The organism is Micromonospora sp. NPDC049171, assembly GCF_040648275.1.
GTDB lineage: Bacteria > Actinomycetota > Actinomycetes > Mycobacteriales > Micromonosporaceae > Micromonospora.
Window position 1 is genome coordinate 57,672 of the sequence record NZ_JBEZDJ010000024.1, and the last position, 91,391, is coordinate 149,062.

At 72.4% G+C, this 91,391-nt stretch carries 92 protein-coding genes (1 of these 92 only partly in view); 52 read left to right on the top strand and 40 right to left on the bottom strand.

The genetic code is table 11. The features are described from left to right. A protein-coding gene (locus tag AB0B14_RS27060; RefSeq protein ID WP_357524850.1) for a DUF5931 domain-containing protein crosses the window boundary here: on the top strand, positions 1 to 328 show its final stretch. Its footprint begins 806 nt before the window's first position; the window shows 328 of its 1,134 coding nt (coding positions 807-1,134); the start codon falls outside the window, past its left edge; its stop codon occupies positions 326 to 328. Between the two features lie 14 nt (positions 329 to 342). After that, positions 343 to 996 (top strand): response regulator transcription factor, encoded by a 654-nt coding sequence (locus AB0B14_RS27065; protein WP_357067189.1) that lies wholly within the window; start codon positions 343 to 345, stop codon positions 994 to 996. Between the two features lie 4 nt (positions 997 to 1,000). Here AB0B14_RS27065 and AB0B14_RS27070 read toward each other — a convergent pair whose 3' ends face one another. The 3 genes from AB0B14_RS27070 to AB0B14_RS27080 all read right to left on the bottom strand — a co-directional run bounded on the left by AB0B14_RS27070 (position 1,001) and on the right by AB0B14_RS27080 (position 3,482). After that, positions 1,001 to 1,573, bottom strand: a complete 573-nt coding sequence (locus AB0B14_RS27070) for a DUF5709 domain-containing protein (RefSeq protein ID WP_099848385.1) — start codon at positions 1,571 to 1,573, stop codon at positions 1,001 to 1,003. An 80-nt stretch (positions 1,574 to 1,653) separates the two neighbouring features. Next, positions 1,654 to 2,424, bottom strand: a complete 771-nt coding sequence (locus AB0B14_RS27075; protein ID WP_357524852.1) for an ATP-binding protein — start codon at positions 2,422 to 2,424, stop codon at positions 1,654 to 1,656. 59 nt (positions 2,425 to 2,483) lie between these two features. Continuing rightward, entirely contained in the window at positions 2,484 to 3,482 is a 999-nt protein-coding gene (locus AB0B14_RS27080; RefSeq protein ID WP_357524854.1) for an SDR family oxidoreductase, read from the bottom strand. Between the two features lie 223 nt (positions 3,483 to 3,705). Between AB0B14_RS27080 and AB0B14_RS27085 the strand changes: the two genes are divergently transcribed. Beyond that, a complete protein-coding gene (locus AB0B14_RS27085) occupies positions 3,706 to 4,905 on the top strand; it encodes a glycosyltransferase (protein ID WP_357066658.1) in 1,200 nt (399 codons plus the stop codon). Here AB0B14_RS27085 and AB0B14_RS27090 read toward each other — a convergent pair. The 4 genes from AB0B14_RS27090 to aroA form a co-directional block, all read right to left on the bottom strand. Next, the gene (locus AB0B14_RS27090; RefSeq protein WP_357524915.1) at positions 4,863 to 5,786 is read right to left on the bottom strand and encodes a hypothetical protein; all 924 of its coding nucleotides are present in this window, start codon (positions 5,784 to 5,786) and stop codon (positions 4,863 to 4,865) included. The genes AB0B14_RS27085 and AB0B14_RS27090 overlap by 43 nt on opposite strands. A gap of 59 nt (positions 5,787 to 5,845) precedes the next feature. Beyond that, positions 5,846 to 6,664, bottom strand: a complete 819-nt coding sequence (gene hisN, locus AB0B14_RS27095) for a histidinol-phosphatase (protein WP_357066660.1) — start codon at positions 6,662 to 6,664, stop codon at positions 5,846 to 5,848. Between the two features lie 28 nt (positions 6,665 to 6,692). Further along, positions 6,693 to 7,703 (bottom strand): ribosome small subunit-dependent GTPase A, encoded by a 1,011-nt coding sequence (gene rsgA, locus AB0B14_RS27100; protein ID WP_357524917.1) that lies wholly within the window; start codon positions 7,701 to 7,703, stop codon positions 6,693 to 6,695. Positions 7,704 to 7,904: 201 nt separating this feature from the next. Beyond that, positions 7,905 to 9,203 carry a 3-phosphoshikimate 1-carboxyvinyltransferase gene (aroA, locus tag AB0B14_RS27105; RefSeq protein ID WP_357066663.1) on the bottom strand — a complete coding sequence of 433 codons (1,299 nt, stop codon included), beginning with the start codon at positions 9,201 to 9,203 and terminating at the stop codon, positions 7,905 to 7,907. 102 nt (positions 9,204 to 9,305) lie between these two features. Between aroA and AB0B14_RS27110 the strand changes: the two genes are divergently transcribed. The 7 genes from AB0B14_RS27110 (at position 9,306) to AB0B14_RS27140 (ending at position 13,767) form a co-directional block, all read left to right on the top strand. Further along, the gene (locus AB0B14_RS27110; protein ID WP_357066664.1) at positions 9,306 to 10,016 is read left to right on the top strand and encodes an SOS response-associated peptidase; all 711 of its coding nucleotides are present in this window, start codon (positions 9,306 to 9,308) and stop codon (positions 10,014 to 10,016) included. Between the two features lie 196 nt (positions 10,017 to 10,212). Next, positions 10,213 to 10,605 carry a WhiB family transcriptional regulator gene (locus tag AB0B14_RS27115; RefSeq protein ID WP_357066666.1) on the top strand — a complete coding sequence of 131 codons (393 nt, stop codon included), beginning with the start codon at positions 10,213 to 10,215 and terminating at the stop codon, positions 10,603 to 10,605. 51 nt (positions 10,606 to 10,656) lie between these two features. After that, positions 10,657 to 11,274 carry an alpha/beta family hydrolase gene (locus tag AB0B14_RS27120; RefSeq protein WP_357066668.1) on the top strand — a complete coding sequence of 206 codons (618 nt, stop codon included), beginning with the start codon at positions 10,657 to 10,659 and terminating at the stop codon, positions 11,272 to 11,274. Positions 11,275 to 11,509: 235 nt separating this feature from the next. Then, entirely contained in the window at positions 11,510 to 12,334 is an 825-nt protein-coding gene (locus tag AB0B14_RS27125; protein ID WP_357066670.1) for a sigma-70 family RNA polymerase sigma factor, read from the top strand. Position 12,335: 1 nt separating this feature from the next. After that, positions 12,336 to 12,623: a mycothiol system anti-sigma-R factor gene (rsrA, locus tag AB0B14_RS27130; RefSeq protein WP_030336658.1), complete on the top strand. Its 288-nt coding sequence runs from the start codon at positions 12,336 to 12,338 to the stop codon at positions 12,621 to 12,623. Between the two features lie 416 nt (positions 12,624 to 13,039). After that, a complete protein-coding gene (locus AB0B14_RS27135; protein WP_357067195.1) occupies positions 13,040 to 13,261 on the top strand; it encodes a biotin/lipoyl-binding carrier protein in 222 nt (73 codons plus the stop codon). Positions 13,262 to 13,266: 5 nt separating this feature from the next. Continuing rightward, positions 13,267 to 13,767: a GNAT family N-acetyltransferase gene (locus AB0B14_RS27140; protein ID WP_357524920.1), complete on the top strand. Its 501-nt coding sequence runs from the start codon at positions 13,267 to 13,269 to the stop codon at positions 13,765 to 13,767. Positions 13,768 to 13,804: 37 nt separating this feature from the next. On the opposite strand, the gene AB0B14_RS27145 is transcribed toward AB0B14_RS27140, so the two are convergent. Next, positions 13,805 to 14,380: a helix-turn-helix domain-containing protein gene (locus AB0B14_RS27145; protein WP_357066675.1), complete on the bottom strand. Its 576-nt coding sequence runs from the start codon at positions 14,378 to 14,380 to the stop codon at positions 13,805 to 13,807. A 112-nt stretch (positions 14,381 to 14,492) separates the two neighbouring features. On the opposite strand from AB0B14_RS27145, the gene AB0B14_RS27150 reads away from it, so the two are divergent. Next, complete coding sequence (locus AB0B14_RS27150; RefSeq protein ID WP_357524855.1) at positions 14,493 to 16,079, top strand: MDR family MFS transporter; 1,587 nt, start codon at positions 14,493 to 14,495, stop codon at positions 16,077 to 16,079. 54 nt (positions 16,080 to 16,133) lie between these two features. On the opposite strand, the gene AB0B14_RS27155 is transcribed toward AB0B14_RS27150, so the two are convergent. Next, a complete protein-coding gene (locus tag AB0B14_RS27155; RefSeq protein ID WP_357524857.1) occupies positions 16,134 to 17,963 on the bottom strand; it encodes a tetratricopeptide repeat protein in 1,830 nt (609 codons plus the stop codon). A 185-nt stretch (positions 17,964 to 18,148) separates the two neighbouring features. Between AB0B14_RS27155 and AB0B14_RS27160 the strand changes: the two genes are divergently transcribed. Continuing rightward, complete coding sequence (locus AB0B14_RS27160; protein ID WP_357067197.1) at positions 18,149 to 19,180, top strand: SIS domain-containing protein; 1,032 nt, start codon at positions 18,149 to 18,151, stop codon at positions 19,178 to 19,180. A 30-nt stretch (positions 19,181 to 19,210) separates the two neighbouring features. Further along, entirely contained in the window at positions 19,211 to 20,803 is a 1,593-nt protein-coding gene (locus AB0B14_RS27165) for a histidine kinase N-terminal domain-containing protein (RefSeq protein ID WP_357524859.1), read from the top strand. Positions 20,804 to 20,966: 163 nt separating this feature from the next. Here AB0B14_RS27165 and AB0B14_RS27170 read toward each other — a convergent pair whose 3' ends face one another. After that, on the bottom strand, positions 20,967 to 22,472 hold the full coding sequence (locus AB0B14_RS27170) for a glycosyltransferase family 39 protein (RefSeq protein WP_357524861.1): 1,506 nt from the start codon (positions 22,470 to 22,472) through the stop codon (positions 20,967 to 20,969). Between the two features lie 36 nt (positions 22,473 to 22,508). Further along, positions 22,509 to 23,534, bottom strand: a complete 1,026-nt coding sequence (locus AB0B14_RS27175) for an aldo/keto reductase family protein (protein ID WP_357066685.1) — start codon at positions 23,532 to 23,534, stop codon at positions 22,509 to 22,511. Positions 23,535 to 23,596: 62 nt separating this feature from the next. Here AB0B14_RS27175 and AB0B14_RS27180 point away from each other — a divergent pair, with 62 nt between their 5' ends. The 5 genes from AB0B14_RS27180 to AB0B14_RS27200 all read left to right on the top strand — a co-directional run bounded on the left by AB0B14_RS27180 (position 23,597) and on the right by AB0B14_RS27200 (position 28,227). Beyond that, positions 23,597 to 24,508: an ArsR family transcriptional regulator gene (locus AB0B14_RS27180; RefSeq protein WP_357524863.1), complete on the top strand. Its 912-nt coding sequence runs from the start codon at positions 23,597 to 23,599 to the stop codon at positions 24,506 to 24,508. Positions 24,509 to 24,801: 293 nt separating this feature from the next. Next, positions 24,802 to 26,514: a nitrite/sulfite reductase gene (locus tag AB0B14_RS27185; RefSeq protein ID WP_357066689.1), complete on the top strand. Its 1,713-nt coding sequence runs from the start codon at positions 24,802 to 24,804 to the stop codon at positions 26,512 to 26,514. Beyond that, positions 26,511 to 26,675, top strand: coding sequence for a hypothetical protein (locus AB0B14_RS27190; RefSeq protein WP_357066691.1), 165 nt, complete (start codon positions 26,511 to 26,513; stop codon positions 26,673 to 26,675). Before AB0B14_RS27185 ends, AB0B14_RS27190 begins: the two co-directional genes overlap by 4 nt. Further along, positions 26,672 to 27,433 carry a phosphoadenylyl-sulfate reductase gene (locus tag AB0B14_RS27195; RefSeq protein ID WP_357066693.1) on the top strand — a complete coding sequence of 254 codons (762 nt, stop codon included), beginning with the start codon at positions 26,672 to 26,674 and terminating at the stop codon, positions 27,431 to 27,433. Before AB0B14_RS27190 ends, AB0B14_RS27195 begins: the two co-directional genes overlap by 4 nt. Further along, positions 27,430 to 28,227 carry a CbiX/SirB N-terminal domain-containing protein gene (locus AB0B14_RS27200; RefSeq protein ID WP_357067199.1) on the top strand — a complete coding sequence of 266 codons (798 nt, stop codon included), beginning with the start codon at positions 27,430 to 27,432 and terminating at the stop codon, positions 28,225 to 28,227. Before AB0B14_RS27195 ends, AB0B14_RS27200 begins: the two co-directional genes overlap by 4 nt. Before the next feature lie 70 nt (positions 28,228 to 28,297). On the opposite strand, the gene AB0B14_RS27205 is transcribed toward AB0B14_RS27200, so the two are convergent. Together AB0B14_RS27205 and AB0B14_RS27210 are read right to left on the bottom strand one after the other, a co-directional pair. Further along, positions 28,298 to 28,555: a WhiB family transcriptional regulator gene (locus AB0B14_RS27205; protein WP_088950012.1), complete on the bottom strand. Its 258-nt coding sequence runs from the start codon at positions 28,553 to 28,555 to the stop codon at positions 28,298 to 28,300. Between the two features lie 449 nt (positions 28,556 to 29,004). Then, positions 29,005 to 29,955, bottom strand: a complete 951-nt coding sequence (locus tag AB0B14_RS27210) for a diacylglycerol kinase family protein (RefSeq protein ID WP_357066695.1) — start codon at positions 29,953 to 29,955, stop codon at positions 29,005 to 29,007. On the opposite strand from AB0B14_RS27210, the gene AB0B14_RS27215 reads away from it, so the two are divergent. Next, positions 29,954 to 30,388, top strand: a complete 435-nt coding sequence (locus AB0B14_RS27215; RefSeq protein ID WP_357066697.1) for a hypothetical protein — start codon at positions 29,954 to 29,956, stop codon at positions 30,386 to 30,388. The genes AB0B14_RS27210 and AB0B14_RS27215 overlap by 2 nt on opposite strands. Before the next feature lie 53 nt (positions 30,389 to 30,441). On the opposite strand, the gene AB0B14_RS27220 is transcribed toward AB0B14_RS27215, so the two are convergent. The 3 genes from AB0B14_RS27220 to sodN are packed head-to-tail and all read right to left on the bottom strand — an operon-like array spanning position 30,442 to position 31,849. Next, entirely contained in the window at positions 30,442 to 30,849 is a 408-nt protein-coding gene (locus tag AB0B14_RS27220; protein ID WP_355031264.1) for an ATP-binding protein, read from the bottom strand. Next, complete coding sequence (locus tag AB0B14_RS27225; RefSeq protein ID WP_357066700.1) at positions 30,846 to 31,448, bottom strand: GNAT family N-acetyltransferase; 603 nt, start codon at positions 31,446 to 31,448, stop codon at positions 30,846 to 30,848. Before AB0B14_RS27225 ends, AB0B14_RS27220 begins: the two co-directional genes overlap by 4 nt. Further along, positions 31,445 to 31,849, bottom strand: a complete 405-nt coding sequence (gene sodN, locus AB0B14_RS27230) for a superoxide dismutase, Ni (RefSeq protein ID WP_357066702.1) — start codon at positions 31,847 to 31,849, stop codon at positions 31,445 to 31,447. The genes AB0B14_RS27225 and sodN overlap by 4 nt, the downstream gene beginning before the upstream one ends. Before the next feature lie 84 nt (positions 31,850 to 31,933). Here sodN and AB0B14_RS27235 point away from each other — a divergent pair, with 84 nt between their 5' ends. The 3 genes from AB0B14_RS27235 to AB0B14_RS27245 all read left to right on the top strand — a co-directional run bounded on the left by AB0B14_RS27235 (position 31,934) and on the right by AB0B14_RS27245 (position 34,717). After that, positions 31,934 to 32,278: a S24 family peptidase gene (locus tag AB0B14_RS27235; RefSeq protein ID WP_357066704.1), complete on the top strand. Its 345-nt coding sequence runs from the start codon at positions 31,934 to 31,936 to the stop codon at positions 32,276 to 32,278. Positions 32,279 to 32,426: 148 nt separating this feature from the next. Then, positions 32,427 to 33,605, top strand: coding sequence for an NADP-dependent malic enzyme (locus AB0B14_RS27240; protein WP_357066706.1), 1,179 nt, complete (start codon positions 32,427 to 32,429; stop codon positions 33,603 to 33,605). Between the two features lie 149 nt (positions 33,606 to 33,754). Then, positions 33,755 to 34,717, top strand: a complete 963-nt coding sequence (locus tag AB0B14_RS27245) for a zinc-binding dehydrogenase (protein ID WP_357066708.1) — start codon at positions 33,755 to 33,757, stop codon at positions 34,715 to 34,717. A gap of 36 nt (positions 34,718 to 34,753) precedes the next feature. On the opposite strand, the gene AB0B14_RS27250 is transcribed toward AB0B14_RS27245, so the two are convergent. Further along, positions 34,754 to 35,719 carry a chlorophyllase gene (locus AB0B14_RS27250; protein ID WP_357524865.1) on the bottom strand — a complete coding sequence of 322 codons (966 nt, stop codon included), beginning with the start codon at positions 35,717 to 35,719 and terminating at the stop codon, positions 34,754 to 34,756. A 98-nt stretch (positions 35,720 to 35,817) separates the two neighbouring features. After that, positions 35,818 to 36,909 (bottom strand): aldo/keto reductase, encoded by a 1,092-nt coding sequence (locus AB0B14_RS27255; RefSeq protein WP_357524867.1) that lies wholly within the window; start codon positions 36,907 to 36,909, stop codon positions 35,818 to 35,820. A gap of 49 nt (positions 36,910 to 36,958) precedes the next feature. Here AB0B14_RS27255 and AB0B14_RS27260 point away from each other — a divergent pair, with 49 nt between their 5' ends. Then, positions 36,959 to 37,396 (top strand): MerR family transcriptional regulator, encoded by a 438-nt coding sequence (locus tag AB0B14_RS27260; RefSeq protein ID WP_357524869.1) that lies wholly within the window; start codon positions 36,959 to 36,961, stop codon positions 37,394 to 37,396. 23 nt (positions 37,397 to 37,419) lie between these two features. Then, positions 37,420 to 37,593 carry a hypothetical protein gene (locus AB0B14_RS27265; protein ID WP_357066716.1) on the top strand — a complete coding sequence of 58 codons (174 nt, stop codon included), beginning with the start codon at positions 37,420 to 37,422 and terminating at the stop codon, positions 37,591 to 37,593. A 60-nt stretch (positions 37,594 to 37,653) separates the two neighbouring features. Here the strand turns inward: AB0B14_RS27265 and AB0B14_RS27270 are convergent, their stop codons facing one another. The 7 genes from AB0B14_RS27270 to AB0B14_RS27300 all read right to left on the bottom strand — a co-directional run bounded on the left by AB0B14_RS27270 (position 37,654) and on the right by AB0B14_RS27300 (position 48,241). Continuing rightward, entirely contained in the window at positions 37,654 to 38,769 is a 1,116-nt protein-coding gene (locus tag AB0B14_RS27270) for an acetate kinase (RefSeq protein ID WP_357524871.1), read from the bottom strand. Next, entirely contained in the window at positions 38,766 to 40,844 is a 2,079-nt protein-coding gene (pta, locus tag AB0B14_RS27275; protein WP_357524873.1) for a phosphate acetyltransferase, read from the bottom strand. Before pta ends, AB0B14_RS27270 begins: the two co-directional genes overlap by 4 nt. A 387-nt stretch (positions 40,845 to 41,231) precedes the next feature. Then, entirely contained in the window at positions 41,232 to 41,417 is a 186-nt protein-coding gene (locus AB0B14_RS27280; RefSeq protein WP_030490374.1) for a DUF6104 family protein, read from the bottom strand. A 174-nt stretch (positions 41,418 to 41,591) separates the two neighbouring features. Further along, positions 41,592 to 45,428 carry a multifunctional oxoglutarate decarboxylase/oxoglutarate dehydrogenase thiamine pyrophosphate-binding subunit/dihydrolipoyllysine-residue succinyltransferase subunit gene (locus tag AB0B14_RS27285; protein WP_357524875.1) on the bottom strand — a complete coding sequence of 1,279 codons (3,837 nt, stop codon included), beginning with the start codon at positions 45,426 to 45,428 and terminating at the stop codon, positions 41,592 to 41,594. Positions 45,429 to 45,705: 277 nt separating this feature from the next. Then, entirely contained in the window at positions 45,706 to 46,518 is an 813-nt protein-coding gene (locus AB0B14_RS27290) for an ABC transporter permease (RefSeq protein ID WP_357066725.1), read from the bottom strand. Further along, complete coding sequence (locus tag AB0B14_RS27295; protein ID WP_357066727.1) at positions 46,515 to 47,450, bottom strand: ATP-binding cassette domain-containing protein; 936 nt, start codon at positions 47,448 to 47,450, stop codon at positions 46,515 to 46,517. Before AB0B14_RS27295 ends, AB0B14_RS27290 begins: the two co-directional genes overlap by 4 nt. Positions 47,451 to 47,593: 143 nt before the next feature. Continuing rightward, on the bottom strand, positions 47,594 to 48,241 hold the full coding sequence (locus tag AB0B14_RS27300) for a hypothetical protein (RefSeq protein WP_357524877.1): 648 nt from the start codon (positions 48,239 to 48,241) through the stop codon (positions 47,594 to 47,596). A gap of 150 nt (positions 48,242 to 48,391) precedes the next feature. Between AB0B14_RS27300 and AB0B14_RS27305 the strand changes: the two genes are divergently transcribed. From AB0B14_RS27305 to AB0B14_RS27345, 9 genes are all read left to right on the top strand, one after another. Then, a complete protein-coding gene (locus AB0B14_RS27305) occupies positions 48,392 to 49,156 on the top strand; it encodes a GNAT family N-acyltransferase (RefSeq protein WP_357524879.1) in 765 nt (254 codons plus the stop codon). Continuing rightward, positions 49,153 to 50,097, top strand: a complete 945-nt coding sequence (locus AB0B14_RS27310) for a lysophospholipid acyltransferase family protein (RefSeq protein WP_357066733.1) — start codon at positions 49,153 to 49,155, stop codon at positions 50,095 to 50,097. Before AB0B14_RS27305 ends, AB0B14_RS27310 begins: the two co-directional genes overlap by 4 nt. Positions 50,098 to 50,355: 258 nt before the next feature. Continuing rightward, on the top strand, positions 50,356 to 51,180 hold the full coding sequence (locus AB0B14_RS27315) for a DUF4097 family beta strand repeat-containing protein (protein WP_357524881.1): 825 nt from the start codon (positions 50,356 to 50,358) through the stop codon (positions 51,178 to 51,180). Continuing rightward, entirely contained in the window at positions 51,177 to 51,788 is a 612-nt protein-coding gene (locus AB0B14_RS27320; RefSeq protein WP_357066737.1) for a PadR family transcriptional regulator, read from the top strand. The genes AB0B14_RS27315 and AB0B14_RS27320 overlap by 4 nt, the downstream gene beginning before the upstream one ends. 85 nt (positions 51,789 to 51,873) lie before the next feature. Then, complete coding sequence (locus tag AB0B14_RS27325; RefSeq protein WP_355033347.1) at positions 51,874 to 52,575, top strand: response regulator transcription factor; 702 nt, start codon at positions 51,874 to 51,876, stop codon at positions 52,573 to 52,575. Further along, positions 52,572 to 54,116, top strand: a complete 1,545-nt coding sequence (locus AB0B14_RS27330) for a HAMP domain-containing sensor histidine kinase (protein ID WP_357066741.1) — start codon at positions 52,572 to 52,574, stop codon at positions 54,114 to 54,116. Before AB0B14_RS27325 ends, AB0B14_RS27330 begins: the two co-directional genes overlap by 4 nt. Before the next feature lie 62 nt (positions 54,117 to 54,178). Beyond that, positions 54,179 to 55,912, top strand: a complete 1,734-nt coding sequence (locus AB0B14_RS27335) for a trypsin-like peptidase domain-containing protein (protein WP_357524883.1) — start codon at positions 54,179 to 54,181, stop codon at positions 55,910 to 55,912. Between the two features lie 183 nt (positions 55,913 to 56,095). Continuing rightward, complete coding sequence (locus AB0B14_RS27340) at positions 56,096 to 56,767, top strand: BON domain-containing protein (protein WP_357524885.1); 672 nt, start codon at positions 56,096 to 56,098, stop codon at positions 56,765 to 56,767. A 160-nt stretch (positions 56,768 to 56,927) separates the two neighbouring features. Then, positions 56,928 to 57,983: a glycosyltransferase family 4 protein gene (locus AB0B14_RS27345; RefSeq protein WP_357524887.1), complete on the top strand. Its 1,056-nt coding sequence runs from the start codon at positions 56,928 to 56,930 to the stop codon at positions 57,981 to 57,983. A 51-nt stretch (positions 57,984 to 58,034) separates the two neighbouring features. On the opposite strand, the gene AB0B14_RS27350 is transcribed toward AB0B14_RS27345, so the two are convergent. Then, positions 58,035 to 59,582, bottom strand: coding sequence for a serine/threonine-protein kinase (locus AB0B14_RS27350; protein WP_357524889.1), 1,548 nt, complete (start codon positions 59,580 to 59,582; stop codon positions 58,035 to 58,037). Between the two features lie 165 nt (positions 59,583 to 59,747). Between AB0B14_RS27350 and AB0B14_RS27355 the strand changes: the two genes are divergently transcribed. The 7 genes from AB0B14_RS27355 to AB0B14_RS27385 all read left to right on the top strand — a co-directional run bounded on the left by AB0B14_RS27355 (position 59,748) and on the right by AB0B14_RS27385 (position 68,301). Further along, on the top strand, positions 59,748 to 60,581 hold the full coding sequence (locus tag AB0B14_RS27355) for a patatin-like phospholipase family protein (protein ID WP_357066752.1): 834 nt from the start codon (positions 59,748 to 59,750) through the stop codon (positions 60,579 to 60,581). After that, the gene (locus AB0B14_RS27360) at positions 60,581 to 61,597 is read left to right on the top strand and encodes a 1-acyl-sn-glycerol-3-phosphate acyltransferase (protein ID WP_357066754.1); all 1,017 of its coding nucleotides are present in this window, start codon (positions 60,581 to 60,583) and stop codon (positions 61,595 to 61,597) included. The genes AB0B14_RS27355 and AB0B14_RS27360 overlap by 1 nt, the downstream gene beginning before the upstream one ends. A 9-nt stretch (positions 61,598 to 61,606) precedes the next feature. Next, entirely contained in the window at positions 61,607 to 61,927 is a 321-nt protein-coding gene (cutA, locus tag AB0B14_RS27365; protein ID WP_357066756.1) for a divalent-cation tolerance protein CutA, read from the top strand. 48 nt (positions 61,928 to 61,975) lie between these two features. Next, complete coding sequence (locus AB0B14_RS27370; RefSeq protein ID WP_357524892.1) at positions 61,976 to 65,470, top strand: hypothetical protein; 3,495 nt, start codon at positions 61,976 to 61,978, stop codon at positions 65,468 to 65,470. A 138-nt stretch (positions 65,471 to 65,608) separates the two neighbouring features. Next, positions 65,609 to 66,658, top strand: coding sequence for an acyl-CoA desaturase (locus AB0B14_RS27375; RefSeq protein ID WP_357066760.1), 1,050 nt, complete (start codon positions 65,609 to 65,611; stop codon positions 66,656 to 66,658). Positions 66,659 to 66,856: 198 nt separating this feature from the next. Next, complete coding sequence (locus tag AB0B14_RS27380; protein WP_357066762.1) at positions 66,857 to 67,150, top strand: 4a-hydroxytetrahydrobiopterin dehydratase; 294 nt, start codon at positions 66,857 to 66,859, stop codon at positions 67,148 to 67,150. Then, a complete protein-coding gene (locus AB0B14_RS27385; RefSeq protein WP_357066764.1) occupies positions 67,147 to 68,301 on the top strand; it encodes an FHA domain-containing protein in 1,155 nt (384 codons plus the stop codon). Before AB0B14_RS27380 ends, AB0B14_RS27385 begins: the two co-directional genes overlap by 4 nt. Positions 68,302 to 68,418: 117 nt before the next feature. Here the strand turns inward: AB0B14_RS27385 and rocD are convergent, their stop codons facing one another. From rocD to AB0B14_RS27410, 5 genes are all read right to left on the bottom strand, one after another. Further along, a complete protein-coding gene (rocD, locus tag AB0B14_RS27390; RefSeq protein ID WP_357524922.1) occupies positions 68,419 to 69,633 on the bottom strand; it encodes an ornithine--oxo-acid transaminase in 1,215 nt (404 codons plus the stop codon). Then, complete coding sequence (gene ddaH, locus AB0B14_RS27395; RefSeq protein WP_357067203.1) at positions 69,633 to 70,448, bottom strand: dimethylargininase; 816 nt, start codon at positions 70,446 to 70,448, stop codon at positions 69,633 to 69,635. The genes rocD and ddaH overlap by 1 nt, the downstream gene beginning before the upstream one ends. Positions 70,449 to 71,056: 608 nt before the next feature. Further along, positions 71,057 to 71,899: a thrombospondin gene (locus AB0B14_RS27400; RefSeq protein WP_357524894.1), complete on the bottom strand. Its 843-nt coding sequence runs from the start codon at positions 71,897 to 71,899 to the stop codon at positions 71,057 to 71,059. A gap of 160 nt (positions 71,900 to 72,059) precedes the next feature. After that, entirely contained in the window at positions 72,060 to 72,395 is a 336-nt protein-coding gene (locus AB0B14_RS27405) for a hypothetical protein (RefSeq protein WP_357066768.1), read from the bottom strand. After that, positions 72,392 to 72,562, bottom strand: coding sequence for a hypothetical protein (locus AB0B14_RS27410; protein ID WP_357066770.1), 171 nt, complete (start codon positions 72,560 to 72,562; stop codon positions 72,392 to 72,394). The genes AB0B14_RS27405 and AB0B14_RS27410 overlap by 4 nt, the downstream gene beginning before the upstream one ends. Positions 72,563 to 72,787: 225 nt before the next feature. Between AB0B14_RS27410 and AB0B14_RS27415 the strand changes: the two genes are divergently transcribed. From AB0B14_RS27415 to AB0B14_RS27425, 3 genes are all read left to right on the top strand, one after another. Next, complete coding sequence (locus tag AB0B14_RS27415) at positions 72,788 to 73,675, top strand: helix-turn-helix transcriptional regulator (protein ID WP_357524896.1); 888 nt, start codon at positions 72,788 to 72,790, stop codon at positions 73,673 to 73,675. After that, positions 73,668 to 73,868, top strand: coding sequence for a DUF397 domain-containing protein (locus tag AB0B14_RS27420; protein ID WP_357524898.1), 201 nt, complete (start codon positions 73,668 to 73,670; stop codon positions 73,866 to 73,868). The genes AB0B14_RS27415 and AB0B14_RS27420 overlap by 8 nt, the downstream gene beginning before the upstream one ends. 307 nt (positions 73,869 to 74,175) lie before the next feature. Then, on the top strand, positions 74,176 to 74,985 hold the full coding sequence (locus tag AB0B14_RS27425; RefSeq protein ID WP_357524900.1) for a DNA-formamidopyrimidine glycosylase family protein: 810 nt from the start codon (positions 74,176 to 74,178) through the stop codon (positions 74,983 to 74,985). Positions 74,986 to 75,053: 68 nt separating this feature from the next. Here the strand turns inward: AB0B14_RS27425 and AB0B14_RS27430 are convergent, their stop codons facing one another. Then, entirely contained in the window at positions 75,054 to 75,914 is an 861-nt protein-coding gene (locus AB0B14_RS27430; RefSeq protein ID WP_357524902.1) for an aminoglycoside phosphotransferase family protein, read from the bottom strand. A 185-nt stretch (positions 75,915 to 76,099) separates the two neighbouring features. Here AB0B14_RS27430 and AB0B14_RS27435 point away from each other — a divergent pair, with 185 nt between their 5' ends. From AB0B14_RS27435 to AB0B14_RS27450, 4 genes are all read left to right on the top strand, one after another. Then, positions 76,100 to 76,975 (top strand): TIGR03619 family F420-dependent LLM class oxidoreductase, encoded by an 876-nt coding sequence (locus AB0B14_RS27435; protein WP_357524905.1) that lies wholly within the window; start codon positions 76,100 to 76,102, stop codon positions 76,973 to 76,975. Then, the gene (locus AB0B14_RS27440) at positions 76,972 to 77,397 is read left to right on the top strand and encodes a nucleoside deaminase (protein WP_357524907.1); all 426 of its coding nucleotides are present in this window, start codon (positions 76,972 to 76,974) and stop codon (positions 77,395 to 77,397) included. The genes AB0B14_RS27435 and AB0B14_RS27440 overlap by 4 nt, the downstream gene beginning before the upstream one ends. Positions 77,398 to 77,671: 274 nt before the next feature. Next, entirely contained in the window at positions 77,672 to 78,937 is a 1,266-nt protein-coding gene (locus tag AB0B14_RS27445; RefSeq protein WP_357066784.1) for an AGE family epimerase/isomerase, read from the top strand. After that, the gene (locus AB0B14_RS27450; RefSeq protein WP_357066786.1) at positions 78,934 to 79,887 is read left to right on the top strand and encodes a carbohydrate kinase; all 954 of its coding nucleotides are present in this window, start codon (positions 78,934 to 78,936) and stop codon (positions 79,885 to 79,887) included. The genes AB0B14_RS27445 and AB0B14_RS27450 overlap by 4 nt, the downstream gene beginning before the upstream one ends. Before the next feature lie 173 nt (positions 79,888 to 80,060). Here AB0B14_RS27450 and AB0B14_RS27455 read toward each other — a convergent pair whose 3' ends face one another. The 3 genes from AB0B14_RS27455 to AB0B14_RS27465 all read right to left on the bottom strand — a co-directional run bounded on the left by AB0B14_RS27455 (position 80,061) and on the right by AB0B14_RS27465 (position 83,641). Continuing rightward, complete coding sequence (locus tag AB0B14_RS27455) at positions 80,061 to 81,029, bottom strand: LacI family DNA-binding transcriptional regulator (protein WP_357524924.1); 969 nt, start codon at positions 81,027 to 81,029, stop codon at positions 80,061 to 80,063. Between the two features lie 71 nt (positions 81,030 to 81,100). After that, positions 81,101 to 82,480: an FAD-dependent oxidoreductase gene (locus tag AB0B14_RS27460; RefSeq protein WP_357524909.1), complete on the bottom strand. Its 1,380-nt coding sequence runs from the start codon at positions 82,478 to 82,480 to the stop codon at positions 81,101 to 81,103. A 24-nt stretch (positions 82,481 to 82,504) separates the two neighbouring features. Beyond that, positions 82,505 to 83,641, bottom strand: coding sequence for a glutamate--cysteine ligase (locus AB0B14_RS27465; protein WP_357066790.1), 1,137 nt, complete (start codon positions 83,639 to 83,641; stop codon positions 82,505 to 82,507). Between the two features lie 152 nt (positions 83,642 to 83,793). Here AB0B14_RS27465 and AB0B14_RS27470 point away from each other — a divergent pair, with 152 nt between their 5' ends. Beyond that, the gene (locus AB0B14_RS27470) at positions 83,794 to 84,087 is read left to right on the top strand and encodes a DUF6412 domain-containing protein (protein ID WP_357066792.1); all 294 of its coding nucleotides are present in this window, start codon (positions 83,794 to 83,796) and stop codon (positions 84,085 to 84,087) included. Positions 84,088 to 84,188: 101 nt separating this feature from the next. Next, positions 84,189 to 84,935, top strand: a complete 747-nt coding sequence (gene yidC / locus AB0B14_RS27475; protein WP_357066794.1) for a membrane protein insertase YidC — start codon at positions 84,189 to 84,191, stop codon at positions 84,933 to 84,935. 4 nt (positions 84,936 to 84,939) lie between these two features. Here yidC and AB0B14_RS27480 read toward each other — a convergent pair whose 3' ends face one another. Both AB0B14_RS27480 and AB0B14_RS27485 read right to left on the bottom strand, forming a co-directional pair. Next, positions 84,940 to 85,611: a DedA family protein gene (locus AB0B14_RS27480; protein WP_357066796.1), complete on the bottom strand. Its 672-nt coding sequence runs from the start codon at positions 85,609 to 85,611 to the stop codon at positions 84,940 to 84,942. A 58-nt stretch (positions 85,612 to 85,669) separates the two neighbouring features. After that, a complete protein-coding gene (locus AB0B14_RS27485) occupies positions 85,670 to 86,284 on the bottom strand; it encodes a DUF1349 domain-containing protein (protein ID WP_357524911.1) in 615 nt (204 codons plus the stop codon). A 57-nt stretch (positions 86,285 to 86,341) separates the two neighbouring features. Here AB0B14_RS27485 and AB0B14_RS27490 point away from each other — a divergent pair, with 57 nt between their 5' ends. Both AB0B14_RS27490 and fabG read left to right on the top strand, forming a co-directional pair. Beyond that, positions 86,342 to 87,994, top strand: coding sequence for an alpha-amylase family protein (locus AB0B14_RS27490; RefSeq protein ID WP_357067208.1), 1,653 nt, complete (start codon positions 86,342 to 86,344; stop codon positions 87,992 to 87,994). Positions 87,995 to 88,037: 43 nt separating this feature from the next. Further along, on the top strand, positions 88,038 to 88,796 hold the full coding sequence (gene fabG, locus AB0B14_RS27495) for a 3-oxoacyl-ACP reductase FabG (RefSeq protein ID WP_357066800.1): 759 nt from the start codon (positions 88,038 to 88,040) through the stop codon (positions 88,794 to 88,796). A gap of 53 nt (positions 88,797 to 88,849) precedes the next feature. Here fabG and AB0B14_RS27500 read toward each other — a convergent pair whose 3' ends face one another. From AB0B14_RS27500 to AB0B14_RS27510, 3 genes are all read right to left on the bottom strand, one after another. Further along, positions 88,850 to 89,266, bottom strand: a complete 417-nt coding sequence (locus AB0B14_RS27500; RefSeq protein WP_357066802.1) for a hypothetical protein — start codon at positions 89,264 to 89,266, stop codon at positions 88,850 to 88,852. Beyond that, entirely contained in the window at positions 89,259 to 89,651 is a 393-nt protein-coding gene (locus tag AB0B14_RS27505; protein ID WP_357066804.1) for a hypothetical protein, read from the bottom strand. Before AB0B14_RS27505 ends, AB0B14_RS27500 begins: the two co-directional genes overlap by 8 nt. Before the next feature lie 115 nt (positions 89,652 to 89,766). Then, on the bottom strand, positions 89,767 to 90,129 hold the full coding sequence (locus tag AB0B14_RS27510; protein WP_357524913.1) for a cupin domain-containing protein: 363 nt from the start codon (positions 90,127 to 90,129) through the stop codon (positions 89,767 to 89,769). A gap of 192 nt (positions 90,130 to 90,321) precedes the next feature. Between AB0B14_RS27510 and AB0B14_RS27515 the strand changes: the two genes are divergently transcribed. Continuing rightward, positions 90,322 to 91,224, top strand: coding sequence for a Gfo/Idh/MocA family oxidoreductase (locus tag AB0B14_RS27515; RefSeq protein WP_357066808.1), 903 nt, complete (start codon positions 90,322 to 90,324; stop codon positions 91,222 to 91,224). Positions 91,225 to 91,391: the final 167 nt, after the last annotated feature.

Sequence of the window (91,391 nt, forward strand, 5' to 3'; positions counted from 1 at the left end):
CCCGGCCACCCCGGTCCCGCTGCCGCGCCGGGTGGCCGGAGAGTTGGCCGCCGCGACCGGCGCGGCCCTGGACAACGTGGGCCGCCACGCCGGTGGGCGGGCCTGGGTGCTGATCGAGGACGAGGGGGCGACGGTGACCGTGTCGATCCGTGACGAGGGGCCGGGCATCCCGGACGGTCGGCTGGCCGAGGCCGCCGCTCAGGGCCGGCTCGGCGTGACCCAGTCCATCCGAGGGCGGGTGTCCGACCTGGGCGGGACCGTTCGGATCGTGTCCGCCCCCGACGCCGGCACCGAGATCGAGCTGACCGTGCCGAGGGCAGTGCGGTGAACCAGACCCGGGTCATGGTCGTCGACGATCACCCGATGTGGCGGGAGGGGGTCGCCCGCGACCTGACCGAGGCCGGATTCCTGGTGGTGGCGACAAGCGGCGAGGGGCGACAGGCCATCCGGGTGGCCGCCGCCGCCCGGCCCGACGTCGTCGTCCTGGACCTGCAACTGCCGGACATCTCCGGCGTCGAGGTGATCCTGGGGCTGCGCGCGGCACTGCCCGACGTGCGGGTGTTGATGCTCAGCGCCAGTGGCGAACAGCAGAGCGTGCTGGACGCGGTCAAGGCCGGTGCCACCGGTTACCTGGTGAAGTCGACAGCGCCCGCGGAGTTCCTCGACGCGGTCCGCCGCACCGCGGCCGGCAACGCGGTCTTCACCCCCGGCCTCGCCGGGCTCGTCCTCGGGGAGTACCGGCGGCTGGCCGCCGGGCCGGGGCAGGGCACCGACCCGGCCGGCGGCGCGGAGCCCGCGACGCCCCGGCTCACCGACCGGGAGACCGAGGTGCTGCGGTTGGTGGCGAAGGGGATGTCGTACAAGCAGATCGCCCAGCGGCTCGGGCTGTCGCACCGCACCGTGCAGAACCACGTGCAGAACACCCTGGGCAAGCTGCAACTGCACAATCGGGTCGAGCTGACCCGCTATGCCATCGAGCGCGGCCTGGACGCCTGAGAGGTCAGACCGAGCGCGGCGGCTCCGTCTCGTGGATGGCCAACTCCTCGGCGGTCGCCCCGCCGCCCGCGGAACCTGCGTCGTACGCCACCGAGTCGGTCTCCTGGTCGGTGTGCGCCCCCTCGTCCGGCTCCACCAGCCGACCCACCGTGGCGTCGGCCACCGTGCCGAGCTGACCGTGGTCGTAGAGGGAGACCGGCGAGTTCGGGTCCGAGGTGGGCCCCGGGTCCATCACGTCGGCGTCCAGCTGGGCCTCCGCGGCGGCTTCCAGATTGTCCGCCTCGAAGGCGATCTTCGGGTCGATCGTTCCGGCCAGCGGGTCGTCCGCCGGGCGCTCGTAGACCTCGCGGTCGAGCTTGTAGTCCAACGACTCACCGTCGAGCTGCTCCTCGGCGGTCGTCCCGAACCGGTCCACCGCCACCGGCGTGCGGTCGCCGGGGAGCTGGGCCGGGTCCGGGCCGTCCGCCTCGCGCCCGGTGAGGACGTCGTCGTTGGCGGTCGAGTCGTCATCGGCGGTGTCGGGCAGACCTTGCGCCTCGGTGTCGGACACGGGGGTCGGGTACTCGTTGTCGCGCATGTCTGATCACTACCCGCTGCCCTCCCGCCGTAACCGGGGCACCGCCGGCTCGAAACCGGCACCGACGGCGAAACGCCCCGTCAGCCGAGAGCCTCGGCCTCGTCGTCCGGGTGCAGGACGCACCAGACGACCTTGCCGTCCGGTAGGGCGCTGCTGCCCCAGCGACGGGCCACCGTGTCGATCAGCAGCAGGCCCCGGCCGCCCACCCGGGTCGGCGGTGACAACCCGGCGAACGTCGGCCGACGCGAGGAGTAGTCGCGGACCGCCAGGTGCAGGGCGCCGTCCTGCGCGGCCAGCCGCACGGTCATCGGGGTCCGGGCATGCGCCACCACGTTGTTGACCATCTCGGTGATCGCGATGCCCGCCGGGTCGACGAGTGTCGGCACGCCCCAGGTGCGGCAACCGGTGGTGACCAGCTCGCGGGCCTCCCGGGCGGCCACCACTGTCGCGGCCAGTTCGGCGCTGAGCACCCCGGCCAGCGGCACCGCCGCGACCGCGGCCAGCGCGCCGTCCAGGGTCGGCCAGGCCGGCACGCCGGCCGTCGTGCTCGACCAGGCCGACACGCCGGTCAGCACGGTGGCCGCCTGGTCGGGCCGGTCGACGCTCGGGTCACACAGCAGCAGACCCGCGGCCGGCCAGTCGGCGACCTCCCGCCGAACCTCGGCGAAGACATCCCAGGCCCGCGGCTCGCTGACCCGCAGTCCGGTCACGTCGACCACCACCTGGCCCGGACGGTCCCAGAGACGGGCGAGCAGCGCGCCGCGTACCGTCTCGGCCCCGGCGACGTCGAGCGTGCCCGTCAGCCGGACCACCGCCGACGAGTCGTCGATGTTCACCAGACAGCTCGACATGATCGTCCCAGTGTGCGCGTCGGTGACGGTTCGCGCATTCGGGCGGTCGATGCCGCTCATCAGCGGACCAACCGGGAACGGCGGTTGATCGCCGCCATCGTGCCGACCGCGGTGCCGGCGGCGGCCAGGCCGAACGCGGCAGTCATCCGCACCAACTGACGCCGCCGACCGTGCCAGCCGCCGTCCCGTTGGGCCTGTGCGTCGGCGTGGAAGACGTTGCCGCTGCTGTCCACCCGCGCCCCCGGGCCGAACTGGGTGCGCTGGGCGTACCAGCCGAGGGTGCGCTCCACCAGCGCGGGCGCCAGCCGCCACTGGAGGCCGAGCAGGCGGGCCGCCCCGCCGGCGTACGCCTCGCGGCGGGGCCGGCGCAGCAGCCGCACGATGGTCTCGGCGACCACCTCCGGCGGATAGATCGGGGGTGGCGGCACCAGTTCGCGGCCGGTGTGGTTGGCCGCGTGCCGGAAGAACGGGGTGTCGATGGTGGCCGGCAGCACGGTGCAGACGGAGATCTGACCGCGGCCGGTGACCCGCAGCTCCTGTCGGACCGTGTCGGCCAGCCCGCGGATGCCGTGCTTGGTGGCGTTGTACGCCGACTGGTACGGCATGGCCACCTCGGCCAGCACCGAAGCGTTGTTGACGAGCACCCCGCCGCCGGCCGCGCTCAGGTACGGCAGTGCGGCCTTGATGCCGTGCACCGCGCCGAGCAGGTTGACCTCCAGCACCCGGCGGAACTCGGCGACCGGTATCTCGTCGAACAGACCCACCGCGCTCACCGCCGCGTTGTTCACCCAGGCGTCGATCCGGCCGAACTCGGCCGCCGCCCGATCGGCCAGCCGTCGCACCGACTCCAGGTCGGTCACGTCGGTCGGCACGACAAGCGCCTGACCGCCCAACTCGACGCAGCGCAGCGCGACCTGTCGGAGGGCCGCCTCGCTGCGGGCGGCCAGCACGACGGCCGCACCGCGGCGGGCCAACGCGTACGCGGTCGCCGCGCCGATCCCGCTGGACGCGCCAGTGATCACCACGGTCGAATCGTCGAGGCTGCGGGTCAGCGGCATTCCTCAGCGGTACCCCCACCCGGGCCTGGTCATGCAACGTACCCATTGTCGATCTTCGCAACCCGGCGGGCACGTGGCCACTGTGATTGTCGTGGCGCAAGCGTCGGTGGCACTCGCGGGGACTGTTCCCGATCTGCCAGGTTTCGACTCCGGCTCCCGAGGTTAATGGGACGCTCTGAAACGGGAGGACCACCGCCGAGGAAAGATCGCAGGGAGGTGACCCATGCGCGTCGGCCTCGTCTGCGCGCACGCCAGCTCGTACCGCCACGCCGACGGCCCACCGGTCGGCACCCGCCAGCACATCGCACGGGTCGCCGCCGAGTTGGCCGAGCGAGGCCATGACGTCCGGCTCTACGAGCGCCGGGACGCCCCAGGGCTGCCGGCGATCGCCGACATCGACGGCTACCAGGTGCACCAGGTGCCGGCCGGCCCGCCCAACCCGCTACCCACCGCCGAGCTCATCCCGCACGTGACCGAGTTCGGCCGCTGGCTGGCCGAGGATTGGTCCGGCGCCTGGCGGCCCGAGGTGGTGCACGGGCACTACTGGGTTGGTGGCCTGGCCGCCGCGCACGCCGTCCGGGAGACCGACATCCCGGTGGTGCAGACGTTCCACTCGCTCGGCGTCGAGCAGCTACGCCACCTGGGCGGCCACTACGGCGGGCCGGGGGAGCGGATCACGCTGGAACGCGCGCTGACCCGCGCGGTCGACATCGCCGTCGCCCAGTCGAACGACGAGGTCGACGAGTTGACCCGGATGGGTCTGCAACGCAGCTCGGTCGCGTTGGTGCCGGCCGGGGTGGACATCGAGCAGTTCCAACCCGACGGGGAGGCGGCACCGCGCGAGCAGCGGGCCCGGATCCTGTCGGTCGGCTCGCTCGCCGCCGGGCACGGCCAGGAGGACCTGATCCGGGCCATGCGACTGGTCGGTGACGCCGAGCTGGTGATCGCCGGTGGCCCGCCGGCCGACCAACTGGCCAACCACGCCGAGGCACGACGGCTGCGCGAGCTGGCCGAGCAGGTCGGCGTCGTCGACCAGGTACGCCTCGTCGGCGCGGTGCCGCACGACCAGATGGCTACCTGGTACCGCTCGGCGGACGTGGTCGCCTGCACGCCGCACTACTCCTCCGCCGGGCGGGTCTCGCTGGAGGCGATGGCCTGCGGTGTGCCGGTGATCGGCTATGCGATGGGTGGGCTGGCGGACGCCGTCGTCGACGAGGTCACCGGCCGCCTGGTGCCCCCCGGCGACGTACGGGCGCTCGGCGTCTCGCTGCGCCGGCTGCTCGCCGACAACGCCGGCCGGTTCGCGTACGGGCACGCCGCGGTGGACCGGGTGCGCAGCAGCTACACGTGGGAGCGCACCGCCGGCGCGTTGGAGCGCCTCTACGAGCGGGTGGTGAGTCGCCGCAAGCCGGTCGAGGCCTGAGCGGGCCGTTCGGGCGGCCCGGTGTCTGCGCCGGACCGCCCGACGACGACCACGCCCTGGTCGCGACGGTGCGCCAGCGCGCGCTGCTGCTGTGGCTCGGCGTAGCGGGTCAGCCCGATCACCGCGGCCAGGGTGACCAGGAAACCAGCCGCGGCCAACCACTCGCGCCCCGGCCAGATCTTGTCGTTGAGCAGCAGCAGACCGACGATCGCGGCCGGCACCGCGCCGGCGGCGTCCATCGCGGCGACCGCGGCGGTCGTCGAACCGCGCTGCATGGCCAGCCCGAGCAGGAGCTGACCGACGATCGAGTGGGCGATCAGCAGGTAGAACAGCGGGTGGGAGAGGAACGCCTCGGCGGACGACGCGGACGCCAGTGGCCGGGCGGCGACCGCCGCGGAGCTGAACGCCAACCCGGCCAGCGAGCCGAGGGCCACCGAGCCGGGTGCACCGTGCAGCCGGACGGCGAAGACCCCGAGCACCGCGATGACACCGAGCGCCACCAGCAGGGCGATCGAGCCAGCGGTGCCGAGCTGCTTCGACGGCGCCGGGCGGGCGGCCAGCACCAGGGCGGTGATCCCGGCGAAGAGCAGGGCCAACAGCACCACCTCCGCCACCGGCAGCCGCCACTTGAGCACCAGCACGCCGAGGATGGCGGTCACCCCGAGCCCGGCCGCGACGCTCGCCTGCACCAGGAACAGCGGCAGGTCCCGTCGGGCCAGGAAGGCGAGCACGAACCCGCCGATCTGGCAGCCCAGGCCGACCAGGTACGTCCGGTGCCCGGCGAGACGCAGCAGCAGGCCCGGGTCGAAGGTGTGGTGGACCGTGGTGCGGGCCGCGGCTACCGACTGGAGCAGGTTGGCGAAGCCGTACGCGACGATCATCGCCGCGAGGAAGCACCAACCGGAGGAGACCACCTGGCGAGGATAGAGGTTGGCGACGGTCAGCGCTCGGCTGGACGATCGAGCCGGGTGAGGATGTCGGTGTGCAGCACACCGTTGGTGGCCACCACGCTGCTCTCGGTGCCCGGTGTGCCGGTCGGGGCCGGCCGACCGGACAGATCCGTGGCCGTGCCACCCGCCTCGGTGATGATCGGCACCAGCGCCGCCACGTCCCACAGTGACAGCTCCGGCTCCACCATCACCTCCAGTGCGCCCTCGGCCAGCAGCATGTAGCCGTAGAAGTCGCCGTACGCCCGGCTGCGCCAGGTGGCCCGCATCAGGTCGAGCATCGCGTCGAGCCGGCCGGCGCGCTCCCACCCCTCCAGCGACGAGTAGCAGAGGCTGGCGTCCGCGAGGTCGCGCACCGCGGACACCCCGATCCGCGCGCCGGTGGCGGGGCCGGGACCGGCGTACGCGCCCGCGCCCGCGCTCGCCCACCAGCGCCGGCCCAGCGCCGGTGCGGACACCACACCGACCGCCGGCAGGTCACCGTCGTAGAGCGCGATCAGGGTGGCCCAGACCGGCACGCCACGGACGAAGTTCTTGGTGCCGTCGATCGGATCGATGATCCAGCGGCGGCCGTCCGGGTCGCTGGCCGGCTGTGCGCCGTACTCCTCGCCGAGCAGCCCGTCGGTCGGCCGGTGCTCGGCCAGCAGGGCGCGGATCTCCCGCTCGACGGCGGTGTCCGCGTCCGAGACGGGGGTCAGGTCGGGCTTCGCCTCCACCCGTAGGTCGAGCGCGCGGAACCGGGCCGTGGAGATGGCATCGGCCCGGTCGGCGAGCAGGTGGGCGAGGGCGAGGTCGTCGGCGTACCCGGTCATGCCGGCAACCTAGCCGACGCCCGCCGGGTCACTCGTCGGGCCCGCGCCGGTCACCCTCGCCGGGCCCCCGCTGGTCACTCTCGCCGCGCGAGTCGCCCTCGCCGGCCCGGGAGGCGAGCAACCGGCGGTACGAGGCCAGCCGGCGCGGGTCGGCCTTGCCGGCGGCCACCCAGGCGTCCAGCCCGCAGGCGGCCTCGTCGGCGGTGTGCTGGCAGTTGGGCGGGCAGTCGACGGTGCCCTCGACCAGGTCGGGGAAGCCGTGCAACAGGCTGTCGGCCGAGACGTGCGCCAGCCCGAAACTGCGGATCCCGGGAGTGTCGATGATCCAACCGGGATCGGTGTCGACGCCGGGCACCGGTGGCAGCCGCAGCGCCACCGCGCTGGTGGAGGTGTGCCGGCCACGGCCGATCGCGCTGACCACGCCGACCGCGCGCAGCGCGTCCGGGACGAGGCGGTTGACGAGTGTCGACTTGCCCACCCCGGAGTGCCCGACCAGCACCGACACCTTGCCGCTGAGCAACGCGCGGAGCGCGCCCAGGTCGGTGTCGGGACGGTTGAGCACGTACGGCAGCTCCAGCTCGGTGTAGTAGCCGAGCACCTCCTCCGGCCCGGCCAGGTCGGCCTTGGTGAGGCAGAGCAGCGGCTCGACGTCCGCGTCGTACGCGGCCACCAGGCACCGGTCGATGAACCCGGTGCGCGGCGGCGGGTCGGCCAGCGCGCTGACGATCACCAGCTGGTCGGCGTTGGCCACCACCACCCGTTCCAACCGGCCCTCGGCGGTGGTCTCGTCGTCGTCGGCGGTGCGGCGCAGCACCGAGCGGCGCTCGGCGATCCGGACGATGCGGGCGAGAGCGCCCTCCGCCCCGGACGTGTCCCCGACCAGGCTGACCCGGTCGCCCACCACCACCGACTTGCGGCCCAGCTCGCGGGCCCGCATCGCGGTCACCGTGGGCAGCTCGGCCCCCACCACGCCGCGCTCGGCACCGGCGAGCACGCACTGGTAGCGCCCCCGGTCGACGGCGATGACGAAGCCGTCCACCGCGTCGTTGTGCTGCGGGCGGGTGCGCGTACGCGGGCGCGACGACTTCCCGGGCCGGACCCGTACGTCGTCCTCGTCGTACTCCCGCCGTTTGGTCGCCAGGACCTGTCCTCTTCTCGCGTCAGCTCTTAGTGAGCGTCCGGAAACCCCGCAGCGGCTGCGGCTGGACTCCGCCTCGCTCGCCACCGGGTTTCCGGACGCTCACTTTCCGGTCACCATCGCTGACCATAGTGCCGGGAACTCGGGCATGGTCTTGGAGGTACAACCCACGTCGTCGACCTCGATGCCGGGAACGGCGAGCCCGGCCACCGCGGCGGCGTGCGCCATCCGGTGGTCGTGGTAGGTGCGGAACATCCCGCCGCGCAGCGGCCGGGGCCGGATCTCCAGCCCGTCCGGTGCCTCGGTGACGTCCGCCCCGAGCGCGGTGAACTCGCGCGCGAGCGCGGCGAGCCGGTCGGTCTCGTGGCCGCGGATGTGCCCGACGCCGGTGAACACCGACGGCGAGTCGGCAAGCATGGCCAACGCGGTCAGCGCCGGGGTCAGCTCGCTGACGTCGGAGAGGTCGGCGGTCAGGCCGTGCACCACACCGGTGCCGCGCACGGTCAGCCCGGTGGTGGAGAGGGTGACCTCGCCGCCCATCCGCTGCAGCAGCGAGCGGAGCTGCTCGACCGGCTGGGCGCTGCTGTGCGGCCAACCCTGCAGGGTCACCTCGCCACCGGTGACCAGGGCGGCGGCGAAGAACGGCACGGCGCCGGAGAGGTCCGGCTCGATGTCCCAGCCGCGCCCGGTGAGCGGGCCGGGCTCGACGGCCCACACGTCGGGGGTGTTGTCGTCGACCGCCGCGCCGGCGGCCCGCAGCATCCGCACCGTCATCCGCAGGTGCGGCGCGGAGGGCACCGGCGGGCCGACGTGGCGGACCACGACGCCCCGGTCGAAACGCGGGGCGGCCAGCAGCAACGCGGAGACGAACTGGCTGGACACGGACGCGTCGAGCACCACCTCCCCGCCGGTGACCCCACCGGTGCCGAACACGGTCAGCGGCAGGCTGCCGGTGCCGGGGACGTCGATCCGGACGCCCAGCGAGCGCAGTGCGCCGACCAGTGGGCCGAGCGGCCGGGTGCGCGCGTACGGGTCGCCGTCGAAGGTGACCTGCCCGTCGGCCAGGCCCGCCACCGGTGGCACGAAGCGCATCACGGTGCCGGCCAGCCCCACGTCGACGTGGGCGGGGCCGGCGAGCGGGTGCGGCCGGACCAGCCAGCGCTCCTCGTCGCTGATCGACACGTGCGCGCCCATCGCCCGCAGGCCGGCGGCCATCAACTCGGTGTCCCGGGCACGCAGCGGCCGGGCCAGCGTCGACGGCCCGGCGGCCAGCGCGCTGAGCACCAGGGCGCGCGCGGTCATCGATTTGGAACCGGGCAGGCGCAGCGTCGTCGACACCGGGTCGGATGCCGTCGGTGCGGTCCACGGCTGTGGCGGCCGGGTCGCGGTCAGATTCCCCACGGTTACATTCTGCCGCGTCGGCCGGTCGGCGGCGGGAGGCGGTGGTCGTACTCCCGCTTGGCGGGACAGCCGACGGGGCCCCGACGCGTTAGCGTGTGGCCCATGTGCGGCAGGTACGCGACGACTCGGAGCTCCGGCGAGCTGAGCGCGCTGTTCGAGTCGTCCGACGACTCCGACGGCCCGCTCCGACCCGATTACAACGTCGCGCCGACCGACCAGGTGCCGCTGGTCCGGGTCAGCCCCGAGGGGCACCGCAGCCTCTGTCTCGGTCGCTGGGGTCTGCTGCCGCACTGGTCCCGGTCTCCCGCCGGGGCAGCCCGCATGATCAACGCGCGGGCGGAGACGGTGGCCACCAGCCGGGCGTACGCCGGGTCGTTCTCCCGGCGTCGCTGTCTGGTCCCGGCCGACGGCTGGTACGAGTGGGTCCGTCGGCCCGACGGCGGGCGGCAGGCCTACTTCATGACCCCCCGCGACGGCTCGGTGCTCGCGCTGGCCGGCATCTGGTCGGTCTGGGAGTCCGACGCCGAGACCCGGCTCACCTTCAGCGTGCTGACCACCGCGGCGCTCGGCGACCTGGCCGAGGTGCACGACCGGATGCCGGTGCTGCTGCCGCCCGAGCGGTGGTCGTCGTGGCTGGCGCCGACCGACGAGCCGGAGCGGCTGCTCGTGCCGGCGTCGGCGGAGTGGCTCGCCGGTCTGGAGATCCGCCCGGTCGGGGCCGCGGTGGGCGACGTCCGCAATGACGGGCCGCAGTTGACCGCCCGGGTGTCGGTGGCGCCGACGGTGACGCCACAGGAGCTGACCCTGTTCTGAGATCGGCGCACATCGTCGGGCGCCGATTTGCCAGGGTTGCGCGCGATTCGTCTCCCGGCTGTTCAGTCATGTTCCCGGCAGACCCTTGTCCCGGTGTTGTGAAGTGCGATAGAACACAGCGCCGGTAGTGACCGTCGATTCGCACGGGGCGAACGACGTTCACTGATCTTGCCGGTCCCACGGGGGAGGTGGGTGGATGACACGGGCGCGTATGCCACGCCCGCACGAGGTGGCTGCGGCGCGGCGAGATCCGCGACTGCTGCGGGCCGTGCGGGATCGACGACAGGACGACGCGTGGCGCACCAGAGGCACCTGTCAGAGCGTCGATCCGGAGACGTTCTTTCCGGCACCGAACGAGCCGGCGGACGCCGCCGTCGCGCTGTGCCGCAGTTGCGACGTGCAGGGGTCCTGTTTGGCCTGGGCCCTCGACGTCGGTGACTGCCACGGCGTCTGGGGTGCCACCACACCCCGCGAGCGGCGGGCGATGCTTGTTGCGTGGCGTGGCGAGGTCGATCCGGACCCGGACGCCGTCGACGACGCCGGCCCGCCGGTGCGGGATCGCCTGCTCACCCTGGTCCCGTTGAGCTGATCGGCCACCCGGCCCGCACCCGCCGCCGACCAGGCGGCGCAGAATGGGTCGGTGCTGCCCAGCGACGAGATCGACACTCCGCGCGGCTCGGCGCGGGTCGACACCGACCTGCCGACCCGTCGGGCCACCGCGCTGCTCGTGCTCGGGCACGGCGCGGGCGGCAGCGTCGACGCCCCTGACCTGCTCGCGGTCCGGGACGCGTCGGTCGCGGCCGGCCTGGCGGTGGTCCGGGTGACCCAGCCCTACCGGGTCGCCGGTCGACGTGCGCCGGCACCGGCGGGTCACCTCGACGAGGCCTGGACGGCGGTGCTCGCCGTGCTGCGAGAGAGGCACGCCGACGTGCCGACGATCCTGGTCGGTGGTCGCTCCAGTGGCGCTCGGGTGGCCTGCCGCACGGCCCGTGCGGTGGGTGCGGCCGGCGTGGTCGCGTTGGCCTTCCCGCTGCACCCACCCGGGCGGCCGGAGCGCTCGCGCGCCGCCGAACTGGCCACCGGCCTGCCGACGCTTGTCGTCAACGGAGACCGGGACCCGTTCGGGACACCGGAGCCGGGGCCGACCGTGCAGGTGGTGACCCGTCCTGGGGAGACGCACGACCTGCGGCGGGATCCGGCCGCCACCGCCGCCCTCGTCCGGGCCTGGCTGGGCGCCCAGGGCTGGGCACCCAACTGATCCGGCCGACCCCGGCGCGCCCGGACGACCGTTTCCGCTGCCCGGCGCGGGTCGTTGCATCCGATGGTGCCGCCGGCCCGATCCGGACCGGCGACACCAGTCCTCCCAGGCCCTTCCTGGTCCCAGCGCCGGCCGCCGTCGGGGCCGGGACCAGGAACGGGAGGTCAGCCGGAATGCCCCGGTGGTCATCTCGCGTTACAAACCCCGGACGAGTTTTCTGCGAGGGGGGTGACCGGTGCCAACCGAGACACGAAGCCTGGAACGGGACGGACGGGACGCCCGGCAGCTGAAGCGGCTGCTGGATGGCCCGGAATGGCCCGCGACGGCGGGACCGGGCGGGGTGGGTGCGGTGAGCACGGGCACACCGGCCGGAAGTGAATCTGCGGGCAGGTCCGTGCGCGTATCCTCGGCGGGAAAGCATCCGACGCGAGGGGATGTGCGGTTGACCACCGAGAAGACGGACGAGCGCAGGGCCCGATTCGAGCGGGACGCGATGCCATTCGTCGATCAGCTCTACGCTGCTGGGCTGCGGATGACACGCAACCCGGCGGATGCCGAGGACCTGGTCCAGGAGACCTACCTGAAGGCGTACGCGGCCTTCCACCAGTTCGAGCAGGGCACGAACCTGAAGGCCTGGCTCTACCGGATCCTGACCAACACCTACATCAACTCCTACCGCAAGCGGCAGCGCCAGCCGATCCAGGCGCCCACCGAGGAGATCACCGACTGGCAGCTCGCCGAGGCCGAGTCGCACACCTCCAGTGGGCTGCGCTCGGCCGAGACCGAGGCGCTTGACCGACTGCCGGACAGCGACGTCAAGGAAGCCCTCCAGCAGTTGCCGGAGGAGTTCCGGCTGGCCGTCTACCTGACCGATGTCGAGGGCTTCTCGTACAAGGAGGTCGCCGACATCATGGGTACGCCGATCGGCACGGTGATGTCGCGTCTGCACCGGGGGCGTCGTAATCTGCGCAAGTTGCTTGAGCGCTACGCCGGGGAGCGGGGCTTCAGTGCGGCCCGCTCGTCGAAGGGCTCGACCGCCGCCGCCGGCCGGGAGGTGTGACGTGAGCTGTGGGGAGCCGCACGAGACGGATTGCCGCGAGGTGCTCGCGGAGGTCTACCTCTACCTGGATCTCGAGTGCGCCGACGAGCGGCGCTCGCTGATCCGGCACCACCTGGACGAGTGCGGGCCCTGCCTGCGCGAGTACGGGCTGGAGCAGGAGGTGCGGGCGTTGGTCGCTCGTTGCTGCGGCAACGAGACCGCGCCGGACGAGCTGCGCGAGCGCCTGCGGGTCAAGCTGACCGAGCTGGTGGTGTTCGAGACCAGTGACTCCCGCGAGCTGGCCGACTGAGCGTCGGCGCGGCACAGTGTCAAGACCGGTGGCCCGGGTCGATGTCGACCCGGGCCACCGGTGTGTCCGGCGTCGGCCGGGTCCAGCTGATCGGCGACGGGCCGCCGGCCCGTCGACCCGTTCAGGAGTTGGGACGCTTGCCGTGGTTCGCGGCGCTCTTCTTACGAGCCTTCTTCTTCCGGGACTTCTTCGCCATGCTGACCTCCTCGTGTTGGGGCGGATCCGTGCTGCCCACGACCTCGGCGCCGGTGCACCCACCGGCGGCCCGGCAACGGGTCCGACCCGCTGATGGTAGTGCGGTCGGCACCCGTCGCCTTCCCCAGGGCGGGTGCGCTATCCGACGAGGCCGCTGCGCACCCGGGGCCGGTGGCCGCATGATTGGATACGTCGGCAGGCACATCGCGAAAAGGGAGGGCCTGGACATGGCCGAGGAGATCCGCGCCGAGATGGTGGCCAACGTCTGGAAGGTCGTCGCCACGGCAGGTGACACGGTGACCGAGGGCGACACCCTGGTGATCCTCGAGTCGATGAAGATGGAGATCCCGGTCGTCGCCGAGTCCGACGGTGTGCTCGAACAGCTCGTGGTCCACGAGGGCGACGTCGTGCAGGACGGCGATCTCATCGCGGTGATTGCTTGACCGGGATGCGGGTCCGTCGGGCCGAGCCGGCCGACTTCCCGGCGGTGGCCCGGCTGACCGTGGCCGCGTACGAGGCGGACGGCCAGCTCAAGGACGAGCACTGGTATGCCGAGGTGCTTGTCGACGTGTCGAGCCGGGCCACCAGCGGCGAGGTGCTGGTCGCGGTCGACGAGGTGACCGGGGCGGTGCTCGGCTCGGTGACCTTCGCGCTGCCGGGCACCCCGTTCGCCGAGCTGTGCGGGCCGGGCGAGGCGGAGTTCCGGATGCTCGCGGTCGACCCGGGCATGCAGGGGCGGGGCGTCGGTGCGGCCCTGGTCGAGGCCTGTGTCGCCCGTGCGACCGAGTTGGGTTGCACGGCGGTGGTGATCTGCGTACGGGCCGGAATGGCCGATCCGGCGCACCGGCTCTACACGCGGCGCGGGTTCGTCCGCGCGCCGGAGAAGGACTGGGCGCCGACGCCGGGCGTGCAGCTGCTCGGCCTGCGCCTGGAGTTGACGCGCGGCTGAGCCGCCGACCGTCGAGCCCGGGTCGCGACCGCCCGGATCAGGCGTCGAGCCGCGTGCCGATGGCGGCCAGCAGCTCGTCGGCCACCTCCAGGGCGAGCTTGCGGCGTTCGTCGTCACTGATGTGGGGCGCGCGGACGGCGAACCAGCTCGTGTGCACCGCGAAGATCGACAGCGCGGCGCGAAGTTGGGCGGCGGGGGAGTCGTCGCCCCGGCAGAGCGCGTCGGCTAGATCCAACATCCGACCGCGCATCTGTTGGCCGGCGGAGAGGCTCTTGAGCGCGGTCTGGTTCTGCTCGAAGAAGCGCATCACCGACGGCTGGGTCCCGTCGAACATCGTGTCGGCGTACCGGGAGATCAGCTCGCGCCGGGTGTCCAGGGTGGCGGGCTGGGTGGCGGCCCAGGCGATCAGCGCGTCCATCCCCTCCAGCCGGTCCTCGACGAAGCTGGCGACGATGTCGTCCTTGCTCTTGAAGTGGTAGTAGAGCGCGGCCTTCGTCACATTGAGGCGCTCGGCGATCTCCCGTAGCGAGGTCTTCTCGTACCCCTGCTCGGTGAAGAGCTCGAGCGCGACGGCCTTGATCCGCTCCCGCGTCCCGCCTGTGCTCTCCCTCACCCACGCCCTCCAATTGACTTGACCGTTGCTTCCTACCCAACTTACCGTGCGGCTAGTAAGGTGACTAGCCGGGCGGCAAGTAAGTATGGCAATTCTCAGGGGGAGCTTACCCATGACTCAGGCAACCCAGACCGGCGTGCGACCCAACAACATCCGGGTCGTGCTGTTCGGGCTGATGATCGCGATGATGCTCGCGATGCTCGACAACATGATCGTCAGCACCGCGCTGCCGCGGATCGTCGGCGAGTTCGGCGGCCTCAACCACTTCACCTGGGTGGTTACCGCGTACGTCCTGGGCACCACCGTCTCGACCCCGATCTGGGGCAAGCTCGGTGACCTGTACGGCCGCAAGTCGGTCTTCCTGACCTCGGTGGTCACCTTCCTCGTCGGTTCCGCCCTCTGCGGCATGGCCGGCTCCGGGATGCTCGGCGGCCCGGAGGACGGCATGGTCCAGCTCATCGCCTTCCGTGCCGTGCAGGGCCTCGGCGCCGGTGGGCTCATGGTCGGCGTGATGGCGATCATCGGTGACCTGGTCCCGCCCCGCGAGCGTGGGCGCTACCAGGGCATGATCGCCGGCATCATGGCCATCGCCATGGTCGCCGGCCCGCTGGCCGGTGGCTTCATCACCGACCACCTGTCCTGGCGGTGGGCGTTCTACGTGAACCTGCCGCTGGGTGGGATCGCGCTGCTCGTTCTGATCACCACGATGCACCTGCCGAAGTACCGCACCGAGCACCGGATCGACTGGCTCGGCGCCGGGCTGCTGTCGGTCGGCATCACCGCGATCGTGCTCATCACCACCTGGGGCGGCAACGAGTACGACTGGACCTCGCCGCAGATCCTCGGCCTGGCCGTGCTGGGCGTGCTCACGTTGGTGGCGTTCGGCCTGGTGGAACGCCGCGTCCAGGAGCCGATCCTCCCGTTGGCGCTCTTCGCCAACCGCAACTTCGCGCTGATCTCGGTGATCGGTTTCCTGCTCGGCTTCGCGATGTTCGGCGCGATGAACTTCCTGCCGCTCTACCAGCAGACCGTCCAGGGAGCGTCGGCGACCAACAGTGGTCTGCTGCTGTTGCCCCTGATGTTCGGCATGCTCGTCGTCTCGCTTGTCATCGGCCGGGCGATCACCAAGAACGGCAGGTACCGGGCGTACCCGATCATCGGTGGCGTCGTGATGACCGCGGGCATGGCGCTGCTGTCCATGCTCGACACCGACACCAGCAAGCTGATGTCCTCGCTGTACATGGTCGTGCTCGGCGTCGGCATGGGCTTCCTGATGCAGACGTCGATGCTGATCGCGCAGAACAGCGTCGAGCAGAAGGACCTCGGCGCGGCGAGCGGCGCGGCGACGTTCTTCCGGTCGATCGGCGGCTCGTTCGGCATCTCGCTGTTCGGCGCGATCTTCGCCAACCGGCTGGCCGACTCCGCCGCGGGCGCGGCCTTCGGTGGCGAGTCCGGCGGCAGCATGGACCTGGAGAAGCTCAAGCAGCTGCCGGCCCAGGCGCGTGAGCTGGTGCTCGGCGGTCTCTCCGACGCGATCTCGCACGTGTTCCTGTGGGCGGTGGTGTTCACCATCGCGATCCCGGTGCTCGCCTGGTTCATCAAGGAGATCCCGCTGCGCACCGCCAACGAGGCGCCGCCGCAGGCCACTCCGGAGGAGGACGCCGAGGTCGCCCTCGGCAAGGCGGCCCCGGTCGCCTGACCCACAACTGTGCCGACGCGCCGCGTCGTCCCCCTCGGGGGCGGCGCGGCGCGTTCAGTCGCGGCGGGTCAGGCGTTGCCAGAGGCGGCGGAAGGGATTGCGGGGGCGGGGGAGGTTGGGGGATCGCGTGCCGAGCAATTGGGTGGCCAGCGCCGCGGTGGCCTTGTCCAGCTCCGGGACGGCGAGCGCCAGGTGGGCCAGCGAGGCGGCGATCGGGACCGGTCGGGCCCGCGCGACGTCGGCCGCGTCGGCGAGCCGCTCCGCCACCACCCGCGCCACGTCCGACCGCACCGAGGGGTCCACCCAGGCGGCCGTGACCAGGGCGAACAACGCCGCCTCGGTGACCCAGTCCTCGACGTCCCAGATCAGGTCGAGCAGTACGCGGCGTCGGGTCGACCCCTCCCACGGCTCGTCGGTGCGGTGGTGCAGCAGCCCCAGGCAGGCCCAGACCTGCACGCCACGGACCCAGATCGACGGGTCGTGGGCGGCCAGCAGTCGACCCACCGCGTTGGCCGGCGCCGCCGGCGGGTGCACCAGCAGGCCGAGCAGGTCCGTCACGTCGAGGCCGGCGAGACCCACCGCCGCGTCGTACGCCGCCGGTGGGTGCGGCCACGCCGGGTGGGCGAGCTGGCCGATCCGTTCGACAGCTGTCGCCGAGGGCGCCGGCAGCGCGGGCGTGGGAACGTTCTCCGCGTAGTGCCACAACCGCTGGGCGGACGCCCGCCGGGGCTCGCGCGGGTCCGGATCGGGCGTACCCACGACGTCGATCCGCAGCCCGGGGGCGGTGGACGTCGCCGTCCGGACGGCGCTGGGCGGGGCCGCGGCGGCCAGGCGTACGGCGTTGCCGGAACCGTTGTCGTCATCGGCCACCGCCTGACGCATGGCGTCGACGAGTGGGCCGCCGGCCGGGGTCAGTTGGCCGAGCCACGGCCGGCCTCGACAGCACTGGGCCAGGTCACCATGTTCGTGGCTGTCGTCGGGGTGGTCGCGTACGAAGTCGGCGAGCGCGACCAGGTGGGCCAGGTCGCCGTCGCGCAGGTGCCGCAGACGGTGGGCGGTGTGCACCGCGCAGTCGAACGACGGGTCGCGCGCCAGCGCCCGCTCGGTCCACTCCAGTGCCTCGTCGAGGCGGCCGATGTCGGCCAGGGTGCCGGCGATGTCCGCGTAGATCGCCAGGTCGTCGGGGTCCAGCTCGACGGCCCGACCGAGGGCGGCCAGGCCGTCGCGGGTCCGGCCGGCGCTGCGGTACGCGTACCCGAGCCAGACCTCGCCCATCTTCGAGGGTTGTGCGCGTACCCCTCGGGTGGCCCAGCGCACGGCCAGCGTGGCTTCGCCGAGACGCCGGGCCAGTGCGGACGCCGCACCGAGCAGCAGGCCGTGCTCGGGGTGAACGGTGACCGCGTTGCGGGCCAATGTGAGGTACGGCGTGAGGGCGCCCCGGTCGACCCGCGGCACCGGGTCGGGTAGCGCGGCGCAGACCTGCATGAGGACGCGGGCGATGTGCTCCGGGTTCAGCCGTTCGGCCAGCTCGGGGGCGGTGACCCAGGGCACTCCGGCCCACTCGGTGCCGGGCGCGTACGTGGTCGCCGCGGCCAGCAGCTCCAGCCCTTCGGCGGGACGGCCGGCGGTGGCGAGCAGATGGGCGCGGGCGACGACCGCGCCCACGAAGGTGTGGTGGTTGATCGGGAAGAGGTCGAGGCCACCGCCGCTCGCCGCGGCGAGCCGGGTCAGCGTCTCGTGCACCTCCGGGAGGGTGGGGGCCCGCGCCAGCGCGCCGGCGAGGTGGCCGGCGGCATGGTGCAGGTCACCCTCGTCGAGTGCCAGCCGGGCCAGCGCCAGCTCCTCCGTCACGGAGAGCGCGGGGTCGTCCGTTCCCTCGGGCACGTCGTCCTCTCGTCGCGGGGCTGGGTGCAACACGCCAAGCTTAGTTGATATTGAGATCAACTGGTGATCATCTGCGCACTCCTGCTCGTTCGATTACTGAGATACCGTTAAACGTGCAAGACTGAGCAAGAATCGCGCGGCAACCGCGCAGGGGAGGGGTTTCCGTGACACGTGCAGGGGCCGGCATGGCCGCCGACATCGACGAGCAGCCCGCTGGCTACGCCCGCCTGCTCTCGACCGCCAACGCCGCCGAGATCGCGCGGGTGGCGGCGGTCATCGCCGAACGTCGCCCCCGACACGTGGTCTTCACCGCCCGGGGCACCTCCGACCACGCGGCGCTCTACGGGGCGTACCTGACCGAGATCCGGCTCGGCCTGCCCGCCGGGCTCGCCTCGCCCAGCTCGGTCACCCTGTTCGGGGCCCGGCCCGACCTGTCCGACGCGCTCGTCGTGGGGGTCAGCCAGAGTGGCGGCTCGCCCGACCTGGCCGAGGTGTTGCGCGCCGCCCGCGCCACCGGGGCGCTGACCCTCGCGGTGACCAACGCGCCAGACTCGCCGCTGGCGGACGTGGCCGAGCTGAGCGTCGACATCGCCGCCGGGCACGAGCGGGCCGTGGCCGCCACCAAGACCTACACCGCCGAGCTGCTCGCCCTGCTGATGCTTGTGGAGGGGATCCGGGCCGGTGACGGCGTGCTCCCCGCGGCCGAACGGGAGGCGCTCGACGCGCTGCCCGAGCTGGCCGCCCGCACCCTCGCCGACGACACGCCGGCTCGGCTCGCGCCGCGCTACCGGTTCGCCCGCCAACTGGTCACCACCGGTCGGGGGTACGCCTACCCGACCGCCCGGGAGGCCGCGCTGAAGCTGATGGAGACCTCGTACCTGCCGGCGCTCGCCTTCTCCGGCGCCGACCTGCTGCACGGCCCGCTCGCGATGACCGACCCGGAGGTCCCGGTGCTCGCCGTGGTCGGCTCCGGGCCCGGTGGCCGCTCGATGGGTGAGGTGCTGCCCCGCCTCGGCGAGCGCCGCGCCGACGTCGTGGTGGTCGGCTCGGCCGACGTGCCCGGTGCCACCCGGCTGGCCGTCCCCGAGGTCGACGAACGGTACGCGCCACTGTTGGACATCCTGCCGTTGCAGCGGTTGGCGCTGGCCCTGGCGCTCACCCGGGGTGAGGACCCGGACGCGCCGCGCGGCTTGAAGAAGGTCACCGCGACGATGTGAGGCCCGGCGCGGCGTGGCACCCTGGTCACCGTGTCCACGCTGCGCGACCTCGCCGAGGAGCACACCCATCTCCGTCCGGCCGACATCGATCACCTGCACCGCATCGCCGGCGACTGGCAACTGCTCGGCGATCTCTCCTTCGCTGACCTGCTGCTCTGGGTGCCGGTCGACGCCGACGGCACCTTCCTGTGCGTCGCCCAGGTCCGCCCGACCACCGCACCGACCGCCTACCAGGATGACCAGGTGGGGCGGATCGTCGGCGGGCCGGAGGTGGCCCACCTGGGGGTGGCGTACTCCCAGGGCCGGATCTGGCGGGAGGGCGACCCGGTCTGGTATGGCGACGTGCCGGCCCGGCACGAGGCGATCCCGGTCCGGCTGCGGACCGCCGAGGGTGAGGCCGGCGAGGTGATCGCCGTGGTGGGTCGGGACACCAACCTCTCCACCGCCCGTACACCCAGCCAGCTGGAACTCAACTACCTGACCACCGCCGACGACCTGGCGCAGATGATCGCGGACGGCACGTTCCCGCCACCGCGGCACCCGGGCGAGACCACGTCGGCGCCCCGGGTCGGCGACGGCCTGGTCCGGCTCGACGCCGGCGGCAAGGTCACCTACGCCAGCCCGAACGCGCAGTCCGCGTACCGCCGACTGGGCTACGCCTCGCACCTGGTGGGCGAGGATCTGGCCGCGCTGCACCGCCGGCTCGCCGGCGATCCGCTGGACGGCACCGAGGCGGCGAACGGCATCCTGGCCGCGCTGCGCGGTGAGGCGCCGCCCCGACGGGAGATCGACGCACGCGGCGCCACGATGCTCACCCGGGCGCTGCCGCTGATGCCCGCCGGGGTGCCGATCGGCGCGCTGGTGCTGGTCCGCGACATCACCGAGGTTCGCCGCCGGGATCGAGCGCTGATCACCAAGGACGCCACGATCCGGGAGATCCACCACCGGGTGAAGAACAACCTCCAGACCGTCGCCGCGCTGCTGCGGTTGCAGGCCCGCCGGGTGTCCATGCCGGAGGCCCGCGTCGCGCTGGAGGAGTCGGTCCGCCGGGTCGCCTCGATCGCCCTGGTGCACGAGACGCTCTCCATGTCCAGTGACGAGGCGGTCGAGTTCGACGGCATCGTCGACCGGGTGGCCAGCGCGGCGACCGAGGTCGCGGCGACCGAGGTGAGCGTCGGCATGCGGCGGCGGGGCAGCTTCGGTGTGTTGCCGGCGGAGATCGCCACCTCCCTGGTGATGGTCCTCAACGAGTTGCTGCTCAACGCCGTCGAGCACGGCTTCCCGCCGGCCGACGAGGCGGAGGACGCTCTGACACCCGCCGCCTCGGGCATGGTGCCGGTCGCCGTTGCCGAGGTCGACCCGTCGGACCGGCCGGAGGTGGTGGTGTCGGCGCACCGGTTCCGCAAGATGCTGCACGTCTCGGTGACCGACAACGGGCGTGGGCTGCCACCGGACTTCGACGCCGAACGTGGCAGCCGGCTCGGTCTCCAGATCGTCCGGGCCCTGGTCACCGGGGAACTGCGCGGCACCATCGAGTTGCGTGCCGGCGCCACCGGTGGCACCGAGGCCGTGCTGGTCGTCCCGCTGGCCCGCAACGCCCACGACGGCCGCGCACCGGGCTGAGCCGCCTCCTGCCGGGCGGGTCCGTCCTGTGCCGGGCGGGAGACCGCCTGAGGGGGCGGGCACCAGAATGAGCCTGATGCCGGTGAGTCATCAAGATGACTCACCGGCATCACACTGATCGAGGCGGGTGGGCCGGGAGTCGGCCTGCCCGGTGTTGGTCGGGTCAGCGGTCGGGGCGGCTGGTCAGCAGGGCGACGGTGAGGCCGGGGCGCGGCCAGACCTGGGCGACGGTGAAGTCCGCCCGCAGGGCCTCGCCCTTGGGGCCGGTCACGGCGGACAGCGGCTCGGCGTGCCGACCGGACACAACGAGCCAGACCCGCGTCGTACCGGCCAGGCACTGCGCCGGTTGGGGGCACTCGGCGGCCCACAGGTCGCCCCGGCGGACCTCGTCCTCGGTGACCAGCACGTCGCGCGGTGGGTCGTCGAGGTGGTATTCGATGCCGAGATCGAGAAAGAGCCAGCTCTGCCGGGGGGAGTAGACCACCGCGTCGCCCGGCCGCTGGCCGTCGCCGATCACCCGGGCCGCACCCGCGTAGTCCACCGGCGCGCTGCGCGGCCACTCGTGGGTGCGCCGCAGCGCCGCCTGGTCGGGAAGGCCGAGCAGCCCGGCCAGCACCACCACGGCGAGCCCGGCCGGCACGGATACCGCGGCCACCGCCGCACCCGCCAGCAGGCAGGCGAAGGGCACCACGAAGACCAGGTACCGGGGCACCCACAGCGGTACGACCTCGCCGGCGGCGAAGAGCAGCAGCACGGGCAGCAGCACCGCGCTCACCGGCAGCACGGCACGCCGCCCGAGCCGGGCCGCACCCAGCGTGGCGACCCCGACCAGCAGGCCGCCCACCACGCTGCTCTGTGCCACCCCGCCGGGCAGCGCGGTCAGGTCGTCCAGGCGGACCAGGTGGACCCAGTTGAGCTGCCGGGACCGCTGCGCGCGGGCCTTGAGCAGCAGGGGGGCGACCAGCAGCGCGACCGGCACCACGGAGACCACCCACCGCCACACCCGCCGGTCCCGCGCGGCGTCATCCTGGTCCCGGCTGGCTACGCCGGCCGTGGCCGGGCCGCGCCACCAGGCGAGCAGGACGACCAGGCCGTGCGCGGCGAGCAGGGTGAGCGCGATCAGGTGGATGAGTCCGAGAGCGGCGACGGCGGCGGCGTACCCGGCCCAGCGGGCCCAACCCGGCCGGCGCAGTGCGGCCACCAGCAGCAGGGTGGCGAGCACCGCGAGCATGGTGGCCAGCGCGTACGGGCGGGCCTCCTGCCCGTAGCGGGACGTGCCGGGCAGGACCGCGAACAGCAGCCCGGCGAACAGGCCGGTGCGCCGGTCGACGAGCCGCGCGCCGAGCACGGCGAGCAACCCGGCCGCCACGGTCATCGCCAGCACGGCCGGTACGCGCAGGGCGATCGTGGAGTCGCCGACGAGCGCGGTCCAGCCGTGCATCAGCAGGTAGTACGGCCCGGTGGCGGCGTCGATGGTGCCGGCCAGCCGGGCCAGATCCGCGGGCGATCGGCTGGCCGCGCTCCAGGTCGCCAACTCGTCCCGCCAGAGCTGGGCGGAGCCCAACCCGGTCACGGTCACCGCCAGGGTCAGCAGCGCCGGGGCGAGCCAGACCGGTACGCGGCGCAGGTGCTCCCACGTCGCCCCGGTCGACTCGGACAATCTGCCCACGGTTCGAGCCTGCCACGACCGTGCCGTTCGTGGGCGTCAGCCGGCCGCAGGTGGTGGGCGCCAGGCGGGCGGCACGTCGTTCGGCCGGGCGGTCTTCGCCGGATCACGCTCGACGAGGTCGCCGAGCACGGTATCGATGCGCGCCATCAGCTCGTCGTCCAGCCGGACCGCGGTGGCGGCGGCCGTCTCGGCGAGCTGCGCGGGTCGGGACGCGCCGACGATCGCGCTGGCCACTGTCGGCCGGTGCAACACCCAGGCCACCGCCAACTGGGCCATCGTGCAGCCGGCGGCATCGGCGATCGGCCGGAGCTGGCGGACCCGGGAGAGCAGCAGATCCGAGGAGTAACGGGCGATGAACGACCCGCCGAAGCCGTCGGTGGCCCGGGAACCGGCGGGCGGGCGCTGGCCGGGCTCGTACTTGCCGGTCAGCACCCCCATGGCGAGCGGCGCCCAGGCGAGCAGACCCAACCCGAGTTCGGCGCTGGTGGGCACCACCTCGGCCTCTGGCACCCGCCACAGCATCGAGTACTGCGGCTGGTTGGCGATGAACGGGACGTGCAGGTCGGCGGCGAGCCGCAGGCCCGCACGCAGCTGCGCGGCGGTCCACTCGGAGGCGCCGACGTAGAGCACCTTGCCCTGGCGGACCAGGTCGGCGAAGGCGAGCATCGTCTCCTGAAGCGGCACGCTGTCGTCGTACCGGTGTGCCTGGTAGAGGTCGACGTAGTCGGTGCCCAGCCGACCCAGCGAGGCGTGGCAGCTCTCGATGATGTGCTTGCGGGACAGCCCGGAGTCGTTGGCGCCCGGCCCGACCGGCAGGTACACCTTCGTGCACAGCTCGATCGAGCTGCGCCGGACGCCGCTCAGTGCCCTGCCCAACGCCTCCTCGGCCCGCCCCTGGGCGTACCGGTCGGCGGTGTCGAAGGTGGTGATGCCCGCGTCCAGGGCGGCGGCCACGCACGCGGCCGCCGCGTCGTCGTCGAGCTGGTTGCCGTGGGTGACCCAGTTGCCGTACGCGACCGCGCTCACGCGCAGGCCCGACCGGCCGAGTTGCCTGTATTCCATTCCAGGATCCTCGGCCGGGCGCGCGCTGTCGCCGAACCGTTCGAACGTGGTCGAATCTGTCGGTGATCGAGGTTCGGTTCACGCCCGACGACCTGAGTCGCGTCCGATTCGTGCACTCGCCGCTGGCCGAGCTGGTGGCCAGTTCCTGGGCGCTGCGCAAGCCGGCGAAGTACTGGATGCACCGCCCGTGGCGGGAGCGTGCCGAGCGGCTGCTGCCCGGCGCGGGCCTGGAGCCGCTGCTGGCGGTGCTCCGGTCGTCCAACGGATACGTGCCGGACTTCCTCACCCCGATCGGGGTGGCACCGAACCTGGCGGCCGAGCTGCGGGCGGTCGCGAGCACCGACCCGAGGAGGGTACGGCGGCAGCTGGACCGGGCCGGCGCGCCCCGGCTGGCCCCGGACGAGTTGGTGGCGCAGCTACACCGGTACTTCTCCCTGCTGATCGCGCCGGACTGGCCCCGGCTGCGGGCGCTCGCGCTGGCCGACATCCGGCGGCGGACGCTCCTCGCCGCGGAACAGGGCGGGCGCACCCTGCTCCGCGGGCTGCACCCGCTGATCCGCTGGGACGGCGCGGCGCTGCGGGTCGCCGTCGGCGCCACCCGGCCGGCCGGTCCGGACGACCGCCCGTGGACGCTGCTGCCCACCTCGTTCTCCGGGCCGACGGTGCACGCGATCATGGAAGGGGACGCCGGTCCGGCCCTCTGCTATCCGCCCGCCGGTCTGGGCGGGCTGTGGGCCTCGCCGCCGCCCAGCGCCGCGCTCGGTGCGCTGCTCGGCAGCACGCGGGCGGCGGCGCTGTCCCTGCTCGACACACCGCTGAGCACCGGCGAGCTGGCCGCGATGTTGGGCCTCGCGGCGGCGACCGCGTCGCACCACCTCACCACACTGCGCGACAACGGCCTGGTCGTCGGCGTACGACAGGGGCGAGTGGTGCGCTATGCCCGAACTGTTCTCGGTGACCAACTCGTCGGCTAACCCCTGGTCCGTGATGTGGGATCCAGCACGTGGACATTGGCCGGGCCTCATGTCGTGTGGCAGCATGGTCGGCATGACCGCCGCTGTCGTCCGCCGCTTCGTGGCTCGTCGCCACGTCGATTACGGCCGCGTGCGCAGCGCGATCTGTCCGGCTTCCTGACGACGCCCGACCAATCTGTCTCGGGTGCGCTCCGCGCCGGCTGTCTCAGACACCGTTGTCCCGCCCGCTTCCGCCGGGCCGGCCGTCGCGCCCCGCCTGCTTCGAGGCACCGCAGACAACGGAGGACGCCGCGATGGCGGTCAGCAGCATCCCTGCCCGTTCCGAGGACCCGACGACCCGCCCGGCCCGGGCGCCGCGCCGGCCACGGGGTGAGGGTCAGTGGGCGCTCGGCCACCGCGAGCCCCTCAACCCCAACGAGCGGATCAAGAAGGACGACGACCCGCTCAACGTCCGGGCGCGTATCGAGAACATCTACGCGCACGGCGGCTTCGCCTCGATCGACCCGCAGGATCTGCGCGGGCGGTTCCGCTGGTGGGGCCTCTACACCCAGCGCAAGGCGGGCATCGACGGCGGGCGCACCGCCGTGCTGGAGCCGCACGAGCTGGAGGACGAGTTCTTCATGCTCCGGGTCCGCATCGACGGCGGTCAGCTCAGCCTGGCTCAGCTGCGGGTGATCGCGGACATCTCGCGTGAGTTCGGGCGGGACACCGCCGACATCACCGACCGGCAGAACATCCAGTACCACTGGATTCGGGTCGAGGACATGCCGGAGATCTGGCGCCGGTTGGAGTCGGTCGGCCTACAGACCACCGAGGCGTGCGGCGACTGCCCGCGGATCGTGCTGGGCAGCCCGGTCGCCGGGGTGGCCCGCGACGAGCTGCTCGACCCGACCCCGGCGATCGACGAGATCGTCTCCCGGTACGTGGGTGACAAGCAGTTCTCCAACCTGCCCCGCAAGTTCAAGACGTCCATCTCCTGGCTGGTGGACACCCCGTACGAGTCGAACGACATCGCCTTCCTCGGTGTCGACCACCCGGAGCACGGGCCCGGCTTCGACGTCTGGGTCGGCGGGGGTCTGTCCACCAACCCGATGCTCGCCAAGCGGCTCGGCGTCTGGGTGCCGCTGGCCGAGGTGCCGGACGTGTGGGCCGGGGTGGTCGGCATCTTCCGCGACTACGGCTACCGCCGCCTGCGCAACCGGGCCCGGCTGAAGTTCCTGGTGGCCGACTGGGGTGTGGAGCGCTTCCGCGAGGTCCTGGAGAAGGACTACCTCGGTCGTACGCTGCTCGACGGCCCGGCGCCGGTCCTGCCGTCGAAGCCGGTCGACCACGTGGGCGTGCACGAGCAGTCCGACGGGCGAAACTACGTCGGTGCCGCGCCGGTGGTGGGACGGGTCTCCGGCGGGCAGCTCGCCCAGCTGGCCGACGTGGTCGAGGCGCACGGCAGCGACCGGGTGCGGCTCACCCCGTACCAGAAGCTGCTGGTGCTCGACGTGCCGTCGGAGCGGACGGAGTCGCTTGTCGACGCGCTGCGCGGCATTGGCCTGGAGGCCCGGCCGTCAGCGTGGCGACGCGGCACGATGGCGTGCACCGGCATCGAGTACTGCAAGTTGGCAATCGTCGAGACGAAGGCCCGCGGCGAGGAGCTGGTGGCCCGGCTGGAGCAGCGGCTGCGTGACTTCGACGCGGACATCTCGATCCACATCAACGGCTGCCCCAACGCCTGCGCCCGCACCCAGGTGGCCGACATCGGGCTCAAGGGGCAGCTGGTGGTCGGTCCCGACGGCCGGCAGGTGGAGGGCTTCCAGGTGCATCTCGGCGGCGGGCTGGGCATGGCCCAGGGGCAGACGGCCGGCTTCGGTCGCAAGCTACGCGGGCTGAAGACCACCGCCGAGGAGCTTCCGGACTACGTGGAACGGCTGGCCACCCGCTACCTGGCCGGCCGGAGCGAGGGCGAGACCTTCGCCAACTGGGTGATCAGAGTCGACGAGGAGGCACTGCGGTGAGCAGCGAGAACCGAGCGGCACCTCTGTACTGCCCCTACTGCGGCGAGGAAGACCTGCGGCCGCACGAGGCGGGGCACGGCGCCTGGGAGTGCCACGCCTGCACCCGGGTCTTCTCGGTGAAGTTCACCGGGCTGCTCTCGCGGGCGGCGGTGACCCGATGAGTCTCGTCTCCGCAGCCAACCTGCGCCTGGTCGGTCCGGGTGCGACGACGAAGGCCGACCCGGCCCGCCGCGACCCGGACGAGCTGCGGGCGCTGGCCGAGCAGGCGGCTCGCGACCTGGAGGGCGCCCCGGCGCTGGAGATCGCCCGCTGGGCGGCGCAGACCTTCGGTGACCGGTTCTGCGTCACCAGCTCGATGGCCGACGCCGTGCTGGCCCACCTGGTGTCCCGGGTGGCCCCGGGTGTGGACGTGGTCTTCCTCGACACCGGCCTGCACTTCCCCGAGACGCTACGGGTCCGCGACGAGGTGGCCCGGACGCTCCCGGTGAACGTCCGGTCGATCCGTCCCCGGCTCACCGTCGGTCAGCAGGACGGCCAGTACGGCCCCCGGCTGTTCAACAAGTCGCCGGACGACTGCTGCCAGCTGCGCAAGGTGGAGCCACTGGAACGGGCGCTGACCGGGTACGACGCCTGGGCGGCGGGCCTGCGCCGGGACGAGTCGCCGACCCGGGCCAACACGCCGGTGGTGACCTTCGACGCGCGGCGCGGCAGGGTGAAGGTCAACCCGATCGCGGCGTGGTCGCAGAAGGATGTCGACGCCTACATCGCCCGCTTCAACGTGCCGGTGAACGAGCTGTTCAAGCAGGGGTACGGGTCGATCGGCTGCTGGCCGTGCACCCGGCGGACCAAGGCCGGCGAGGACGCGCGCGCCGGCCGGTGGGCCATGTTCGAGAAGACCGAGTGCGGGCTGCACGTCTGACCTCGCCGGCGACGGCCCCGACCGGCCCAGGGGCGGCCGGCGGGGCGGACCCGGTGGTGCTCGTCGCACACGGCAGTCGGGATCCGCGAGCGGCCGACGCCACCCGGGCACTGGCCCGGGCCGTGTCGGCGGCCCGGCCGGGCACCCCGGTGTCGGCGAGCTGGCTGGACCACACCGAGCCGGGGCCGACCGAGGTGCTGCGGGGGCTGGCGGCGGCCGGTCACCCGCGGGCGGTCCTGGTGCCGCTCCTGCTGACCGCCGCGTACCACCATCGGGTCGACATTCCGGCGGCGGTCACCGCGGCGGTGCGGGCCGGGTCACCGCTGGCGGTACGCGTGACCGACGTGCTCGGCCCGGCGGACGGGACTGTCGACCCGGGGCTGATGGCGGGGCTGCGCCGTCGGCTCGCGGAGGCGCGGCCGGGCCGCTTCGACGCGCTGGTGTTGGCGGCGGCGGGCACCAGGGACGCGCGGGCACGCCGCTCGGTGGGCCAGGTCGCGGACGCGCTCGGCGCGGAGTTCGGGGTGCCCTGCCGGGTGGCGTACGCCTCGGCGGCTCCACCGGCGGCCGGCGTGGCGGTGTCCCGGCTGCGGGCGGCCGGCGCACGGCGGGTCGCGGTGGCCGGGTACTTCCTGGCGCCGGGTTTGTTCCACGACGGGGTGACCGAGGCGGCTCGGGCGGCCGGTGCGGTGGCGGTGTCCGCCCCGTTGACCGACGCGCCGGAGCTGGTCGAGATGGTGCTGCGCCGGGTCGACGACGGGTCGTCCGGCCGTCTCATGGCGCCGGCGGGCTGAAAACCGGTACCGGACAGCGGTACGCCCCGGTGGGCGAACCCACCGGGGCGTACAGCGGTGTCGTTGGGGATCAGGCGGAGTGAGCGCGCAGCACGCGGAGGCCGCCGCGCCGCTTGACGGCCCGCCGTTCCTCTTCGCTCATCCCGCCCCAGACGCCGGCGTCCTGACCTGACTCGAGCGCCCACTGCAGGCACTGGTCGGTCACGGAGCAGCGCCTGCAGACGGCCTTTGCCTGCTCGACCTGCAGCAGAGCCGGTCCAGACGTCCCGATCGGGAAGAACAGCTCCGGGTCCTCGTCGCGGCAGACACTATGGTGACGCCAGTCCATGGCGGCAACACTCCTCATTCTGGATGGGTGGCGAACAATTGCTTGTCGTGCGTTTCCTATATGCATCCGCAGTGCCGATGGTGACAGTTAGCGTTCGTCCATTCGGCAGTGCGTGAGCAGGCGTTCAGCGCCGGGGACCTGCTGGAACAGCTCAACCTGACGAGCATATCCAGGCAATGTCCCGGTAACTCAAGTCCGCTTGTGAATACTTTCACGAACGCTCGTGATGTCAAGGGTGACGCTCGGAAAAACTCCGGGCGGTGAGCAAGCCCACAGCCCCTTTGTCCGGTTTTCGGGGCCTTCCCGATTACCCGCCGTGCCACAGTCGAGGATCAATATAGTACAGTCCGCGTGACATTGCTGACATTTCCGGCACCTGCCCCTCGGTGTGGCGGTGACCCGTCGATGCGGTTGTGGCCACCGTGTCGACCTAGGGCAGTACCCGAGACCTAGCAGATTACTCTCAGTGCGGCGGGAACGGAGGTGAATCTGACTTTCTCCCGCTCGCCGAGATAGTCCCCGTCCAGCTGAAACGCCTGCGGACGGCTGGAGAGCAGGGTGAACTCCGGCGTGTCATGGAGTCGTAACACCTGCCGACCGCGCGGATCCGGCTGCCGGGAGAAGAATTGCGTCACTGTCCGTGTTGTGCTAGCCACCCGGAGCTGACGCAACGCCAGCACATCCAGCCCGAGATCGAACGACGCGGCCGGGTTCGGGTTGACCTCCCGGTCGCCCAGGTACGTCCACGGCGCCGTGTTCTGGATGATGACGGTGGCCAGCTCGGCCTCGGCCGCCTCGCCCGGACGCTCCAGGGTGATCGCCGGGTGCCGCCGGTCCGAGGCGAGGAAGTACTGGTTCATGATCGAACGCAGATAGAGCGTCGGCGTGGACACCCGACCCTTCCGCCGGGCCTGCTCCACCCGGTGGATGACCGCGGCGTCCAGGCCGAACCCGGCGCAGAAGGTGAAGTAGCGGTCGTCCGCGCGGCCCAGCCCGACCGTTCGGCTCCGGCCCAGCCGCAACCCTTCGAGGATCATGCTGGTCGCCTCCGGCCACTCCCGGGGCAGGCCCAGCGCACGGGCGAACACGTTCGTCGAGCCACCCGGCACGGTCGCCAGCGCGGGCAGCCGCTCGGCCATCGGCGCGTCATCGGCGCGGGACGGCGGGTCGGCCGTCATCAGGCCGTTCACCACCTCGTTCACGGTGCCGTCGCCACCGAGGGTGACAACGAGGTCGACACCCTCCGCGGCGGCCTCCCGCGCCAACGCCATGGCGTGCCCACGCCGGCGGGTGTAGCGCACGCTGAGGTCGACTTCGCTGCGCAGCGCCCGGACAAGCACGTCCCGGCTGCGTTCGCTGGTGGTGGTGGCCTTTGGATTGACCACCAGGACGGCCCGCATGGGCGGCACTGTACCTCTCGGTAGCCCGGGTATCGTGGCGCGCGTGACCATCGACTCGGCCCCGTTTCCCGTCACGCTCCGCTGGGCGGTGCGGCTGCTGTGGGCGGAGGCGGCCGCCGTCGGGCTGATCGCGGCATGGCTGGTCTGGGCCGACCTCACGGCCACCACCACCGACCTGGCGTCGGCGTTGCTGGTGACCGCGTTCGCCATCGGGGCCGCCGTCGTGCTCTGGGCGCTGGGCCGGGCGCTGTCGCGCCGAAAGGCCGGCGCCCGCGCGCCCGCGATCGTGCTTCAGCTGATGCTGCTGCCGATCGGGTGGTTCATGATCCAGGGTGGGCTGGGCTGGCTGGGCGTGCCGCTGATGGCGCTCGGTCTGGGCGTGGGCTGGCTGCTGGTCAGCCCACCGACGACCCGGGCGCTCGGCTTCGAGTGACCAGGCCGGCGTGCGCCGGGCGGCCTGAGTCGGGCCGGCGTGCGCCGAGCCGGTCAGTAGCCGCCGGAGCGGCGGGTCAGCAACGCGATCGTGGCCCGACCGTCGACGGCCGTGGCGGACGCCGACGTGGTCAACGCGGTGAGCACCTTCCAGGCGAAGGACGACTCGGCGGGCAGCGTGGCTCCGCGCACGGTCGGCACCGTCACCTCGACTGTCAACGCGTCCTCGGTGACCGCGAAGCGGCACTCCAACTCGGCGTCGCGGGTGGCGATGGCGAGCAGCATCGCGCACGCCTCGTCGACCGCGATCCGCAGATCCTCGATCTCGTCGAGCGCGAACTGCAACCGGGCCGCGAGACCGGCGGTGGCGGTGCGGAGCACGCCGAGGTAACCGCCGTCGGCAGGCACCGTGAGGTGCACCACGTCGTCGTCGGTCGCTGGCTGGCCAGTCAGTTGAGTCACGCCTCATCCCCCCGGTCGGGGACTCTACCCGGTCGGTCGCCCGTGCGCGTGTCAGCGGTGGCGGCATGGTCGGCCAGTTCGCGCAGCGCGTCGCCACCGAGCCGATAGGGCACCCACTCGCTCATCGGCTGCGCGCCGATCGAGGCGTAGAAACCGGCGGCCGGGTTCCAGTTGATCATCCACCACTCCAGTCGCCGGTAGCCGCGTCGTACGCAGATCTCGGCCAGGGTGGCGAGCAGCAGCCGACCCGCCCCGGTGCCCCGGGCGGCCGGCCGCACGTAGAGGTCCTCCAGGTAGATGCCGTGCACGCCGGCCCAGGTGGAGAAGTTGAGGAACCACAACGCGAAGCCGATCGGCTCGTCCTGCTCATCGACCGCGACGTGACCGAAGAGCGCCGGAGCCGGCGCGGGGCTGGACGCGTCCGAGGCCGCGCCGCTGTCCGGAGCGGCCGGGAACAGGGCCGAGGTCAACTGCTCCGCGGTGAGGTGGCACTGGTCGGGGGCCCGCTCGTACTCCGCCAACTCGTGCACCATGGCGACGACGGCCGGCACGTCCTCGGGACGTGCCGGCCGGATCGTCGGAGTGACCGATGGGGTCACGCCTTCTTGGTCTCCCAGAAGATCTTCGAGATCTCGTCGATCTTCGCGAGCAGCTTGTCGGCGGTGGCCGGGTCGAGGCTGCCCTTGACGCCACCGGCGCCGGCGAGCTTGGTGGCCTCGTTGAACAGGCTGTGCAGGTTCGGGTACTTCTCGAAGTGCGGCGGCTTGAAGTAGTCGGTCCACAGCACCCACAGGTGGTGCTTGACCAGTTCGGCGCGCTGCTCCTTGATGATGATGGCGCGGGTGCGGAACTCCGGGTCGGTGTTCGCCTGGTACTTCTCGCAGATCATTTTGACCGATTCGGCCTCGATCCGGGCCTGGGCCGGGTCGTAGACGCCGCACGGTAGGTCGCAGTGAGCGCTCGCGGTGACGCGGGGCGCAAGGATGCGCAGAAATCGCATCGGGATCCTCCATGGGAAGTTTGCGATGATCAAAGGCGACATTACTCCTGGGGATGCTCCCCTCACCGGGTGGAGGTGAAACCAATGGGCACCGATCACCCGGCGGAGGCGGCGCGGCTGCGCGGGCCGGTGACCGCCGTTCTGGTGGTTGGCCCGTCCATGGCACCCACCCTGCGGCACGGCGACTCGGTCCTGGTCCGCCCCGGTGACCACCGGATCCGACCCGGGGACGTGGTGGTCGCGGTCTTCCGGAGTCGTCCCGACCTGCTGGTGGTGAAGCGGGCGGTCCGGAAACAGGACGGCGGCTGGTGGCTGCGCGGGGACAACGACCTGGTCACCGACGACTCCCGGGCGTACGGGGTGGCGGACGTGCGGGGGCGGGTGGTGGTCCGCTACTGGCCACGCCCCGGCCGGGTGCGCCGTCGTTAGATATGACCCTGCTCACACCCGGGGGGTAGGGCCGGCACTATGCTTGGAAGTGACCGGGTGACCCCCTGCACCGCGCGCCATCGCTCGCCGCCCACCTCGCGGCCGGCTGGCCCGCTCCGTCTGCTCGACAGATCCTGGAGTCACCACCATGTCTTCGTCCACCATGGACCCCGCTGATCCCGTCTTCCTGCTGCACCGTGGCGGCAAGATGGCCGTCACCTCGACCGTGCCGCTCACCAGCAGGGAAGATCTCTCCCTGGCGTACACCCCGGGGGTGGCGCGGGTGTGTGAGGCGATCGCCGCCGATCCCGCCCTGGTGGACGACTACACCTGGGTGTCGCACACCGTCGCGGTGGTCACCGACGGCTCGGCGGTCCTCGGGCTCGGCAACATCGGCCCGCGCGCCGCGCTGCCGGTGATGGAGGGCAAGGCGGTGCTGTTCAAGCAGTTCGGCGGGGTGGACGCCGTGCCGGTCTGCCTGGACACCCAGGACGCGGACGAGATCGTCGCCGTGGTCCGGGCGCTGGCCCCCTCGTTCGGTGGGATCAACCTGGAGGACATCAGCGCGCCGCGCTGCTTCGAGATCGAGCGCCGGCTCGACGAGGCGCTGGACATCCCGGTCTTCCACGACGACCAGCACGGCACCGCGATCGTGGTGCTCGCCGCGCTGCGCAACGCCGCCACCCTGCTCGACCGCAAGCTCGGTGACCTGCGGGTGGCGGTGAGCGGCGCGGGCGCGGCCGGGGTGGCCGTGACGAAGATGCTGATCGCCGGGGGCGTCAACCCCGACCAGGTGGTGGTCTGCGACTCCAAGGGGATCATCGGCCGGCACCGCACCGAGCTGACCGGCACCAAGGCCGAGCTGGCGGCGAACACCAACGCCGACGGCCGCCACGGCGACATCACCGAGGCGCTGCGCGATGCGGACGTGCTGATCGGGGTCTCCGGCGGGCAGATCCCCGAGGCGGCGGTGGCCGGGATGGCCCCCGGCGGGATCGTGTTCGCGCTGGCCAACCCGACCCCGGAGGTGCACCCCGAGGTGGCCGCCCGGCACGTCGCGGTGGTCGCCACCGGGCGCAGTGACTACCCCAACCAGATCAACAACGTGTTGGCCTTTCCGGGTGTGTTCCGCGGCGCGCTGGACGCCGGTGCGACCCGGATCACCGAGGCGATGAAGGTCGCCGCCGCGGACGCCATCGCCGGTGTGGTGGCCGAGTCGCTGACCGCCGACGCGATCGTTCCCTCGCCGCTGGACCCGCGCGTCGCGCCGGCCGTCGCCGAGGCGGTCGCCGAAGCCGCCCGCCGCGACGGCGTCGCCCGCCGCTAGGCGCGGCCTCTGCGCACGCGTGGGCCGGGGGCGCTCCGGCGCAGCATGCGCCGCCGGTCTGTGCGCACGCGTGGGCCGGGGGCGCTCCGGCGCAGCATGCGCCGCCGGCCTACGCGCACGGCTTCTTAACGGGCGCTCAGCTTGTTACCGTGCCGATCATGCGTGCTGCCTTTGCCTCCCGCTTCGACGACGCCGACCCGCTCGCCGCGCTCACCGTCGGTGAGCGGCCCGAGCCGACCCAGCCGGCCGACGACTGGGTGACCGTGCAGGTGCGAGCCACCTCGCTCAACCACCACGACCTCTGGTCGCTGCGCGGGGTGGGGCTCGCCGAGGCCCAGCTGCCCATGATCCTCGGCTGCGACGCGGTCGGGCTGGACCCGGAGGGCCGCCCGGTGGTCGTGTACCCGGTGGTGGTCACTCGGGGTGACCCGCGCGGGGTCTCCATCCTCTCCGAGCACTTCGCCGGGACGCTCGCCGAGCGGGTCGCCGTACCCCGGTCGAATCTGATCCCGCTGCCCGACGGCATGGCGGCGACCGACGCGGCGTGCCTGCCCACGGCCTGGCTGACGGCCTGGCGGATGCTGACCACCAAGGGCCGCGTCGCGGACGCCGACAGCGTGCTGGTCCAGGGCGCGGGCGGTGGCGTCGCCACCGCGGCCGTCGCGCTCGCCGTCGCGATGGGCAAGCGGGTGTACGCGACCAGCCGCGACGCCGCCAAGCGGGACCGGATCTCGGCCCTCGGCGCCACCGCCGTGGAACCCGGTGCCCGGCTGCCGGAACGGGTCGACGTGGTGATCGAGACGGTCGGCGCGGCCACCTTCGACCACTCGCTGAAGTCGGCCGCGCCGATGGCCCGGATCGTGGTCTCCGGGGCGACCGCCGGGCACGAGCCGACGGTCAACCTGCGTCGGGTCTTCGCGATGCAGTTGGAGATCCTGGGCACCTCGATGGGTACGCCGGGCGAGTTGTACGAGCTGCTGGCGTTCTGCTCCGAGAACGAGGTGCGCCCGGTGGTGGACAGCGTCGTCCCGTTCAGCCAGGTCGAGAACGCCTTCGCCCGCCTGCACTCCGGCGACGCCTTCGGCAAGGTCGTCATCGACCACACCGCCTAAAGCCCCCCGCCCCCGGGGGCTGGCGCGGGGCGGGCGTTACAGGTGGTCGTCGAGGGTGGCTATGTCGCCGCGGGTGGCGTCGGTGGCGATGCGCTTCTTGGCCGCCGGGTCGCCGTAGAGCGACCAGCGCAGGAACTCGACAGTCGTGTCCGAGACGACTCGCAGCGCGGCCTTGTCCTTGAGCATCGTCCGCCCGTGGTCGCCCCTGGGCAGGCTCAGCATCGCCTTGGGCCAGGGCACCTTGTCGTACGCCGCCTTGCCCGCCGCGTAGTCGACCACCTCGTCCAACTCGCCGTGCACGAACAGTTGCGGCGCGGACGCGCCGGCGAACGCGGTGCCCACGCCGAGGGCCGTGCCGGCGAATACCACTCCCGCGTCCAGCCGCTTGTCCCGGCTGGCGGTGAAGAGGCCGATGGTGGTCACCCCGCCCGCCGAGTGCCCGGCCGCGGCGACCCGCTCGCCGTCCACCCGGCCGCGCAACGAGTCGCCGGCCGTGCCGTCCAGCGCCAACACCTGATCCAGCGCGTACGACACGTCGGCCGGCTGGTTGAGCACGTCGAGGACGTTGTTGTCGCCGCCGGAAGAGGTGTGCGGGAACGTCGGCGCGGCCACCACGAAACCCGCCGCCGCCCACCGGGTCAGCAGCGTGGCGTAGTCGTCCGGCCGCCCGCCCAGCCCGTGGCTGAACATCACCACCGGAAACCGGCCCTCGGCCGCCGTCGCGGACCGTCTGGCCGCGCCGCCGGATTCCCCGGCCGCCGGGTACCAGAGCGTCGTCGGCAGCGCCCGGCCGTCCCGGTTCAGCTTCAGTTGGCGTACGCCGACCGCGAAGCTGCGTTGCGGGGCCTTGCCAGCGGGAACCTTCGGAGTTGGTGTGGCGGCGGGCGGTCGTTCGACGGGTGCCTGCCGGTCCTCGGTCTTCCGGGCGTCCGCGGAGCAGCCGACGAGACCGGCCAGCAGCACGGTGCCGGCCAGCAGTGCCGGGGTGACGCGACGGGACATGAATCCGATTGTGCCTCGCCCACCGGACCTGCCCGGTGCGTTCTGGCGCGGTGTGTCCATTCGATCACCCGACGTCGCACGGCCGGCACCGGGCGTACTCAGGCCGCGGCGCGTTCGGCGAGTGGGCGCCGCCGCCGTGTGGTGTCGGTCAGTGCGCGGAGTGGGAAGGCGGCGTTGGGGTTGTACCTGTTCGTCCCGGGCGGCACGATCTCGTCGATCCGGTCGAGGGTCGCGTCGTCCAGGGTGAGCGTGGCGCCCGTGAGCAGATCCTCCAGTTGCGGCAGGGTGCGCGGTCCGATGATCGCCGAGGTGACGGCCGGGTGGGCAACGGTGAAGGCGATGGCCAACTGCGGAAGCGTGCAGCCGAGACTGGCCGCGAGGTCGACGAGCTGCTCGACGGCGTCGAGCTTGGCGGCGTTCTCGGCGATCGTGGGGTCGAACTGTGCCGGCCGCAGGGCGGCCCGCCCGGTCGTCAGGTCGACGGGCTGGTCCCTGCGGTACCTCCCGCTGAGGAACCCGAAGGCGAGCGGGCTCCAGACCAGCACTCCCATCCCGTAGCGCTGGCAGACCGGGAGGGTCGAGGCCTCCACCCCGCGGGCCAGGATCGAGTACGGCGGCTGCTCGGTGCGCAGCCGTCCGAGGCCGCGACGCTCGGACACCTGGTGCGCCTCGACGATCTCCTCGGCCGGGAACGTCGAGCAGCCGAAGGCGCGGATCTTTCCGTCGCGGACGAGGTCGGTGAGCACCGAGAGTGTCTCCTCGATGTCGGTCGCGGGGTCGGGACGGTGGATCTGGTAGAGGTCGATCCAGTCGGTGTTCAGACGCCGCAGGCTGCCCTCGACCGCCTTCAGGATCCACCGCCGCGAGTTGCCGCCCTGGTTGGGGCCCTCGCCCATCGGAAAGTGCACCTTGGTGGCCAGTACGACGTCGTCGCGGCGCCCCCGCAGCGCCGTGCCGACGATCTCCTCGGACTCACCCCGGCCGTACATGTCGGCGGTGTCGACCATGTTGATGCCCTGGTCGAGCGCGGTGTGGATGATCCGGTCGCAGTCGTCGTGGTCGGGGTTTCCGACGGCACCGAACATCATGGTCCCGAGGCAGTGGGTGCTCACCTCGATGCCGGTGCCGCCGAGAGTGCGATAGCGCATGTCGATGTTCTCCTCGGTGCTCCAGTAGTGATCACCTGGCACCGTAGGAGCTGGAGTCGGCTCTAGGTCAACCCTCGTTACCCTGCTCGGCATGGTTGAGGTCACCGAGACGCTGAGCATCGGACAGGTTGCCGAATGCACCGGTCTGAGCGTGCACACCCTCCGCTTCTACGAGCAGGAGGGCATCTTCGTCAGCCCGGTCCGCCGTGGGTCCACCGGACGTCGTCTCTACAGCCAGGACGACGTGGACTGGCTGACCGTCTGCGTCATCCTCCGCGCCTCCGGCATGCCACTGCCGGCGCTGCGCCGCTACACCGAACTCGTTCGTGCGGGCGCGGGCAACGAGGAGGAACGACTCGCGCTCATGCGTGAGCACCACGGGCGCGTCACGGACCAGATCGACAGGCTCGCCCAGAGCCTGGATCTGATCACCTTCAAGGTCGGGGTGTACGAGGACCTGCTCGACGAGGCCCGGCCCGCGGTCGGGCCAGGTCGTCCGCGTCAGTGGGCCGGGGGCGATGCCGGGTGACCAGCTTCGCTAGGGTCACCGACATGCCTGAGAACTACACGGACCCCAGCGGCAACACCGAGGCGTTCCGCGCCTTCAACCAGACGCCGGAGACTGCGGCGCCGACGGAGACCCCGTCCCGCCTGCCGCTCATCATCGGTGCGGCAGTGGTCGTCGTGGTGCTGGTGGCACTCGTCGCCTGGCTGGCGACCGGCTGATCGAGTCGCACCGACTCACGCGCACCCTCGGGCTTCCCGGGGGTGCGCGCCTGCGTGGCGTCAGGCCGCCCCGACCACGTCCCGGGTCTGCCGGGCGATCTCCCGCTCCTCGTCGGTCCGGATGACACACACGCTCACCTCGGCGCCCTCGGGCGAGATCAACCGGTCGCCCGCGCCGTCGTTACGGGCGTCGTCCACGGTGATGCCGAGCCGGCCCAGGCCGGTCAGCGCGGCAGCCCGCACCGGCGCGGCGTTCTCGCCGACCCCGGCGGTGAAGGCGATCGCGTCGACGTGGCCGAGCAGCGCGTAGTACGCCCCGACGTACTCGGTGATCCGCCGGCAGTACACGTCGAAGGCCAGTGCCGCCGCCCGGTCACCGGCCGCCCGACGTTCGAGCACCTCACGCATGTCGTTGGCGCCGGTCAGCCCCAACAGGCCGCTGCGGTGGTTGAGCAGGTCGTCGATGTCGTCCACGGACAGCCCACCCTCCCGGCGCAGGTGGAAGATCACGGTCGGGTCCACGTCGCCGCTGCGGGTGCCCATCACCAGCCCCTGCAACGGGGACATGCCCATCGAGGTGGCGACGCTGCGACCGTTCGCCACCGCGCACGCGCTGGCCCCGTTGCCCAGGTGCAGGGTGATCGTGTTGACCCGCTCGTACGGGCGGCCCAACAGCTCGGCGGTACGCCGGGACACGTACGCGTGCGAGGTGCCGTGGAAGCCGTACCGGCGGATGTCGTACCGCTCGGCGGTGTCCCGGTCGATCGCGTACGTCGCGGCGGCCTCCGGCAGGGTGTGGTGGAACGCGGTGTCGAAGACGGCGACCTGCGCGACGTCCGGCAGCGCCGCGCGGGCCACCTCGATGCCGGCCAGGTTCGCCGGGTTGTGCAGCGGGGCGAGCGGCACCAGATCCTTGATCGCGGCCAGCACCTCGTCGTCGACGAGCACCGGTGCGGCGAACCTCCGGCCGCCGTGCACCACCCGGTGCCCCACCGCGGTCAGCCCGGTCAGGTCCAGACCGTCCAGGATCTGCCGGACCGCACCGGCGTGGTCCGCCGGGCCGCCGCCGGGCTCACCGACCCGCTCGACGGTGCCGTGGTCGAGCACCCGGTCCCCGTCGTAGTGGCGCCACTTCACCGACGACGACCCGCAGTTCAGCACCAGCACCCGACTCACGAGGGCTCCTCCGTTGCCGCCTGGATGGCGGTGATCGCCACCGTGTTGACGATGTCCGGCACTCCCGCGCCGCGGGACAGGTCGTTCACCGGCCGGCGTAGGCCCTGCATAACCGGGCCGACGGCGACCGCCCCGGCGGAGCGCTGCACCGCCTTGTACGTGTTGTTGCCCGTGTTCAGGTCCGGAAAGATGAAGACGGTGGCCTGACCGGCGACCGGGCTGCCGGGCAGCTTCGTCGCCGCCACCGCCGGGTCGATCGCCGCGTCGTACTGGATCGGCCCCTCCACCAGCAGGTCGGGCCGGCGCTCCCGGACCAGGGCGGTGGCCATGGCGACCTTCTCCACGTCCGCGCCCGCGCCGGAGCTGCCGGTGGAGTACGACAGCATGGCCACCCGGGGTTCGATGCCGAACCGGGCGGCGGTGTCGGCCGACGAGATCGCGATGTCGGCGAGCTGGGGGGCGTCCGGGTCGCGGTTGACCGCGCAGTCGCCGTAGACCAGCACCCGGTCGGCGAGCAGCATGAAGAAGACGCTGGACGCCACCGACACGTTCGGCACGGTACGGATGACCTCGAACGCCGGTCGGATCGTCGCGGCGGTGGTGTGCGTCGCGCCGGAGACCATGCCGTCGGCCCGGCCGGTCGCCACCATCAGCGTGCCGAAGTAGTTGGGCTGGGCCACGATGTCGTACGCCAACTCGGCGCTGACACCCCGGTGGGCGCGCAGCCGCGCGTACTCGGCGGCGAAGTCGTCGCGCCACTCGCTGGTGACCGGGTCGACGACGTTCGCGTCACCGAGGTCGATGCCCAGCTCGCGGGTGCGTCGGGTGATGTCGTCCGGCCGGCCGAGCAGGGTCAACTCGGCGACGCCCCGGCGCAGCAGGATCTCGGCCGCGCGCAGGATCCGCTCGTCGGCGCCCTCCGGCAGCACCAGGTGCCGCGGCTTCGACCGGGCCCGGTCGATCAGTTCGTTCTCGAACATCAGCGGGGTCACCCGCGTCGACCGGCTGACCCGCAGCCGGCGGGCCAGGTCGTCGGTGTCCACGCAACGCTCGAACGCCCCCAGCGCCGCCTCCACCTTGCGCGGGTTCGCCGTGCTGGGCCGGCCCTCGATCCGACTGGACGCGGCCACGGTGTCGTAGCTGTCGCTACGTACGGAGAGCACTGCCAGCCCGGTGTTCAGGCCCTCCACCAGCCGCATGACCCTGGGGTCGGGCTGTTCGCCCAGGGTGAGCACCAGCCCGGCCACCGACACCTGCCCGGCCACGTGCGCGGCACTCGCGGCCACCAGCAGGTCGGCCCGGTCTCCGGGGGTGATCACCAGGGCGCCCTCGGTGAGGTGGCCCAGCAGCGTCGGCACATGCGCCGCGCCGACCACGAAGTCCAGGACGTCCCGACCGAGCGCCGCGTCGTCCCCGGCCAGCAGGGTGGCGCCGAGCGCCGCCGCCACCTCGGCCACCGTCGGCGCCGACACGTTCGGCACCTCCGGGATGGCGTACGCGGGGACCGGCAGGTCCGGCAGCGTCATCGGCTCGGTGACCCGGTTGGCGATCACCGCGAGCACCGTCGCGCCCAGGTCGGCCAGATCGTGGTACGCCCCGCGCACAGCCGCCGCCACCGCCGACGGCTCCTGACCGAAGCCGTCCACCACCGGCACCACCACGCTGCCGAACTCGGTGGCCAGCCGGGCGTTGAAGGCCAACTCCCGAGGGTGGGCCGGGTCGCCCGGGTCGTCGAAGTCGCTGCCCACCACGACCACCGCCGGGCACTGCCGCTCCACCGCCCGGTACCGCTCGACGACCGTGGAGATCAGCTCCTCGCGCCGGCCGTCGGCGACAAGCGCCGCAGCCTGGGAGTAGGTCGCCCCGGCCAGCTCGGTCAACGGCAGCTCAACCCGGTACCGCTCGCTGAGCAGGGCGAGGATCGGGTCCTGCCCGGTGTCGGAGACCAACGGCCGGAACACGCCGATCCGCCCCACCTGACGGGACAACAACTCCGCCAGTCCGAGGGCAACCGTCGACTTCCCCCCACCGGACCCCACGCTGGTCAGATACACACTGCGAGCCACAGCCCCCACCCTAAAAGATCGCAAACCCCAAAACCCCACCCCCACCCAGCCTGCCCCGCCCGCCCCCACCCCGCCCGCCCTCGGCCGACCCACCCACCCCCGCCCCCGGCCGACCCGCCCCCGGCCGGCCTGTTCCCGGCCGGCCTGTTCCCGGTGATCATGGGGTTATTGCCCGACACGCCGACGACACGCGCGGCTAACCTCATGATCACCGCTGACGGGGCGGCGGGGCGGCGGGGCGGCCGGCCCTCTCCCCGCCCGCCCTCGGTGATCATGAGGTTGTTGCTCGACACGCCGACGACACGCGCGGCTAACCTCATGATCAACGCGGACGGGGCGGGGCAACGCGGACGGGGCGGGGTGGGGCGGGGCGGGGTGGGGCGGGGCGGGAGGGGGTTAGGCGTCTTCGTCGTCTGGGTCGTCTAGGCGGGCCAGGTAGGTAGCCAGGCGTTCGATGGGGGTTTCGAAGTCGGGGTTGAGGTCCACGAAGTCGCGTAGGCGTTCACCCAGCCACTCCAGGGTCACCTGCTCTTCGCCCCGGCGCTCGACGAGCTCCTCGATGCCACGGTCGGTGAAGTACATGGGTACGTCCTCGTGCTCGGCCCGGGTCGGACCGGGCGGGTTCGGTTGGTGGGTGCGTGGATGGTCGACTGGTCAACAGGTAGGCCAGCGCGGGGTGGACCGGGCGGGACCGACGCGAGCCGGGGCAGGACCGCTGTGAAACGGCCCTGCCCCGGCTCGCGTGGTGCGGTCAGGTCACGGGCGGGGGAGAGCCGCCTCGATCAGTGCGTTCTGCTCGACCTCGTGGGTCTTGGCCGAGCCGACCGCCGGGGCGGCCGCGGCCGGGCGGGAGATCCGCCGCAGCCGGACGTCCGTGAGGTGCTCCAGCAGGTTGAGCGCGACGAACGACCAGGCGCCCTGGTTGGCCGGCTCCTCCTGCACCCAGGCGAAGTCCTCCGCGTTCGGGAACTGCGCGAGGGCGGCCCGGATCTCTTCCACCGGCAGCGGGTACAGCTGCTCGATGCGGAGGATCGCGGTGTCGGTGACGCCGCGATCCTGCCGGGCCTGGAACAGGTCGTAGTAGACCTTGCCGGAGCAGAGCAGCACCCGCTTCACCGCCTCCGGTGCCGGGGCGGCCGGGTCGCGCAGCACCGGCTGGAAGGTGCCGGTGGTGAAGTCCTCCACCGAGGAGACGCAGAGCTTGTGCCGCAGCAGCGACTTCGGTGTGAACACCACGAGCGGCTTGCGCTTGGGCGACAGGGCCTGGCGGCGCAGCAGGTGGAAGTAGTTCGCCGGGGTCGTCGGGATGGACACCCGCATGTTGTCCTCGGCGCACATCTGTAGGAACCGCTCCGGCCGGCCGGAGGTGTGGTCCGGGCCCTGGCCCTCGTGGCCGTGCGGCAGCAGCAGGGTGATGGCGGAGCGCTGGCCCCACTTCACCTCGCCGGAGGAGATGAACTCGTCGATCACCGACTGGGCGCCGTTGACGAAGTCGCCGAACTGGGCTTCCCAGGCGACGAGGGCATTGATGTTCTCCACCGAGTAGCCGTACTCGAAGCCCATCGCCGCGTACTCGCTGAGCAGCGAGTCGTGCACGAAGAACCGGGAGCGTTCGCCGTCGCCGGTGAGCGACTTCAGCGGCAGGTAGTCGTCGCCGGTGCGGGAGTCGACCACCGAGGCGTGCCGCTGGACGAACGTGCCACGCCGCGAGTCCTGCCCGGCCAGCCGGACGGTGACCCCGTCGTGCAGCAGCGCCCCGAGCGCGATGATCTCGCCGAAGCCCCAGTCGATGTTGCCCTCGGTGGACATCTTGGCTCGCCGGTCCAGCAGTTGCTGGATCCGCTTGTGCGGGGTGAAGCCCTCCGGGAGGTTGATGTGCGCCTCGCCGATGGCCTTGACCACTGACGCGTCGGTGGCGGTGTCGACCTGCGGCTCCGGCTCCTCCTCGCGGCGCGGCCGGTTGAGCTGCCGTGGCGCCGAGGCGGCGTCCCGGGTGGCCTTGAAGACCTTCTCCAGCTGCGCCTGGTAGTCGCGCAGCAGCTCCTCCGCGTCCTCCACGGTGATGTCGCCGCGACCGATCAGCTCCTCGGTGTAGAGCTTGCGCACCGAGCGCTTCGAATCAATGATCTTGTACATCTGGGGGTTGGACATCGACGGGTCGTCGCCCTCGTTGTGCCCGCGCCGGCGGTAGCAGACCATGTCGATCACGACGTCCTTGTTGAACGTCTGCCGGTACTCGAAGGCCAACCGGGCCACCCGGACCACAGCCTCCGGGTCGTCGCCGTTCACGTGGAAGATCGGCGCCTGGATCATCCGGGCCACGTCGGTGCTGTAGAGGCTGGACCGGCTGTACTCCGGGGCGGTGGTGAAGCCGACCTGGTTGTTGACCACCACGTGCACGGTGCCGCCGGTGCGGTAGCCGCGCAACTGCGACAGGTTGAGCGTCTCGGCGACCACGCCCTGCCCGGCGAACGCGGCGTCACCGTGCACCGCCAGCGGCAGCACGGTGTAACCCTCCAGCTTGAGGTCGATCCGGTCCTGCTTGGCCCGGACGATGCCCTCCAGCACCGGGTCGACGGCCTCCAGGTGCGACGGGTTGGCCACCACCGACACCTTGACCGCGTGCTCGCCGTCGGGGGTGGTGAACTTGCCGTTCTGGCCGAGGTGGTATTTCACGTCGCCGGAGCCCTGCGTCGAGCGCGGGTCCAGGTGACCCTCGAACTCCGAGAAGATCTTCTCGTACGGCTTGCCGACGATGTTGGCCAGCACGTTGAGCCGACCCCGGTGCGCCATGCCGATGACGACCTCGTCCAAGCCGTTCTCGGCGGACGACTCCAACACCTCACCGAGCAGCGGGATCAGCGACTCGCCGCCCTCCAGCGAGAAGCGCTTCTGGCCCACGTACTTGGTCTGCAGGAAGGTCTCGAACGCCTCGGCGGCGTTGAGCCGGTTGAGCACGTGCTTCTGCTCGTCGGCGGACGGCTTCTCGTACTTGCGCTCGATCCGTTCCTGGATCCAGCGCCGCTCCTCCGGGTCCTGGATGTGCATGTACTCGATGCCGACCCGGCGGCAGTAGGAGTCTCGCAGCACGCCCAGAATCGAGCGCAGCTTCATCCGCTGCCGGCCGGCGAAGCCGTTGACCGGGAACTCGCGGTCGAGGTCCCACAGGGTGAGCCCGTGCTGGAGGACGTCCAGGTCGGGGTGCTTGCGGATCTTGAATTCCAGCGGGTCGGTGTCGGCCATCAGGTGACCGCGCACCCGGTACGCGTGGATCAGCTCGTGCACCCGGGCGGTCTTGTTGATCTGACCCTCGGAGTTGACCGCCACGTCGCGCATCCACCGCACCGGCTCGTACGGGATGCGCAGCGAGGTGAAGATCTGGTCGTAGAAGCCGTGCTCGCCGAGGATCAGCTCGTGCATCACCTTGAGGAACTCGCCGGACTGCGCGCCCTGGATGATCCGGTGGTCGTACGTGCTGGTCAGCGTGATGATCTTGCTGACGGCCAGCTCGGCCAGGGTGGCCTCGGACATGCCCTGGTAGGGAGCCGGGTATTCCATCGCGCCCACGCCGATGATCGCGCTCTGCCCCTGCATCAGGCGCGGCATCGAGTGCACGGTGCCGATGCCGCCCGGGTTGGTCAGCGAGATCGTGGTGCCGGAGTAGTCGTCCATGGTCAGCTCGTTGCGCCGCGCCCGCCGGACCACGTCCTCGTACGCCTGCCAGAACTGCCGGAAGTCCATCTGCTCGCAGCCCTTGATGGAGGGGACCACCAGGTTGCGGGTGCCGTCCGGCTTGGCCAGGTCGATCGCGATGCCGAGGTTGACGTGCGCCGGGCGGATCATCGCCGGCTTGCCGTTGGCCTCGGCGAAGGAGTTGTTCATCTCGGGGTGCTGGGCCAGCGCCCGGACCAGCGCGTAGCCGACCAGGTGGGTGAAACTGACCTTGCCACCGCGCCCCCGGGCGAGGTGGTTGTTGATCACGATGCGGTTGTCGACGAGCAGCTTGGCCGGGACCGCGCGCACGCTTGTCGCGGTGGGCACGCTCAGCGAGGCGTCCATGTTCTGGACGATCTTCGCCGCGACGCCCCGCAACGGCGTGGTCTGCGGGCCGTCGGCGCTGGGCGCGGCGGCCGGCTTGGCCGGGGCGGCCTTCGTCGGGGCGGCCTTGGGCGCGGCCGGCGCGGCGGCGGGCTTGGCCGGTGCCGACTGTGCGGCGGCGGGCTTGGCCGGTGCCGGCTGCGCGGCGGACGGCTGCGCTGCGGACGGCTGCGCTGCGGACGGCTGCGCTGCGGACGGCTGTGCGGCGCTCGGCTTGCTCGCGGTCGCCGGCGGCGTGGCGCTCGGCTGGCTGACCGTGGCGGCTGCCTCCGGCTGCCCGTCCGGCTCGGGAGCGGCGGCCGGCTTTTCCGACGACTCGGCCCCGCTTGGCGTGGCCGCGCCGGGCGCTGGCCGGTAGTCGGCGAAGAAGTCGTGCCAGGCCGAATCGACGCTCGATGGGTCGGCGAGGTACCGCTGGTACATCTCCTCGACGATCCACTCATTCGGGCCGAAACCCGCCAGTGGGTTCTCCTGCGAAGTCTGCTGGGTCGACACGGCCGGTAATCGCCTCTTTCACGCGGGTTTGTGTGGCACGCGGTGTGTCCCTCGTGCCCGATTAGGAGCACGGACTGGACGGCTCCCAGGCTACGCCGTACCGATCCCGCAGGCATTTCAGCCTCGGTCCCGTGGCCGGATTCACAGAAGATGCCAGAAGTTCAGCAACCGCTGCGCGGCTGGTGAGGGACTGGTAACGCATGGTCGCCCGCGAGGGCGGGGCACCGACCCCGGAGCGGCGGGACTGTCGCCGCCGTCCCCGGGGTCGGGACCGCCGTCAGGCGATGTCGCGCCGTCGAGTGATCAGGACGCCGACGACCCCGGTGACCAGGGCGTAGCCGACCAGCACCAGCGCGCCGACCCACCAGGACGGGGTGAACTCCGAGGTGCCCTCCGTGATCATGACCTGGGACGCCACCGCCGGCCAGACCACCTGCCACTTGAGCACCGCCTGGCTGTCCAGCAGGTTCGACAGGAGCAGGAACAGCAGACCCACCACCTGCGTGCCGATCAGGTAGAGCACCGCCGCCGTGATCACCGCTCCGAGCTGGTTGGTGATCAGCGTGCCGATGCCCACCCCGAGGATCGTCCAGATGGCGTACGCGAGCAGGTTGAACAGCAGCGCCCGCTGCACCGGCCACTCACCGAGCTGGGTGCCGTAGTCGTTCAGGGACAGGAAGATCGAGCCGGCGGCCAGGTCGATGAGCGTCGTCGCCAACCAGAACATGAAGCCGAGCAGGCTGGCGGCGATGAGCTTGCCGACGATGACCGACGTACGCCGGGGAGTCGTCAGGAACGTCGTCGTCGCGGTCTGGTGGAAGAACTCGTTGGTGACCATCAGGATGCCGATGAGCATCACGAACATCAGCCCGAGGTACTGGCCCGAGGTGTAGAGGTTCGCCGCCTGCGCCGGCGCGGTCGCCTGCTCGGCGCTGACGCCGATGTTCTCGGCGTCGCCACCGAGCGCCGTGACGAGCAACCACGCGTTGATCGCGAACGCCAGGGCGATCGAGAGGAACGCGCCGAGGGCCAGCCACCACCAGGTGCTGGTGGTACGGATCTTGAGCAGTTCGGCTCGGACCAGGTTCATCGGATGCCCGCCTTTCCGGCCGTCAGCTCCAGGAAGACCCGTTCCAGGTCGGGTCGTTCGGTGGTCAGTTCGTGCAGCTCGACCCCGGTGGCCAGGGCGGCCCGGCCGATCGTCGGGGCGTCCACCCCGCCGACCAGCAGCACGCCCTGCTCGTCGGTCTCGATGGTCGCCGACTGCGCCTTCAGGGCCGCGACCAGCGCCTCGGCCTGCGGCGTGCGCACCCGCACCCGGGCGCTCTGCGCCATCGAGCCGAGGACCTGCTCGACAGGTCCCTGCCGGACCAACTGCCCAGCCGCGATGATCACCACGTCGTCGGCGAGCAACTGCATCTCCGACAGCAGGTGGCTGGAGACCAGCACGGTGCGGCCCTCGACGGCGAGGTTCTTGAGGAACCCGCGCATCCACCGGATGCCCTCCGGGTCGAGCCCGTTGGCGGGCTCGTCGAGGATCAGCACGCGGGGGTCACCGAGCATCGCGGCGGCGATGCCGAGCCGCTGCTTCATGCCCAGCGAGTAGCCCTTGAACTTGCGCTTCGCCGCCGGGGTCAACCCGACCAGGGCCAGCGCCTCGTCGGCTCGCTGCCGGGGCAGCCCGGCCGCCGCGCAGATGACCCGCAGGTGGTTGATGCCGGTGCGGCCCTTGTGCGCGCTGGAGGCTTCCAGCACCGCGCCGACGTGCCGCAGCGGGTCCGACAGGTCGGTGTACCGGTGGCCGCTGATGGTGGCCGTGCCGGCAGTCGGCGTGACCAGGTTCAGCAGCATGCGCAGGGTGGTGGTCTTGCCAGCGCCGTTCGGGCCGAGGAAGCCGGTCACCCGCCCCGGTGCCACGGTGAAGGACAGGTTGTTCACCGCCCGCACGTTCTTGTACTGCTTCGTCAGACCGGACACCACGATCTGACCGTCGCTGGTGGGGCTTCGCTGCCCGTCAGTCATCGTTCTCCTCCCGTGAACGGCGTCGAGGTACGCCGTGGCACAGCGTGACGGCCCGGGGCAACAAGGTCAATCAGGCGCGGTCCGTATGTTCGCCTCCGTCGCAGGGCGGAGGCGAGTCCACCCTGCGGACGACGGGCCGGGGCTCAGCGGGCGATCCAGGTCGCCCGGGCCGCGCCGAGTAGCGCACCGTCCGGGCCGTACAGACTGGTGTGCACGAGCGCCTTGCGCCCATCGACGCCGAGCAACGCCCCGGTCACCACGCAGTCGTCGCCGGGGCCCGGCAGCGCCGTGACCACGGCGGCGATCCGACCCAGCAGGTACGGGCGGCCCGGCGCGAGCACCGTCCAGCCGCCGGGGCAGTCCAACGCCGCCCAGACCGTGGCCGCGCCGACCTGCGCGGGCGCCCGGAACGGCGCGGCGGTCCGCCCGTCCGGCAGCCGACCGGGAAAGATCCGCAACCCGTCGGTCCGCTGCGGCCCGCAGACATAACAACCCGGAAACGGATGCTCGACCAGGCCGGGATAGCGGGTCGCCGCGGCCACCGCGGTGTCCAGGTCGACCGGGGGTACGACGGCGTCGACCACCCCGGCGGGGCGCACCTCGGCCACCAGCTCGCCGGCCGGGTCCCGGACCTCGTCGCCGACCAGGGTCAACTCGGTCTCCAGCGGCGGTGGCCGGCGCAGCGTCACCTCGACCGGGCCGGTGCCACCCGCCTGGGCGGCGAACACTCCCGCGCTCCAGCCGCCGTTGCCCGAGCCGGCGGGCCCGTTGTAGCGGGACTCGATGCGCATCGTCGACCTCCGGTGGGGCACGTCGGCGTCGTCGCCGGTTCGTCGCGCAGCCTCGCACGACCACCTGCGGGGCGCATCTGCCGGCCGGCGTTCATCCTGCCGACACCGGTGGTCCCCGTGAATGGCAACCCGGGCACCTACACAGATCCCATGGCCGTTCTGCATGCCGCTGGCGCACCCTTGACGACCAGCGGATACACCCTGCTGATCGCCGACGACCCCACCCAGGTCGCGGCCGCGCAACGCCTGCGCCACGAGGTGTTCGCCACCGAACTCGGCGCCACCCTCCTCCCCGGCGCGGCCGGGCTGGACGTGGACCCCTTCGACGCGTACTGCGACCACCTGATCGTCCGCGAGGACAGCACCGGCGAGGTGGTCGGCACGTACCGACTGCTGCCGCCGGGGCGCACCAACCGGCGGTACGCCGAGGACGAGTTCGACCTCGGTGCGCTCGATCCGCTCCGTGACGACCTCGTCGAGGCGGGTCGGTCCTGTGTGCACCCGGACCACCGCTCCGGCGCGGTGATCAACCTGATGTGGGCCGGCATCACCCGGTACCTGCACCTGCGGGGCTCCCGGTGGCTCGGCGGCTGCGCCTCGGTGCCGGTGGACGACGGCGGACGGACGGTCGCCGGCGTGTGGGCCCAGGCACAGGCCCGGCACCTGTCACCGCCGCCGCTGCGGGTCCGACCGCTGCGACCCTGGTTCGCCAACCCGGCCGCCGCCTCCGCCGATCCGGCCGGGCGCGTCGCGGTACCGCCGCTGCTGCGTGGCTACCTCCGGCTCGGCGCGTGGATCTGCGGCGAGCCGTCGTACGACCCCGACTTCGGGTGCGCGGACTTCTACGTGCTCTTCTGCCTGGACCGGATGAATCCGCGTTACCTGCGGCACTTCCTCGGCGGGGCAGAGCGGTGACCGCCGTACCGCACGACCTGTGGCGGCCCTCGTCGGGTTGCGGCGACGGCTGTCTGCCGACGGACGGCGAGGTGCCCACGGTGCCGGTGGCCCGTCGGGTGCTCCGGCTGGTCGCCGTGACCGGCATGCTGCTGGCCGGTGTCGGCCTGGTGGTGCTGCTGCCCGTGCTGCCGACCCAGGAACGGCAGGCGGCGGTACGCGGTTGGGCCCGGGCCACCGCGGGTGCCTTCGGCGTCCGGCTGGTGATCCGGGGCCGGCTGCCCCGACGACGGGCGCTGCTGGTTGCCAACCACGTCTCGTGGCTGGACGTCATCGCGATGTTGGCGGTAGCGCCCACCCGGATGGTCGCGAAGCGGGAGATCCGTTCCTGGCCGGTGGTCGGCCTCCTGGCCGCGGCGGCGGGGACCGTCTTCGTGGACCGCTCCCGGCCGCGGGCGCTGCCGAGCATGGTCGGCCGGGTCGCCGACACGTTGCGCGCCGGCCGGTCGGTGGCGGTCTTTCCGGAGGGTACGACCTGGTGTGCCGGTGAGGGTGCCGCCGACTGCCGCCCCGGCGGCGGTTTCCGGCCCGCGACGTTCCAGGCGGCCATCGACACGGGCAGCCCGGTGGTGCCGCTGCGGCTCGCCTACCGCTGCGCGGCCACCGGTACGACCACCACGGCCGCCGCCTTCCTCGGTGCGGACACGCTGCTGCGATCGGTGGCGCGGGTGGTCGCGGTGCGGGAACTTGTGGTGTCGGTGACGATCACCGCAGCTCTGCACCCGGCCCGTGCCGCCGACCGGCGGTTGCTGGCCCGAGCCGCCGAGTCGGCCGTACACCTGTTGCCTGCGGCGGCCGTGGTGCCGCGGGCCCGGCTGCGTCCACTGCCCACGGCGACCCCGGCCGTCGCTGCGCCCACGGCGACGCCGCTCGTCGGTGGCGGGCTGGACCTGGCGGCCTGAGGGGGAGTGTCGGCGGCGCGCTTATTCACTCCGACCTGAACCCGGCCAACCTCGAACAGGCTGGCGGCGGGTGGGCCCGGTACCGGCTGATGCCTGTGAGTCATCAAGATGACTCACAGGCATCACGCTCGCGGAGGCACACCCGGCCGTCGGCCGGATGCCACCAACTCGCGACCTGTCTTGTGCTGTCGCGATGTATCGCGTTACTGTCTGCTCGTCGGGCGCGCGTCGGCGCGCCGCCGAGAGGGAGGACGCGCCATGGCCGGATGGACTGTCGAGAGCCCGCGGCGGCTCACCCTGGACGGGCCGGTCACCCGCCTGGACGTCCGCCTGGTGAGCGGACGGCTCAACGTGGTCGCCGCCGACGGCCCCGCCCGGGTCGACGTCACCCAGGTCGGCCGTCGGCCGGTCCTGATCGAGCACTCCAACGGACGGCTCAGCATCCGCCAGGAACGCGGCCGGAGCTGGTCGGACGTCCTGCGGTGGTTCCGCATGATCCACCGCTATCCGAAGGTGGACGTCTCCGTCGCCGTCCCTGCCGACACCATCGCCGACCTTGGCCTGGTCGCGGGCTCGCTTGTCGCCTCCGGCCTGCGCCAGCAGACCACGGTCCAGGTCACCGCCGGCCAGATCACCCTCATGGGTCTACGGGGCACCACCAGCGCGCACATCACCTCCGGCCCGGTGGAGGCGCTCGGCGTCCGCGGTGACCTCACCCTGGAGACGGTCTCCGGCGAGGTGATCATCGCCGACAGCGCCGCCGACCGGGTGCGGGCGCAGACCGTCTCCGGCGCCATCACCTGTGACCTGGACAATCCCCGGCGCAGCGAGATCCGGCTGACCACCGTCACGGGCAGCATCACCGTCCGGGTCCGCGAGGACAGCGACCTCGCCGTTGAACTGCAGACCGCCGCCGGGCGGATCACCAGCGGCTTTCCGCAGGTACGCACCTCGCCGTTCCCGCCGTCCAGCGGCGCGGGTGTGCTCGGCGCCGGCGACGGTAAGCTCTGGGCTTCCACGACCTCGGGGAGCATCGCCCTGCTCGCCCGAGCTGTCGACCACGACGGGGAGGAGCTGCCGTGACCGCCGTGTTCAGCCACGGGCGGCTCCGGCTCTACCTGCTCAAGCTGCTCGACGACGGCCCCAAGCACGGCTACGAGCTGATCCGCCTGCTGGAGGACCGTTTCCTCGGGCTCTACGCGCCCAGCGCCGGCACCATCTACCCCCGCCTGCAACGGCTCGAGGTCGAGGGGCTGGTCAGCCACACCGCTGCCGGTGGCCGCAAGACGTACGACATCACCGACGCCGGTCGTGCGGAGCTGCGCCAGCGGGCCGGTGAGTTGGCCGCGCTCGAAGCGGACATCGCGGCCTCGGTGGCCGACCTCTCCAGCCTGGCCGGCGAGATCCGCAGCGAGGTACGCGGCTCGGCTCGCGACCTCAAGCGGGAGCTGAGCGAGGCCACCCGGCAGACCCGGCGCACCCGGTGGGACACACCGGCACCGCCGCCCCGGCCGGCGTCGACCGCCGGACCACGAGCCGAGCTGCTCGACGAGCTCGACCAGCGGCTCACCGCGTTCAGTGCCGAGGTGGGCCGACTGATGCGCGCCCGGCAGTTCACCGACACCCAGCTGCGCACCGCGATCCGGCTGCTCGACGGCGCCCTGGACGGCCTGCGCCGCCTCCTGCGCTGAGCACGATCGCCGCACGGTCGCGACTCACAGGGTTTTTCCAGGAAGTGTCCAGCGCAGGCGCAGTGAGGTCACCGATGATGGGCGCATGCCCGCTACCCAGACCGAGGCGCGACTCCTCGTCGTCGAGGACGACCCCAACATCCTCGAACTGCTCTCCGCGAGCCTGCGGTTCGCGGGCTTCGACGTGGCCACCGCGACGAGTGGGAGCGCGGCGCTCAACGCTGCCAAGGACCACCGGCCCGACCTGGTGGTGCTCGACGTCATGCTGCCGGACCTGGACGGCTTCGAGGTCATCCGCATGCTGCGCGAGGGCGGCACGCGTACCCCGGTGGTCTTCCTGACCGCTCGGGACGCCACCGACGACAAGATCCGTGGGTTGACCCTGGGTGGCGACGACTACGTCACCAAGCCGTTCAGCCTGGAGGAGTTGACCGCCCGGATCCGGGCCGTGCTGCGTCGCACCACGACCGGTGGGCAGGCCCCGTCCCGGCTCACCTTCGCCGACCTGGAGTTGGACGAGGAGACCCACGAGGTGCACCGGGCCGGCCAGCGCGTGCAGCTCTCGCCGACCGAGTTCAAGCTCCTGCGCTACCTGATGCTCAACGCCAACCGGGTGCTGTCCAAGGCGCAGATCCTCGACCACGTCTGGAACTACGACTTCCGTGGTGACGACAACATCGTCGAGTCCTACATCTCCTACCTGCGGCGCAAGGTCGACACCACCCAGCCCCGGTTGATCCACACGCTGCGTGGCGTCGGGTACGTGCTGCGCAAGCCGGCGGCGTGAACACGGTCCAGCAGGCGAAGGGACGGCTGCGGGGCGTACCGCTGCGGGTCAAGCTGGTGACCGCGGTGCTGTTGCTGGTCGCCGCCGCGCTGCTGGTGATCAGTTCGCTGACCACTGTCTTCCTGCGCAGCTACCTGGTCACCCAGGTCGACACCGAGTTGAGTGGCTCGGCGCGCACCGTCGAGATCGCGGCCGCGCAGCAGGGGCGGGTGGGCGTTCCGACCGACTACCTGGTAGTGGTCGCCGACCCGACTGGCGTCCGGGTCACCGTCTACGACGACAAGCGTTTCGCCACGGCCGACCTGCCACCCTGGCCGACGGACGCCGCCGGCTTCGAGAAGCTGGAGGGCGAACCCTTCACCGTCCGGGCGCGGGACAGCAAGGTGCGCTGGCGGATGCTCTACACCGAGCTACCCACCGGCGAGCTCGCGGCCATCGGTCAGCACCTCACCGACGTCGACCTGGCCGTCAAGCGGCTGGTCTGGATCGACCTGCTGGTCGGTGGGGCGGTGCTGATCATGCTGGCCTCGGTGGGCGCGGCGATCGTCCGGACCAGCCTCAAACCGCTTGTGGAGATCGAACGAACCGCCGCCGCCATCGCCGGTGGCGACCTCACCCAGCGGGTGCCCGACCCGGAGCAGGGGCAGGGGCATCCGACCTCGGAGCTCGGCCGGCTCTCCCGTGCGCTGAACGCGATGCTCACCCAGATCGAGGCCGCGTTCACCGCCAGGGCCGCCTCGGAGATGTCCGCCCGCTCGGCGGAGAGCGCCGCCCGGGACGCCGCGTACGCCGCCCAGGCGTCCGAGGCGCGGGCAATCCGCTCGGAGGAGCGGATGCGGCAGTTCGTCGCGGACGCCTCGCACGAGCTGCGGACCCCGCTGACCACCATCCGCGGCTTCGCCGAGCTGTACCGGCAGGGCGCGGCCCGGGAGCCGGAGCAGACCGCCGGCCTGCTGCGCCGCATCGAGGACGAGGCGTCCCGGATGGGGCTGCTCGTCGAGGACCTGCTGCTGCTGGCCCGGCTGGACCGGGAACGGCCGCTCTCGCTGACTCCGGTGGAGTTGCCGGTGCTCGCCTCCGACGCGGTGCAGGCCGCTCGGGTGATGGCCCCGGATCGTCGGATCGAGTTGGAGATCGAGCCCGGGTCGGGTCCGCTCGTCGTCTCCGCTGACGACGCGCGGTTGCGTCAGGTGATCGGCAACCTGGTCACCAACGCGCTGACCCACACCCCGCCGGACGCCGAAATCCGCGTGCGGTTGCGGGCCGAGCCGGGGAGCCGCGCCGTCGTGGAGGTGGCCGACACCGGCCCCGGCCTCTCGCCGGAGCAGGCCGAACGGGTCTTCGAGCGGTTCTACCGGGCCGACGCGGCGCGTACGAGGCGCGCCGACGGCAACACCGGCACGGGCCTTGGCCTGGCCATCGTGGCGGCGCTTGTCGCCGCGCACCACGGCTCGGTCGAGGTGGCCGAGACGCCCGGTGGTGGAGCCACCTTCCGGGTCCGGCTGCCGCTGCTGCCACAGGCAGAGGAAGCGGGCGAGTGACTTTCAGCCAACTTCCAGGACGGTTCCAGGTTGATTGCAGTGCCCAGGGAGAAGGTAGAGGCATGACCGAGTACGAGTCCGACCCGCAGCGCCGGCCGGCCCCCACCGACGCCGAGCCGTCGCACCCCACCGCCGAGCTGCCGCGCGACGAGCGCGCGCAGTCCGACTCCCCGACCACTCCCATGTCGTTCGTCTCAACCACCGGTGACGCGCACTCCACCGGTGACGCGGCGACCACCCGTGACGTGCAGGCCGTCGGTGACCCGGCGACCACCCGTGACACGGAGACCACCGCGGCCACGCCGGCCGTCGCCGGCACCGAAGCCGCACCCGCCGCCTACGCCGGGCAGCCGGCCAGCACGCCGCCGGCGACCGGGTACGAGCCGCCGGCCGCCACGCCCGCCGCGCAGCCCACGGGGTACGAGCCGCCGGCCGCCACACCCTCCGCGCCGCCGTACCCGGTCTCCGGCTACCCGGCACCAGGTCAGCCCGGCTACCCGCAGCCGAATGCCGGCCGGTACCCCGGCGCTCCCTGGTACCCGGGCCAGCAGTCCGGCTGGGCCGGCGGGGGGCAGCCGGGCATGGCGTACCCGCCGCACCAGCAGCACGCTCAGCACCCCGGTCAGCACCCGCAGCATCCCGGTCAGCACGCTCAGCACCCCGGCCAGCACCCGCAGCAGCCCGGTCAGCCGATTCCGCCGTGGGGCCCGCAGGTCGCGCCGCCCGGCAGCGGCCCCCGGCCGGGCCGGATCGCCAAGTTCGCCGGCGCCGGCGTCGCGGTGTTCGCGCTGATGCTCGGCTCCGGCGTCGCCGGCGGTGCCCTCGCCCTCGCCCTCGACGGTGACAGCGGCGGCACCACCCGCACCTACACGGCGGCACCGGTGCTCAACAGCGCCGACCTGCCGAAGATCGCCGCGTCCGTGCAGGACAGCGTCGTCTCCATCACCACCGGCAGCGGCGAGGGCTCCGGGGTGGTGCTCACCAACGACGGCTACGTGCTGACCAACAACCACGTGGTCGCCTCCGCCGGCGGTGACACCGTCCAGGTGGTCTTCGCCGACGGCACGAAGGCGCCGGCGAAGATCATTGGCACCGACCCGAAGACCGACCTGGCCGTGGTCAAGGCCGACGGGGTCACCGACCTCAAGCCGGCCAAGTTCGGCGACAGCGACGCCATGCAGGTCGGCGACCAGGTGCTCGCCCTGGGCAGCCCGCTCGGCCTGCAGGGTTCGGTGACCTCGGGCATCCTCAGCGCCCGGGACCGCACCATCCGGGCCGGCGACGGCCAGCAGCAGGACCCGAGCCAGCAGAGCCAGCCGGTCAGCTCGATCTCCGGTCTGCTCCAGACCGACGCGCCGATCAACCCGGGCAACTCCGGCGGTGCGCTCGTCAACACCCGGGGTGAGGTGATCGGCGTCAACACCGCCATCGCCACCTCCGGGCAGAGCACCGGCAACATCGGCGTCGGGTTCGCCATCCCCAGCAACAAGGCCAAGGACGTCGCGGGCAAGCTTCAGCGCCGCGAGAAGGTCAGCCACCCCTCCCTCGGGGTGGGCGTCAACCAGGCCGAGGGCGGCGGCGCGCTCGTCGCGTCGGTCACCCCGGGCAGCCCGGCCGAGAAGGCCGGCCTCCAGCAGGGCGACGTCGTCACCAAGTTCGGTGACAAGCCGGTCAACGACTCGGACGACCTGGTGGGCGCGGTGCAGGCCGGCAAGGTCGGCGACCGGGTCGAGGTGCAGTACAAGCGAAACGGCGCCGAGAAGTCGGCAACCGTGACGCTCGCCGAGACGTCCTAACAGATATCCACACCTGCTTCCTCCCTCCGGCGGCGGGTGGCGGGGCCGAGGGGGTCGGCTCCGTCACCCGCCGCTTTTTTCCGCCCGGACGGCGGTTCACCCGGATCGGGTGAACCGCCGTCACCCGTTCACCCGGCAGGTTTCGGTGCGGAGTGTGCGCAACTGAGACCGGGGGTGGGTGCCATGACCGAGGTGGTGGGTGTCCGCGACGACCAGCGGATCCAACGCGACGTCCTCGCGGAGCTGGCCTGGGACCCCCGGCTGCGGCCGAACGAGATCGGCGTGAGCGTCGACCAGGGGGTGGTCACCCTGACCGGCTTCGTGGACGGCGCCGCCCGCGCCTGGGCCGCGACCCGGTGCGCGCAGCGGGTTCGCGGCGTACGGGCGGTGGCCGACACGATCGAGGTGCGGCTGTCCGGCACGCCGGGGCGGACCGACGCCGAGATCGCCATCGCCGCCTCTCGGGCGCTGGAGTGGGACAGCTCCGTGCCGGCCGAACGCCTGGACGTCACAGTCGCCAACGGCTGGCTGATGCTGCGCGGTGCTGTCGAGTTCGGCTGGCAGCGCCGCGCCGCCGAGGGCGAGGTGCGCCGGCTCGCCGGCGTCCGGGGGATCACCAACCTGATCGAGGTACGACCGGCGGCCCCACCGGTCGCCGAACGCCTGCGTCGGGACGTCCAGCGGGCGTTGGCCCGCACGATCGGTGCCGATCGGGTGACCGTCGAGGTGGACGGCGACGCGCTGGTCCTCGCCGGGGTGGTCCGGTCCTGGTGGGAACGCGACCAGGTCGAGCGGGTCGCCTGGTGCGCGCCGGGCGTGCGGGTGGTGCACGACCAACTTCTGGTCGGCGGGTGAGCGTCCGCTTGTCCGGTTTACCCCGGACGCCACCGGGAACCCGCCGCCGACCTCACCCGCCGGCCGGCGGGTGACGCCGCACGGGGAGCAACGGGGAGGACTCGTGGCCGTGAACCACCCGCCTGCGGGCCGCCCTCCGGAGCGGTCTCTGCGTGTCGCGATGGTGGTTCCGCCCTGGTTGTCCGTGCCGCCGCCCGGTTACGGCGGCCTGGAACAGGTCGTCGCCGCACTTGTGGACGAGTTGAGCAGGCACGGGCACGCGGTGACCCTGTTCGGCGCCGGCAGCCACCACGGCACCGCCGCCGACGGCTTCGTCTCGACGGTGCCCGAGGTCCAGTACGAGCGGCTCGGCGAGTCACTGCCGGAGCTGGCCCACCTGGCCCGGGTGAACCGGCTGATCACGGCGGCCGACTTCGATGTGATCCACGACCACACCACGATCGGCCCGCTGCTCGCCGGTCGCCGGGCCGTACCGACGGTTGCGACAGTGCACGGCAACCCCGTGGGGGAGTACGGCGACGTGCTCAGCGACATCGACGCCGGTGTGGCCCTGGTGGCGATCTCACACGCCCAGCGCCTGCTGAACCCCGGTCTGCCGTGGGCTGGCACGGTGCACAACGCGCTGGACGCCGACGGCCTGCCGCGCAAGACCGAGCCCGGCCGCGGGCCGGTGCTGTGGCTGGCCCGGTTCAGCCCGGACAAGGGTCCGGACATCGCCATCCAGGCGTGCCGGGAGGCCGGGTTGCCCCTGCTACTCGCCGGCAAGTGCAACGAGCCGGCCGAGCGCCGGTACTACGAGCAGGTCGTCGAGCCGCTTGTCGACGAGAACGTGACAGTCGTGCTCAACGCCGACCGCGCCGAGACGCTGCGGATGCTCGTCGACGCCCGTTGCCTGATCATGCCGATCCAGTGGGACGAGCCGTTCGGCATGGTGATGCTGGAGGCGATGGCGACCGGGACACCTGTGGTCGCGCTCAACCGGGGCGCGGTGCCGGAGCTGGTCCAGCCCGGGGTGACCGGGCTGGTCTGTGCGAGCCCGGAGGAGCTACCCGCGGCCCTGCGCGCGGCCCAGCGGCTCGACCCGGCCGACTGCGCGGCGCACGTGGCCCGGAACTTCTCGGTCGAGCGGATGGCGGACGGCTACGCGGAGATCTACCGACGCTTCGCCACCGGCGGGCACGACGTGCGCGAGTCGGCCCGGGTCTCGGCCCGCTGACCGGTCCGCCGCGATGCCCGCTGACCGGTCCGCCGCGACACCGTCGCCTGGTCAGACCCGGACCATACCCAGCTCGGCGATGGCGGCGTCGAGTTGGCTCGCGTACGCCGGACTGATGCCACCCTCGCCGAGGCGGACCGCGACCTTCTGGCGCAGCCGGGCCACCGGTGGTGCCAACTCGTCGCGGCCGGAGCTGACCCGGGCGGTCAGGTTGCGGAGTTCGTTGCGCAGGTCGAGGCCAACGTCGTCGCGGATCTCCCCGGCGCTCAGCCCCGCGGAGATCAGCTCGTCGACCCGGTTGGCGGCCTGGACGAGGGTGCCCGGATCCGAGGTGGGCGACGTGGTCCGCGGCCCCGTTGGCGGTGCCGTCGTCGGCGCGGACGGCGCGGTGGTCGCCGGGGTGGGCGCCGGAGTCGTCACCGGGCCTGCCGGGGGCTGCGCTCGCCGCGTGGGCTGCTGGTCGGGCAGCAGGGCCACCCCGATCAGCGCCGCCGCGACCGCCAGGACCACGGGCACGAGCAGCAGCGCCAGCCGCCGTCGCGACCATCTCGACCCGCCCGTCGTCCCTCCGCCCGTCGTCCCTCCGCCTGGGGTCGCGCCGCCCGGGGACCATCCGTTCGGGGTCGCTCCGTCTGGCGCCCATCCGTTCGGGGTCGCTCCGCCTGGGGCCCATGCGTTCGGGGTCCCTTCGGCCGGCGGGACGGCGACTGGCTGCGGTGGCAGGGGCTGGGTGGGCATCCGAACGGTCGTGGGTGACGGGTCGGCCGGCGCCAACTGGTCGCGTAGCACGGTGGCGACCTGACGGGCGGTCGGCCGGTCGGCCGGGTTGCGGGCGAGGCTACGCAGGCAGATTCGGGCCACCGCCGGGGGCAGCTCCGGCAACTCGGCAAGCGTCGGCGCCGGACCGTTGGCCAGCGCGGCGCTGAGCTGCTCCCAGGTCTCCGCCGGGTAGGGGACCCGGCCGGTGAGGGCCTCGTGCAGCAGGACGCCGAGCGAGTACACGTCGGTGGACGGCTGGGCCGGCGCGCCGTCGAGTCGTTCCGGTGCGACGTACGCCGGCGTTCCGAAGGTGCCGCCGTCCTCGTCGTCGTCGGGTGTGCCGATCCGGGTGGCGATGCCGAAGTCGAGCACCTTGACCCCCGACCCGGTCATCATCACGTTGGCCGGGGTGATGTCCCGGTGCACGATGCCGAGTCGGTGCGCGGCGGCCAGCGCGTCCGCGACCTGGGCGGCCACCTGGACCGCCTCGGCCCACGGCAACGGCCCCTCGGTGAGTCGCAGCTCCAACTCCTCGCCGCTGAGCAGCTCCATCACCACGAACGAGGTGATCGAGCCGTCCGGGGCGACCGTCTCGCCGTAGTCGTGCACCGAGGTGACGTGGGGGTGCACCAACTGGGCGGCGGCTCGGGCCTCCTCGCGCACCATGTCCCGGAAGCGGGCGTCGGCGGCCAACGAGGGGGCGAGCACCTTGAGCGCGACGACCCGGTCCAGCACCTCGTCGCGGGCACGCCAGATCACGGACATGCCGCCGGCGCCGATCTGGTCGAGAAGCCGGTATCTGCGGGCCAGCAATCGGCCCGCATGCAGTGCTGCCTTCACCGATCGCACCTGCCTCAGGGGTGGGAGCGGTATCAGGTTGCGCGAATGCGTCCTGCCTGTCAACGCCGTTGCCGCCTCCGGTCGACGGACGGTGCCTGGCGTGCGCCGACCGTCCAACGACGGCGGCTGGCCGGTCGGCTGCGGGTCCGTGCCAGGATGAGAGACATGGCGGGGGGACCGGTGGCGTTCGTGCTCGGCGGCGGGGGAGTGCTGGGCGCGGTCGAGGTGGGCATGCTGCGCGCGCTGTTCCGCGCCGGCATCCAGCCCGACATGGTGCTCGGCACCTCGATCGGCGCGGTGAACGGCGCGCTTGTCGCCGCCGACCCGTCGGAGGCGGTGACCGACCGGCTGGTTCGGCTCTGGGCCTCGCCGGAGGCGAGCGAGGTGTACGGCGACTCGGTCGCCCGGCAGTTGCGCCGCTTCGCCGCCCGCACCCACCTGCACTCGCCTCGGCCGCTGCGCCGCCTGCTGGAGACCGAGTTGGGGGTGGACACCACCTTCGCCGATCTGCGGGTGCCGTTCCGCTGCTGCGCCGCGCACATCGAGCGGGCCGCCGAGCACTGGTTCGACACCGGTCCGGTGGTGCCGGCGGTGATGGCGTCGGCCTCGGTACCGGGCCTGCTCCCACCCATGGAGATCAACGGCGCGCACTACGTGGACGGCGGCATCGTCAACTCCATCCCGATCGGCGAGGCGGTGGCCGTCGGCGCCCGCCGGATCTACGTCCTGCAGGTGGGTCGGATCGAACGGGAGCTGACGCCGCCCCGGCGGCCGTGGGAGATCGCGCAGGTCGCGTTCGAGATCTCCCGTCGGCACCGTTTCTTCCGCGAGATGGCCGCGCTGCCCGAGGGGGTGGAGGTGCACGTCCTGCCCACCGGGGGGCTGAACCCACGAGACGACACCCCGTGGGCGTACCGGGACATGGCGGCGGTGGGCCGGCGGATCAGCCGGGCGTACACCGCCTCCCGGCGTTACCTCGCCACCCACCTGGAGCGGTGATGCCGCTGCCTCCCAGGTGGCTTCGCCGGTTGCTGATCGCTCCCGCCGTGGTGGTGCTCGCCTTCGTCGTAGTTACCACGTTGCCGGTCTGGGCGCTCCTCGCCGCAGCCGCGTCGCCGCTGGTCCCGGGTCGGTTGCGCCCGTTGCGGCTGCTCTGGATCGGCTGCGTCTACCTGGTCTGGAACGCCGCCGCGCTGCTCGCGCTCTTCGTGCTCTGGGTCGTCTCCGGCTTCGGCTGGCGGGTCCGGTCCCCGGCCTTCCAGCGTGCCCACTACGTGCTGGCGGGCTGGTTCCTGCGGGTGCTGTTCTGGCAGGCGCGGTGGACCCTGCGGTTGAGCATCGACGTGGTCGGCACCGATCCGGACACGGCGCTGCCCGGCCGGCCCGAGCTGGTGCTCTGCCGGCACGCCGGGCCGGGCGACTCGTTCATCCTGATCCACGGCCTGGTCAACTGGTTCAAGCGGGAGCCACGGATCGTCCTCAAGGACAGCCTCCAGTGGGACCCGGCGATCGACGTGCTGCTCAACCGGCTGCCCAACCGTTTCATCGCGCCGACGCCGGAGCGCGGCGAGGAGACGGTACGCCAGGTCGGGCACCTGGCCACGGGCCTGGACGACAACGACGCGTTCGTCATCTTTCCCGAGGGCGGCAACTTCACCCCCAAGCGGCGGCTGCGCGCCATTGCCCGGCTGCGTTCCCTCGGGCTGGAACGGATGGCCCTGCGCGCCGAGCGGATGCGCCACGTGCTCGCCCCGCAGCCCGGCGGGATGCTCGCCGCACTGGACGCCGCCCCGGACGCGGGGGTCATCTTCGTCGCCCACACCGGCCTGGACCGGATGCTCACCGTCGCCGACGTGTGGCGGGAGTTGCCGATGGACAAGCGGATCGTGATGCGGTTCTGGTCGGTGCCGCCGGAGGACGTGCCGACCGGCCGGCAGCAACGCATCGACTGGCTGTTCGACTGGTGGGCCCAGATCGACACGTGGATCGCGTCTCATCGGGACAATGCCGCGTAGGGTGCGGGCGTGGATCAGATCTGCGTGGTGACGACTGTGGTGGACGCGCGTTCGGTTGCCGACGTGCTGGCGGCCGCGGCCGTTGCGGGCCGGCTCGCCGCCTGTGCACAGGTGGGTGGTCAGGTGGACAGCACCTACTGGTGGCGGTCGGGGGTGGAGACCAGCTCCGAGTGGTCGGTGCAGTTCAAGACCGCACCTGATCGGCTGGCCGCGTTGGTGGACCAGATCCGGGTCAGCCATCCGTACGAGGTGCCGGAGATCCTGGTGTCCAGGGTGGACAGTGGTGACCCCGCGTACGCCACCTGGGTATTCGAGCACACCCGACCCTGAGTACGCGGACTCTGGGCCGAGCCCTGGCCCGCTTCGGATGATGACCGGGTGGATGACACCCGCTATCCCTGCCCGGCCTGTGGTGCCCCGGCCGATCTGAGTACCGGCTGCACCGGCTGCCGGCGTGCGCCCGATCCGATCGCCGCCGAGGTGGTGCGGCTGGGCCGGGAGGTCGCTCAGTTGGAGCCGGAGGTGGAGCGGGCCCGCCGCGCGTACACCGAGCTGGCCGGGCGCCTGTCGGCCACGTCACGGCGGCGGGCCGAGCTGGCGGCTGTCGTCCGCGCCGGGTTGGCTGCCTCCATGGTGACGCGCCCGGCGGCTCTCGTCGGGCCGGCGGCGTCCGCTGGGCCGGCGGCGTCCGCTGGGCCGGCCGGCACGGCGGATTCGGCACCGGGTGCGGCGGAGACCTCCACCCGGACCGTCCAGGGTGTGCTCTTCGTCCTCGGTGGACTGTTGCTGGGCACGGCCGCGGTGGTGTTCACCGCCGTTGCCTGGGCGGCGGTGGGTGTCGCCGGGCGGGCGTCGATCCTGGCCGCGGTCACCGCGCTTCTGCTGGGCGTACCGCCGCTGGTGGTCCGTCGGGGGTTGCGCGGCACGGCGGAGACGTTCGCCGCGGTCGGGTTGCTGCTGGTGGTGCTGGACGGTTACGCGGCCTGGTCGGTGGACCTGGCCGGGGTGGCCGGCTGGCCGGGCAGCCGGTACGCCGCGCTGGTCGGGGGGGCCAGCGCGGCGGTCGCCGTGGCGTACGGCCGGTGGAGCGGGTTGACCGGGCCCTGGTTCGCCGCGCTGGTGACCGCCCAGCCGGTGGTGCCGCTGCTCGCCGTCGGGGCCGAGCCGGACGCGGCCGGATGGGCGCTGGTCCTGCTCGCCGTGGCGCTGCTGGACCTGGCCGTGCTGGTGGCGCTGCGTGGCCGGGCGGGCGTGGCACCGCTCGTCGGCCGGGTGGTGGCGGCGGTCGGTCACGTCGCCGGCCTGGTGGGTGCCGCCAGTTGTGCCCTGGTGCCGCTGCTGGCCGGGCGGGCGGCGGGTTCGCCGTTGCTGGCCGGGGTGCCGCTGTTGCTGGTCGCGCTGACCGGGTTCGGTGCGGCCCGGTTGGTCGGCGGACGGGCGTTGCGGGCGGTGGCGGGCGGGTTGCCGGTGCCGGTGCTCGCCGCCGCCCTGCTGCGACCGGTGGCCGAGCTGCGGCCGTCCCTGCTGCTGGTCGCGGCGGCGACTGTCGCACTCGTGCTGGCCGGGGCGGTGCGGCTGCTGCCGGGCCCGGCCGGGGCGGAGCTGCCGGTGCGGGAGTCGGCCGGGGCAAAGCGTTCCGCCGAGGTCGGGTCGGGGGTGCGCGGTGCCGGCGGTTGGCGTACCGGCCCGCGTGCCGGTGCGCTGCTGGTCGCGGCCGCAACGGCCCAGGTGGCCGCCCTGATCACCGCCGTGCTCGCGGTCGCCGCCGTGGGCCGCTCGCTGCCGCCGTGGCGTGGGGCCGGGGTGGGACCGGACCTGGACTGGGGCTGGCAGTTGGCACCCGCCGTGGCGTTGGCGCTCGGCGCGACGGTGCTGCTGCTGCCCCGGAAGGTACGGGCGGTGCTCGCCACGGCCGGCGCGGTGGCGGTGCTGCTCGCCCTGCCCGCCGGCTGGGCGGCCCCCTGGCCGGCGGTGGTGGCCGTCGACCTGGTCGGCGGGGTCGGGCTGCTGGGCGCCGTGCTGGCGCGTCCGGCGACCCGACCCGCCGCGCTGCTCACCCGCGCGCTCGGTGGTGTTGTCCTGCTCGGGCACGGGCTGCTGGTCGCCCTGGCCGCCCCGACCGGTGCCCTGGTGGCGCTCGGCTGCATCGTCGGGGTCGGGCTGGCCCTGGCCGTACGACGGGGTGCCGGGCCGTACCGTCCGGTGGCCGGCGTGGGGCTGCTGGTCGCGCAGCTCGCGCTGCCCGGGGTCGTCGCGGTGGCGCTGTTCGCCGCGGGTGCGCCACCCTGGTGGCAGGCGCGGCTCGCGCTGGCCGCCGCCGGGCTGCCGCTGGTCGCGGTGCTCGCGGCGCGTCGCCACCGGATCGAGCTGACCGGGTACGCGGTGGTCGGCGCCGTGGTCGCGGTGACCGTGCCCGGACTCACGCCGCTGGTCGTGGCGGGGAACGAACCCCTCCCGCTGTACGCCGCACTGGCGGCGCTCGGCGTCGCGCTCGTCGCCCGGTGGGAGCGGCCGGCGGCCGGCGACCAGGAACCGGCCCGGCGGGCCGTGCTGCTGGCGGCGGGGGGCCTGCTGGCGGCGATCGCGGTCCTGGCGGCCCTGCCGACGGTGTGGGGCGCGCTCGTGTCGCCGTACGGCTCGGGGCGGGTGTGGTCGGGGGTGCCCACGCTCGTCGCCGACCCGATGGCGCTTGCGCGCGGGTTGGCGCTGGCCGGGTTGGCGCTGGCCGTCGTGTTGGCCGGTCGGGGGGTTCGCGCCCGGGTGCTGCCCGCGCTGCCGTTCGTCGCGGCGGCCCTGCCGGTGCTGCTCGTCGCGATCGGCACGCCGTGGCCGGTGTTGCCGGCGGTTGTCCTGCTCACCGGGTTGGCCGCGCTGCTGTTCGCCGCTCTGGCGGTGCGCCCGGCGTTCGCACCGATCGCCGTGCCGGTGGGTGCGGTGCTGACCACCTCCGGTGTGGCGGGGCTGCTGGCCACCCGGGCGGGGACGCTCGCCGCGGAGGGAGTGCTGCTGGTGGCGGCGGTTGTCGTCGCCGTCGGGGCGCGCGTCGTCGAGGTGCGGGTGGCGGGTTACCTGGCTGGGGTGGGCGCGGCGTCCGCGCTGGCGGTGACCGCCCCGCTCGCCGGTGGGCAGCCACTGCGGGCGGCGGCGTACCCGCTGTTGGCGGTGGCCGCCCTGGTGCTGGCCGTCGCCGCGGTGGCCTCGCCGCGAGACCGGGTCGGGCGGGTACTGGACGCCGCCGCGCAGGCGGTGGCGCTGGTGGCGGCCGTGCTGGCGGTCGAGGTGGCGCGGCACCTCGCCACCGTCTGCGTGCTCTGGGGAGCTGCCGTCGCGCTGCGGCTGCTGCGCCGGGGTGAGCCGGCCGGCCGGCGGTGGGCGTTCGCCGGCATCGCCGCCGGCAGCGAGTTGCTCGGAGCATGGGTCCTGCTGGCCGCCGGCGGCGTGACGGTGCTGGAGGCGTACACCCTGCCGGCCTCGGCGCTCGCCCTCGGCGCGGGCCTGCTGGCGCTGCGCACCCGCCCCGGGCTGACCAGCTGGCCGGCCCTCGGCCCGGGGCTGGTCGCGGCGCTGCTGCCGAGCCTCGTGTCGGTGCTGGCCGGGTCGGACCCGCAGCCGTGGCGGCGACTGCTCCTCGGCGCGGCGGCCCTGGGCGCGGTGCTGGCCGGCGCGACCCGCCGATGGCAGGCGCCGGTGCTGCTCGGCGGTGGGGTGCTGGCGCTGTTGGCGCTGCACGAGGTGGCCCGCGGTTGGGACCTGCTGCCCCGGTGGATCTACCTCGGGGCGGGCGGGCTGGCGCTGGTCGGGCTCGCCGCGACCTACGAGCGGCGGCGGCGTGACCTGGCCCGGTTGCGGGCCACGGTGGCCCGGCTGGGCTGAGCCGCAACACGATCGGGGGTAGTGCCCGCCCTACCCCCGATTCGGGGGTTGCCAGGGTTATTCAACGCTCCCGTTGACCGGAGACTGACAGTAGGCCCGAACCACCCCGGTTTGGGCACAAGCGGATCGGGAGCAGTAATGGCGCTCGGAGCGGTGGCGGAACCGCCGGTACGACGGCGAGGCAGTGACTACGCACAGTTGTCCCGACGGATCAGCCAGGCGGGCCTGCTCGAGCGGCGCCCGGGCTGGTACGTCACCCGCATCACGCTCACCCTCGGCGCCTTCGTGGCCGGCTGGATCGGCGTGTTCCTGCTCGGCGACTCCTGGTGGCAGCTGCCGCTCGCGGCGGTGATGGCGGTGGCCACCACCCAGGTCGCGTTCCTCGGGCACGACGCCGGTCACCGGCAGATGTTCCGACGCCGTGGCGCCAGCGAGCTGGTGGGGCTGTTCGCCGGCAACGTGGCGGTGGGGATCAGCTACGGCTGGTGGGTCGACAAGCACAACCGGCACCACGCCAACCCGAACCACGAGGACGAGGACCCGGACGTCGGCGCGGGTGCCCTGGTGTGGACGCCCGAGCAGGCGCTGGAGACGCGGGGGTTCGGCCGTTGGATGGCTCAGCGGCAGGCGTACTTCTTCTTCCCGATGCTCCTGCTGGAGGGTCTGAACCTGCACGTGGCGAGCATCCGGGCGATCGTCGGCCGGGAGGACGGCAAGTACACCGTCCCGATGCGGCACCGGGCGGTCGAGGCCGCGCTGCTCGTCGCGCACACCGTCGGCTACGTGGCGCTGCTGTTGGCGGTCATGTCGCCGGTCAAGGCGCTGCTCTTCGCCGTCGTGCACCAGGCGCTGTGGGGCCTCTACATGGGCTGCGCGTTCGCGCCGAACCACAAGGGCATGCCGATGCCGACCGCCGAGGACGAGCTGGACTTCCTGCGTAAGCAGGTGCTGACCTCCCGCAACGTGCGCGGCAGCCGACTGGTGGACACCACGCTGGGCGGGCTCAACTACCAGATCGAGCACCACCTCTTCCCGAACATGCCCCGGGCCAACCTGCGCCGGGCCCAGCCGATCGTGCGTGCCTACTGTGTCGAGCAGGGCATCCCGTACGCCGAGACCGGGCTGATCGAGTCGTACCGGCAGGCGCTCGGTCACCTGCACGAGGTGGGCCGGCCGCTGCGCGGCTGAACGGCACGGCCGCTGGGCGGCTGAACGGCACGGCCGCTGCGCGGCTGTTGCGAGGACTGATCGATGGGGCGGCATCTGATGATGCCGCCCCACCCTCGCGTCTGGGCAGGTTGATCGAGACGGTTGGCTGGCCTGGGTGGAGTCGGTGGCACGGTGGCGTGTCCGGCCCGACGGACGTGTCACCGGTAGGGTCTGCTCATGGCAGACCTGCTCACCGCGGACGCGGTGCGAGAAGAGCTGGGCCGGTTGCCCGACTGGTCGGGCGACCCGACCGGCATCGGTCGTACGGCTCAGCTCGGCAGTTTCCCGGCCGCCATCGCGGTGGTGGACCGGGTGGCGGCGGTGGCCGAGGAGCTTGACCACCATCCCGACATCGACATCCGATGGCGGACCCTGACCTTCCGCTGCGTCACGCACTCGGCCGGTGGGGTCACCCACCTGGACGTCGAGCTGGCTCGGCGGATCGACGACATCGTCCGGAGCGCGGCATGAGATTCGAGATCAGCAAGGTGCTGGACGCCATCGAGGGACGGGTCTGCACGGACCCGTCGCTGGCCAGAGCCGTGGTCGACCTGGCCGAGGTGATCCGCTACCAGGACATCGACGGTGGCCGGCCGGCCAGCCTGCTCCGGCTCGGCATGGTCATCGACGCGCTCTCCCGCGAGTTGGAGGAGGACAGCGTCCAGGTCTACGCGATCGTGCACCGGGCGTTGCTCTCCGACGCCGACCTCACGTCCAACGAGCGGATGGTGGTGCGCCGCTGGGCCGACGACGGGCTGGTCGAGGTGCTCGACAATCCGGGCGACCGGATGTTGGAGGTGGCCGACCTGCTCGGGTTGCCGGTGCTCAGCCGGGTCCGCTTCGACGGGCTGCGCGGGCGGTTCCCGTGGCTGGTCGAGCAGCCCGGTCGGGTGGTCGCCCCGGTGCCGGGCGCCGGTGGGCCGGTGTTCATCGCGCACGTCGGCGGCGGGCACGCGCCGGTCGCCGGCAAGCGCTCGCCGACCGGTGCGAAGCTGCTGGCCCGGCAGTGGCGCTGCCCGGAGTCGGGTTGCGCGCTGTTCGGTGGCGGTGGTGGGGGTGGCGCGTTCGCCGACCTGGCCGGGGGTGCTGACCGCAGCCCCGCCGCGCAGCCGCCGCCCGCGCTGCGCAACGGTGTGCCGACCTGCCCCCGCCACGGCGTACGCCTCGGCGACGGCGGGCCTCGGCCGCGCAGTGAGGTGCTTGCGGTGCGCGTCGGCGGCCTGGTCCGGCGGCGGTTCGTGCTCAGTGAGGAGCAGCCGATCGTGGCCGGCCGGGCACCCGAGCAGGACGGCGGGATCATGCTCGGCCAGTGGCTCAACGACGAGGCCCGGCGGTGGATCAGCCGCGGTCACGTCCGCTTCGAGCTGCGGGTCGGCGAGGTCATCGTGACCGACGTGAGCACCAACGGCTCCGGCATCCGACCGGCCGGTTCGATGAACGAGTCGGACCGCATCCCGCTGGCCCCGCAGCAGTCCCGGGTGCTCGGCGAGAACGACATGGTGGAGTTGTACCCCGGAGTGCAGATCGGTCGGGCCGAGGAGTTGCCGACCGGCGCCCCGTTCACCCCCACCTCGGTGATGGCCGAGGCCCCAACGATGGCCATGCGCCTACCCCGCCCCTAACCCCGCCCGCCCAGGTCCCGGCCGCGGCGCGCCAACCCCGGTTGATCATGGAGTTATTGCCACGACACGCTGCGGCAGCGGGCAATAACTCCATGATCAACGCGTGGGGGCGGCGGGTTAGGCGGCTAGCACCTCGGCGAGAGTGGAGACCGCCAGGTCGATCTCTTCTTCGGTGATGACCAGGGGCGGGGCTAGCCGGATGGTGGAGCCGTGGGTGTCCTTGGCGAGTACGCCACGCTGGGCGAGCCGCTCGCACGCCTCCCGGCCGCTCATCAGCGCCGGGTCGATGTCCAGACCGGCCCACAGGCCACGGACGCGTACCCCGACGAGACCCTTGCCGACCAGCCCTTCCAGGCCGGCCCGCAGCCTCTCACCCAGCTCGGCCGAGCGGCGCTGGAACTCGCCGGTGGCCAGCAACCGGACCACCTCGATCGCCACCGCGCAGGCGAGCGGGTTGCCGCCGAAGGTCGAGCCGTGCTGGCCGGGCTTGAGCACCCCGAGCACGTCGGCGTTCGCGGCCACCGCGGAGACCGGGATGATGCCGCCGCCGAGCGCCTTGCCGAGCAGGTACATGTCGGGCACGACGCCCTCGTGGTCACAGGCGAAGGTCTTGCCGGTACGCCCCAGACCCGACTGGATCTCGTCGGCGATGAACAGTACGTCGCGCTCGGTGCAGACCTGGCGTACACCCGGCAGGTAGCCCTCGGGTGGCACCACCACGCCCTGCTCACCCTGGATCGGCTCCAGCAGCACGGCCACGGTGTTCTCGTCGATCGCGGCGGTCAGGGCGTCCAGGTCGCCGTACGGCACGACCGTGAAACCCGGGGTGTACGGCCCGAAGTCGGCGCGCGCGTCCTCGTCGGTGGAGAAGCTCACGATGGTGGTGGTCCGGCCGTGGAAGTTGCCCTCGGCGACCACGATGTTGGCCTGGCCGGCGGGCACGCCCTTGACCTGGTAGCCCCACTTGCGGGCCACCTTGATCCCGGTCTCCACCGCCTCGGCGCCGGTGTTCATCGGCAGCACCAGCTCCTTGCCGCACAGTTCGGCCAGCTCCCGGCAGAAGTCGGCGAACTGGTCGTGGATGAACGCGCGGCTGGTCAGCGTGAGCCGGTCCAGTTGCGCGTGCGCGGCGGCGATCAGCTGCGGGTGCCGGTGGCCGAAGTTCAGGGCCGAGTAGCCGGCGAGGCAGTCCAGGTAGCGGCGCCCGTCCACATCGGTGAGCCAGGCACCCTCCGCGGACGAGATCACCACCGGCAGCGGGTGGTAGTTGTGCGCTGTCCAGCGCTCGGCGTCCCGGACCGCTTCCGGCGTCCGCAGGATGTCATCCACGATCACTGGCTTGCCTTTCCCTGACGGAGTCGCAGCGTGCAGCACTTCGGTCCGCCGCCGGCCTTGAGCAGCTCGGACAGGTCGACACCGATGGTCTCGTAGCCCCGGTCGCGCAGCTTGGCGGCCAGGTCGATGGCCTGCGCGGGCAGCACCACGTGCCGTCCGTCGCTGACCGCGTTCAGCCCCAGCACCTCGGCGTCGGCCATGGTGGCATGCACCGCGTCGGGGAAGAGCCGGCGCAGCACGGCCTGGCTGCCGGGGGAGAACGCCTCCGGGAGGTACGCCACGGTCCGCTCGTCGAGCACGGTCAGCGCGGTGTCCAGGTGGTAGAAGCGCGGGTCGACCAGTTGCATGGTGATCACCGGGTAGCCGAAGACCTCCTGCAACTGGGCGTGCGAGGAGTGCGCCGTGCGGAAGCCGGTGCCGGCCAGCAGGTGGTCGCCGGCCAGCAGGACGTCGCCCTCACCCTCGTTGACGTGCTTCGGGTCGTACATCTCGAAGCCGGCGTCCTCGAACCAGGCCCGGTAGGCGGGTGCCTCGTCGGCGCGCTGCGGGTCGCGGAACTGCACGGCCATCGCCTTGCCGTCGATGACGGTGCCACCGTTGGCGGCGAAGACCATGTCGGGCAGGCCGGGCACCGGAGTGATCTCCTCGACGGTGTGGCCCAGGTCAAGGTACGTCTGGCGGAGCTTCTCCCACTGCCGGACGGCGAGCGCCGCGTCGACCGGGCCGCTCGGGTCCATCCAGGGGTTGATCGCGTAGTCGACGGCGAAGTACGTCGGCCGGCACATCAACAGGCGCTGGCTGGTGGCGTCCATCGTCATTAGTCCTGCTCCCAGGGTCGGGCGCGCCCGGCCACCGTGGCCCACGGGCTGGCGCCGCTGCTCAACGCTATGCGGCCCCGGCGGCAGGATCCACCACTGAGAGTTGCGCAGACCGAACATTCGTTGCGTCTGGGCGGTTTGCAGTCGCGAATCGTTGCGTCGCGGGTTGCGCGAGCTGGTATTCGTGTTCTGGGCCACCCGCTCCTCTTGGTGGGCGTGGCCCACCTTTGCTCTGCACCCGCTGCTCCTGGTGGGTCCCGGCAACCCCTTTGCTCTACACGCCCGCTGCTCGTGGGGTGCCCTTGGCTCACCTTTGCTCTGCACCCGCGGATGCGCCAGCTACCGGCCGTGAGCGTCGACTCGGCGGGTGCAGAGCAAAGGTGCACGCGGGGGCGGCCGGTCCGCTGCCGGCAGGAGGAGGCGCGCGTCGGCCCAGCGGGCCACCCCAAGGGGAGCCGCCTGACCCTGGAAACACTTCAGGGGCGGCGAATCGCCGCCCCTGAAAGGGTGTCGCCCGGCCGGTGAACCACCGGATCAAGTCGGGCTGCCGGCGAACCGCCGGCTTGTCGCCGGTGCATCACCGGCGAGCGGAACAGTGCCCGCTAGAAACGGTCGACAAACTGTGAGTCAAGCCACTCCCGGAAGCGTTGCACCCAGTCGCCATCCGTGGTCGGCCAGTCGAACTGCCCGGTCATCGCGAGCACCCCGATCACCACCGCGGCCAGCCCGATCAGCACACCGAAGAGCGCATCGGTCTTGCCGGCGACGTGCCGGCGGCGGGTGGCCATCAGGCCGAGCACCGCGAGCACCGCGCCGAAAGCGCCAAGCCCGATGCCGTACCCGGCCAGAGTGCCGGTCAGCACGAACAGCGCACCGGCGACGGAGACGATCAGGCCAAGGGTGGCGAGCAGGCTGGCCCGCGGCTTCGGGCCGCGCGTCGCTGGCGGCTCGGGCGTGGTCACGCCCGGGGTCGGGTCGACCGGACGGTCGGTGGTGACCCGGTCCGTCGTGTCGGACCGGCTGGTGGTGTTGTCGAGGTCGGTGTCCCGCTCGGCGGTGCGGGCCACGGTCGGGGCGGTGCCGGTGCGGGTCTCGGTCTCCACCGGGCGGGCGGTGTGGGTCTCCGCCGGGCGGGTGGTGCGGGGCTCGCTGTCGACCGGGCGGGCGGTGGCGGCTCGGGCCACCGCTGCCCGCTCGGCGGCACGCCGCTCGGCCTCCCCGAGCTGACCGGTGGGCGCGGTGGCGCTGCGGTACGTCGTCTGGTCGGCGTCCCGCTCGGTGATCACCGGTCGGTCGGTGACCTCGTCGGACCGGCCCGTGTCGGTCGCCGCCGTGCTGTCCCGGTCAGCGCCCGGGGTGTCGCGGCCGTCCACGCGGCCGTCGAGGTTCTCGTCCCGCGTCGGTGCCGGCTCGGACCGGCGGGACAGCGAAGGAATCCTGACCACTACACACCTCCTGATAAATGCGTGGTGGCCGTCGGAAGGGGTGGCACCCACGCGGTACCGCCCTGAAATACCCACCTGGGCGTTTCCTGACACCAATCCCGGGTACGGGGTCGCCACGCCGGGCCGCGACCGGCGTGCGGCGGTGGCCGGCGTGCGTCGATCATCGCCGGGCCGACTTGCCGGACGTGGGTGTGGGCGCGGACCTGCCCGGCGTGGACGTGGACCTGCCGGACGTGGGCTTGGGCGCGGGCCTGCCCGGCGTGGGCGGGGGCGCGGCGCGGAGCAACCGCACCCCGGCCTGCTGCACGTACACCTCCCGCTTGTCGACGGCCAGGCCCTTGTCGTCCAGGACGTAGCCCGTCAGCCAGACCCACCCGTGGTATGTCGGGCGCGGGTCGGCGTGGACCAGTCGAAGGCGTAGCGCCCGATCGCCGGCGAACTGCACCGAGCACGCCGCACCGATCAGCAGCAGGTCGCCGGGCTTCCAGCCGGTCATGTCGGCCAGTGACCGCGGTTGATCGGGATGCGGTGGCGGACCCGGCAGGGCAGGTCCGCGCCGCAGCGGCACACGGTGCGCCAGCGCACCCAACTCCACACCGGCCGGTGTCGACGGGCGAGGGTCAGCGCGGTGACCAACAGGTATTCGTTGTACGACACGCGCATCGCGGTGTCCTTCCGAGGAATAGCGTCACGCCGGCCTTGTGCTGACGCTATTCCCGACACCGTTTTCCGGGAGGCGCCAACGCGTGACAGCATGTTCCACGCTGGCCACCTTGTGCAATCCACACCGCCGTCCTAATGTCAGACCACATTGACGCACGAGGAATGGAAAAGAAATGCGTGCGAGGCGAAACATTCGGTGTTGCAGGAGGGACGCGGTGATGTTGCATGACGGATGAAACAAGCGGGTCGACGGTCCCTCGACGGCAGCTCGGCCGGCTGCTCACGCAGCTCCGCGAGGACGCCTCGGTGTCGCTGGACGCCACGGCCGAAGCACTTGACTGTTCACGGCAGAAGGTGTGGCGCATCGAGAAGGGGCTGGTCCCGGTGCGCGTGGTGGACGCCCGAGCGATGTGTGTTCTCTATCGGGTGCCCGACGACATGGGCGAGATCGTCGCCGGGCTCGCGAAGGAGACTCGCGCCCGGGGGTGGTGGCATTCGTACGGCGATGTCGTCCCGTCATGGTTCTCGCTGTATGTCGGCCTGGAATCGTCCGCAACTCTGATCCGCCGATATGACTCGGAGCTAATCCCCGGACTCCTGCAAACCCGGGAGTACGCCAGCGAGTTGTTCCGCCGGAAGAACCCGACCATGCGCCCGGAGGATCGGGAAAAGCTGGTGGAGGTCCGGCTGCAACGGCAGAGCATCCTCGTGCGCCGGCTGCCCGCCGCGCCCACCCTGCGGGTCGTCCTGAGCGAGGCCGTGCTGCTGCGCAGCATTCCCGATCGCCGGGCGATGGCACAGCAGCTACGCCACCTGCTCGACGTGGCCGCACTGCCGACCGTGACTCTGCGGGTCCTGCCGCTCGCCGCCGGTCCGCCGTTGGCCAGCGAGACCGGCACCTTCGTCCTGCTGGATTTCCCACAGGCTTTCGGGAGAGCGTCGACCGAGCCGACCACCGTCTACGTCGAGAACATCACCGGCGCGCTCTATCTGGACAAGCCGGCCGAGGTGGCCGCCTACGAACATGTCTGGTCGGACCTGGAAGCCCTCGCCTTGAGTGAGGCAGAATCAAAGAAAATGATCACTTCGATCATCGAGGAGCATCATGACTGACCTTGCCGGTGCGATCTGGCGCAAGAGCACCCGCAGCGGCGGCAGCGGCGGTGACTGCGTCGAGGTGGCCGACAACCTGCCGGGCGTCGTGGGCGTACGGGACAGCAAGGACCCGACCGGTCCGGCGCTCGCCTTCACCCCGGACACCTGGGCCGCGTTCCTGGGCGGCGTCAAGGGGCAGCGCCGGGTCTGACCACGCCGTCCAGGGCGCCCTCCCGCCGTGATCGACTCGCCTTCCTGAAAGTCGGGGTGTCCCGCTCACCAGAACACCCCGATTTCCTGAAAGCCGAGTCGATCAAGCCCGGGGGTGCCCGGCCCGGGGGTGCCCCGAGGCGATCGGCGCGGCGCATGGCCCGAGGCGATCGGCCCGGGGGCGCCGCGAGGCGATCGGCGCGGCGCATGGCCCGAGGCGATCGGCCCGGCGGTGCTCCGAGGCGATCGGCGCGGCGCATGGCCCGAGGCGATCGGCGTCTCCGCGTGGCTGGCTATCCTTGGGACCCGTGCCAGAGGGACATTCGATCCACCGCCTGGCGGCCCGGCACGCCGAGCTGTTCGCCGGGGACAAGGTGCACGCCGCCAGCCCGCAGGGGCGCTTCGCCGACGGTGCCGCCCGGCTCTCCGGGATGGTGCTGGAGGGCACCGAGGCGTACGGCAAGCACCTGCTGCACCACTACGCCGGCGAGCTGGCTCTGCACGTACACCTTGGGCTTTTTGGGAAGTTCGCCGACGGCGCGGGGGAGCCACCGGAGCCGGTCGGCCAGGTGCGGCTGCGACTGGCCAGCGATCGGCACTGGCTGGACCTGCGCGGGCCCACCGCCTGTGAACTGATCACTCCACCCGAGGTGGCCGCGCTGCGGGCCCGCCTCGGGCCGGATCCGCTGCGCGCCGACGCCGACCCGGAGCGGGCGTACCGCCGGATCTCGCGCAGCCCGACGCCCCTCGCGGCGCTGCTGCTGGACCAGTCGGTGGTGGCCGGCACCGGGTTGATCTTCGTGACCGAGGCGCTGTTTCGGGCCGGGTTGTCGCCCACGATGCCCGGCCGCCGGCTGACCCGGGACGGCTGGGACGCGCTCTGGGCCGACCTGGTCGCCCTGATGCGGCTCGCGGCCGAGCACGGCCGGATCGACACCGTGCGCGACGCACACCTGCCGGAGGCGATGGGCCGGGCGGCGCGGGTGGATCGGCACGGCGGTGAGGTGTACGTCTACCGCCGCCCCGGTGCGCCCTGCCACGTCTGCGGCACCGAGGTCAGCCGTGGCGAGCTGGCCGGGCGCAATCTCTACTGGTGCCGCACCTGCCAGCTCGGCTGAGCAGGTCGCGTCGGCTGAGCCGGTCGCGTCGCGCTTGGTCGTGCGGCAGCCAGGGACCGATCGATCGGTCAGTCGAGCAGCCAGCGGACCACCTCGATCTGGTGCGGAAAGACGCCGTCGTTGGCGACGCTCCAGGCCAGCGTCTGCCCGATCGTCCAGCCCCGCACCCGCTCCCGGTCCAGCCCGAGGTCGGTGCTGAGCCGGTGTAGCCGGTGCCGGACAGCGGCCGGCGAGTGGCCCAACTCCGGACCGCGCACCATCGACACGACCGAGAACTCGCGCTCGCCGGTCAGCGGCTTCGGGTCGATCGCCAGCCACGGCTCCCGGTCGGCGGCGAGCACGTTGCCGGCGTGCAGGTCCTGGTTGACCAGTACCTGCTCGCCCTGGCTCGACACCAGGTCGGTGAGCAGGGCGAGCGCCGCGTCCAACAGTCGCCGCTCGTATGGCCGGCCGGCCCGCTCCCACGCCCTCGGCATCCGGTCGATCCAGCCGGCGGCCTCCACGGCGAGCGGGGTGAACGGCGCGCCGGCGGGCCGCCAGAGCCGGGGCAGGAGCCCGGTTACCACGTCCAGCGCCCGGTCCATCGGCAGCTCGTGCAGCGGACTGCCGGGCCGGCAGCGCTCCACCAGCAGGGCGCGCCGTCCCGGATCGTGTGCGAGTAGCCGGATCGCGCCGTCGCCGTCCCAGTGGGTCAGCGCGTCGGCCTCGTGCCGGCTGTCGTCGTCCGGGTACTGGAGTTTCAGCACCGCCGCCGTGCCGTCCGGCAGGTCCGCCGGGAGCGCCAGCGAGGCGTACGCCTGCCGGAAGGGCGGGCCGAGTCGCAGCGACCACTGCTCGGCGCACTCCGCCAACCACGTCGGGAGGGCGGCGAGCCAGGCCCGGCCGGTCGGTGCCGCGCCTACCCAGCCAAGCCCCTCGGGTAGCTCCATCCGGCCATCCTGGGGCAGGGCGTTCATCCGCCGGGCCGGACCGGGCCGGCGTCCGGCGCGGGCCGCGATCGGGCAAGGCTCGTCAGGGTACGCGGCCCCCACCTGCCGGCCGATCCGTGCCCAGGGCCAGCACAGGCAGGGATCATGGTGTTCACACGCCGGTCCACAGTGGCTAGCGTAAGCCCGTGCAGATTGGCGTGAACGTCCCGAACTTCGGCCCGGGCACCGACCCCGACGTGCTGCGACGGTGGGCGCAGACGATCGAGGGTCTCGGGTTCGACCTGCTGATGGTCTCCGACCACATCGCGGTGACCCCGGACGTGGCCGAGCAGTATCCGGCGCCGTTCTACGAGCCGTTCACCACGCTGTCCTGGCTGGCCGGGGTGACCCGCCGGGTCCGGCTGGGCACCACGGTGCTCATCGTCCCTTACCGGCATCCGCTGCTCACCGCCCGGATGGCGGCGAACCTCAACCGGCTCAGCGGTGGCCGGCTCGTCCTCGGCGTCGGCGTCGGCTGGGCCCGGCAGGAGTTCGAGGCGCTCGGCGTGCCGTTCCAGCGGCGCGGCGCGCTGACCGACGACTACCTGCGCGCGATGCGCGACGCCTGGCAGAACGCCGACGACTACGACACGGGTGCGATCCCGATCTGGGTCGGCGGCAACAGCGACGCCGGCATGCGCCGCGCCGTTCGACTCGGAGACGCGTGGCACCCGCTGCGCCTCACGCTCGGTGACCTCACCGACGCGGCCGGCCGGCTCGCCGCCATCGCCGACGACCTGGGCCTCCCCGCGCCCGCGCTGATGCCGCGCATCGCACTCCAGGAAACCCGGGACCCGGTCACCGGCTCCGACCGGCTCGCCGGTGTGGGCACCATCGAGCAGATCACCGCCGACCTCGACCAGATCCGGCTGCTCGGCGCGGAGACGGTGGTGCTCGACCCGTTCAACGGCGACCTCGCCGAGATCCACCAACCCGAACGCGCCTGGCAGACCCTCGCGGCCGTGGCCGCGTACCGCAGGACGGCCGTGGCCGCGTACCGCAAGACCCAGGAGGTCCGATGACACCCGACGACGAAACGTTTCTCCGCCGCGCCGTGGCACTCGCCAGCCAGGCCGGAGCATCCGGCGAACGGCCGTTCGGCTCGTTGCTTGTCGGGGCGGACGGCACCGTCCTGATTGAGGACCACAACACCGTGGTCTCCGACGCGGACATCAGCGCACATCCGGAACTCAAACTGGCCCGCTGGGCCGCTCGGGAACTCCCTCCCGAGGTGGCCGCCGGCACCACCATGTTCACCAGTTGCCAGCCCTGCCCGATGTGCGCGACAGCGATCGACAGGTCCGGGCTCGGGCGGGTGGTGTACGCCCTGTCCAGTGAGCAGTTCGAGGAGGTCAAGCCGGCCACCCCGCCGCTGCCTCCGGTGCGTTACGAGGGGCCGGCGCTGTTCGACGAGGCGCGTCAGCCGATCGACGACTACTACTGAGCGCAGCGGTAGGGGAGGTCGCCGACCTGCTGGACCGCGTCCTGACGGCTGCTGCGGCGGCGGTGCGGTGTGACGCAGACGGAATTGACAGTTGGCCGGCCGCCGGAGCAGGGTTGAGAAGTGACAACGATGTCAACGGGCAAAAGGGAGGAAAACTCTTCCCGCCGCACGTGTCGCTTCGTGGCGTACCGTTGACGGTTTTGCGGCGCGGACCCGGTCCGTGCGCCGATCCTGGCCCTATGTCCCTTCCCTACTCGACGGTGACCCAGCTGAGATGACCGACGTGCCCCGATCCGACGCCCAGACGACCCCCGCTCCGGCCGGGTCACCCGACCTGCCCGACCTGGACGACTTCCTCGCCGACCAGACCCACACCCTGCTCGACACGGCCCGCCGCGCGGTCCGGCCGGAGGGCGGCTTCTGGTGGTTGACCGACGACCGCACCCCGGACCGTGGCGAAGCGGTGTACACCTGGATCACCTGCCGGATGACCCACGTGGCCGCCCTCGCCCACCGCAACGGCGACCCGGACGCCGCCGCCCTCGTCGACCACGGAATCGCCGCGCTCAGCACCCTGCTGCGCGACGACCGGTTCGGCGGTTGGTTCAGCGCCGTGGACCAGCAGGGCGCGCCAGTCGACGACCACAAGGCCGGCTACGACCACGCGTTCGTGCTGCTCGCCGCATCCAGCGCCGCGCGCGCCGGACGGCCCGGCGCGAAGGAGTTGCTCGCCGACGTGCTGACCGTGGTGCGGGACCGGTTCTGGGACGACGAGGCGGGCGCGGTCCGCGAGTCGTGGGTCCGGGACTGGACGGTCACCGAGGACTACCGCGGCGCGAACAGCAGCATGCACATGGTCGAGGCGTTCCTCGCCGCTGCCGCCGCCACCGGCGACGCGAGCTGGGCCGACCGCGCCCTGCGGATCGCCACCCACCTGGTGCACACCGAGGCCGCCCGGCACGACTGGCGGCTGCCCGAGCACTTCACCGCCGACTGGACGCCGCTGCTCGACTACAACCGGGACCAGCCCGCCGACCCCTTCCGGCCGTACGGCTCGACGATGGGCCACTGGTTGGAGTGGGCCCGGCTGCTGCTGGAGTTGGAGGCCGTCCTGCCGCAGCCACCCCGCTGGCTGCTCGCCGACGCCCGCAGCCTCTTCGCCGCGGCCGTGCGCCGTGGCTGGGCGGTCGACGGCGCCGACGGCTTCGTCTACACGATCGACTGGGACGACCGGCCGGTGGTGCGCTCCCGGATGCACTGGGTGCTCGCCGAGGCCATCGGCGCGGCGATCACCCTGCACCGTCGCACCGGCGACGACGTCTACGCCGACTGGTACCGCGTCTTCTGGGCGTACGCGCGCCGCTACCTGATCGACGGCACCGGATGGCGGCACGAGTTGGACGCACAGAACCTGCCCGCCGACACGGTCTGGCACGGCCGGCCGGACGTCTACCACGCGTACCAGGCGGTGCTGCTGTCGCGCTCGGCCAACGGGCTCGGTGGCCCCGGCCCGCTCGCCCCGGGCGAGGTGACCGCATGATCGTGGTCGCGGGAGAGGCGCTCATCGACCTGGTGGTCACCGCCGAGGGTCAGCGCGCCGTGCCGGGTGGCTCCCCGGCCAACGTCGCGCTCACCCTGGCCCGGCTCGACCAGCCGGTGCGGCTGCTGGCCCGGCTCGGCACCGACGAGTACGGTCGGCAACTCACCGCGCACCTGAGCGCCAACCGGGTGGACCTGGACTGGGCGGTCCGCGCCGCGGAGCCCACCTCGGTGGCGGTGGCCACGTTGAACGCCAGCGGGCAGGCCAGCTACGAGTTCCGGCTGGCCGGCACGGCGGACTGGCAGTGGACGCCAGGGGAGCTGCCCGACCTGACCGGGACGCCGGCGACCGCGCTGCACACCGGGTCCCTCGCGCTCGCGCTGCCGCCCGGGGCGCAGGTGCTGGAAGACCTGCTCACCCGGGAACACCGCCGGAACGGGCTCACCGTCTCGATCGACCTCAACCTGCGGCCCAGCATCGTCACCGACCGGGCGGCCGAGCAGGCCAGGGTACGCCGCCAGATGCCCCTCGCGAACCTGGTGAAGGCCAGCGACGAGGACCTGGCCTGGCTCTATCCGGGCCGGTCGGTGGGCGACGTACTGGCCGAATGGCGCGAGGCCGGGGTGTCCTGCGCGGTGGTGACCCGGGGTGGCGAGGGCGCCTGGCTGCTCGCCCCGAACGGATCACTGCACGAACAACCGGGGGTACGCACCACAGTTGTCGACACCGTCGGAGCGGGTGACTCGTTCACCGGCGGTCTGTTGGCCGCGCTGGCCGACCTCGATGCGCTCGGCGACCGCCCGGCCGACCGGCTCGCCGCGGTGACCGAGCAGCAGTGGGGCACGGTGCTCCGCCAGGCGGCGACGGTGGCCGCACTGACCTGCGCCCGCCAAGGCGCAGACCCACCCCGCCGAGCAGAAGTCCAAGCCCTCCTCAACCCAACCCCGTAAAACCCCGACCCCTCACCCCCCACCCCCACCCCCGCCCCGCCCCAGGCTCGCCGGGTCGATCATGGACTTGTGGTGCCTCACAAACGCCGCGAAGTGCAGTCAAACGCCCACCACAACTCCATGATCGACCGGGTGGGGGTGGGCGGGGCGAGCGGGCGCGGGGGCGGGGCGGGTTAGGTTAGGCCTCGTTTTAGGAGTTTGGTGGGGAGGACTGTGGTGGACGGTGGGGTGTCGTCGCCGGCTACTCGTTGGAAGAGGCGCTCGGTGGCGACTCTGGCCAGCTCCCGGGTGTCGTAGGCGACCACGGTCAGTGGCCGGGGCATCAGGTGGGACAGTTCGAAGTCGTCGAAGCCGACGAGTGCGGCGGTACTGCCTCGGCGGTGCAGCTCCTGGAGGGCGCCGACGGTGAGCCGGTTGTTGGCGCAGAAGAAGGCCGTCGGCGGGTCCGGCAGGTCGAGTAGCGCGGCGACGGCCCGACCGGCCTCCTCGGGGGCGATGAGCCGTTCGCGGACCAGCGACTCGTCCGATGCGACCCCGGCGGTGGCCAGCGCCGCCCGCGCCCCGGTCAGCCGCTCGCGCATCGTGGGCACGCTCGGCGCGCCGAGCAGCAGGCCCACCCGGCGGTGCCCCTCGTCGAGCAGCGCGCTGACGCCGGCATGGCTGCCGCCCCGGTTGTCCAACAGCACCGCGTCGGCGTGCAGCCCCTGCGGCGGCCGGTCCAGGAAGACCACAGGCATTCCCAGCTCGACCTCGCGACGCAGGAACGAGTGGTCGAGACCCGCCGGCACCACCAGCAGCCCGTCGACCCGCCGCTGGGTGAAGTCCTGGAGCAGGGCGCGTTCCCGTTCCGGGTCCTCCTCCGACGAGGCGGTGATCAGCATGGTGCCGTGGGCGGCCGCGATCTCGGCGGCAACACTGGCGATTGTCGCGTAGAACGGGTTGGCGATCTCCTCGATGAGCAGCCCGACCGTGGCGTTGAGCTGCCGGGAGCGCAGGTTGCGGGCGATGTCGTTGCGGCGGAAGCCCAACTCGGCGATGGCGGCCAGCACCCGGTTGACCAGTTCCTGCCCCACCGGCTCGTCGTTGACCACCCGGGAGACCGTCTTCAGGCTGACCCCGGCGTGCCGGGCCACGTCGACCATCGTCGGGCGCCGACGCACCGTCGGCCGGGTCGGGGTCTGGGTCACGGGTCGTCCTCCACTGCGGGCGCCGGTCAGCGGTCGGGGGCGGCGAGCGCGTCGACCGCCTTCCGCGCGGCGACGAGCACCGGGTCCCACACCGGCGCGTACGGCGGAGCGTAGCCCAGGTCCAGTGACGTCATATCGTCCACCGTCATGCCGTTCCAGAGTGCGACAGCCAGCGTGTCGATGCGTTTGGCCGCCTCGGACCACCCGACGATCTGCGCGCCCAGCAACCGGCCGCTGGGTCGCTCGGCGATCAACTTGACGGTCATCGGCCGGGCACCGGGGTAGTAGCCGGCCCGGTTGGTCGACTCGGCGATCACCGAGACGAAGTCGAAGCCGGCCAGGGTGGCCTCCTGCTCCCGCAGGCCGGTGCGTCCCACCTCCAGGTCGCAGACCTTGGTCACGGCCGTGCCGATCACGCCGGCGAAGGTGGCGTACCCGCCGCCGATGTTGATCCCGGCCGCGCGGCCCTGCTTGTTGGCGTGTGTGCCCAGCGGCACGTGCACCGGCATCCCGCTGACCCGGTGCAGTGTCTCCACGCAGTCGCCGGCAGCCCAGACGTCGGACAGCCCGGCCACCCGCATCCGGCGGTCCACCCGGATGCCGCCGGTCGGGCCGATCGGGAACCCGGCAGCCTTGGCGAGCGCGGTGTTGGGGCGTACTCCCAGGCCCAGGACCACGACGTCGGCCGGTATCGGCCCTTCGGCCGTGACCACCGAGGACACCCGGCCGTCCCGCTGTTCCAGGCCGGTCACCGGCAGGTCGGTGCGGATCGTGACACCCAGGCCGCGCATCGCCTCGGCGACCAGCTCGGCCATGTCGCCGTCGACGGTCGCCATGGGCTGCGAGCCGGCCTCGACCAGGGTCACCGACAGGCCGCGCTGGATCAGCGCCTCGGCGATCTCGACGCCGATGTAGCCGCCGCCGACCACCACGGCCCGACGCGGCTGCGGCTCGGCGTCGAGCCAGTCGCGCAGCGCCGCCCCGTCGTCGAGGGTCTGCATGCCGAACACGCCGCCCGTGTCGGTGTCCGCCCAGGGCGGTTTCACCGGCACCGCACCGGTGGCGTACACCAGGTCGTCGAAGCGCTCGCGGACCTCGCCGCCGCCCTCCAGGTCCCGGGCGACCACCTCGCGGCGGTCCAGGTCGATGGCCGTGACCTCGTGGCGCATCCGGACGTCCATCTCGTACGTCGTGCGGAACGTCTCCGGATCCCGGGCGATCAGCGCCTCCGGGCCGGACACCAGGCCACTGATCCAGTACGGGATGCCGCACGCCGAGTAGGAGGTGAAGTGGCCCCGCTCGAAGACCACGATCTCCAGGTCGTCACGGTCGCGGCGGCGTCGGGCCTGGGACGCCGCCGACATTCCGGCGGCGTCCCCGCCGATGACGATCAGCCGTTGTGCCACGGGCTCATCCTGTCACGACGGTGATCAGCCACGGGTCTGCCGCGCGACGTCCTGCACAACGTCGGTGAGTCGGCCGGTGCGCTCGTACACCGCGCGCTGCCGGGCCGCCCCGCTGCCGTGCCGGCGCAACCCGCCCAGCAGGTCGGTGACCTCGGCCCAGTCGCCGTGCTGCTCCAGCGCCGGCCGCAGCCGCTCGACGAACCGGTCCAGTAACTCCCAGGCCGGGCGGACCTCGCCGGTGGTGACGTCGACGGCGTCGCCCTCCAGGCCGTCGTGCGCGGCCCTCCAGTGCGCGCCGACCAGCAGGTGGTGATCGGTCTGCAACGCCGGGCGGCCGGCCTCGACGTCCGCCATGGCGGTGGCCACCAGGGCCCGGACCAGCGCGGCGACCAGCACCGCGTCGTCCACCGACGGGCAGACGTCGCCGATCCGCAGCTCCACGGTCGGGTACTTCGCCGACAGCCGGGCGTACCAGTAGAGCATCCCCTCGTCGAGCATCACCCCACTGGAGATCAACTGACTGATCAGCCGCTGGTAGTGCTCGTGCGACTCCAGGAACGGCGTCGGCGCCACCGACGGCCAGCGCTCCCACTCCACCGAGCGCCAGCTCGCGTAGCCGGTGTCCTCGCCTCGGGAGAACGGGGAGTTGGTGGTCATCGCGTGCAGCATCGGCAGCCAGGGGCGTACGTGGTTGAGCACCTGCACGCCGGTCTCCGGATCCGGAACGCCGACGTGCACGTGCATGCCGTTGTTGCCGGGGCCGGGAACGAGCAGCCGGAACCGCTCGATCATCCGGTCGAAGCGGGGCTTGTCCACCACCGGCGGCACCGGGCCGTCCACCGGGCCGGTGCCGATGGCTAGCAGGCGTACGCCGGCCCGCTCGGCGGCGTCGGCGAGTGCCCGACGGAGTACGCCGAGGGAGTGCCGGATCGACGACAACTCCAGGCCGGGCGGGCTGCCGATCTCGATCTGACTGGTCTGGAACTCCCGCTCCACCTGCCCGCGAAGTTCGGCCGGCACCTGCTCCATCACCAGGTCGACGGCCGGGACCGCGGCCCCGGTGTGCGGGTCGACGAGCAGGAACTCCTCCTCGACACCCACGGTGAGCAATCCGGTCGCCCCAGCCATCTCGCTGGGCGCCTCCGCCACCTGACCGGTCATCGACACCACCGTCCGTTCCTACCGTTCGCGGTCCGTCCGCGTCGGTCCGCTGCTGGTTACCCAACGTGGCGATGCCGGGAAACGTCGCGGTGGCCTGGGGCGTGCCGCCGGTTTCGCCAGGATGACGTGACAGTGGGTCCTATGCTGGGCCCGTGCCGGTGCCACTGGGGTTTGTCGGGGTCGCGTGGGTTTCCGCGTTCGCCCAGCTCACCCTGCTCGCTGGCCGTCCGACCGACCTGCTGGCCGGTGCCGCGCTGACCGCCCTGGTGCTGCTCGCCGTGGTGCTCGCGGCGCGGGTGCTCGGCCGCTCGGGTGTGCCGGGCACCGGGCCGCGCTGGGCCGGGTTGCGAGCCCGGTCCCGTGCTCGCCGGGTGCCCCGGCAGATCGACCCGGACGCCGCCGGTCGCCCACGCCCCCGTGCCCCGGGACACCCCTCGGCCGCGTAGCGCCACGCCGCCACGCGGCCGATCCCGCCGTCACCGGCCCCCCTGTCGAGCGGACACCGCCCGGGGTTGGGCCCCACCGGAATCGGACCGAGGGGTTTCCCATGCTTGCCTTCGCACCACTGCACGACGCTGTCGCCGCTGCCGGCACCGCGCTGTCCTGGCTCACCGACCTGCTCGAACCGTTGTCCGGCGGCATGTCGACCGCCGCCGCCATCGTGCTGTTCACCATCGCCGTCCGACTGCTGATCTCGCCGCTCACCGTCGCGCAGGTCCGCGCCGAGCGGCGCCGCGCCGCGCTCGCCCCGCAGGTGCGTGACCTCCAGCGGCGGTACGCCGAGGACCCGGCGACGCTTCAGCGCGAGGTGTTCGCGTTGTACCGCAGTGCCGGGGCCAACCCGATCGCCGGCTGTCTGCCGTTGCTGCTCCAGGCGCCGTTCCTGCTGGTGCTGTACCGGCTGTTCACCACGAACGAGGGTGGCACCGGGCTGCTCGACGAACGGCTCGCCGGGGTGTCACTGGGTCACCATCTCAGCGACGGTGTGACCGGGGCGGCCGGCCCGCTCTTCGCCGTACTGCTGGCGGTGCTGCTGGCGGTGGCCTGGTGGTCGTCGCGGCGGGCTCGGCGGGCGTCCGCGGCCGTCGGCACGGTGGCCGGCACCCCCACCGAGGGGCCGGGCGCGGCTGTGCTCGGGCGACTGCTGCCCCTGCTGCCGTTCACGACGGTGCTGGTGGCGCTGGTGCTGCCGCTCGCCGCGGTCATCTACCTGGTGACCACGAGCGTGTGGTCGGCCGCCGAACAGGCGGTGCTCCGCCGGCCGCAGGCGGTGCCGTCGCCGGCCGACCGGTAGCCGATCAACGACCGGCGGTCACCGACCGCCGGTCGTCGCGCTCCCGACGCTTGCGGACCTTACGGATCACCCAACTGACCACCATCACCACGAAGACCGCGCCGATCGCGTAGTTGAACCAGTTGCTGTAACGCTCGACGTCCTGCCAACGGCTCCCGAGCGCGTAACCGGCCCCCACGATGAGACCGTTCCAGACCCCGCTGCCGATGGTGGTGAGCAGGATGAACTCACCCATCGGCATCCGGTTGGCCCCGGCCGGCACGGACACCAGGCTGCGGACCACCGGCACCACCCGACCGATCAGCACCGCCCACCGGCCGTGCCGCTCGAACCACCTGTCGGCCTTCTCCAGGTCGTCGCTGTCCACCAGTGGAATGTGGTCCAACCAGCGCTTGAGCCGTTCCTCGCCGAGTGCCGCGCCCAGCCAGTAGAGCACCAGCGCGCCGACCAGCGAGCCGACCGTCGCGGCGAACACCACGAGGAAGACGTTGAACTTGCCCTCGTGGGCCAGGAAACCGGCGAGCGCCAGCACGATCTCGCTGGGGATCGGCGGAACGATGCTCTCCAGCGCCACCAGCAGCGCCACGCCGACCGGGCCCATCGCCTCGATCACCGAGGCCACCCAACCGGTCAACCCGGTGAATTCGGACGGGTCGCCAGCCTGGGCGTACGCCATTGGTCGTCCTTCCGGTCGGCTGTCGGGGATCGGAGGGTCTTACCCGATAAGGCGATTGCTACACCTCGGGGTGCAGAGCGGTGTCCGCCGGACCCTGCCGCCACCCGGTGAACACCACGCTCAGGCCGGCGCGCGACGGCGCGCAGCAGAACGGGCCCGCCACGGCCTCGGCCGCCGGGTCCAGCGGGGCGAGCCGGACCAGTCGCCACGGCTCGTCGTCGGCCCGGGCGCGGACGGTCAGCGCGTCGCCGGCCCGGCTGACCCGGACGGTCACCTCCCGGCCCTCCCACTGCGGCACCGGCGCCACCGACCAGTCGGAGAACTCCCGGGTCACCACCGCGCCGAGCTGCGCCGCACCGTCGCTCACCTCCACGCCGGCCTTGGTCCAGGTCCGTTCGTCGACGCGGACGAACGCACCGGCCTGGTCGAACTGCGCCGAGAAGTCGAGCCGGAAACTCACCTCCATGGCGGTGCCGACCGGCAACGGTGCCAGCAGGGCCGGGCCGTTGTCGTGCACGAAGCCGTAGCTGGTCCGCCGCCAGAAGTCGCTGTCCGCCGCCGGCTCGACGACGAGCGCACCGGCGGGGCCGTCCTCGACGCGTACCGGCGGGTGCAGCCACCTGCCCGCGGACCAGTCCAACGGTGTGCTCGGCGGTACGAGGTCGTTTCCCATGACAGGCACGATAACCAAGGGTTTGCCGCGGTGATCGATCGGAGAAGTCTCTCCCGCATGGGTGACCGCTGGTATTCCGAAGCCGTCGTGTATTGCCTCGACATCGACACGTACGCCGACTCCGACGGCGACGGGGTCGGTGACATCCGTGGGCTGATCGGGAGGCTGGACTACCTGGCCCGGCTCGGGGTGACCTGCCTGTGGCTGCACCCGATCCACCCGTCGCCCAACCGCGACGACGGCTACGACGCCACCGACTTCTACAACGTGGACCCGCGCTTCGGCACCCTCGGCGACTTCGCCGAGCTGCTGCACCAGGCACAGAACCGGGGTATCCGCGTGATCATCGACCTGGTGGTCAACCACACCTCCGACGAGCACCCGTGGTTCCAGTCCGCCCGATCCTCGCCGGACTCGCCGTACCGCGACTGGTACGTGTGGTCCGACACCGAGCCGGACGACCGGCACCAGGGCATGGTCTTCCCGGGCGAGCAGGACGAGACCTGGAGCTACGACCGGACCGCCAAGGCGTGGTTCTACCACCGGTTCTACAAGTTCCAGCCGGACCTCAACTTCGCCAATCCGCAGGTCCGGGCCGAAGTCAAGAAGATCATGTCGTTCTGGCTCCAGCTCGGCGTCTCCGGCTTCCGGATGGACGCGGTGCCGTTCATCATCGAGCTGACCGAGCCGGGTAACCCGAACTCCCCGAAGGACTTCGAGTTCCTCACCGAGATGCGCCAGCACGTGCAGTGGCGGCGCGGCGACGCCGTCCTGCTGGCCGAGGCGAACGTCGAACCGGACGAACTGCCGACGTTCTTCGGCGACAGCAGCGGCTCCGGCAACCGCATCCACATGCTCTTCGACTTCATGCTCAATGGTCGACTCATGCTCGCCCTGGCCCGCGAGGACCCGGAGCCGCTCATCGACGCGCTGCACGACACCCCGAAGTTGCCAGTTGGTGGGCAGTGGGCCACCTTCCTGCGCAACCACGACGAGATCGACCTGTCCCGGCTCACCACCGAACAGCGCAACCAGGTGTACGCGCAGTTCGGCCCGGACGAGACCATGCGCATCTACGACCGGGGCATCCGCCGCCGGCTCGCCCCGATGCTCGGCAACGACCGGCGACGCATCGAGCTGGCGTACGCGTTGCAGTTCTCCATGCGCGGCACGCCGGTGCTGCGCTACGGCGAGGAGATCGGGATGGGCGAGGACCTGTCGCTGCCCGGTCGGGAGGCGATCCGTACCCCGATGCAGTGGTCGTACAAGCCGAATGCCGGCTTCTCCACGGCGGAGGAGGAGAAGCTGGTCCGACCGGTGATCGACAAGGGTGAGTTCGGCTACCAGACCGTCAACGTCACCGCCCAGCGCGGCGACCCGAAGTCGCTGCTCGCCTGGTTCGAGCGCATGATCCGTACGCTGCGGGAGGCCCCAGAGATCGGCTCGGGCTCGACCACCCACATCGACGTGGCGATGCCGGCCGGAGTGCTGGCGCACCGCGCGGACGGACCGACCGGGACCATGGTCTTCGTGCACAACCTCGGCACCGACGACGTCGAGGTGGACCTGAGCAGTCTCGAACCGGAGGCCGACATGCCCATCGACGTGCTCACCGATCGTGGTTACGGCGAGCTCGGCAAGCTCGGCGCGGTGAAGGTCTCCGGCCACGGATACCGGTGGATTCGCCTATGCCGGGGGCCGGCCTGTTGAGGTTAAGCTCCTCCGATCGACCCCACGTTACCGGGAGGTAATCATGTCGGAGGAGCCCCGCGTCGCCATCGTCACCGGAGCCGCGCGCGGTATCGGCGCGGCCACCGCCCGACGGCTGGCCGCCGACGGCATGGCCGTCGCCGTGGTCGACATCGAGGAGGCGGCCACCAAGGAAACGGTGGACGCCATCGTCGGCGCCGGCGGCCGGGCACTCGGTGTGGGGGCCGACGTGTCCGACCGCGATCAGGTCGAGGCGGCGGTGTCCCGGGTCGCCGCCGAGCTGGGCGCGCCCACCGTGCTCGTCAACAACGCCGGTGTGCTCCGCGACAACCTGCTGTTCAAGATGACCAACGCCGACTGGGACACGGTGCTGGGGGTGCACCTGCGCGGCGCGTTCCTGTTCAGCCAGGCCGCACAGAAGCACATGGTGGACCGCAAGTGGGGGCGGATCGTCAACCTCTCCAGCACCTCCGCGCTGGGCAACCGGGGCCAGGCGAACTACGCCGCCGCCAAGGCCGGCCTCCAGGGCTTCACCAAGACGCTCGCCATCGAGCTGGGGCCGTTCGGGGTGACAGTCAACGCGGTCGCACCCGGGTTCATCGTCACCGACATGACCGCGGCCACCGCCGCCCGGATGAAGGTCGACTTCGAGGACTTCAAGAAGCACGCGGCGGCCGAGATCCCGGTGCGTCGGCCGGGGTTCCCGGAGGACGTCGCCCACACCATCTCGTTCCTGGCGAGCGAGGGTGCCGGCTTCGTCTCCGGTCAGGTCATCTACGTCGCGGGCGGCCCCCGGGACTGACCCATACTCCCGACGAGGGCGCTCCTTCGCGAAGGGGTGCCCTCGTCGCCGCGTCAGGCGGCGGTGCGGCGGGTGCGCCAGAGCCAGATCAGGCCGAGCACCGGCAGTACCAGCGGGATGTAGCCGTACCCGCTGCCGAACTGCGACCAGACCGTCTCGTCCGGGAAGAGCTCCTTGTCGACAAGGCTCAGGATGCCGACCGCGACCACCCCGACCAGCTCCACGGAACAGCACGCCAGCGCGACCCGTCGACCGGTGTGTCCGGCGCGGGCCAGCCCCACCGCCGCCACGATGTAGATGAGCGCGGCCACCCCGGACAACAGGTAGGCCACCGGCGCCTCGTCGAACTTGGTGGCGAGCTGTAGGCCCGCCCGACTCGTCGCCGCGATCGCGAAGAGCAGGTAGACCGCGATCAGCAGCCGACCCGGGCCGGCGTTCGTCGCGCGGCCGGCCGGTCGGGTCTCACCCACCGAGCACCTCCCAGGTCTGCTGCAACCGGACCACCACCACCGGGGTGACCAGGCAGACCGCACAGACGATCGCCGAACCCCAGCGGGTCGGCTCCATCCGGGCCAGCACCCAGGCCAACGGCGGCAGGCACACAAGCGTGACCAGATAGCCGAAGAACGCGCCGGGCTCACCGGGCCGGTCCCCGCCGCCGACCGCGACCAGGGCCAGCACGCCCACCACGAGCAAGGCCACCTCGAGTACGGCCAGGCCGATGAACTGCACCCGGTCCGGCGGTCGTTGGCGCACCGCCGCCACCAGCGCCCACACCGCGACGAGCAGCGACAGCACGATCGACACCGTCGCGACGATTCCGTCCACCGGCGAGTCGGCACCCACGCTGGTCACCGGGCCTGCCCGGTCGTTGCCTCGGTCACCGGCACAGCCTACTAACCGCCGTAGTAATCGGATGACCCTGCCTCGCCGGGCGGCCGCCAGGGTGTCCGTAACGCCCCGGGGGACCTCAGTCGCTGTCCGGCAACCAGTAGACCGAGACGGCCAGGAGCGGCTCCGGTCCGTCGTTCCGGATCTGATGCTGCACCCCGCTGTCGAACGCCACGACGTCCCCGGACCGCAGCACGCTCGTCCGGTCGCCGAAGGTCAAGGTTCCGGTGCCGGACACGATGATCCACACCTCGCGCGATCGGTGGACATCGAGGTCGTTCGACGTGTTCGGGGCCACCGACCAGCGAGCGACCTCGAACGGCGCGGGCGCCGCCGACGGAAACGGCAGCAGCGCGAGGTGCACGGGCCCGCCCTCGGCGAAGTCGTACGAGTGCGCGAAGTCGACGGGACCGCTGGTCAGTGCTGAATCGATACTCGCCATGCCATCGAGACTGCCCCGTCGAACCTGCCGCGTCTGGCGGCATTCGGACACGGCGTTGTCGAGGGCGGGCCCGTGGAAACAGGGGTGGGCAGCGTCGATTGGTCGAACCCGCCGCCGTCGTGGCAGGTGGGACGACTAGCGTGGATCACGGCCGTGGCGTTGCCACGGGGTGGGGAAACAGCGGAGGTACACGTGCTGCGGTTCGGTTTGTTCGGCACCGGTCACTGGGCGATCGAGACGCACGGGAAGGCGTTGCACGCACATCCGGACGCGGAGTTGGTCGGGGTGTGGGGGCGTAACCCGGAGCGGGCCTCCGCGCTGGCCGAGCGGTACGGGGTGCCGGCCTACGCCGACGTCGACGCCCTGATCGCGCAGTGCGAAGCGGTCGCCGTCGCGCTACCGCCGGACGTCCAGGCCGACATCGCGGTCCGGGCCGCGTCCGCCGGGCGGCACCTGCTGCTGGACAAGCCGCTGGCGCTCAGCGTGGCCGACGCCGACCGGGTCGTCGCCGCCGCCGAGGAGTCCGGGGTCGCCTCGGTCGTCTTCTTCACCCAGCGGTTCCAGCCGAACGTGACCGCTTTCCTCGCCGCCACCGCCGCCGTCGGGGGCTGGCAGCACGGCCGCACCACCGCGTTCGCCTCGATCTTCCAGGACGGCAGCCCGTACGGCGGGTCGTTGTGGCGCCGGGAGCACGGCGCGCTCTGGGACATCGCCCCGCACGCGCTCTCCATCCTCCTTCCGGTGCTGGGCCGGGTGACCCAGGTCGCGGCGATGGACGGACCGAACGGGATGGTGCACCTGCTGCTCACCCACGAGGGGGGAGCCACGAGTAGCGCCTCGCTCTCCCTGGACGCCCCGACCGAGTCGATGGCCCGGGAGTTCGTGTTCTACGGCGAGAACGGCATCGAGAACGTCCCGTTCGGCGAGAACGACGCCGCAACCGCGTTCGGCGTCGCCATCGACCAGCTCGTCGAGCAGGTGCGAGCCGGCACCCGCGACCACCGCTGCGACGTCCGCTTCGGCCGTGAGGTCGTCGGCATCCTGGCCGCCGCCGAAACCGCCCGCACCGAATCCCGCACAGTCCCGCTCCCCTAACACCCCCACCCCCTGACCCACCCCACCCACCCCACCCCCGCCTGTCGACCCCGGTGATCATGGAGTTAGCGGCGCGACACGCCGCTTGGGGTCAAGGGGTGAGTGCAATCGTTAGGTAGCGATGAGGTGGTCCAGGCGTTCGGCTGGGGTTGCCCAGTCGAGCGTCT

Excerpts from the sequence above, each read along its gene's own strand:
- AB0B14_RS27065 (WP_357067189.1), top strand. The coding sequence starts at position 343 with ATGGTCGTCGACGATCACCCGATGTGGCGGGAGGGGGTCGCCCGCGAC.
- AB0B14_RS27070 (WP_099848385.1), bottom strand. The coding sequence starts at position 1,573 with ATGCGCGACAACGAGTACCCGACCCCCGTGTCCGACACCGAGGCGCAA.
- AB0B14_RS27075 (WP_357524852.1), bottom strand. The coding sequence starts at position 2,424 with ATGTCGAGCTGTCTGGTGAACATCGACGACTCGTCGGCGGTGGTCCGG.
- AB0B14_RS27080 (WP_357524854.1), bottom strand. The coding sequence starts at position 3,482 with ATGCCGCTGACCCGCAGCCTCGACGATTCGACCGTGGTGATCACTGGC.
- AB0B14_RS27085 (WP_357066658.1), top strand. The coding sequence starts at position 3,706 with ATGCGCGTCGGCCTCGTCTGCGCGCACGCCAGCTCGTACCGCCACGCC.
- AB0B14_RS27090 (WP_357524915.1), bottom strand. The coding sequence starts at position 5,786 with ATGATCGTCGCGTACGGCTTCGCCAACCTGCTCCAGTCGGTAGCCGCG.
- hisN (WP_357066660.1), bottom strand. The coding sequence starts at position 6,664 with ATGACCGGGTACGCCGACGACCTCGCCCTCGCCCACCTGCTCGCCGAC.
- AB0B14_RS27110 (WP_357066664.1), top strand. The coding sequence starts at position 9,306 with ATGTGCGGCAGGTACGCGACGACTCGGAGCTCCGGCGAGCTGAGCGCG.
- AB0B14_RS27115 (WP_357066666.1), top strand. The coding sequence starts at position 10,213 with ATGACACGGGCGCGTATGCCACGCCCGCACGAGGTGGCTGCGGCGCGG.
- AB0B14_RS27140 (WP_357524920.1), top strand. The coding sequence starts at position 13,267 with ATGCGGGTCCGTCGGGCCGAGCCGGCCGACTTCCCGGCGGTGGCCCGG.
- AB0B14_RS27150 (WP_357524855.1), top strand. The coding sequence starts at position 14,493 with ATGACTCAGGCAACCCAGACCGGCGTGCGACCCAACAACATCCGGGTC.
- AB0B14_RS27160 (WP_357067197.1), top strand. The coding sequence starts at position 18,149 with ATGGCCGCCGACATCGACGAGCAGCCCGCTGGCTACGCCCGCCTGCTC.
- AB0B14_RS27175 (WP_357066685.1), bottom strand. The coding sequence starts at position 23,534 with ATGGAATACAGGCAACTCGGCCGGTCGGGCCTGCGCGTGAGCGCGGTC.
- AB0B14_RS27185 (WP_357066689.1), top strand. The coding sequence starts at position 24,802 with ATGGCGGTCAGCAGCATCCCTGCCCGTTCCGAGGACCCGACGACCCGC.
- AB0B14_RS27195 (WP_357066693.1), top strand. The coding sequence starts at position 26,672 with ATGAGTCTCGTCTCCGCAGCCAACCTGCGCCTGGTCGGTCCGGGTGCG.
- AB0B14_RS27205 (WP_088950012.1), bottom strand. The coding sequence starts at position 28,555 with ATGGACTGGCGTCACCATAGTGTCTGCCGCGACGAGGACCCGGAGCTG.
- AB0B14_RS27215 (WP_357066697.1), top strand. The coding sequence starts at position 29,954 with ATGGGCGGCACTGTACCTCTCGGTAGCCCGGGTATCGTGGCGCGCGTG.
- AB0B14_RS27210 (WP_357066695.1), bottom strand. The coding sequence starts at position 29,955 with ATGCGGGCCGTCCTGGTGGTCAATCCAAAGGCCACCACCACCAGCGAA.
- sodN (WP_357066702.1), bottom strand. The coding sequence starts at position 31,849 with ATGCGATTTCTGCGCATCCTTGCGCCCCGCGTCACCGCGAGCGCTCAC.
- AB0B14_RS27235 (WP_357066704.1), top strand. The coding sequence starts at position 31,934 with ATGGGCACCGATCACCCGGCGGAGGCGGCGCGGCTGCGCGGGCCGGTG.
- AB0B14_RS27240 (WP_357066706.1), top strand. The coding sequence starts at position 32,427 with ATGTCTTCGTCCACCATGGACCCCGCTGATCCCGTCTTCCTGCTGCAC.
- AB0B14_RS27250 (WP_357524865.1), bottom strand. The coding sequence starts at position 35,719 with ATGTCCCGTCGCGTCACCCCGGCACTGCTGGCCGGCACCGTGCTGCTG.
- AB0B14_RS27260 (WP_357524869.1), top strand. The coding sequence starts at position 36,959 with ATGGTTGAGGTCACCGAGACGCTGAGCATCGGACAGGTTGCCGAATGC.
- AB0B14_RS27265 (WP_357066716.1), top strand. The coding sequence starts at position 37,420 with ATGCCTGAGAACTACACGGACCCCAGCGGCAACACCGAGGCGTTCCGC.
- AB0B14_RS27280 (WP_030490374.1), bottom strand. The coding sequence starts at position 41,417 with ATGTACTTCACCGACCGTGGCATCGAGGAGCTCGTCGAGCGCCGGGGC.
- AB0B14_RS27290 (WP_357066725.1), bottom strand. The coding sequence starts at position 46,518 with ATGAACCTGGTCCGAGCCGAACTGCTCAAGATCCGTACCACCAGCACC.
- AB0B14_RS27295 (WP_357066727.1), bottom strand. The coding sequence starts at position 47,450 with ATGACTGACGGGCAGCGAAGCCCCACCAGCGACGGTCAGATCGTGGTG.
- AB0B14_RS27300 (WP_357524877.1), bottom strand. The coding sequence starts at position 48,241 with ATGCGCATCGAGTCCCGCTACAACGGGCCCGCCGGCTCGGGCAACGGC.
- AB0B14_RS27305 (WP_357524879.1), top strand. The coding sequence starts at position 48,392 with ATGGCCGTTCTGCATGCCGCTGGCGCACCCTTGACGACCAGCGGATAC.
- AB0B14_RS27315 (WP_357524881.1), top strand. The coding sequence starts at position 50,356 with ATGGCCGGATGGACTGTCGAGAGCCCGCGGCGGCTCACCCTGGACGGG.
- AB0B14_RS27325 (WP_355033347.1), top strand. The coding sequence starts at position 51,874 with ATGCCCGCTACCCAGACCGAGGCGCGACTCCTCGTCGTCGAGGACGAC.
- AB0B14_RS27335 (WP_357524883.1), top strand. The coding sequence starts at position 54,179 with ATGACCGAGTACGAGTCCGACCCGCAGCGCCGGCCGGCCCCCACCGAC.
- AB0B14_RS27340 (WP_357524885.1), top strand. The coding sequence starts at position 56,096 with ATGACCGAGGTGGTGGGTGTCCGCGACGACCAGCGGATCCAACGCGAC.
- AB0B14_RS27345 (WP_357524887.1), top strand. The coding sequence starts at position 56,928 with ATGGTGGTTCCGCCCTGGTTGTCCGTGCCGCCGCCCGGTTACGGCGGC.
- AB0B14_RS27355 (WP_357066752.1), top strand. The coding sequence starts at position 59,748 with ATGGCGGGGGGACCGGTGGCGTTCGTGCTCGGCGGCGGGGGAGTGCTG.
- AB0B14_RS27360 (WP_357066754.1), top strand. The coding sequence starts at position 60,581 with ATGCCGCTGCCTCCCAGGTGGCTTCGCCGGTTGCTGATCGCTCCCGCC.
- AB0B14_RS27375 (WP_357066760.1), top strand. The coding sequence starts at position 65,609 with ATGGCGCTCGGAGCGGTGGCGGAACCGCCGGTACGACGGCGAGGCAGT.
- AB0B14_RS27380 (WP_357066762.1), top strand. The coding sequence starts at position 66,857 with ATGGCAGACCTGCTCACCGCGGACGCGGTGCGAGAAGAGCTGGGCCGG.
- AB0B14_RS27385 (WP_357066764.1), top strand. The coding sequence starts at position 67,147 with ATGAGATTCGAGATCAGCAAGGTGCTGGACGCCATCGAGGGACGGGTC.
- ddaH (WP_357067203.1), bottom strand. The coding sequence starts at position 70,448 with ATGGACGCCACCAGCCAGCGCCTGTTGATGTGCCGGCCGACGTACTTC.
- AB0B14_RS27405 (WP_357066768.1), bottom strand. The coding sequence starts at position 72,395 with ATGACCGGCTGGAAGCCCGGCGACCTGCTGCTGATCGGTGCGGCGTGC.
- AB0B14_RS27410 (WP_357066770.1), bottom strand. The coding sequence starts at position 72,562 with ATGCGCGTGTCGTACAACGAATACCTGTTGGTCACCGCGCTGACCCTC.
- AB0B14_RS27415 (WP_357524896.1), top strand. The coding sequence starts at position 72,788 with ATGACGGATGAAACAAGCGGGTCGACGGTCCCTCGACGGCAGCTCGGC.
- AB0B14_RS27420 (WP_357524898.1), top strand. The coding sequence starts at position 73,668 with ATGACTGACCTTGCCGGTGCGATCTGGCGCAAGAGCACCCGCAGCGGC.
- AB0B14_RS27430 (WP_357524902.1), bottom strand. The coding sequence starts at position 75,914 with ATGGAGCTACCCGAGGGGCTTGGCTGGGTAGGCGCGGCACCGACCGGC.
- AB0B14_RS27440 (WP_357524907.1), top strand. The coding sequence starts at position 76,972 with ATGACACCCGACGACGAAACGTTTCTCCGCCGCGCCGTGGCACTCGCC.
- AB0B14_RS27445 (WP_357066784.1), top strand. The coding sequence starts at position 77,672 with ATGACCGACGTGCCCCGATCCGACGCCCAGACGACCCCCGCTCCGGCC.
- AB0B14_RS27450 (WP_357066786.1), top strand. The coding sequence starts at position 78,934 with ATGATCGTGGTCGCGGGAGAGGCGCTCATCGACCTGGTGGTCACCGCC.
- AB0B14_RS27455 (WP_357524924.1), bottom strand. The coding sequence starts at position 81,029 with ATGGTCGACGTGGCCCGGCACGCCGGGGTCAGCCTGAAGACGGTCTCC.
- AB0B14_RS27465 (WP_357066790.1), bottom strand. The coding sequence starts at position 83,641 with ATGACCGGTCAGGTGGCGGAGGCGCCCAGCGAGATGGCTGGGGCGACC.
- yidC (WP_357066794.1), top strand. The coding sequence starts at position 84,189 with ATGCTTGCCTTCGCACCACTGCACGACGCTGTCGCCGCTGCCGGCACC.
- AB0B14_RS27480 (WP_357066796.1), bottom strand. The coding sequence starts at position 85,611 with ATGGCGTACGCCCAGGCTGGCGACCCGTCCGAATTCACCGGGTTGACC.
- AB0B14_RS27485 (WP_357524911.1), bottom strand. The coding sequence starts at position 86,284 with ATGGGAAACGACCTCGTACCGCCGAGCACACCGTTGGACTGGTCCGCG.
- AB0B14_RS27490 (WP_357067208.1), top strand. The coding sequence starts at position 86,342 with ATGGGTGACCGCTGGTATTCCGAAGCCGTCGTGTATTGCCTCGACATC.
- fabG (WP_357066800.1), top strand. The coding sequence starts at position 88,038 with ATGTCGGAGGAGCCCCGCGTCGCCATCGTCACCGGAGCCGCGCGCGGT.
- AB0B14_RS27510 (WP_357524913.1), bottom strand. The coding sequence starts at position 90,129 with ATGGCGAGTATCGATTCAGCACTGACCAGCGGTCCCGTCGACTTCGCG.